Origin of the sequence: Pseudomonas sp. R2-7-07 (genome assembly GCF_003852355.1) — a bacterium.
Classification (GTDB): Bacteria; Pseudomonadota; Gammaproteobacteria; order Pseudomonadales; family Pseudomonadaceae; genus Aquipseudomonas.
Genome location: NZ_CP027759.1, coordinates 699,214 through 812,906, shown reverse-complemented (window position 1 = coordinate 812,906; position 113,693 = coordinate 699,214). Strand labels below are relative to the sequence as shown.

Annotated in this window: 106 protein-coding genes (2 of these 106 only partly in view); 72 read left to right on the top strand and 34 right to left on the bottom strand. The window is 62.4% G+C overall.

The annotated features are described in order from the left end of the window. The 6 genes from C4J86_RS03425 to C4J86_RS03400 all read left to right on the top strand — a co-directional run. Window positions 1-170: the final stretch of a LysR family transcriptional regulator gene (locus tag C4J86_RS03425; RefSeq protein ID WP_124369480.1), read on the top strand. The gene continues 748 nt to the left of window position 1, outside the view; only the last 170 of its 918 coding nucleotides appear in the window; its start codon lies beyond the left edge, outside the window; it ends in the stop codon at window positions 168-170. An 87-nt stretch (window positions 171-257) separates the two neighbouring features. Further along, window positions 258-1,652 carry a uracil-xanthine permease family protein gene (locus tag C4J86_RS03420; protein ID WP_124369479.1) on the top strand — a complete coding sequence of 465 codons (1,395 nt, stop codon included), beginning with the start codon at window positions 258-260 and terminating at the stop codon, window positions 1,650-1,652. An 87-nt stretch (window positions 1,653-1,739) separates the two neighbouring features. Then, entirely contained in the window at window positions 1,740-2,399 is a 660-nt protein-coding gene (locus C4J86_RS03415) for a TetR/AcrR family transcriptional regulator (protein WP_124361147.1), read from the top strand. Window positions 2,400-2,411: 12 nt separating this feature from the next. Continuing rightward, complete coding sequence (locus C4J86_RS03410) at window positions 2,412-2,993, top strand: YigZ family protein (RefSeq protein ID WP_124361146.1); 582 nt, start codon at window positions 2,412-2,414, stop codon at window positions 2,991-2,993. A gap of 57 nt (window positions 2,994-3,050) precedes the next feature. Then, complete coding sequence (locus C4J86_RS03405) at window positions 3,051-3,737, top strand: SDR family oxidoreductase (RefSeq protein WP_124361145.1); 687 nt, start codon at window positions 3,051-3,053, stop codon at window positions 3,735-3,737. A gap of 238 nt (window positions 3,738-3,975) precedes the next feature. Continuing rightward, entirely contained in the window at window positions 3,976-5,334 is a 1,359-nt protein-coding gene (locus C4J86_RS03400) for an 8-oxoguanine deaminase (RefSeq protein WP_124369478.1), read from the top strand. A 136-nt stretch (window positions 5,335-5,470) separates the two neighbouring features. Here the strand turns inward: C4J86_RS03400 and C4J86_RS03395 are convergent, their stop codons facing one another. Then, on the bottom strand, window positions 5,471-6,562 hold the full coding sequence (locus tag C4J86_RS03395; protein ID WP_124361142.1) for a calcium:proton antiporter: 1,092 nt from the start codon (window positions 6,560-6,562) through the stop codon (window positions 5,471-5,473). A 194-nt stretch (window positions 6,563-6,756) separates the two neighbouring features. Between C4J86_RS03395 and C4J86_RS03390 the strand changes: the two genes are divergently transcribed. Then, window positions 6,757-7,710: an adenosine deaminase gene (locus tag C4J86_RS03390; RefSeq protein ID WP_043051475.1), complete on the top strand. Its 954-nt coding sequence runs from the start codon at window positions 6,757-6,759 to the stop codon at window positions 7,708-7,710. A gap of 672 nt (window positions 7,711-8,382) precedes the next feature. On the opposite strand, the gene C4J86_RS03385 is transcribed toward C4J86_RS03390, so the two are convergent. From C4J86_RS03385 to C4J86_RS03375, 3 genes are all read right to left on the bottom strand, one after another. Beyond that, entirely contained in the window at window positions 8,383-9,753 is a 1,371-nt protein-coding gene (locus C4J86_RS03385; RefSeq protein ID WP_124369477.1) for an MFS transporter, read from the bottom strand. A 99-nt stretch (window positions 9,754-9,852) separates the two neighbouring features. Beyond that, on the bottom strand, window positions 9,853-10,539 hold the full coding sequence (locus tag C4J86_RS03380) for a helix-turn-helix transcriptional regulator (RefSeq protein ID WP_124369476.1): 687 nt from the start codon (window positions 10,537-10,539) through the stop codon (window positions 9,853-9,855). A gap of 136 nt (window positions 10,540-10,675) precedes the next feature. Further along, on the bottom strand, window positions 10,676-11,602 hold the full coding sequence (locus tag C4J86_RS03375) for a LysR family transcriptional regulator (protein ID WP_124369475.1): 927 nt from the start codon (window positions 11,600-11,602) through the stop codon (window positions 10,676-10,678). 118 nt (window positions 11,603-11,720) lie between these two features. Here C4J86_RS03375 and C4J86_RS03370 point away from each other — a divergent pair, with 118 nt between their 5' ends. From C4J86_RS03370 to C4J86_RS26790, 3 genes are all read left to right on the top strand, one after another. Next, window positions 11,721-12,014 carry a putative quinol monooxygenase gene (locus C4J86_RS03370; RefSeq protein WP_124369474.1) on the top strand — a complete coding sequence of 98 codons (294 nt, stop codon included), beginning with the start codon at window positions 11,721-11,723 and terminating at the stop codon, window positions 12,012-12,014. Between the two features lie 26 nt (window positions 12,015-12,040). After that, window positions 12,041-13,054 (top strand): zinc-binding alcohol dehydrogenase family protein, encoded by a 1,014-nt coding sequence (locus C4J86_RS03365; RefSeq protein ID WP_124369473.1) that lies wholly within the window; start codon window positions 12,041-12,043, stop codon window positions 13,052-13,054. 145 nt (window positions 13,055-13,199) lie between these two features. Further along, entirely contained in the window at window positions 13,200-13,373 is a 174-nt protein-coding gene (locus C4J86_RS26790) for a hypothetical protein (RefSeq protein WP_164484509.1), read from the top strand. Window positions 13,374-13,386: 13 nt separating this feature from the next. Here C4J86_RS26790 and C4J86_RS03360 read toward each other — a convergent pair whose 3' ends face one another. Together C4J86_RS03360 and C4J86_RS03355 are read right to left on the bottom strand one after the other, a co-directional pair. Next, window positions 13,387-14,580, bottom strand: coding sequence for a multidrug effflux MFS transporter (locus tag C4J86_RS03360; RefSeq protein WP_124369472.1), 1,194 nt, complete (start codon window positions 14,578-14,580; stop codon window positions 13,387-13,389). A gap of 85 nt (window positions 14,581-14,665) precedes the next feature. Further along, window positions 14,666-14,857 carry a heavy-metal-associated domain-containing protein gene (locus C4J86_RS03355; protein ID WP_124369471.1) on the bottom strand — a complete coding sequence of 64 codons (192 nt, stop codon included), beginning with the start codon at window positions 14,855-14,857 and terminating at the stop codon, window positions 14,666-14,668. A 147-nt stretch (window positions 14,858-15,004) separates the two neighbouring features. On the opposite strand from C4J86_RS03355, the gene C4J86_RS03350 reads away from it, so the two are divergent. From C4J86_RS03350 to cueR, 3 genes are all read left to right on the top strand, one after another. Next, a complete protein-coding gene (locus tag C4J86_RS03350; RefSeq protein WP_124369470.1) occupies window positions 15,005-15,376 on the top strand; it encodes a hypothetical protein in 372 nt (123 codons plus the stop codon). A 140-nt stretch (window positions 15,377-15,516) separates the two neighbouring features. Then, a complete protein-coding gene (locus C4J86_RS03345; protein ID WP_124369469.1) occupies window positions 15,517-17,709 on the top strand; it encodes a cation-translocating P-type ATPase in 2,193 nt (730 codons plus the stop codon). Then, a complete protein-coding gene (gene cueR / locus C4J86_RS03340) occupies window positions 17,706-18,107 on the top strand; it encodes a Cu(I)-responsive transcriptional regulator (RefSeq protein WP_124361131.1) in 402 nt (133 codons plus the stop codon). The genes C4J86_RS03345 and cueR overlap by 4 nt, the downstream gene beginning before the upstream one ends. Before the next feature lie 143 nt (window positions 18,108-18,250). Here cueR and C4J86_RS03335 read toward each other — a convergent pair whose 3' ends face one another. Together C4J86_RS03335 and C4J86_RS03330 are read right to left on the bottom strand one after the other, a co-directional pair. Further along, a complete protein-coding gene (locus C4J86_RS03335) occupies window positions 18,251-19,147 on the bottom strand; it encodes a PA4780 family RIO1-like protein kinase (protein WP_124361130.1) in 897 nt (298 codons plus the stop codon). Between the two features lie 135 nt (window positions 19,148-19,282). After that, the gene (locus C4J86_RS03330) at window positions 19,283-20,560 is read right to left on the bottom strand and encodes an acetyl-CoA C-acetyltransferase (RefSeq protein WP_124369468.1); all 1,278 of its coding nucleotides are present in this window, start codon (window positions 20,558-20,560) and stop codon (window positions 19,283-19,285) included. A gap of 105 nt (window positions 20,561-20,665) precedes the next feature. On the opposite strand from C4J86_RS03330, the gene C4J86_RS03325 reads away from it, so the two are divergent. From C4J86_RS03325 to C4J86_RS03310, 4 genes are all read left to right on the top strand, one after another. Then, a complete protein-coding gene (locus tag C4J86_RS03325; protein ID WP_124369467.1) occupies window positions 20,666-22,018 on the top strand; it encodes a 3-oxoacyl-ACP reductase in 1,353 nt (450 codons plus the stop codon). Window positions 22,019-22,020: 2 nt separating this feature from the next. After that, window positions 22,021-22,869, top strand: a complete 849-nt coding sequence (locus C4J86_RS03320; RefSeq protein WP_124369466.1) for a MaoC/PaaZ C-terminal domain-containing protein — start codon at window positions 22,021-22,023, stop codon at window positions 22,867-22,869. A gap of 299 nt (window positions 22,870-23,168) precedes the next feature. Continuing rightward, window positions 23,169-24,917: a collagen-like triple helix repeat-containing protein gene (locus tag C4J86_RS03315; RefSeq protein ID WP_124369465.1), complete on the top strand. Its 1,749-nt coding sequence runs from the start codon at window positions 23,169-23,171 to the stop codon at window positions 24,915-24,917. A gap of 187 nt (window positions 24,918-25,104) precedes the next feature. Then, entirely contained in the window at window positions 25,105-26,787 is a 1,683-nt protein-coding gene (locus C4J86_RS03310) for a ShlB/FhaC/HecB family hemolysin secretion/activation protein (protein WP_124369464.1), read from the top strand. Between the two features lie 106 nt (window positions 26,788-26,893). Here C4J86_RS03310 and C4J86_RS03305 read toward each other — a convergent pair whose 3' ends face one another. Further along, on the bottom strand, window positions 26,894-27,298 hold the full coding sequence (locus C4J86_RS03305) for a response regulator (protein WP_124369463.1): 405 nt from the start codon (window positions 27,296-27,298) through the stop codon (window positions 26,894-26,896). Between the two features lie 31 nt (window positions 27,299-27,329). After that, entirely contained in the window at window positions 27,330-27,521 is a 192-nt protein-coding gene (locus C4J86_RS03300) for a Flp family type IVb pilin (RefSeq protein ID WP_124361123.1), read from the bottom strand. Window positions 27,522-27,846: 325 nt separating this feature from the next. On the opposite strand from C4J86_RS03300, the gene cpaB reads away from it, so the two are divergent. Genes cpaB through C4J86_RS03260 form a run of 8 tightly spaced genes read left to right on the top strand, consistent with a single transcriptional unit; the run spans window position 27,847 to window position 35,256 of the window. Continuing rightward, complete coding sequence (gene cpaB / locus C4J86_RS03295; protein WP_124369462.1) at window positions 27,847-28,767, top strand: Flp pilus assembly protein CpaB; 921 nt, start codon at window positions 27,847-27,849, stop codon at window positions 28,765-28,767. 15 nt (window positions 28,768-28,782) lie between these two features. After that, window positions 28,783-30,003 (top strand): type II and III secretion system protein family protein, encoded by a 1,221-nt coding sequence (locus C4J86_RS03290; protein WP_124369461.1) that lies wholly within the window; start codon window positions 28,783-28,785, stop codon window positions 30,001-30,003. Continuing rightward, on the top strand, window positions 30,000-31,196 hold the full coding sequence (locus tag C4J86_RS03285) for a pilus assembly protein (protein ID WP_124369460.1): 1,197 nt from the start codon (window positions 30,000-30,002) through the stop codon (window positions 31,194-31,196). The genes C4J86_RS03290 and C4J86_RS03285 overlap by 4 nt, the downstream gene beginning before the upstream one ends. After that, window positions 31,193-32,455: a CpaF family protein gene (locus C4J86_RS03280; RefSeq protein ID WP_124369459.1), complete on the top strand. Its 1,263-nt coding sequence runs from the start codon at window positions 31,193-31,195 to the stop codon at window positions 32,453-32,455. The genes C4J86_RS03285 and C4J86_RS03280 overlap by 4 nt, the downstream gene beginning before the upstream one ends. Before the next feature lie 19 nt (window positions 32,456-32,474). Further along, entirely contained in the window at window positions 32,475-33,356 is an 882-nt protein-coding gene (locus tag C4J86_RS03275; RefSeq protein WP_124369458.1) for a type II secretion system F family protein, read from the top strand. Between the two features lies 1 nt (window position 33,357). Continuing rightward, window positions 33,358-34,251, top strand: a complete 894-nt coding sequence (locus C4J86_RS03270; RefSeq protein WP_124369457.1) for a type II secretion system F family protein — start codon at window positions 33,358-33,360, stop codon at window positions 34,249-34,251. A gap of 10 nt (window positions 34,252-34,261) precedes the next feature. Further along, on the top strand, window positions 34,262-34,984 hold the full coding sequence (locus tag C4J86_RS03265) for a tetratricopeptide repeat protein (protein ID WP_124369456.1): 723 nt from the start codon (window positions 34,262-34,264) through the stop codon (window positions 34,982-34,984). 2 nt (window positions 34,985-34,986) lie between these two features. Further along, entirely contained in the window at window positions 34,987-35,256 is a 270-nt protein-coding gene (locus tag C4J86_RS03260; RefSeq protein WP_124369455.1) for a DUF3613 domain-containing protein, read from the top strand. Between the two features lie 159 nt (window positions 35,257-35,415). On the opposite strand, the gene C4J86_RS03255 is transcribed toward C4J86_RS03260, so the two are convergent. Both C4J86_RS03255 and C4J86_RS03250 read right to left on the bottom strand, forming a co-directional pair. After that, window positions 35,416-36,189: a response regulator transcription factor gene (locus C4J86_RS03255; RefSeq protein ID WP_124369454.1), complete on the bottom strand. Its 774-nt coding sequence runs from the start codon at window positions 36,187-36,189 to the stop codon at window positions 35,416-35,418. Window positions 36,190-36,314: 125 nt separating this feature from the next. Next, window positions 36,315-36,788, bottom strand: coding sequence for a prepilin peptidase (locus C4J86_RS03250; RefSeq protein WP_124369453.1), 474 nt, complete (start codon window positions 36,786-36,788; stop codon window positions 36,315-36,317). 72 nt (window positions 36,789-36,860) lie between these two features. Between C4J86_RS03250 and C4J86_RS03245 the strand changes: the two genes are divergently transcribed. Together C4J86_RS03245 and C4J86_RS03240 are read left to right on the top strand one after the other, a co-directional pair. Further along, the gene (locus tag C4J86_RS03245) at window positions 36,861-37,301 is read left to right on the top strand and encodes a TadE/TadG family type IV pilus assembly protein (protein ID WP_124369452.1); all 441 of its coding nucleotides are present in this window, start codon (window positions 36,861-36,863) and stop codon (window positions 37,299-37,301) included. Beyond that, window positions 37,298-40,030, top strand: a complete 2,733-nt coding sequence (locus tag C4J86_RS03240; protein WP_124369451.1) for a PAS domain-containing sensor histidine kinase — start codon at window positions 37,298-37,300, stop codon at window positions 40,028-40,030. Before C4J86_RS03245 ends, C4J86_RS03240 begins: the two co-directional genes overlap by 4 nt. On the opposite strand, the gene C4J86_RS03235 is transcribed toward C4J86_RS03240, so the two are convergent. From C4J86_RS03235 to pbpC, 6 genes are all read right to left on the bottom strand, one after another. After that, window positions 40,027-42,009: a pilus assembly protein TadG-related protein gene (locus C4J86_RS03235; protein WP_124369450.1), complete on the bottom strand. Its 1,983-nt coding sequence runs from the start codon at window positions 42,007-42,009 to the stop codon at window positions 40,027-40,029. The two genes, C4J86_RS03240 and C4J86_RS03235, sit on opposite strands and share 4 nt — an antisense overlap. 98 nt (window positions 42,010-42,107) lie before the next feature. Further along, window positions 42,108-42,665: a DUF4136 domain-containing protein gene (locus C4J86_RS03230; RefSeq protein WP_124369449.1), complete on the bottom strand. Its 558-nt coding sequence runs from the start codon at window positions 42,663-42,665 to the stop codon at window positions 42,108-42,110. Window positions 42,666-42,710: 45 nt separating this feature from the next. Next, entirely contained in the window at window positions 42,711-43,313 is a 603-nt protein-coding gene (locus tag C4J86_RS03225; protein WP_124369448.1) for a DUF4136 domain-containing protein, read from the bottom strand. A gap of 24 nt (window positions 43,314-43,337) precedes the next feature. Continuing rightward, a complete protein-coding gene (locus tag C4J86_RS03220) occupies window positions 43,338-44,087 on the bottom strand; it encodes a methyltransferase (RefSeq protein WP_124361107.1) in 750 nt (249 codons plus the stop codon). Further along, window positions 44,080-44,388 (bottom strand): MazG-like family protein, encoded by a 309-nt coding sequence (locus tag C4J86_RS03215; protein ID WP_124369447.1) that lies wholly within the window; start codon window positions 44,386-44,388, stop codon window positions 44,080-44,082. The genes C4J86_RS03220 and C4J86_RS03215 overlap by 8 nt, the downstream gene beginning before the upstream one ends. A 157-nt stretch (window positions 44,389-44,545) precedes the next feature. Further along, a complete protein-coding gene (pbpC, locus tag C4J86_RS03210) occupies window positions 44,546-46,876 on the bottom strand; it encodes a peptidoglycan glycosyltransferase PbpC (protein ID WP_124369446.1) in 2,331 nt (776 codons plus the stop codon). Between the two features lie 90 nt (window positions 46,877-46,966). Between pbpC and C4J86_RS03205 the strand changes: the two genes are divergently transcribed. Further along, window positions 46,967-47,260 (top strand): hypothetical protein, encoded by a 294-nt coding sequence (locus C4J86_RS03205; protein WP_124365693.1) that lies wholly within the window; start codon window positions 46,967-46,969, stop codon window positions 47,258-47,260. Between the two features lie 137 nt (window positions 47,261-47,397). On the opposite strand, the gene C4J86_RS03200 is transcribed toward C4J86_RS03205, so the two are convergent. Beyond that, the gene (locus C4J86_RS03200; RefSeq protein ID WP_124369445.1) at window positions 47,398-52,296 is read right to left on the bottom strand and encodes an alpha-2-macroglobulin; all 4,899 of its coding nucleotides are present in this window, start codon (window positions 52,294-52,296) and stop codon (window positions 47,398-47,400) included. A 298-nt stretch (window positions 52,297-52,594) separates the two neighbouring features. Between C4J86_RS03200 and C4J86_RS03195 the strand changes: the two genes are divergently transcribed. Further along, on the top strand, window positions 52,595-53,938 hold the full coding sequence (locus C4J86_RS03195; RefSeq protein WP_124369444.1) for an MATE family efflux transporter: 1,344 nt from the start codon (window positions 52,595-52,597) through the stop codon (window positions 53,936-53,938). A 129-nt stretch (window positions 53,939-54,067) separates the two neighbouring features. Here C4J86_RS03195 and speA read toward each other — a convergent pair whose 3' ends face one another. The 4 genes from speA to C4J86_RS03175 all read right to left on the bottom strand — a co-directional run bounded on the left by speA (window position 54,068) and on the right by C4J86_RS03175 (window position 58,190). Then, window positions 54,068-55,981, bottom strand: a complete 1,914-nt coding sequence (gene speA / locus C4J86_RS03190) for an arginine decarboxylase (RefSeq protein WP_124361102.1) — start codon at window positions 55,979-55,981, stop codon at window positions 54,068-54,070. A 142-nt stretch (window positions 55,982-56,123) separates the two neighbouring features. After that, window positions 56,124-56,495, bottom strand: coding sequence for a translation initiation factor Sui1 (locus tag C4J86_RS03185; RefSeq protein WP_124365690.1), 372 nt, complete (start codon window positions 56,493-56,495; stop codon window positions 56,124-56,126). Between the two features lie 88 nt (window positions 56,496-56,583). Beyond that, complete coding sequence (locus C4J86_RS03180; protein WP_124369443.1) at window positions 56,584-57,120, bottom strand: NUDIX hydrolase; 537 nt, start codon at window positions 57,118-57,120, stop codon at window positions 56,584-56,586. Window positions 57,121-57,122: 2 nt separating this feature from the next. Continuing rightward, entirely contained in the window at window positions 57,123-58,190 is a 1,068-nt protein-coding gene (locus tag C4J86_RS03175) for a DUF2333 family protein (RefSeq protein WP_124369442.1), read from the bottom strand. Window positions 58,191-58,487: 297 nt separating this feature from the next. Between C4J86_RS03175 and C4J86_RS03170 the strand changes: the two genes are divergently transcribed. From C4J86_RS03170 to C4J86_RS03105, 13 genes are all read left to right on the top strand, one after another. Further along, on the top strand, window positions 58,488-60,158 hold the full coding sequence (locus tag C4J86_RS03170; protein WP_124369441.1) for a PleD family two-component system response regulator: 1,671 nt from the start codon (window positions 58,488-58,490) through the stop codon (window positions 60,156-60,158). A 53-nt stretch (window positions 60,159-60,211) separates the two neighbouring features. Then, window positions 60,212-62,173 carry a methyl-accepting chemotaxis protein gene (locus C4J86_RS03165; RefSeq protein WP_124369440.1) on the top strand — a complete coding sequence of 654 codons (1,962 nt, stop codon included), beginning with the start codon at window positions 60,212-60,214 and terminating at the stop codon, window positions 62,171-62,173. A gap of 294 nt (window positions 62,174-62,467) precedes the next feature. Further along, on the top strand, window positions 62,468-62,923 hold the full coding sequence (aroQ, locus tag C4J86_RS03160) for a type II 3-dehydroquinate dehydratase (RefSeq protein ID WP_124369439.1): 456 nt from the start codon (window positions 62,468-62,470) through the stop codon (window positions 62,921-62,923). Window positions 62,924-62,947: 24 nt separating this feature from the next. Further along, window positions 62,948-63,409 carry an acetyl-CoA carboxylase biotin carboxyl carrier protein gene (accB, locus tag C4J86_RS03155; RefSeq protein WP_012721998.1) on the top strand — a complete coding sequence of 154 codons (462 nt, stop codon included), beginning with the start codon at window positions 62,948-62,950 and terminating at the stop codon, window positions 63,407-63,409. 17 nt (window positions 63,410-63,426) lie between these two features. After that, window positions 63,427-64,788 carry an acetyl-CoA carboxylase biotin carboxylase subunit gene (accC, locus tag C4J86_RS03150; RefSeq protein WP_124365687.1) on the top strand — a complete coding sequence of 454 codons (1,362 nt, stop codon included), beginning with the start codon at window positions 63,427-63,429 and terminating at the stop codon, window positions 64,786-64,788. A gap of 781 nt (window positions 64,789-65,569) precedes the next feature. Continuing rightward, window positions 65,570-66,448: a 50S ribosomal protein L11 methyltransferase gene (prmA, locus tag C4J86_RS03145; RefSeq protein WP_124369438.1), complete on the top strand. Its 879-nt coding sequence runs from the start codon at window positions 65,570-65,572 to the stop codon at window positions 66,446-66,448. Between the two features lie 30 nt (window positions 66,449-66,478). Then, window positions 66,479-67,690 (top strand): DUF3426 domain-containing protein, encoded by a 1,212-nt coding sequence (locus tag C4J86_RS03140; RefSeq protein WP_124369437.1) that lies wholly within the window; start codon window positions 66,479-66,481, stop codon window positions 67,688-67,690. Between the two features lie 185 nt (window positions 67,691-67,875). Further along, on the top strand, window positions 67,876-68,889 hold the full coding sequence (gene dusB, locus C4J86_RS03130) for a tRNA dihydrouridine synthase DusB (RefSeq protein WP_124369436.1): 1,014 nt from the start codon (window positions 67,876-67,878) through the stop codon (window positions 68,887-68,889). Further along, a complete protein-coding gene (gene fis, locus C4J86_RS03125; RefSeq protein WP_003221275.1) occupies window positions 68,886-69,206 on the top strand; it encodes a DNA-binding transcriptional regulator Fis in 321 nt (106 codons plus the stop codon). The genes dusB and fis overlap by 4 nt, the downstream gene beginning before the upstream one ends. Before the next feature lie 81 nt (window positions 69,207-69,287). Further along, complete coding sequence (gene purH, locus C4J86_RS03120) at window positions 69,288-70,895, top strand: bifunctional phosphoribosylaminoimidazolecarboxamide formyltransferase/IMP cyclohydrolase (RefSeq protein ID WP_124369435.1); 1,608 nt, start codon at window positions 69,288-69,290, stop codon at window positions 70,893-70,895. Between the two features lie 131 nt (window positions 70,896-71,026). Continuing rightward, complete coding sequence (gene purD, locus C4J86_RS03115; protein WP_124369434.1) at window positions 71,027-72,319, top strand: phosphoribosylamine--glycine ligase; 1,293 nt, start codon at window positions 71,027-71,029, stop codon at window positions 72,317-72,319. Window positions 72,320-72,419: 100 nt separating this feature from the next. Beyond that, window positions 72,420-75,191, top strand: a complete 2,772-nt coding sequence (locus C4J86_RS03110; RefSeq protein ID WP_124369433.1) for a hybrid sensor histidine kinase/response regulator — start codon at window positions 72,420-72,422, stop codon at window positions 75,189-75,191. 163 nt (window positions 75,192-75,354) lie between these two features. Continuing rightward, entirely contained in the window at window positions 75,355-75,951 is a 597-nt protein-coding gene (locus tag C4J86_RS03105) for a MarC family protein (RefSeq protein ID WP_065883442.1), read from the top strand. On the opposite strand, the gene C4J86_RS03100 is transcribed toward C4J86_RS03105, so the two are convergent. The 5 genes from C4J86_RS03100 to cobG form a co-directional block, all read right to left on the bottom strand. Then, window positions 75,948-76,727, bottom strand: a complete 780-nt coding sequence (locus C4J86_RS03100; RefSeq protein ID WP_124369432.1) for a hypothetical protein — start codon at window positions 76,725-76,727, stop codon at window positions 75,948-75,950. The two genes, C4J86_RS03105 and C4J86_RS03100, sit on opposite strands and share 4 nt — an antisense overlap. 237 nt (window positions 76,728-76,964) lie before the next feature. Then, window positions 76,965-78,602 (bottom strand): precorrin-3B C(17)-methyltransferase, encoded by a 1,638-nt coding sequence (gene cobJ / locus C4J86_RS03095; protein ID WP_124369431.1) that lies wholly within the window; start codon window positions 78,600-78,602, stop codon window positions 76,965-76,967. Continuing rightward, window positions 78,602-79,333, bottom strand: coding sequence for a precorrin-2 C(20)-methyltransferase (locus C4J86_RS03090; protein WP_124365677.1), 732 nt, complete (start codon window positions 79,331-79,333; stop codon window positions 78,602-78,604). The genes cobJ and C4J86_RS03090 overlap by 1 nt, the downstream gene beginning before the upstream one ends. Continuing rightward, window positions 79,333-79,959, bottom strand: coding sequence for a precorrin-8X methylmutase (locus C4J86_RS03085; RefSeq protein ID WP_124361086.1), 627 nt, complete (start codon window positions 79,957-79,959; stop codon window positions 79,333-79,335). Before C4J86_RS03085 ends, C4J86_RS03090 begins: the two co-directional genes overlap by 1 nt. Continuing rightward, window positions 79,952-81,298, bottom strand: a complete 1,347-nt coding sequence (gene cobG, locus C4J86_RS03080; protein ID WP_124369430.1) for a precorrin-3B synthase — start codon at window positions 81,296-81,298, stop codon at window positions 79,952-79,954. Before cobG ends, C4J86_RS03085 begins: the two co-directional genes overlap by 8 nt. Window positions 81,299-81,336: 38 nt before the next feature. Here cobG and cbiE point away from each other — a divergent pair, with 38 nt between their 5' ends. The 4 genes from cbiE (at window position 81,337) to C4J86_RS03060 (ending at window position 84,153) form a co-directional block, all read left to right on the top strand. Continuing rightward, entirely contained in the window at window positions 81,337-82,542 is a 1,206-nt protein-coding gene (gene cbiE / locus C4J86_RS03075) for a precorrin-6y C5,15-methyltransferase (decarboxylating) subunit CbiE (RefSeq protein WP_124369429.1), read from the top strand. Beyond that, window positions 82,539-83,264, top strand: a complete 726-nt coding sequence (locus tag C4J86_RS03070; RefSeq protein ID WP_124369428.1) for a cobalt-precorrin-6A reductase — start codon at window positions 82,539-82,541, stop codon at window positions 83,262-83,264. The genes cbiE and C4J86_RS03070 overlap by 4 nt, the downstream gene beginning before the upstream one ends. Window positions 83,265-83,389: 125 nt before the next feature. Then, complete coding sequence (locus C4J86_RS03065; protein WP_124369427.1) at window positions 83,390-83,668, top strand: hypothetical protein; 279 nt, start codon at window positions 83,390-83,392, stop codon at window positions 83,666-83,668. Then, window positions 83,665-84,153, top strand: a complete 489-nt coding sequence (locus C4J86_RS03060; RefSeq protein ID WP_124369426.1) for a PIN domain-containing protein — start codon at window positions 83,665-83,667, stop codon at window positions 84,151-84,153. The genes C4J86_RS03065 and C4J86_RS03060 overlap by 4 nt, the downstream gene beginning before the upstream one ends. A gap of 58 nt (window positions 84,154-84,211) precedes the next feature. Here the strand turns inward: C4J86_RS03060 and C4J86_RS03055 are convergent, their stop codons facing one another. Further along, window positions 84,212-84,457: a DUF6124 family protein gene (locus tag C4J86_RS03055; protein WP_124369425.1), complete on the bottom strand. Its 246-nt coding sequence runs from the start codon at window positions 84,455-84,457 to the stop codon at window positions 84,212-84,214. A 443-nt stretch (window positions 84,458-84,900) separates the two neighbouring features. On the opposite strand from C4J86_RS03055, the gene C4J86_RS27315 reads away from it, so the two are divergent. The 17 genes from C4J86_RS27315 (at window position 84,901) to ureC (ending at window position 100,802) form a co-directional block, all read left to right on the top strand. Next, complete coding sequence (locus tag C4J86_RS27315; RefSeq protein ID WP_256681422.1) at window positions 84,901-85,257, top strand: DNA-binding protein; 357 nt, start codon at window positions 84,901-84,903, stop codon at window positions 85,255-85,257. Window positions 85,258-85,518: 261 nt separating this feature from the next. Then, entirely contained in the window at window positions 85,519-85,911 is a 393-nt protein-coding gene (locus C4J86_RS03045; RefSeq protein WP_124369424.1) for a DUF2946 domain-containing protein, read from the top strand. Between the two features lie 47 nt (window positions 85,912-85,958). Next, window positions 85,959-86,441 carry a copper chaperone PCu(A)C gene (locus C4J86_RS03040; protein ID WP_124369423.1) on the top strand — a complete coding sequence of 161 codons (483 nt, stop codon included), beginning with the start codon at window positions 85,959-85,961 and terminating at the stop codon, window positions 86,439-86,441. Window positions 86,442-86,451: 10 nt separating this feature from the next. After that, window positions 86,452-86,841: a DUF2946 domain-containing protein gene (locus C4J86_RS03035; protein ID WP_124369422.1), complete on the top strand. Its 390-nt coding sequence runs from the start codon at window positions 86,452-86,454 to the stop codon at window positions 86,839-86,841. 93 nt (window positions 86,842-86,934) lie between these two features. Continuing rightward, window positions 86,935-88,995, top strand: coding sequence for a TonB-dependent copper receptor (locus tag C4J86_RS03030; RefSeq protein WP_124369421.1), 2,061 nt, complete (start codon window positions 86,935-86,937; stop codon window positions 88,993-88,995). Between the two features lie 141 nt (window positions 88,996-89,136). Further along, window positions 89,137-90,498, top strand: coding sequence for a PepSY domain-containing protein (locus C4J86_RS03025; protein ID WP_124369420.1), 1,362 nt, complete (start codon window positions 89,137-89,139; stop codon window positions 90,496-90,498). Between the two features lie 219 nt (window positions 90,499-90,717). Continuing rightward, window positions 90,718-91,983, top strand: a complete 1,266-nt coding sequence (gene urtA, locus C4J86_RS03020) for an urea ABC transporter substrate-binding protein (protein WP_124365666.1) — start codon at window positions 90,718-90,720, stop codon at window positions 91,981-91,983. 136 nt (window positions 91,984-92,119) lie between these two features. Beyond that, window positions 92,120-93,622, top strand: coding sequence for an urea ABC transporter permease subunit UrtB (gene urtB / locus C4J86_RS03015; RefSeq protein ID WP_124369419.1), 1,503 nt, complete (start codon window positions 92,120-92,122; stop codon window positions 93,620-93,622). After that, window positions 93,622-94,689 (top strand): urea ABC transporter permease subunit UrtC, encoded by a 1,068-nt coding sequence (gene urtC / locus C4J86_RS03010; RefSeq protein ID WP_124369418.1) that lies wholly within the window; start codon window positions 93,622-93,624, stop codon window positions 94,687-94,689. Before urtB ends, urtC begins: the two co-directional genes overlap by 1 nt. Then, window positions 94,686-95,519 (top strand): urea ABC transporter ATP-binding protein UrtD, encoded by an 834-nt coding sequence (gene urtD / locus C4J86_RS03005; protein ID WP_164484508.1) that lies wholly within the window; start codon window positions 94,686-94,688, stop codon window positions 95,517-95,519. The genes urtC and urtD overlap by 4 nt, the downstream gene beginning before the upstream one ends. Window positions 95,520-95,596: 77 nt before the next feature. Next, window positions 95,597-96,295 carry an urea ABC transporter ATP-binding subunit UrtE gene (gene urtE, locus C4J86_RS03000; protein WP_124361070.1) on the top strand — a complete coding sequence of 233 codons (699 nt, stop codon included), beginning with the start codon at window positions 95,597-95,599 and terminating at the stop codon, window positions 96,293-96,295. Between the two features lie 31 nt (window positions 96,296-96,326). Further along, window positions 96,327-97,166, top strand: a complete 840-nt coding sequence (locus C4J86_RS02995; RefSeq protein ID WP_124369417.1) for an urease accessory protein UreD — start codon at window positions 96,327-96,329, stop codon at window positions 97,164-97,166. Window positions 97,167-97,311: 145 nt separating this feature from the next. Continuing rightward, window positions 97,312-97,614 (top strand): urease subunit gamma, encoded by a 303-nt coding sequence (gene ureA, locus C4J86_RS02990; protein ID WP_003171437.1) that lies wholly within the window; start codon window positions 97,312-97,314, stop codon window positions 97,612-97,614. 9 nt (window positions 97,615-97,623) lie between these two features. Next, the gene (locus tag C4J86_RS02985; RefSeq protein ID WP_124369416.1) at window positions 97,624-98,136 is read left to right on the top strand and encodes a GNAT family N-acetyltransferase; all 513 of its coding nucleotides are present in this window, start codon (window positions 97,624-97,626) and stop codon (window positions 98,134-98,136) included. Between the two features lie 5 nt (window positions 98,137-98,141). Further along, the gene (locus C4J86_RS02980; protein WP_124369415.1) at window positions 98,142-98,675 is read left to right on the top strand and encodes a GNAT family N-acetyltransferase; all 534 of its coding nucleotides are present in this window, start codon (window positions 98,142-98,144) and stop codon (window positions 98,673-98,675) included. Then, a complete protein-coding gene (locus C4J86_RS02975) occupies window positions 98,672-98,980 on the top strand; it encodes an urease subunit beta (protein WP_124361066.1) in 309 nt (102 codons plus the stop codon). The genes C4J86_RS02980 and C4J86_RS02975 overlap by 4 nt, the downstream gene beginning before the upstream one ends. A 121-nt stretch (window positions 98,981-99,101) precedes the next feature. Then, the gene (gene ureC / locus C4J86_RS02970) at window positions 99,102-100,802 is read left to right on the top strand and encodes an urease subunit alpha (RefSeq protein ID WP_124369414.1); all 1,701 of its coding nucleotides are present in this window, start codon (window positions 99,102-99,104) and stop codon (window positions 100,800-100,802) included. A gap of 113 nt (window positions 100,803-100,915) precedes the next feature. Here the strand turns inward: ureC and C4J86_RS02965 are convergent, their stop codons facing one another. Next, entirely contained in the window at window positions 100,916-101,854 is a 939-nt protein-coding gene (locus C4J86_RS02965) for a DnaJ C-terminal domain-containing protein (RefSeq protein ID WP_124369413.1), read from the bottom strand. A 236-nt stretch (window positions 101,855-102,090) separates the two neighbouring features. Between C4J86_RS02965 and C4J86_RS02960 the strand changes: the two genes are divergently transcribed. Then, the gene (locus tag C4J86_RS02960) at window positions 102,091-103,359 is read left to right on the top strand and encodes an Hsp70 family protein (RefSeq protein WP_124365657.1); all 1,269 of its coding nucleotides are present in this window, start codon (window positions 102,091-102,093) and stop codon (window positions 103,357-103,359) included. Between the two features lie 124 nt (window positions 103,360-103,483). Here C4J86_RS02960 and C4J86_RS02955 read toward each other — a convergent pair whose 3' ends face one another. Then, a complete protein-coding gene (locus C4J86_RS02955; protein ID WP_124361062.1) occupies window positions 103,484-104,497 on the bottom strand; it encodes an AI-2E family transporter in 1,014 nt (337 codons plus the stop codon). 191 nt (window positions 104,498-104,688) lie between these two features. Continuing rightward, entirely contained in the window at window positions 104,689-104,988 is a 300-nt protein-coding gene (locus C4J86_RS02950; RefSeq protein WP_124369412.1) for a PsiF family protein, read from the bottom strand. Between the two features lie 236 nt (window positions 104,989-105,224). Between C4J86_RS02950 and C4J86_RS02945 the strand changes: the two genes are divergently transcribed. Beyond that, a complete protein-coding gene (locus C4J86_RS02945) occupies window positions 105,225-105,755 on the top strand; it encodes a bacterioferritin (RefSeq protein ID WP_124365656.1) in 531 nt (176 codons plus the stop codon). A gap of 133 nt (window positions 105,756-105,888) precedes the next feature. On the opposite strand, the gene C4J86_RS02940 is transcribed toward C4J86_RS02945, so the two are convergent. Further along, window positions 105,889-107,955, bottom strand: coding sequence for an AsmA family protein (locus C4J86_RS02940; protein WP_124369411.1), 2,067 nt, complete (start codon window positions 107,953-107,955; stop codon window positions 105,889-105,891). Between the two features lie 357 nt (window positions 107,956-108,312). On the opposite strand from C4J86_RS02940, the gene C4J86_RS02935 reads away from it, so the two are divergent. Next, a complete protein-coding gene (locus C4J86_RS02935; RefSeq protein ID WP_124361058.1) occupies window positions 108,313-108,684 on the top strand; it encodes a hypothetical protein in 372 nt (123 codons plus the stop codon). Window positions 108,685-108,835: 151 nt separating this feature from the next. Continuing rightward, window positions 108,836-109,468 (top strand): TetR family transcriptional regulator, encoded by a 633-nt coding sequence (locus C4J86_RS02930; protein ID WP_057702615.1) that lies wholly within the window; start codon window positions 108,836-108,838, stop codon window positions 109,466-109,468. Window positions 109,469-109,472: 4 nt separating this feature from the next. Here C4J86_RS02930 and C4J86_RS02925 read toward each other — a convergent pair whose 3' ends face one another. Beyond that, entirely contained in the window at window positions 109,473-109,970 is a 498-nt protein-coding gene (locus C4J86_RS02925) for a C40 family peptidase (protein ID WP_124361056.1), read from the bottom strand. Window positions 109,971-110,309: 339 nt separating this feature from the next. Between C4J86_RS02925 and ureE the strand changes: the two genes are divergently transcribed. From ureE to C4J86_RS02900, 5 genes are all read left to right on the top strand, one after another. Next, window positions 110,310-110,810, top strand: coding sequence for an urease accessory protein UreE (ureE, locus tag C4J86_RS02920; protein ID WP_124369410.1), 501 nt, complete (start codon window positions 110,310-110,312; stop codon window positions 110,808-110,810). Continuing rightward, on the top strand, window positions 110,807-111,481 hold the full coding sequence (locus tag C4J86_RS02915; protein WP_124369409.1) for an urease accessory protein UreF: 675 nt from the start codon (window positions 110,807-110,809) through the stop codon (window positions 111,479-111,481). The genes ureE and C4J86_RS02915 overlap by 4 nt, the downstream gene beginning before the upstream one ends. 22 nt (window positions 111,482-111,503) lie before the next feature. Continuing rightward, window positions 111,504-112,118, top strand: a complete 615-nt coding sequence (ureG, locus tag C4J86_RS02910; RefSeq protein ID WP_017849719.1) for an urease accessory protein UreG — start codon at window positions 111,504-111,506, stop codon at window positions 112,116-112,118. Window positions 112,119-112,137: 19 nt separating this feature from the next. Next, on the top strand, window positions 112,138-112,710 hold the full coding sequence (locus C4J86_RS02905; RefSeq protein ID WP_124369408.1) for a HupE/UreJ family protein: 573 nt from the start codon (window positions 112,138-112,140) through the stop codon (window positions 112,708-112,710). A gap of 156 nt (window positions 112,711-112,866) precedes the next feature. After that, window positions 112,867-113,693: the 5' portion of an AGE family epimerase/isomerase gene (locus C4J86_RS02900; RefSeq protein ID WP_124369407.1), read on the top strand. The gene runs 274 nt beyond the window's last position; 827 of the gene's 1,101 nt are visible here — the first part of the coding sequence; its start codon is at window positions 112,867-112,869; the stop codon falls past the right edge of the window.

Here is a 113,693-nt window from a genome sequence, read left to right as displayed (position 1 = left end):
GCTACCTGCCCGATCACTACGCCAGCCTATGGGTACAACAAGGCCGACTCCGCGCGCTGAAATCGGCCACACGGTTTTACGATTTAAGCCTGGCATCGGTCACGCGCAAGGGCCGCCGCCCCCATTTGGTGCTGGAGAGTTTTCTGGAAAGCCTGGCAGCAACGCGCTAGTTCGGGCCTCGCACAAAAAGCTGAGCAGGTGGACAGTTTTTTGCAAGGCATAGGCACCTTGAACCGTCCGCCCCGAGTTGACCCGCCATGCCACCAGAATCCTCCAGCCCCAACGACCTGATCTACGGCCTCGATGACCGTCCGAAACCACTGCCCGCCCTGCTGGCTGCCCTGCAACATGTGCTGGCGGCGTTCGTCGGCATTATCACCCCGCCACTGATCATCGGTTCCACCCTGGGCCTCACCGCGCACCTGCCCTACTTGATCAGCATGGCGCTGATGGTCTCCGGCGTCGGCACGTTCATCCAGGCGCGCAGGCCGTTCGGTATCGGCGCAGGGATGATTTGCCTGCAAGGCACCAGCTTCGCCTTTCTGGGTGCGGTGTTGTCCGCCGGTTTTCTGGTCAAGCAACGCGGCGGCAGCCCTGAGGACATCCTGGCGATGATCTTCGGCGTGTGCTTTTTCGGCGCCTTGGTGCAGATCGTGCTGAGCCGCTGTATCGGCCAACTGCGCCGGGTCATCACGCCCCTGGTGACCGGGATCGTGATTACGCTGATCGGCATCAGCCTGATAAAAGTCGGCATCACCGATCTCGGCGGCGGCTTCAACGCTCCCGACTTCGGCGCCCCCATCAACCTGGCCCTGGGCCTGTTCGTGGTAGTGACGATCATCCTGCTCAACCGCTCCAACACGCCCTGGGTACGCCTCTCGGCCATCATCATCGGCCTGGCCCTCGGCAGCCTGGCCGCCTGGTTCAGCGGCAAGCTGGTGCCCCACGCCTTGCCCGACTTGCCTCTGATCAGCCTGCCTACGCCGTTTCGCTTTGGTTTCAACTTCGACTGGAGCGCCTTCCTGCCAATCGCGCTGATTTATCTGATCAGCAGCATCGAAACCGTCGGTGACCTTACCGCCAACTGCATGATCGCCCGCCAGCCCATCAGCGGTGCGTCTTATATAAGCCGACTCAAAGGCGGCGTGCTGGGTGATGGGGTCAGTTGCATGATCGCCGCGACGTTCAGCGCCTTCCCCAATACCACCTTCGCGCAAAACAACGGGGTGATCCAACTCACCGGCGTGGCCAGCCGTTACGTCGGCTTGTACATCGGCGCCGTGTTGGTTTGTCTCGGGTTGTTTCCCATGATCGGCGCGGTGTTGCAGCAAATCCCCAAGCCGGTGCTGGGCGGCGCGACCCTGGTGATGTTCGGCAGCGTCGCGGCGGCAGGTGTGCGAATTCTTGCGCAGGCGCCGCTGGATCGACGCAGCATGTTGATCATCGCCACCTCGTTCGGGGTCGGCCTGGGCATCGCCGCCCAACCCAACTTGCTGCACTTGATGCCGACCCTGGTGCAGAACCTGTTCGACTCCGCCATCACCAGCGGCGGCCTGACCGCCATTGTGTTGTGCCTGCTATTGCCCGAGGCCAAAACCACCGGCGCCGTTGCAAACCACACGCCCGAAAGTGACTCCCTGGAATCGCTTTGACGGTTTTATTGCATCAACACTTGTCTGAGGCTTGAGGGTGGGTTATCTGTGCACACGTCGCCTCTATCGATCAGCACGGAAACCTCCATGAGCCTCGAAGTTCCTGCCCACAGCAACCACGCCGGTAAACCCGCCAGCCGCATTCGGCAAAAGAACGAACAAGCGATTCTCCAGGCGGCTGAAGATGAGTTCGCGCGCCATGGCTACAAGGGCACCAGCATGAACACCATCGCGGCCAGCGCCGGGTTGCCCAAAGCCAACTTGCATTATTACTTCACCAACAAGCTTGGCCTGTACATTGCGGTGCTCAGCAATATCCTCGAATTGTGGGACAGCACCTTCAACGCGCTGACCGCCGAGGACGACCCGGCCGTGGCCCTTTCCCGTTACATCCGCACCAAGATGGAATTCTCACGACGCCAGCCACAGGCCTCGCGAATCTTCGCCATGGAGATCATCAGCGGCGGCGAATGCCTTACCGAATATTTCAGCCAGGACTACCGCGCCTGGTTCAGCGGCCGTGCGGCAGTGTTCCAGGCCTGGATCGATGCCGGCAAGATGGACCCCATCGACCCGGTGCACCTGATCTTCCTGCTGTGGGGCAGCACCCAGCACTACGCCGACTTCGCCACCCAGATCTGCCGCGTCACGGGGCGCACCAAGCTGACCAAGCAGGATATGGAAGACGCCGGCACCAATCTGATCCACATCATTCTCAAAGGCTGTGGCATCAAGCCGGCCCAATAAACGAAGCGACTTATGCCATTCACGCTGACAGGCCTTTGCGAATTTCGTGAAGAAATCCGCAAAAGCCGCTTTATCACCCTGGCGGCACCCATTACCAGCCCGCACGACGCCCAGGCGTTTTTCGAGCAGCACAGCGACCTAAACGCAACACACAACTGCTGGGCCTGGAAACTGGCCGACCAATACCGCAGCAACGACGACGGCGAACCCGGTGGCACCGCCGGGCGGCCAATCCTCGCGGCCATCGAAGCCCAGGGTTTCGATCAGGTCGCGGTGCTGGTGATTCGCTGGTACGGCGGCATTCAACTAGGCACCGGCGGGCTGGCCCGGGCCTATGGCGGTGGCGCCAACAAGTGCCTGCAGAATGCCGAGCGCATCGAGCTGATCAGCCGCATACCCTTGCGTTGCGCCTGTGCATTCGCCGAGCTGAATCTGGTAAAACTGCGCGTTGCCGACCTTGGCGGGTTGGTGGTGGAGGAAACCTTCACCGCCAACGGTGTCGAACTGCAACTGGCCTTAGGCGAAGAGCAGGTCGATACCCTGCAGGCCCAACTGGCCGACCTGAGCCGTGGACGTATCCTGCTGCAACGCTGAAAACTGTTACTGTTATTTGCTGAACTCCCTGAACCGCGACTCTAAAGGAAGCTTTTCATGCCTACGCCAAAAACCGCACTGATCATCGGCGCCTCACGCGGGCTGGGCCTTGGCCTGGTCAAGCAACTGCTCCAGGACGGCTGGGACGTGACCGCCACCGTGCGCGACCCGAACAAGGCTGACGCCCTGAAAGCCGTAGGCCCGGTGCAGATCGAGAAACTCGACATGGACGATCAGCAAGCCGTGATCGCCCTGGCCCAGCGCCTGAAAGACCGCACCTTCGACCTGCTGTTCGTCAACGCCGGCGTCAAGGGCCCGGCGAACCAGGAACCTGGCCACGCGACCCTGGCGGAAGTCGGCCAACTGTTTTTCACTAACGCCGTGGCCCCGATCAACCTGGCCCAGCGTTTTGTCGGGCAGATCCGCAAGGACACCGGCGTGCTGGCCTTCATGAGTTCGGTGCTGGGCAGCGTCACCATTCCTGATGGTTCGGACATGGCGTTGTACAAAGCCAGCAAGGCGGCGCTCAACTCCATGACCAACAGCTTTGTCACCCAACTGGGCGAACACAAGCCGACGGTGTTATCGCTGCACCCAGGCTGGGTGAAAACCGACATGGGCGGCGAAAATGCGCACATCGACGTCGAAACCAGCGTGCGCGGCCTGGTGGACCAGGTAAATGCCTACACCGGCAAAGGCGGTCACCATTTCGTGGACTACAAGGGCGACACCATCGCCTGGTAAGTACACTGATCACCCTGTGGGAGGGGGCTTGCCCCCGATTACGGTATGTCAGCCAAACATAAGTTGGCTGATCCACCGCTATCGGGAGCAAGCCCCCTCCCACACTGACCGCGTCCGCTTGCCTGCATGTGGACCAACACGTAATCTAGCCACCTCGCCCTCCCCGGCGACCCTGGATCAGCAGACAGGGCAACACTGAGCTGGCAAACCTGAACCCATCATTCAGAGGAGCCGGCCAATGCCTGCGACCCGTATCTGGTTAAAAAACCCCCTCGCTATTTTCACTGCCAATGGCCTCGATGCCCGTGGCGGCCTGGTGCTGCAAGACGGTGTCATCACCGAAGTGCTGGCCCGGGGGCAAGCACCTGCACAACCCTGTGCGCAGGTGTTCGATGCCCGCGAGCATGTGGTCCTGCCCGGGCTGATCAACACCCACCATCACTTCTACCAGACCCTGACCCGCGCCTGGGCGCCGGTGGTCAACCAGCCGCTGTTTCCCTGGCTGAAAACCCTGTATCCGGTCTGGGCACGACTGACTCCGGAAAAACTGGCCCTGGCGTCGAAGGTGGCACTCGCCGAATTGCTGCTCTCCGGCTGCACCACAGCGGCAGACCACCACTACCTGTTCCCCGACGGCCTGGAAAACGCCATTGATGTGCAGGTCGACAGCGTGCGTGAACTAGGCATGCGCGCCATGCTCACCCGCGGTTCCATGAGCCTGGGCGAAGCCGAGGGTGGCCTGCCACCGCAGCAGACCGTGCAACAAGGCCAAGTGATCCTCGACGACAGCCAGCGCCTGATCCGCGAATACCACGAGCGCGGCGACGGTGCGCAGATCCAGATTGCCCTCGCACCCTGCTCGCCGTTTTCCGTCACCCCGGAGATCATGCGCGCCAGTGCCGAACTGGCCACCTCGCTCGACGTGCGCCTGCACACGCACCTGGCGGAAACCCTCGACGAGGAAGACTTCTGCCTGCAGCGTTTCGGCCTGCGCACTGTGGATTATCTCGACAGCGTCGGCTGGCTCGGCCCGCGCACCTGGCTGGCCCACGGCATTCATTTCAATCCGGATGAAATCGCCCGCCTGGGCGCTGCCGGCACGGGCATCTGCCACTGCCCGAGCTCGAATATGCGCCTGGCTTCCGGTATCTGCCCGACCCTCGACCTGCTCGCCGCCGGTGCCCCCATCGGCCTGGGCGTGGACGGCTCCGCTTCGAACGACGCCTCGAACATGATCCTCGAAACCCGCCAGGCCCTTTACATTCAGCGTCTGCGTTACGGGGCAGAAAAAATCACGCCCGAAGGTGTATTGGGCTGGGCGACCAAAGGCTCGGCGCAGTTGTTGGGCCGTACGGATATTGGAGAATTGGCTGTGGGCAAACAGGCTGATCTGGCACTGTTCAAGCTGGATGAACTGCGCTTCTCCGGCAGCCACGATCCCATTTCCGCACTGTTGCTGTGCGGTGCCGATCGAGCGGACCGGGTGATGATTGCAGGTCAATGGCGGGTAATCGACGGCCAAGTGGAGGGCCTCGACCTGAAAGGCCTGATCGCCGATCACACTCAGGCAGCCCGGCAGTTGATCGCCGGAACCTGAGCCCAACACAGTTAAAAATGTGGGAGGGGGCTTGCCCCCGATGGCGGTGTGTCAGTCCTATATAAGCTGGCTGACCCACCACTATCGGGGGCAAGCCCCCTCCCACATTTGGCTTTATGGTGTGCTTGAAATCGGGTTACAACCCCAGCAACGACAACATGATAAACGTCGCAAACAGCACAAAATGCGTCATCCCTTCAATGGCATTGGTTTCACCATCATTGAGGTTGATCGCGCTGACGATCAGCGTAATAAACACCATCACCGTCTGTACCGGCGTCATTGCCATCTGGAACGGCTGGCCGCTGTAGAGTGCCATCGCTTCCATGACCGGCACCGTCAGAATCACCGTCGACAACGAGGCACCCAGTGCGATGTTCACCACCGACTGCATGCGGTTGGCCAAGGCGGCGCGCAATGCGGTGAGGATTTCCGGCGCGGCGGAAATAGCCGCCACTACAATCGCGGTGATCACTGGCGGCGCGCCCGTGCCTTCCAGGCCCAGGTCGAGGGTCTTGGACATGACCTCGGCCAACGCGCCAATCACAATCACGCCAAACACCAGGGTGCCGATCGAGAACGCGAGGTTCACGGGCGGCGCCTGCTCGTCTTCCGGCAATTTCTTGCGGCGTTTTTCCGGGTAGCTGTAGCTGAAGAAATAACTGTGTGGGCCGACCTGCATTCTCAGGAACAGGGTGTAGAGCACTACCATGGCGCCGATGGTGAAGGCCGAGTAAATTTTCCAGTCGGCCTCGGGGATAAATTCCGGCACCACCATCGACACGCCCATGGCGGTGAGAATCATCACGCTGTAGGTGCGCGCAGAATCATCGTTGTAGGACTGCTCGCCATGCTTGATGCCGCCCATCAGCGCGGCCAGGCCGAGGATGCCGTTGATATCGAGCATCACCGCCGAATAGATGGTGTCGCGCACCAGTGTGGGTGAAGGCTCGTTGCTCATCATGATCGCCAGGATCACCACCTCCACCAGCACGGCCGCCAAGGTCAGGATCATGGTGCCGTAGGGGTCGCCGACCTTTTCCGCCAGTTGTTCGGCATGATGGGCCACACGCATCGATGCCATCACGATAAACGCGATCAAACCGAGGCCCGCGAGCAATGCAACAATCTGCCCGCTGTGGAGCATCCAGTGTTCCAGCGGGTAGGCGGCAATGGCGGCAATCAGCGCCAGCAGCATGAATTTTTCTTGCTTGAGGGAAGTGAGCATGGGAGGCCTTTATGTGCAGCAAATCAGTCATCGTTGGGGTACAGACTGCGCCCAGCCGCTAACGTTTCGTTACACCTTAGTTCACGCCGCTCTTGCGCGAAAAAATCAAATACTCTCCTGCTGGTCAGGTTTTGCCGATTATTTCGGCCATGGCCTGTAGAATGCCGCCATTGCACCTGATGAGATTTTTAGACATGTACGATTGGCTCAACGCCCTGCCCAAGGCTGAACTGCACCTGCACCTGGAGGGCTCGCTGGAGCCCGAGCTGCTGTTCGCCCTGGCCGAACGCAACAAGATTGCCCTGCCGTGGAACGACGTCGAAACCCTGCGCAAGGCTTACGCGTTCAATAACCTGCAAGAGTTTCTCGACCTGTACTACAAAGGCGCCGATGTGCTGCGCACGTCCCAGGATTTCTACGACCTGACCTGGGCCTACCTGCTGCGCTGCAAAGCCCAGAACGTGATCCACACCGAACCCTTCTTCGACCCGCAAACCCACACCGACCGTGGCGTGCCGTTCGAAGTGGTGCTCAACGGCATCGCTGCCGCCCTCAAAGACGGCGAGCAGCAACTGGGTATCACCAGCGGCCTGATCTTAAGCTTCCTGCGCCACCTGAGCGAAGCCGAAGCCGAGAAAACCCTCGACCAGGCGCTGCCGTTCCGTGACGCGTTCGTCGCCGTGGGCCTGGACAGTTCAGAAATGGGTCACCCGCCGAGCAAGTTCCAGCGTGTGTTCGACCGCGCCCGTCACGAAGGCTTCCTCACCGTGGCCCACGCCGGCGAAGAAGGCCCGCCCGAGTACATCTGGGAAGCCATCGACCTGCTGAAAATCCAGCGTATCGACCATGGCGTGCGCGCCATCGAAGACGAGCGCCTGATGCAGCGCATCATCGACGAGCAGATCCCGCTGACCGTTTGCCCACTGTCCAACACCAAGCTGTGCGTATTCGACGACATGGCCCAGCACAACATCCTCGACATGCTCGAGCGTGGCGTGAAGGTCACCGTGAACTCGGACGATCCGGCCTACTTCGGCGGTTATGTCACCGAGAACTTCCACGCGCTGTACACCTCCCTGGGCATGACCCAGGACCAGGCCAAACGCCTGGCGCAGAACAGCCTGGATGCGCGGCTGGTAAAGCCTTGACCGTTATTCACTGAATAGCGAAGGCTAATGTGGAAGGGGGCTTACCCCCGATAGCCATAGGTATCTACACAACTTTGTAGCAGCCAACAGTAACCACGATGCGAAGCGAGCCGCTCTTGATCTTGCTCTTGATCTTAAGCGCCCCGTTAAACCACGCTGGCCGGAATTCGACAGTGATTTGGGGGGTAAACCGGCAGGGATGCCGGTTTAGCCGCCCCGCGCCATGGATGGCGCGTGGCGGCGGCCCCCCAAATCGCTGTCGGATTACGGGCACACCGAGCCTAAGCGAGGTGCCGAGTGGTGGGGCAAGAGCGTTTTGCTTACTTTTGCGCTTTTCAAAAGTGAGACGCCGTAAGGGCGGAACCCATAGCAGCCGTTACCGCAGCAACGGATATGTACTCGCCCTGATCCAGCATCCTGGTCGGCTGTCAGGCCGCCATCGGGAGCAAGTCGAATCGTCGCACCGCCCCTCCCACATTTGGATCGCGCGGCATCAGTCAGATAGCTATAGGCCGCCAGGTCGCCACGGGAGCAAGCTCCCTCGCCACAGGTTCAGGGCTACGCCAAAGTTGTGTAGATATCTATGCCCCGATAGCGGTGGATCAGTCGCCACAGTATTGGCTGACAATCAGCGATCGGGGCAAGCCCCCTCCCACACCGACCCCACCCGTCTCAAGCCTGAGTGAGTTCTTCCAACGTCTTGCCCTTGGTCTCCATCCCGAACACCCACACCACCAGCGCCGCCACCGCGAAACACAGCGCGCCCAAGGCGAATACCCCGCCCTGCCCGGTAATCGGAAACACCAGCCCGGTCACCAGTGGCCCCAGCAACGACCCCACCCGCCCAATCGCCGAAGCGAAGCCGGACCCGGTCGCACGCGCCGAGGTGGGATATAGCTCGGGCGTATAGGTGTACAACACCGCCCACATGCCAAATAGAAAGAACTGCATCAACAAGCCGGACGTAATCAGCAGCCCGACGTTGCCGCCAAACACCGCACTCTGCCCATACAAAAATGCCATCACCCCGCCACCGAGCAACGTCACCACGCACACCGGTTTACGCCCCCAACGCTCGACCAGCCACGCGGCCATAAGGAAACCCGGTATTCCGCCCAGGGAAATGATCACCGTGTAATACACCGATTGCGTCACCGCAAAGCCTGACTGCTGCAAGAGCGCACTCAACCACGAGGTGAGCCCGTAGAAGCCGAGCAGGGCAAAGAACCACACGCTCCAGATCATCAAAGTGCGTTGACGGTACTGCGCCGACCACAATTGCTGGAAGGCCGAGAAGAACGTGCCTGGTGTACTCGCCACTCGCGGCAAGGCCACCGGCTCCGGCAGGTCGGCGCGCCCGAGGGAGTCGCGCACCTTTTGCTCGATACCGAGCAGTACCTTGTCCGCCGCCTCATGGCGCCCGGCCTGTTCCAGCCAACGTGGCGATTCCGGAATGAAAAACCGGATGGCCAGCACAAATACCGCCGGCACCGCCAACACCAGAAAGATGTCGCGCCAGCCCACCACCGGCAGCAGGAAATATGACAGCACCCCGGCGGCGACAAACCCCAGCGGCCAGAAACCATCCATCAACGCGATATACCGCCCGCGTCGCTTCGCCGGAATCAGCTCCGACAACATCGACTGTGCAATGGGAAATTCCATGCCCATGCCAATGCCCAGCAAGATGCGAAACAGCGTCAGCGTCTCGACCGTCTGCGCCGTGGAGCACAGGTAGCTGGCGCCGCCCCACAACACGATGCTCCACTGAAACACCGGCTTGCGCCCGAAGCGGTCCGCGAGCATCCCCGAGAGCGACGCACCGATCACCATGCCGAAAAAGCTCGAACTGGCGAGTAACCCGGCTTGGGCCGTACTCAGGCCGAACTCGGCTTTGATCGAGCCCAATAGAAACGTCATCATTGCCAGGTCCATGGAGTCGAAGAAAAACGCCAGGGCAATAATGATGAAAATGATTCGGTGGTAACCACTGATGGGCAACCGTTCCAGCCGCTCCGCTGCGCTATAGCCTTGCATACCCATGCCGCCGCCCCCTGTCTGAAAAGTCCCCCAAAGAGTGTGCGGCATCGTCTGCCCTGGCGTTTGCTGGATGCGACCTGACCGAAACCAGGAGCGACGCGCCTACGCTGTGGCCAGCCGGTTGATCTCCGCAAGCCCGGCGTCGCTGACCGACAAGGCCCGGGATTCATCGATCGCACTGACCCAGTTCGACTGCAGGAACAGTTGCAACAACCCCGCGCCGAGCGCACCGCCCACATGCGGTTGCTGTTGGCTCCAGTCGAAACAGTCACACACCAACGGCGACGAGAATGCCTGGATAAAGATACCCAGGCTCGCCAAATGCTGGGTGCCCTTGACCGTGACTTCGGTACGTTGTTCGTAGCGCTGGATCCACCCAGCCTCCATCATCCGCTGGTACAGGCCGGCCGCCAGTTCACCGCCGAGGTGGTCCTGGCACACACGGGCGCGACGCAACAGCGACGGTACCCGTAACGCCGCTGGCTGAGTATCCGGCGTGCTGCGCCCGACACTGGCCATGGTGGTCGTCGCCAGGGCATCGATGGCGGCGCTGACGTCCGCAGCCGCCACACGAAAAAGCCGCTTGCCCCGTCGCGCTTCGACCCGCAGCAGGCCGCTGCCGGTCAACCGCGCCAAATGGGCATTGGCCGACGCCGCCGACAACCCGGCGCACGTCGCCAACTCCTCTGAAGATTTTGCCGAACCGTCCATCAATGCCCATAGCATTGCGGTGCGTTTGGGCTCGGCAAGCAAGCTGGCGATATGACTGATACATGGTGCCTGTTCCATCTCTCGACTCCCTGTTGAACCGTTTTCTGCTGCGGTTGGCGCCAAAGTATAGGGGCCAAAACAGCCGGTTCCATGGCGTCTTACAGCCTGGACAGGGACAGTACTTGAGCGAAATTTCCTGCTTTTCTGCCGGCCATTACTTAGCCGCGAATCGCTCCGACCGTTGCGCCGTCAATGTCGCACAACGGGACACGAGCATCTCCCGCAGCAGGTTGACGGGTTTGCTCAACTGCGCACGATGCGCGCACAGCAGGTTAAGCGGCGTGCGCTCACCGCGCAGCTCCGGCAGGATCAAGCGCAAACGCCCAGCCACGACGTCGGTACTCACATCCAGCCAGGATTTATAGGCAACGCCCACACCCGCCACCGCCCAGCGGCGCACCACGTCGGCGTCGTCGCTGACCCGATCCCCCGAGACGGTCAGGCTGACCTCGCGCTTGCCATCAAAAAAACGCCAGTGGTCATGCACGCGACCGGCGAGCATATAGAGCAAGCAATTATGCTGGGCCAGTTGTTCAAGGTGTCGCGGCTCGCCATAACGGGCCAGATAACTGGGTGCTGCGCACAGCACCCGCACATTTTCCGGGGCGATGGGCAGCGCCACCAGGCTTGAATCCTCGGGTTCGCCATAGCGCAAAGCGATGTCTACCGGTTGCCGGAACAGGTCGGCTATGCGATCACCCAGCAACAGGCGCACGCTCAGTTGCGGGTATTCACGCTGGAAATCATCCAGCCAGGGCAACAGCTGATTACGGCCGAAATCCGAAGGCGCCGACAGTTGCAGCAGGCCGCTCACATGGTCCTGCCCACTGGCCAACAAGCGCCGCCCTTCATCCAGTGAACTCAACGCGGCGCGGGCGTAGGTGAGAAAACCTTCGCCCTCGGCGGTCAAGCGCAGGCTGCGGGTGGAGCGTGCCAGCAAGCGCGTGCCCAGTTGCTGCTCTATACGCTTCAACGCGGCGCTGGCCACTGCTGGGGACAGGTCCATCACCCGCGCGGCTGCGGACAAACTGCCCAGGTCCGCCGCCCGCACAAACAACTGCAAATCATCAAAGCGAAGCATGCATTCCCGCCAATTATCAATTTTTTATTGAAACAGAACGCTGTTTTATCGGCTTTTATCTGCATTGGAAATAGCCAATCATCTGGCCACGCCGTTCCTTTTCGACCAGGAGTTGAGTATGTCCACTGCTTTTAACGTCATCGCCACGCTGGTCGCCAAGCCTGGCCAACAAGCCACTCTGGAAACCCTGCTGCGCGGCCTGCTCGAACCGACCCGCCTGGAACCCGGCTGTGAGCAGTACGACCTGCATCAGGACCTGCAACATCCCGAGACGTTCTACATGCTCGAGCGCTGGAGCGATGAGGCGGCCCTGGCTGACCACGATCAGAGTGCGCATATCCAGAGCTTCCGGGCCCAGGCCGCCGAGGTGATTGAACACTTCGACCTCAAGCGCCTGAAGTTTCTCGCCTGACCACCAACCCTTTACCCGGAGCAATCATGAAAGCCATCGCCTATTACAGCTGCCTGCCCATCACCGACACGAACGCCCTGCAAGACATCGAACTGCCCGAACCCGTGGCCGGGCCGCGCGACTTGTTGGTGGAAGTCAAAGCCATCTCGGTCAACCCGGTGGACACCAAGGTGCGCCAGAACGTCGCCCCGGAACACGGCGCCGCCAAGGTGCTCGGTTGGGACGTGGCCGGTGTGGTCAAGGCGGTCGGCAGCGAAGTCACGCTGTTCAAGGCCGGTGACAAGGTGTTCTACGCCGGCTCACTGGTGCGCCCTGGCGGTAACAGCCAATTGCACACTGTGGATGAACGCATCGTCGGTCATATGCCACAGACCCTGGGTTTCGCCGAAGCCGCCGCGCTGCCGTTGACCGCCATCACGGCCTGGGAGCTGCTGTTCGAACGCCTGCAGGTCCCCGAGGGCAAGGCGGACCTGGGCCAGAGCCTGCTGATCGTCGGCGCAGCGGGCGGCGTGGGTTCGATCCTGACCCAGTTGGCCAGACAGCTCACTGCACTGAAGGTCATCGGCACCGCCTCGCGCCCGGAGACTCAAGAATGGGCCAAGGCCCTCGGCGCCGACCTGGTGATCGACCATAGCCAGCCGCTGAGCGAAGCGCTGAAAAACGCCGGCCACCCGCACGTGACCCACGTCGCCAGCCTGACCCAGACCGACCATCACCTCGACCAACTGGTGGAAGCCCTGCAGCCCCAAGGCAAGCTGGCGCTGATCGATGACCCCAAGGCGCTGGACGTCAGCAAGCTCAAGCGCAAAAGCCTGTCGCTGCATTGGGAGTTCATGTACACCCGCTCGATGTTCGAGACACCGGACATGATTGAGCAGCATCACCTGCTCAACCGCGTGGCCACGCTGATCGACGCCGGCACCCTGAAAACCACGGTAGGCGAGCACTTCGGCGTGATCAATGCGGCGAACCTGCAGCGTGCCCACGCGCTGCTGGAAAGCGGCAAGGCCAAGGGCAAGATCGTTTTAGAAGGGTTCTAAAAAACGGCTGTCAGTGTCGTCTGTCACTGATGTAGGTAATGGGCGACACCATTAGTCCGAGAGTTGACGTTTGTCATATTTGTGCGCGCTTACGGGTTTATATTGGCCGCCTTTGCCACGATTCTTTTACGTGAGGAAGTCAGCAATGAAGATCCTGATAAAAGCGTTAGCAAAATCGCAGTGGGAGGTCCGCCTGGACCAGAAGTCGATTATTTTCCACACCGAAGCCGAGGCCCGTGCTTTCGCCGACACCTTGCAAGCCCGCATCCAGGCTCCCCACCGTTTCCCACTCAGCCAGCAACGCGCCGCCGCTGGCTGATCGGCTCTTCAGATCAGACCTGCGCCTGCGCGGCCCTGGCCCGTTGCAGGCGCTGGGTCGACATCGCTATCGTCACCGCCAGCACACCGCACAGGCTGATCACCATCGCCATCGGCATCGCCGTGCCGTCATGCAACGCGCCAACTAACGATGCCGCCCCCGCCGCCACGCCGAACTGAATGCAACCGAGCAATGCCGACGCGCTGCCAGCACGGGCGCCTTGCCCGTTCATGGCGCACGCCGAGGTGTTAGGCAAAATGCAGCCCAGGCTGGCGATGCAGATGAACAGCGGCACCAGCAACGGCCACAGGGCTTCGGTGCGCAGCGCTGCAATGCCCAGCAGGGCCAACGCCGCCGCTACATAAACCCACACCGTACGCGAGAGCAAAAACGCCGGGCCGCGCTTGGCCAGTAGCCGCGCATTCAACTGCGCCACCAGGATAAACCCGGCGGCGTTGGAGCCAAACAGCCAGCCGTAATGCTCGGCGGGTACGCCATACAGCTTGATGAACACAAACGGCGAACCGGCAATGTAGGCAAACATCCCGGCAATCGAGATGCCGCCGGTCAAGGCGTAGCCGAGGTAAACCCGGTCTGACAACAGCGCGCCGTAGCGGCGCAGCGAGCCGGACAACGGCTGGCGCGGCTGATGCGCCGGAAACGTTTCCGGCAAGCCCACCGCCACCGCAACCGCCGCCATCACGCTGAACAGCGACAGCGCCAGGAAAATCGACTGCCAGCCCCACACGCCTACCATTATCCCGCCCGCCAGCGGTGCGAGAATCGGCGCCAGGCCAGTCACCAACATCAGTTGCGAATACACCTTGGCCGAGCCCACGGCATCGCATTTGTCACTCACCACCGCCCGTGAGATCACCATGCCCGCGCAACCGCCCAGGGCCTGCACGAAGCGCGCGCCGATCAGCCATTCCAGGGAGGGCGCGTACGCACAGGCGAAGGACGCGAGGGTAAACAGCGTGACGCCGCTGAGCAGCGGCACGCGCCGGCCAAAGCGGTCGGCCAAGGGGCCGTAGATCAATTGGCCGATGGCCAGCCCACCGAAATACACCGCCAGGGTCAGCTGGATGTGTTTTTCATCGGTTGCAAAAGCGGCTGCCATCGCCGGGAAACCCGGCAGGTAAAAATCGATCGCCAACGGCGCGAAGGCGCTCAAGGCGCCCAGGATCAGAATTATGCGGAGGTTCATCAGACACCCAAGTGAGTCGGCAGCCCGACAGTCTAGCCGCGCTTGGGCGTCTTGAACATTAAGATAGCTCGCTAACTATCGAGAATCAGACGACTGTGTAGCCTTCTTCTCTGATCAGGCCCGCGATCGCTTCACGGTCCAGTTTGCTTTGGACACTGACCTGCTTGGCCGCAAGGTCCACCGTGACCTCGGCATCTGCATCCTGGCTGCGCACCGCCTGGGTCACCGCACGAACGCAATGGCCGCAGGTCATTCCTTGCACCTTGAATACTTGCATGACATGTCTCCTTTGATGAGGTTGAACGCAGTCTCGACCTTGCCACGATGGCAAGGTCAAGTTTCAGAAACGTCGGCCGGGCTGGTATTCGGTGGCGACGTCGGCCAAGCTTCACCTTCAATAGAAGTGAACCACGGAGCATTCGCCATGCGCTGGTCGATTTTTGCCCTTGCCGGCCTGATGAGTTTTTCTACCGTTGCGCCCGCCGCTGAAGACTATGCGGTGCTGATCATTTCCCGCGAGCGCCTGGAGGTGCCGACCAACTGTGAGATCGGCCTCTACATTCAGGACCAACTGGCCGGGCGCCTGTTCCAGGAACAAGCCACCTCCTTCAATTTGCCGCCGGGCGATGTGTCATTGCGCCTCAAGCTGCTGCCGAGCCAGACACCGGGCTGCTTGCCGGGCATGCTGGCACCGCCGGCACAGAACATCACACTCAAGGCCGGAGATGTACGCAAACTGCGTATCGCCCAAGGCCCGGACGGTATGTACCTCAAAGCCGCCACGCTGGAATACTGAAGCCGCCGATCGTCCCCATGCTCCGCGTGGGGACGCCTCATGGGGATGCATTCCCACGCAGAGCGTGGGAACGATCGCGCTTGACCTTCCCCACAGGTCAAGGTTGATCCTAGGAGCATCGTCTTCTGGAGGACTGCCCCATGAATGGACCCACCACGTTTGACCTGCCCATCAGCGGTATGACCTGCGCCAGTTGCGCCGGCCGTGTGGAGCGTGCGCTGGGCAAGGTGCCGGGGGTGCAACGGGTCAGCGTCAACCTGGCCAACGAACGCGCCCACATTGAAGTACTCGGCCAGATGGCCCCCGACGTACTGATCGCCGCGGTGGAAAAAGCCGGCTACGGCGCGACCCTGCCCCAGAGCGCAACCGCCACCCAGGCCAGTCAAGCCCAGCGCCTGCAACGCGAACGCTGGTCGCTGATGCTCGCGATCGTGCTGGCGTTGCCCCTGATACTGCCGATGCTGGTGGAACCCTTCGGCCTGCACTGGATGCTCCCCGCCTGGGTTCAGTTCGCGCTGGCGACGCCGGTGCAATTGATCCTCGGTGCGCGTTTCTACAGTGCGGCGTGGAAAGCCGTGCGCGCCGGTGCGGGCAATATGGACCTGTTGGTGGCGATCGGCACCAGCGCCGGTTACGGCTTGAGCGTCTATCAATGGCTCACCCAACCCGCTCCGCACTTGTACTTCGAAGCCTCGGCCGTGGTGATCGCCCTGGTGCTGCTGGGCAAATACCTGGAGAGCCGCGCCAAGCGCCAAACCGCCAGCGCCATACGCGCCCTCGAAGCCTTGCGCCCCGAGCGGGCGGTCCGCGTGCTGGAGGGGCGCGAGGAAGAGGTCGCCATCAACACGCTTACGCTCGGTGACCTGGTGCTGGTCAAGCCAGGCGAACGTTTTCCGGTGGATGGCGAAGTGGTCAACGGCCAAAGCCATGCCGACGAAGCACTGATCAGCGGCGAAAGCCTGCCGGTGCCGAAGCGGCCCGGCGATACGGTTACTGGCGGCGCGATCAACGGTGAAGGCCGCCTGTTGGTGCGTACCCGGGCCCTGGGAGCGGAAAGCGTGCTGGCACGGATCATCCGCCTGGTCGAAGACGCCCAGGCCGCCAAGGCTCCGATCCAGAAATTGGTGGATAAAGTCAGCCAGGTATTCGTCCCGACCGTGCTGGTACTGGCATTGCTCACCCTGGCGGGCTGGTGGCTGTACGGCGCCCCGCTGGAGAGCGCAATCATCAATGCGGTCGCGGTACTGGTGATCGCCTGCCCATGTGCCCTGGGCCTGGCGACGCCGACGGCGATCATGGCCGGCACCGGCGTCGCCGCGCGCCATGGCATTCTGATCAAGGATGCCGAAGTCCTGGAGCATGCCCGTGGGGTGAGCGCCGTAGTCTTCGATAAAACCGGCACCCTCACTTCGGGCACGCCGAAAATCACCCATTTGGCGGCGCTGGATGGCAACGAATCGTTACTGCTGCAACAGGCGGGGGCCTTGCAGCGCGGCAGCGAGCACCCGCTGGCCAAGGCCGTGCTGGACGCCTGTGACGAACGCGGGCTGAACGTGGCCGATGTCAGCGCCAGCCAGTCCCTGACTGGGCGCGGCATCGCCGGAACCCTTGATGGCCGGCCATTGGCCCTGGGCAATCGGCGTCTGTTGGAAGAGGCCGGCCTCAGCGCGGGCCAGTTGAGTCAGCGCGCGACGGCATGGGAAGCCGAGGGGCGTACCTTGTCCTGGCTGATCGAGCAAGGCGCAAGCCCTCGCGTGCTGGGGCTGTTCGCATTCGGCGACACGCTCAAGCCCGGCGCGCTGCAGGCCGTGCAGCAACTCAAGGCGCAGCACATCAGCAGCCACCTGCTTACCGGCGACAATCGCGGCAGCGCGCGGGTGGTTGCAGAGGCGCTGGGCATCGACGATGTACACGCCGAAGTGCTGCCCGCCGACAAAGCCGCCACCGTGACCGCACTGAAAAAAACCGGCGTGGTGGCCATGGTCGGCGACGGCATCAACGACGCACCGGCCCTGGCCGCCGCCGATATCGGCATCGCCATGGGCGGCGGCACCGACGTAGCCATGCACGCCGCCGGCATCACCCTGATGCGCGGCGACCCGCGCCTGGTGCCGGCGGCACTGGAGATCAGCCGCAAGACCTACGCGAAAATCCGCCAGAACCTGTTCTGGGCCTTTGTGTATAACGTGATCGGCATTCCCCTGGCGGCCTTCGGCCTGCTCAACCCGGTGCTGGCAGGTGCGGCGATGGCGTTGTCCAGCGTCAGTGTGGTGAGCAATGCGTTGCTGTTGAAAACCTGGAAACCCAAGGACTTGGAGGATCAACGCCCATGAATATCGGCCAAGCCGCTCGCCAGAGCGGGCTGAGCGCGAAGATGATTCGCTACTACGAATCCATCGGTCTGCTCAAGGCAGCCCACCGCACCGACAGCGGTTATCGCATCTATGGCGCCGACGACCTGCACACCCTAGCGTTCATCAAACGCTCGCGCGACCTGGGGTTTTCACTGGAAGAGGTCGGCAAACTGCTGACCTTGTGGCAGGACCGACAACGGGCCAGCGCCGACGTGAAAGCCTTGGCGCGCCAGCATATCGATGAGCTGAATCAGAAGATCCGCGAGCTGGCGCAACTGCGCGACACGCTGCAAGACCTGGTGGAGCACTGCCAAGGCGACCACCGACCGGATTGCCCGATCCTCAAGGAATTGGCCTCCGGCAGTTGCTGCACCTGATATTCCAACTGACTCACCAAAAAACTAAATGTGGGAGGGGGCTTGCCCCCGATGGCGGTGTATCAGCCACTGTATATGCTGACTGAACCACCGCTATCGGGAGCAAGCCCCCTCCCACACTTCGATCTCCATGTGCCGGGAGATCACTGCATCCAAGGCGGCGGCGGTTCTTCGGCGGTCTTGGTGGGTGGGGCATCATCTGCCGCGCGATTCGCTTGCTTGCGCTCTTCATCCAGCCGCGCCGCTTCGATCTCGCGGATCACACCGCCCACATCCGCCAGTTCTTCCGGCTCGTCGAACTCACCGGTCAAGATGCTGGCCGGGTGCAGGATACCGGCTTCGTACAGCGCCCACATTTCCTTGGCGTACTTGGTCTTCTTCAGCTCCGGGGCAAAGCGCCCGAAGTAGGAAGCCATGTTGCCCACATCCCGCTCCAGCATGCTGAACGCGTGGTTGTTGCCCGCCGCATCTACCGCCTGGGGCAGGTCGATGATCACCGGGCCCGTTGGCGTGAGCAGTACGTTGAACTCGGACAGGTCACCGTGCACCAGCCCGGTACACAGCATCAGCACGATCTGGGAAATCAGGAAGGCGTGATATTCACGCGCCTGGTCCGGCTCCAACGTCACGTCATTCAGGCGCGGCGCCGCATCGCCATACTCGTCGGCGACCAGTTCCATCAACAGCACGCCTTCAAGAAAGTCGTACGGCTTGGGCACGCGAACGCCCGCACCGGCCAGGCGGAACAACGCCGCTACTTCGGCGTTCTGCCAGGCATCTTCGGTTTCTTTCTTGCCGAACTTGGAGCCCTTGGCCATGGCCCGGGCCTGGCGGCTGTTACGGACCTTACGGCCTTCCTGGTATTCGGACGCCTGACGAAAGCTTCGTTTATTCGCCTCCTTGTAAACCTTGGCGCAACGCAATTCGTTGCCGCAGCGCACCACATAAACAGCTGCTTCTTTACCACTCATCAGTGGGCGCAGCACTTCGTCGACCAGACCGTCTTCGATCAGGGGTTCAATGCGTTTAGGAGTCTTCATCAGCTTTTATTGTGGGTCCTGTATTACCAAACACGCGTGTGGCACTCGTTATACGGCAATCGGCGCGCCGGTGGGAGAGGCTACCGACCTCTGGCCCACGAAGAATGCATTCAATATGCCAATTTTGCCCGGTAATCAACGTTCGATAATCGCCGTCACACCCTGCCCCCCCGCCGCACAGATCGAAATCAGCCCACGCCCTTTCCCGGCCGCATCCAGCAACTTGGCCAGGTTGGCGACGATGCGCCCACCAGTCGCGGCGAACGGGTGCCCGGCGGCCAGTGAGCTGCCTTTGACGTTCAGACGGCTGCGGTCGATGGCGCCCAGCGGTGCATCCAGGCCCAGGCGCGTGCGGCAATAGTCGGCATCTTCCCAGGCCTTGAGCGTGCACAACACCTGGGCGGCGAATGCTTCGTGGATCTCGTAGTAATCGAAGTCCTGCAGCGTCAGTCCGTTCCTGGCCAACAAACGCGGTACGGCATACACCGGCGCCATCAGCAGGCCTTCGGCACCGTGGACGAAATCCACCGCCGCCGCTTCGCCATCGCGCAGGTACGCAAGGATCGGCAAGCCGCGCTCCTTGGCCCAGGCTTCACTGCCCAGCAGCACCAGCGAGGCGCCGTCGGTCAGCGGCGTCGAGTTGCCGGCGGTGAGCGTGCCCTTTTCACTGCGCTCGAAAGCGGGCTTGAGTGCGGCAAGTTTTTCCAGGGTCAGGTCAGGGCGCAGGTTGTTGTCGCGGGTCAGCCCCAGAAACGGCGTCAGCAAATCGTTGTGCCAGCCTTCGGCGTAGGCGGCGGCCATTTTCTGGTGGCTCTCCAGGGCAAGTTGGTCCTGCTCGGCGCGGGGGATCTGCCAGGTCTGCGCCATCAGCTCGCAGTGCTGGCCCATGGACAAGCCGGTGCGTGGCTCACCGTTGCGCGGCAGTTCCGGCTTGAGGTGCTGCGGACGAAGTTGTAACAAGACTTTAAGTTTATCCACCATGGACTTGCTGCGGTTGGCCTGCAGCAAAATCTTGCGCAGGCCTTCATTGACGCCAATCGGCGCATCGGAGGTGGTGTCCACCCCGCCGGCGATACCGCATTCGATCTGGCCCAGGGCAATCTTATTGGCCACCAGCAATGCCGCCTCCAACCCGGTGCCGCAGGCCTGCTGCACGTCGTAGGCCGGGGTTTGCGGCGACAGGCGCGAGCCGAGTACGCATTCGCGGGTGAGGTTGAAATCGCGGGAATGCTTGAGCACCGCGCCGGCGGCCACCTCGCCGAGGCGCAGGCCGTGCAGGTTGAAACGTTCGATCAGGCCTTCCAGGGCAGCAGTGAGCATCGCCTGGTTACTTGCCGTGGCGTAGGGGCCATTGGAGCGGGCGAAAGGAATGCGATTACCGCCAATGATCGCCACACGGCGCAATTGAGTCATGGAAAGCTCCCTCTGTCTGTTATGGGCTTGATCAGTGAGCCTAGTCGAACGACTGCTACCCTGGGATGGTCCACCTTTTGAACCCCAGTCTTCGGAGAGCGTTCCATGTCAGACCGTTATATCGACTTCGCCAACTCCAGCCTCGGCCATCGCCTGGTCGCCGCCCTTGGCCTGCCGTCGCCGGTACGCCTGGAACGCTGGCAAGCCGGGCGCCTGCGCCCGGTGGAAGGTGCGCTGCTGCTGGGCGGTGGCGCGCTGGCGACTAACGTGTTGCCGTTTGCCAACAAACTCACCGATGCCGTCTACAGCTACGGTGCCGAAGCGCTGGGCGCACCGGCGTGGATTCCCGGCCACGGTCCCAAGCTCAAGGCGGTAGTCTTCGACGCCAGCACCTTACAGCACACCGATCAGCTCAAGCAGCTACGTGAATTTTTCCAGCCCTTGCTGAAAAACCTCGCCCACAGCGCACACCTGGTGATCCTCGGCCGCGCGCCGGAAAGCCTCAGCGACCCGTTCGCCGCCAGCGCCCAGCGCGCCCTGGAAGGGTTCAGCCGCTCCCTGGCCAAGGAACTGCGCAGCGGCGGCGTGCTGCAGTTGCTGCAGGTGGACGAGGGTGCCGAAGACCAGTTGGAAGGCGCACTACGGTTTTTCCTGTCGCCCAAAAGCGCCTATATCTCCGGGCAGGTGATTCGCCTGCAGGCCTGCGCCACGCCGGTCGAAGACTGGACACGCCCATTGGCCGGGCGCAAAGCCCTGGTCACCGGCGCTGCGCGTGGTATTGGCGCTTCAATCGCCGAGACCCTGGCCCGCGATGGCGCCGAGGTGATCCTGCTGGATGTGCCCCAAGCCAAGGCCGACCTCGACGCCCTGGCCGCCCGCTTGAATGCGCGTACCCTCACCCTGGACATCTGCGCCGAAGACGCCGCCGGCCAGTTGATCGAACACCTGCCTGATGGCCTCGATATCCTGGTGCACAACGCCGGTATCACCCGCGACAAGACCCTGGCCAACATGACCCCGGAATACTGGGACGCGGTGCTGGCGGTCAATCTCAATGCGCCGCAGGTGCTGACCAAGGCGCTGCTCGACAGCGGCACCCTGCGCGACAATGCCCGCGTGGTGCTGCTGGCTTCCATCAGCGGCATTGCCGGCAATCGCGGGCAAACCAACTATGCCGCGAGCAAGGCCGGGCTGATCGGTTTGGCCCAGGCATGGGCACCGCTGTTGCAAACGCGCGGGATCAGCATCAATGCCGTCGCCCCTGGTTTTATCGAAACCCAGATGACCGCGCATATTCCGTTTGCCCTGCGCGAGGCCGGAAGACGCATGAGTTCCCTGGGCCAGGGCGGTGTGCCGCAGGACGTGGCCGAAGCCGTCGCCTGGCTGAGCCAGCCGGGTTCGGGCGCCGTCAGCGGCCAGGCGCTGCGGGTGTGTGGGCAAAGTCTTCTGGGAGCGTGAATATGCAATGGCAGATACTGGACAGCACGCCGTTTCTACCGCCGCTGTACTGGCGTGCGGCGCTCAAGCGCAAGATCACCGGCAGCGCACTGCCCGAGCACGGCCTGCGCTGCCAGGTTCGCGTCGACCCCAGGGCTGTGGCGGCGTACCGCAAGGTTTGCGGTTTTGCTGACAGCCCGATGCTGCCGGCGACCTATCCGCATATCCTCGCGTTCGGCCTGCAGATGCAACTGCTGACCGACAAAGCGTTCCCGTTTCCGTTGCTGGGGTTGATCCACCTGAGCAACCGTATCCGCCTGCATCGGCCCTTGGGCAGTGTGAGTGAGCTGACGGTCGGGGTGTATGCGTGCGACCTCAAGCCCCATGCCAAAGGCGCGACCTTCGATGTGGTGACCGTGGTCGAGGATGCCCTCGGGCTGCTCTGGGAAGCTGAAAGCACGATGTTATGCCGGGGCGTAAAGCTTGAGGGCGAGGCCGAGGAACGCACGTTGGTGATTGACGCTGCCCTCACCGAGCTCACGCGCTGGAAAGCGCCTGCCGATATCGGTCGCCGTTATGCCCGCGTGTCCGGCGATTACAATCCGATTCATCTCAGCGCGCTGACGGCCAAGCTATTCGGCTTTCCCCAGGCGATTGCCCACGGGTTGTGGAACAAGGCCCGCACGTTGGCGGCCATGGGCGAGCAACTGCCGGTGACCAATGTCGAAATAGCCGTTGAATTCAAGAAACCCGTACGCCTGCCCAGCGAAGTGATCGTGATGACCAGCGAAGCCGGTTCAACTGGCGAGTTAGTGTTGAACGGCGCGGGAGATATCCAGCATATGCTCGGGACGTGGCGGCCGATTGCCTGAGAGACACTGATTAATTGTATATATACACCTTAAGTTATAGCGGACCCGACCGGGTCCGCTACTGCATTCAACCCTTTGATTTACAAGCAACAGGCAGCCAGCATTATCTGAATTTATAACGTTCGTATTAGTGCTTAAGACGACCAAGACCTAATGTATATAAATCGTTAATACCAAGTTGAGATTGCGAGAAAACCGGCCCGGGTCTGTGATAACCACACGGACAAACGTATCGCTAGCCAAAGAAATAGCGAACGTTTGAAACAACCAAGGTTGTACCAGGTGCAAGGAACTCAATCATGAAAACTCAAGTAGTGTTTTGGAAAGCAAGTACCGCGCTGGCGTTGATTCTGGCCATGAGCCTCGGCGGCTGCAGCAGCGGTGGTGGCGGGCATAAATCCAACGTGGCAGCGTCTTCGCCGGATGCTGGTGCAGGTGCTGGTGGCGGTACGGGTGGTGGCGCTGGCGGCGGCGACGGCACTGGCGGTGGAACCGGTGGCGGTACTGGCGGTGGTACTGGCGGTGGTACTGGTGACGGTACTGGCGGTGGCACTGGCGGCGGTACTGGCGGCGGTACTGGCGATGGCACCGGTGGCGGTACTGGCGGTGGCACTGGCGGCGGTACCGGTGGAGGTACTGGCGGGGGCACTGGTGGCGGAACCGGCGGGGGCACTGGTGGCGGCACTGGTGGCGGAACCGGCGGCGGTACCGGAGGTGGCACTGGCGGCGGCACCGGTTCGACAACCACCCCACTCGTCACTGGCCAGATCGCCGGCACCCTCGGCACCACCGTGGGCAATGTAGGCGCAGCGGTCGGTGACCTCGGTTCGACCTTGAACGGTGTTCCCATCGTCGGCACAACCGCTGGCGGCCTGGTCACTTCGGCCGGCACCGCCGTGACCAGCATCGGCACTGGCGTGACGGCGGGCCTGGGCTCCCTGGGCACCAGCAGCAACTCCCTGGGCATCACGGTCGCGGGCGTCGGCAATGGCGTCGCCGACCTGGGCGGCGGCCTGTCGACCACCGGCCAATCGCTGTCGACTACGCTCGGCGGGGTTCCCGTCGTCGGCGGCTTGACCGGCGGCGTGGGCGGTGCAGTCGGTGGCGTAGTGGATAAAGTGGGCACCACGGTGACCATGCTCGGCGATACCCTCAGCACGGCCAGCACCACCGGCCCATTGGGTTCCCTGACCGGCACCCTGGGCGGCAAAGTGCTGGTGCCGGTGGTGTCGCTGGTGGAAAACACCACCGGCAACCTCGGCAACGCAACCGGCCTGGGTGCGCCCGTCAGCGGCCTGGTGGATAAATTGGGCGCCACCGTCACCGGCCTTGGCACTCAAGTCGCCAGCACCGGCGGCGCAGGCAACCCTGTGACCACGATTGTCGGCAGCGTGCTGACAGGCGTAGGCGGCACACTCGACAAGTCCGGCGGCTATGTCGCGCCAACCGGCGGCGCCGCAGCACCCGGCATACCGGAACTGGTCGGCGGCCTGGTGAACAACGTCGGGACCGGCCTGAACGTCGGCAACACCAACGGCACGGTCAGTGCAGCCGGTGTGACCGGCGGCGCATTAGGCAACACCGTTGCCTCCGTGGGTACCGTGCTCGGTGGCACGGGTGTCGCCAACACGGCCGCCACTGCACCGGTCGCAACGGTTGCAGCCAACGTAGGCGCTGCGCTGAACCCAGTAACATCGGGCGTCACCGCACTGACGCAAAACATCGGCACCACCACCGGCGTCGGCACTCCAGTCAACGGCTTGGTGACCCAAGTCGGCGGCGCCGTCAGCAGCCTGGGCACTAACCTGAGCACCGCCAACGCCAACCCGGTCACCACGACCCTGGGCACCACGGTAACCGCCGTCGGCAATACTGTCAGCTCGGTCGGTGGGCTGGTCACAGGCGGCACCGGCGGTACCAGCGGTGGCCTGCTCGGCGGTCTGAATATTGGCGCCACAGCCCCCGCCACAGGCACCGCACCCACCACTGGCGGCACGGCAACAACGGGAGGTCTGGGCGGCTTGCTGAACGGCCTGAGCGGCAAATAGAAATGCACCTGGCCGATTAGACGGCCTCCCCTACAGCGCCTACGCTTGGTTGAGACGAGAGACCCTGACTAAGTCTCTCGTCTTTTTTAGGGGCCGCTGCTGGATGTAGACACTCAGCGCCCTCCCGAATCGCGTCCCAGAGCGCGGCGGGCCCGAAACGCTGCTGCAATTGACCATGGAGTGTCCTATGCGCGTGTTGACCCCGTTGTTATTGCTTACCCTCAGCACTTATGCCCAGGCCGAGGCCCTTCCCAGCTTCCTCAACAGCAACGACACCATCCGCACCCTGCCGGTGCCCAACCTGCCCGCCGATGCCTATCGACCGGCCACGCCGCAAACCCAGGTGCCAGAAACGCCACCCACTGCGGGCCAGCCGTTGTTGATGGACACCAAGGTCACCATTCGCAAGCTGCAGATCGAAGGCGGCACGGTCTACCCGCTCACCGAGACGGCCCAGGTCTATGCGCCGTTGATTGGCCATGAGACCAACCTCGCGCAACTGATCGAGGCCACCCGTGGCATCACCCGTCGCTACCAGCAGGACGGCTACCTGTTGTCCTACGCGTTCCTGCCGCAGCAGACCTTCGAAAACGGCTTGGTCCGCGTGGTGCTGGTAGAAGGCTACATCAAGGATTATCAACAAACCGGCGACATCGGTTCGGTGTCGGCCTACGTCGACAAACTCGCGCAAAAACTCCTGGCCGAACGCCCACTCACGCGCGAGACCTTCGAACGCTACACCACGCTGATGAGCCGCATCCCCGGCCTCACCGTACAGGCACAAGTGCCGCCGCCGGGCACCACCGATGGCGCCACGCACATGCAGATCCAGGCCAGCCGCAAACCCTTCACCACCAGCATGAACCTGGTGCAGAAAAGCCGCGGCGGCACCCAGGCCTTGCTCAGCGCAACCAGTAATGCTCAAACCTCAATGGGCGAACAGCTCAGCCTCAGCGGGTTGTTTCCGCCCGGCGAGGACAAAGAGCACTACTACCGCATGGACTACAACCAGTTCATCAATACCGAGGGCACCCAACTGGCCCTGGCCGCCGAGCGTTATCGCGCCGACCCCAGCAGCAGCGTGCAATTGGACGGCGGCTTCGAACTCAAGCCACACCAGTCGATCGATCGCTACTCCATCGGCCTGAGCCACCCCTTCATTGCCTCACCCACCGAGTCGCTCACCCTGGGCACGCGCCTGTATGCCGTAGACCAGACCACCCGCTATAAACTGGTGGGCTACCCGCTGCGCTTCGATATCGAATCCAACCTGCGCGCCCTGGCCTTCGAGGGTGACTGGCGCAAGGCCGACGCCAGGCAGTTACGCATTCTCAGCGGCGGCTTGTATCAAGGTATCGACGGTCTGGGCGCCAAGGCCCGCAGCGACCTGGACGTAGCAAAGCCCGATCTGGATTTCTTCCGCCTGCGCCTGTCCGGCGTGCAAAGCGACAAGTTCTTCGACAACTGGCAAGGCGTGCTCTCGAGTGCGCTCTACTGGAGCAACAACACCCTGCCCGACAGCGAGCGGGCCACGTTTGGCGGGCAGAACTTCGGCCGTGGCTACCCCGATGACCAAGGCTCGGGCGACAAGGGCTGGGGCGTGGCGTATGAGGTCAACTACAGCTTCAACCGGGCCGGCGATTGGGTGAAGGTGCTGCAACCTTACGTAGCGCTCGACCGCGCCAAGGCCTGGTTCAACGACCTGCCGGTCAAGGCCAGCGACATGTCCTCGGCAGCGGTGGGTCTGCGCTTTGGCGATAACAAGTACTACAACATCGCCCTGGAAGCGGCCAAGCCGATGTCGGACATCGCCCTGGACAGCTTCAACCGGCGGCCGCGGTATACGTTGAGTTTCAGTTATCAGCTGTAAACGCCCATCTCTGCAGGAGCGAGCTTGCTCGCGAAGAACGCCAAGGCGACACGGGGAACCAGGAGGCCCACGTCATCGTTAACGTTCTTCGCGAGCAAGCTCGCTCCTACAACTGGCGAATTGTTTTGGGGAACAGACTGTTCAACGTATCGAGCAGCCGCGCGAGGTAGATGGGCTTGCGAAACAGGTCCAGCACCTGCAGGCGCAGCATGTCGCTGACGTCATCCATTTCCGCATGCCCCGACATGACGATCACGGGCAGGTGCGAGCGGGAGGTGTGTTCGCGCAGACGCTTGATCAAGGAGATACCGCTTTCCTCAGGCATGCGCAGGTCGGTGATGACCAGGGCAATATCGGGATGCAGGGTGAGTTCCTGCAGCGCGAACATCACGGAGGTGGCGGTAAAGCAAACGAAGCCCTCGTTCTCCAGCGACTCCGCCAGTTCAACGAGGGCACCTTCTTCGTCGTCCACCAACAGGATTTGTTGGCGGGGAGAGACAGCAGCATTCATGAGCACGACCTGATCAATCAACAACGGCAACTCATGGGGAAATGGCAGTACCGATCCTGGTAAAGAAGGCCGTGATCTGAGGCCCCAGCGTCGTTCCGGCGGCGAGTACCACCAGCGCCACAATCGCCACCAGTATGAGGTACTCGATGGCTGTCGCGCCGTCTTTACGGTGAAATAACAATTGCAGTTGAACGTGAAGCTTCATCAGCAGAGCAAGGACCATAACACTTCTCCTCAGGCGACCAAGCGCCGTATCCCGATACCGCACAGTGATTGCGATGTGCCATCCAAAGCATTGACAACAAAGCCCAGCCTCACAACTGTAAGAACTGATTAGTCCTAAAGTAGTAGTTGCTCTTCTGACGCCGTAAATGTGTGTTTTAAAAGGGCACGTCCAGCTCCCTGAAGAAAACTTTCTGTCAGTAATGGCATTTTGTCCTAGCTCAACTACCGTCAAGTAGCGAAATAGTTAGTCACCGTTCGGCCGGGTTGCGAAAGTAGCCTGTTGGACAGACAGGCGGTGGTGCAACGGGAAAAGGGGAGCCGTCATGAACACGCGTCTAAGCATGGTACTGGCCGCTGTGTTGTTGGTCGGTGCGTTGTTTGCCGGTTACTGGGGGTTGGTCCTCAGCCGTGAGCCTGCTCCGGCGCCGCCACAGGCTGCTCCCGTCGAAAAAGCCGTCGCTGTGGTGGAAGACCAGACCCGTCAATCGGTGGTCGTGCTGGCCCACGATGTGCCGCCCTTCGTAGCCCTGACTGCCGCTGACCTGAGCCTCGAAAAACTGCGCACGGCCCCGGCCGGCAGCATGAGCCATATCGACCAGGCGGTTGGCCGTACCCCGTGGCGGGCGCTCGGCGCGGGCACCTGGCTCAACGAGGAAAGCTTCACCCCTGGCGGGCCGCTGGCACGGATGATCCGCGCCGATGAACGCGCCCTGGCCGTCGCCGTCGATGAAGTGATTGGCGCGGCCGGCCAGTTGAGCCCTGGCGACTATGTGGACGTACTGCTGTACCTGCGCCAGGACGCGGCCAACCTTGAACAATCGGCCCAAGTGGTCGTCCCCGCCATGCGCCTGCTCAGCGTCGGCGATCAGATGGGCCTGACCAACGACGGCAATCCCGCCTCCCCTCCCGCGCTCACCGCCGAAGAGAAAGCCCAACGCCATGCGCCCTCGCGCACGGTGGTGCTGGCCGTGCCCGAGCAGTTGCTGAGCAGGCTGATGCTCGCCACCCAGGCCGGCACCTTGCGCCTGGCCGTGCGCAGTGCCGACGAACGCCTGCTGAGCCGCTACTGGGCCGGCGCAGACGATGCGCCGGGCGATCTGCAGAACGCCAACCGCGACCTCTATCAGTTCACCCAACTGGCCTTCGCCCAGGCCCCCAGGAAAGTGGCCCAGAGCAGCGCCCCGCGCCGTGCTGGCGTCGAGGTGATACGCGGCAATCAAGCAACTCAACAAACCCCCGACTGAACAAGGATGCTGTGCATGAACCGACGTTTCATACCGGTGTTCACGCTGAGAATTACCTGTGCGTTGCTGCTGTCGCACCTGTCCATCGGGCTGGCCATGGCCGCTGCAAGCAATTGCGCCACCCTGGCTCAACTGCCCGCCGCGTTGTCGGTAGGCGAAGGCCTGCAACAGGAACTGCAATCGCCGGTGGCCATAACACGCCTGGCCATTGGCGATCCGAAAATCGCTGACGTTCATCTCAATGGCGACCGGGGTTTCCTGCTGACCGGCGTCGGCTCCGGCACCACCAGCCTGATGGTGTGGACCGCCTGCTCGACCACCCCGCGCCAGAGCATGGTGTTCGTCAAGGGCAAGGCCAATACCGCCTTGACCAGTCTTTCGCTGTCGCCCGCCGATGATCCTTTGCTGCCCAGCCAGGTACAGACCGATATCCGCTTCGTCGAAGTCAGCCGCACCAAACTCAAGGAGGCCAGCACCAAGATCCTGGGCATCGGCAACAACTTCTTCCTCGGCAGCCCCAACTTGCTGTCCCCCACGCCCGGCACGTTCAAGCTGCCGGTGAGCGCCGACAACTTCAACATCGGTTTTGGCGGCGGCCGCGTCTCGGCGATGATCAACGCCCTGGAAAGCAGCGGCTTTGCCTACACCCTCGCGCGGCCGAGCCTGGTGGCCATGAGCGGGCAAAGCGCGACGTTCCTCGCTGGCGGTGAAATACCGGTGCCGGTGCCGAGCAGCGGCAGCGATACCATCTCGATCGAATACAAGGAGTTCGGTATTCGCCTGACCCTCACCCCGACCGTGATCGACCGCAACCGCATTTCCCTCAAGGTGGCGCCGGAGGTCAGTGAGCTGGATTACACCAACGCCGTGGTCATCGAAAATATCCGCGTGCCGGCCCTGACCATTCGCCGCACCGATACCAGCGTGTCCCTGGCCGATGGCGAAAGCTTCGTGATCAGCGGCCTGATCAGCAGCAACACCACCACCAGCATCGCCAAGTTCCCAGGCCTGGGCGACATCCCGATCCTCGGGGCGTTCTTTCGCGATTCCTCGGTTCAGCGCGAGGACAAAGAGTTGCTGATGATCGTCACGCCGCACCTGGTGCAACCGCTGGCGGCCAATGCCCAATTGCCGTCGTTGCCCGGTGAGAAAATGCGCAACTACGACCCGAACTGGTATCGCCTGTTCTTCCTCGAAAACGGTAATTTCGACCGTCTGAACGGGTTGTCCCAATGAGCGACAATCTGAGCCAGACCTTCCTGGCAATCACCCGCAATACCACCGACCTGGAATGGCTGCAGGGCGCGCTGGCGCCCCTTGGCCAAGTGGTCGGTGCCGGCAGCGGCACCCTGGATGAATTGCTGGCCCTGGTCGATGTGACCTTCGCCAACCTGGTGTTCATCGGCCTCGACCGCGAGCATCTGGTGGCCCAGAGCGCGCTGATCGAAGGCGCGCTGGAAGCCAAGCCGATGCTGGCCATCGTCGCCCTCGGCGACGGCATGGACAACCAGTTGGTGCTCAACGCGATGCGCGCCGGGGCGCGGGACTTCGTCGCCTACGGCTCGCGCTCCAGCGAAGTCGCCGGGCTGGTACGCCGCCTGAGCAAGCGCCTGCCCGCGGTCACCACCCACACGCAGCTGGGAGGCCTTTCGGTGCTGTACGGCACCCAGGGCACTTCCGACGGTGCGCTGCTCACCAGCCACTTGGCGCTGGTGGTGCAAAAAAGCGGCCAGCAGACGCTGTTGCTCGACCTCGGCCTGCCACGCGGTGACAGCCTGGCGCTGCTGGGCCTGGAAAGCTCGTTCAATTTCGGCGATGCCCTGCGCCATTTGAGGCGGCTGGACGCAACCCTGATCAACAGCGCCTTTACCTCAGCCGAAGACGGCCTGCGCATTCTCGCCTACGCGCCCCACGATGAGCTGCTGGAACACACCAGCGCCGCCGAGCTGTACATGTTGCTCAGCGCCCTGCGCCAACATTTCCAGCACATCGTGGTGAACCTGGTCGGCCAGCCGGACAGCGAAGCCTTGCGCACCTTCGTCAGCCATTGCGACAAGCTGCTGTGGTGCACCGACCAGAACGTGCTGGACTGCCGACGCAACCTGGCCGTACTGAGCCATTGGCGCGAAAAAGGCATGAAGCTCGAACACGCCACGCTCTTGATCGATGGCTACCTCAAAGGCTGCGCGCCTGACGCCGAAGCGCTGAGCAAAAGCTTCGGCCTGGAAGTGATTGCGGTGTTGCCACTGAGCCCGGAGGTGCGGCTGAACGCCAAGAACCAGGGGCAAACCCTGTTTGCGCTGGCGCCGCGCGAAGCCCTGACGCAGGTACTGAAAACCCTGGGCGAGCGCTTGGCAAAACGTTCGCAAGACCCCACCCAAAAACCCCACAGCCGCTGGCTGGAGCGCTTGCTCGGAGCCGATAAATGACCACTGAAAAACTCTTCGGCGCACCCGCGCGCGGCGTGGCTGGCAACACCGATCACGACGGCCTGAAGCTGGTGCTGCATCGCTACATCATCGATGCCATCGAAGAGTCGGGGCTGAACCTGCTGGAAGGCTCGCGCCAGTCGCTGGCGCAATTTGTCATCGACAAAGTGGCCGAGTACATCAATCGCATGCACCTGGCGATCTCGCGCTATGAGATGGAGCGCCTGGCCGAAGAAATCGTCGACGAACTGACCGGCTTCGGCCCGCTGGAAGTGCTGCTGCGCGATCCGTCCGTCACCGAAATCCTGGTCAATGGCCCGCACCGGGTGTTTATCGAACGTGACGGTCTGCTGCATCAAAGCGATTTGCGCTTTATCGACGCCCACCATGTGGAGCGCGTCATGCAGCGCATCCTCGCGCCGCTGGGACGGCGCCTGGATGAGTCGTCGCCGATGGTCGATGCGCGCTTGCCCGATGGCAGCCGGGTCAATGCGATCATCCCGCCGATTGCCTTGGACGGGCCGTGCCTGTCGATCCGAAAGTTTCGCAAGGACATGCTCAAAAGCAGCGACCTGGTGGCCATGCAGACCATCGACCAGAACATCTTCGACTTCTTCCAGGAAGCAGTAGCCAAGCGTTGCAATATCCTCATCAGCGGCGGGACCGGCACCGGTAAAACCACACTGCTGAATATTCTCAGCCAGTTGATCAACCCCCATGAACGCCTGGTCACCATCGAAGACGTGGCCGAATTGCAATTGGGCCATCCCCATGTGGTGCGCCTGGAAACCCGCCCGCCGAATGCCGAGGGGCATGGCGAGGTCAAGGCCAGCGACCTGATCCGCAACGCCTTGCGGATGCGCCCCGACCGCATCATTCTCGGCGAGATTCGCGGGGTGGAAGTGCTTGATGTACTGACCGCCATGAACACCGGCCATGACGGCTCCATGAGTACCGTGCACGCCAACAATGCCGCCGATGCCCTATTGCGCCTGGAAACCCTGGTGGGCCTGACCGGCCGCATGATCGCAGAAAAGACCCTGCGGCAAATGATCTGCGCGGCGCTGGATGTGGTGGTCCAACTGACCCGCCTGCCGGACGGACGTCGTTGCGTCAGCGAAGTGGTCGAGGTGGTGGGCATCCGCGAAGACGTGTACGTGACCAACACCCTGTTTCGCCATGACCGGCGCACCGGTTTCGGCTTCGTGCGTGAAGCGCTCCACCCGGCCGGCGACAAACTGCGCCGCGAACCGGTATAGCCTTGAGGGGGAACCAAGCATGACCGGGGCCATCCTGCTACTCATCTGCCTGATCCTGATCGGCCTGTCGATCCGCTCGTTCCAGCATGGCTTGCGCCGTGCCCAGACCGAACGCGTGCTGGGCCGCCTCGCCGAAGGCCAGCCACAGCTCGCCGAAGAAAACGACTCGTGGAATCGCGTGGAACGCATGTTCCTGCGCGCAGGCCTGGGCAAACCCAGCGACAGCCTGGGGCTGTGGCTGACCCTGTGGGGCCTGGGCGCGGTACTCGGGTTGATCGTCGCCAGTTGGGTCGGCCTGCTGGTGATGCTGGTGCTGCCGCCCGTGCTGCTGCGTCTGTACATCGCCTGGCGTTATCAACGCCGCATCACGCGCATGATCGAACAGCTGCCGCAATTGCTCGACCACACCGTGCGCAGCCTAAAGGCCGGGCGCACCCTGGCCGATGCGGTGCTGGGCGGCATCGACGTGGCCGAAGACCCGCTGAAAAACGCCATGGGCCGAATCCAGCGCAACGTGCAACTGGGAGTCAGCCTGCCGGAGTCCGCCCACGACTTCGCCGAATTCTATGAGCGCGACGAGTTGCGCTTGTTCGCCCTGGGCTTGAAGGTCAACCACCGCTATGGCGGCAATGCCAGCGAGCTGTTGGAAAACCTGATCAAGATGATCCGCGAGCGCGAGCAAGCCGCGCGCCAGTTACGCGCCCTGACCGGCGAAACCCGGGTGACCGCCTACGTGCTCACCGCGCTGCCCATTTCCATGGTGGGCTATTTCCTGGCGGTCAACCCAGCCTACCTGATGACCATGTGGAACGACGGCACCGGCCGCATGCTGTTATTCGTGGCCCTGGGTATGCAGGTGCTCGGCTGCTTCGCCCTGTGGCGCATGTTGCGGAGCGTATGAGATGGCTATTTCGCTGCTGATCAGCGCCGTGTTATTGCTGGCCGCCCTGGCGCTGGTCCTGGCCAACCTGGTCAAACATCGGCGTGGTCAGCGCCTGGTTGCCCAACGCCTGCAGGGCCAGTTGGGCCGCGAACACCGTCTCGGGGCGATGATGCGCCAGCTGGGCAACAGCCCGCTCGCGCAACGTTCGGTCAGCCTCGACAACGAAACCCAGACGCTGCTCAACCGCATCGGTTGGCGCACCGCCAGCCAGCGCTCAATGTTCGCCGCCTTCCAGATCGGCACGCCGGTGCTGCTGTTGGTCGTGGCCCTGATCGCTCAGCCGTTGCTGTTTCCTAAAAGTGGCTCGCCATGGCTGCTGCCCCTGATCGCGCTGGGCGTCGGCTACCTGTTGCCCAAGCGCATCCTGGCCAGCGTGGCCAAGGCGCGTCAGCTGCGGATCTCCCAGGAAGTCTCGACCTTCATTCCGTTACTGCGGATCCTGTTCGAATCGGGCATGGCGGTCGAACAGGCATTGCGCGTATTGAGCATCGAAGCGCAACACCTGCTGCCGACCCTGACCCATGAACTGCGGCTGGTTCTGCACCGGGTCGACTCCGGGCTGGAGCTCAGTGAGGAACTGGGCACGACCGCCAGGCTGCTGGCCGTGGATGAGTTCACCGACACCTGCATCATCCTCCAGCAACTGATCCAGCAGGGCGGCGGTGCGATGAAGTCATTGCTGGCGCTCAAACAATTGCTCGACGACCGACGCCTGACACGCATCCAAGAATTCGTGTCGAAGTTGTCGGCGAAGATGTCGGTGGTGATGATGGTGTTTTTGTTTCCCGCCTTGCTGATCGTGCTCGGGGGGCCGGCCTTCATCGGTATCACCCGGGCGTTGAGTAACCTATGAGGAGCGCCCGATGAGAGCTTTGATAGCCGGTTTGAGCCTGTTGCTGCTGGGGGGCTGTGCCACCAACGGCCAAACCCCATGGGGCGCCCTGACGGCCCCCGGTAGTTGCCCCAAGCCCGGCGCGGAACAGGAGCTGTCGTTGAGCCTGGCCGATGAAATGGCCAACGACGGCAAACTGCACGCCAGCCTGGCCAACCTGCAGAGTTTGCCGGCCAGTCTGCCCCAGGTTCGTCTGCGCCAGGCCAAGGCTTATCGTTTGCTCGGGCGCAGCGAGGCAGAGCCGCTGTACCGCAGCCTGCTCGGCACCTGCATGGCCGCCGAAGGCGAACACGGCCTGGGGCAACTGGCTTCGGCCAAAGGCGACAACGCCCAGGCCATGGCCCACTTGCAGCGCGCGGCGCGGCTGGCGCCCACCGACGAGAAAATCCGCAATGACCTGGGCGTGGTGTACCTCAACCAACTGCGCCTGGACGACGCGCGGTTTGAATTCATGACCGCCATGGAACTCAAGCAAAGCGACCCACTGGCAGCGATCAACCTGGTGACGCTGCTGATCTATCAAGACAACTGGAAGCAGGCCGCACAGGTGGTCAGCCAAATGGGCCTGGGGCCCGAACAAGTCACCGAAGCCCAGGCCCGCGCCGAAAAACTCAAGGCTTCAAGCGCGACCGCCGCCAAGGCCAAGGACCAGATCGCCAGAGTCAGCGACGCCAACAGCAACCCGAGGAATTGATGATGAAACTGCCTTATCTCGCAAGCCTGGCCGTGCTGGCCTTGCCGCTCGGTGTCATGGCCATCGAGCCCGGCCCCTCCTCGCCGCAGCAGGCCGCCACGGAGAACTGGCTGGCGTTGCAGGTCAGCGGGAAAGCCGCGTCGGCTACGCCACAATCAGCCTCCGCCACCGAACGCGACGTGGCCGCCCAGCGTTGGGTGGACAGCTTCAAGCATGAGATTCCGGAGTTTTTCGAGCAGAAGATCGGCGGGAAAACCCAAGGGGACAACTGAGTGGTCAGCGTGCCCACGCTCCCGCGTGGGATGATCGTTCCCACGCTCCGCGTGGGAATGTAGCCCGTGACGCTCTGCGTCAGCTGTGCGCATTACCGCGGTGGGCGCGACGCGGAGCGTCGCAGGAGGCATTCCCACGCAGAGCGTGGGCACGATCACTCAGTGAGCCGTCACCCGCTGGCGCAGCGTCGAATTACTCGGCGATAACGCCAGCGCCAACTGCGTACGGTTGTGCATATGGGTCAGCCGCAGCACTTGCGACACATACAGCTTGACGGTGTTCTCAGTGATGCCCAGCTCGCAGGCAATCTGATAGTTGGTCTGCCCTTTGCCAACCAGCTTGGCTACATCCAGCTGACGCGGTGACAGCTGGTTGAAGATCGCCGGAATTTCCACCGGCCCGATTTCTTCCGTCGTGGCCTCTTCACCCTTAGGGTTGCGGCGCACTTTATCGAGGTCCTGGTACAGGTCGTTGATCGACTCGGATAGAAATTGCAGCTTCTGGTTCAGGTTCCCCAGTTGCAGGTCGTTCTTGCGCTCTTGCAACGCGGCTAGCTGGCGCTGCAAACCTTCGAGCAACTCGTCCAGATTGATCGGCTTCTGATAGTAGTCCGCGATCCCGGCGCGCAGGGCCTTGATCACGTCCTGTTTGTCGGCGCGCCCGGTCAGCATGATCGCCTCGAAGACCCGCTGCCGGCCGGCCACTTTTTGCAGGGCCTGGACCAGTTCGATGCCATCCATCTCCGGCATATGCAGGTCACACAGCACCAGGCCGATCTCGGTGTCTTCGCTGAAACGTGTCAAGGCTTGCTGGCTGGACTCACACGGCACACAACGCAACCCGCTGCTTTCAAGAAATTCGCAAAGCTCTTCCACGATCAACGGCTGATCGTCGACCACAAGCACTTTTACCGCAGAATTAAGCTTGTCCACACGCTACTCCATGCCTGGCAGCCAAAAGATTGACCCATCCTTAACCACGAATATTCCTATACAACGCTTGATTAAACGTAGACGTACTTTCCAACTATGTACATAGCGTTAATCCCTTCCGACGCTCAATGGATCCAAAACCAGACAAGCGCAAATCCCACCAGCAAAAACGGCGCAAACGGCAGTTTTTTTGACGGTGCGGGCGCAAGGTGCCCCAGGCAAGCCGCAAGCCGTTGACTCATAAGCGGCCAGAGCCTTGGCGCCAGCAACAGCCACAGCACGCTCGCCACGGCTGCGCCGATAAACGCGCCCAACAAATACTCGGCATCCGACACCAGGGCCAAGGCCGCGAGCAGCTTCACATCCCCAGCGCCAAGTCGGCCCAAGGCGTACCCCGGCAAGGTCAACAGCAGCGCCAGAATAAACGCCCACAGACCTTGGCCGACGGAGGCACCGAGCCAGGTGCTGCCGGTCCAGAACAGGTAGATCCCCGCCAACACCGCAACGCCCAGTGTCAGGCGATTGGCGAGCAAGCGCTGCCGCGTGTCCTGCACCGCGCATAGCCCCAACCACAACAGCACCACCGCACCCTGGATCACCTAAAAAACATCCCTTTTCGCCGATTGATTCTATGCTGATATCAAGTAGTAGCCGTCAGGGTAGACGCGGTGATGAAAACTAGCCTCCCCAACAAACAGAAAGGCACGGCCGCGATTGAGTTCGTCGCGGTGTTCGTGATGTTCTTCGCCGTGTTCTACGGCATGGTCAGCTACAGCCTGCCGCTGTTGTTATTGCAGTCGTTCAACCAGGCCACCGCCGAGGCCGTGCGCCTGAGCGTGGGGCTGGACCCGGCGATGCCGGGCTACAGCGCTGCGGTACAAAGCACCGCCAAGAGCGCGATCAGCGAACGCCTGCGCTGGATCCCCAACACCTATAACTTCAACGCGGCGACGCAGGTCAGCACCACCTTCGTGGGTGGTCTGCTGAAGGTGCAGATCAACTACCCCTCGGCCAATCTGCAGGCGGTGATGCCGTTCATTGTGCTGCCCGGCATTGGCAGCGTGCCGCAGTTGCCGGTGACGCTGCAGGCCCAGTCGAGCCTGCAGTTTTGACCTCCGGGGACAAACTGTTCGGGCGCCTGCTCGGCCGGGGCAGCGCGCTGGCGATCGCGCCTGCGGCGGCGCCCTCGGCCGGTTTGCAGGTGCTGTTGGATGCTCAAGGTCGAGTGCTCGATATCAGCGGCACACTGCGCTCACACCTGGCGCCCTTTGCCGCAGGGACGCCGTTGCACGCCTTGCTGTGGGCCCATAGCGCTCTGGCGGTGGAGGGCGTTCCCGCTGACTGGCAGCGGCATAGCCTTGACCTGGATTTCCAGGGCAGCGCCGGGCAGGTGCTGCACACCCGTGGCACCCTTGAGCCTGACGACCAGGGCTGGCGCCTGCATGCGGTGGATATCGGCGATTTGCTTGACGGGCGGCAACTGGCCGAGCAGCGCGAACAGAATCAGCAGTTGGCCAGCCAGGTCAGCGAGCAACTGCGCGTGTGCAGCCTCAGCCGCCTGCCCGATGTGTTCAACGAACAACTGTGCAGTGTGGCGCAGCGCTGGAAGATCCCCTGTATCGCCCTGGCGCTGCTCGATCAAGAGGACCAGGGCTGGATGATCTACAGCCAATACGCCCAGCATGACGCGCCGCTGTTCTGGCACCCCGGCCAGCGCCTCGGGACCTGCCTGGACAGCCTAAACGGCACCACCCCATTGAGCCTGCAGGCACTTTACGGGCGCGGTGAACACCCACGCTTGCACAGCGTGTTTGGCAATGCCGATGGGTTCCTCGTGCCCTACCGCGATAGCCAGGGCGTCGCCGCGTGGTTGCTGTGCGGGGCCTACAGCGGTGAACCCGACACCCGCGAGCGTGACTGGCTGAACCTCGCCGCCGCCCTCGCCGCCCCGCTGCTCAGCCGCCTGCGCGAACACCGTCATCATCTGCAACTGGAGCGCCAGGAAGCCCTGCAGGGCTTGCTGGGCACCGGCTGGTGGGAGTTGCTGCCCGCCAGCGACGAGATACAGCTGGCGCCGCAATTGCTGCGCAACCTGGGCCCCGAAGACGGCCCGACCCGGCAAGCCCTGGGCACCTGGCTCAACCTCATCCACCCCGCTGATCGCGAGGAATTGCACAGCCGTCTGCGCGACCTGCAAGCCCTTGGCAAACCCTTGCTCGCCAGCGTACGCCTCAACCGTGGCGACAGCGACCAACCACCCACCTGGTACCGCGTGCAGGGCCAGGTGCTGGGCGCGGGTGAGCAGCGTCGCTGGATCGGCTTCATGCTCGACGTCAGCGACATCAAAAACCAGCAACTGCAAGCCGACGCCGCCCATGCCCGTTTGGATAACCTGATCGCCAGTTCGCCGGCGGTGATCTACGTACAGCGCTACGTGAACGGTGCCTTGCAGCCGGTGTTTTTCAGCGACAGCCTGCTGCCGCTGCTGGGCCGCACCCTCGCCGAATGCAGCCACGACAGCCTGGTGCAATGGGTCCACCCGCAAGACCGTGACCTGTATTTCCAGCGCACGCGCCAACTGTTGCGCGAAGGCAGCGTGCGCAGTCGCTATCGGGTCCAGGATAAACAGGGCGACTACCACTGGCTGCTCGACGAGGCCAAGTTGCTGCGCGACGACCTCGGCCTGCCGGTGGAGGCGGTCGGCCTGTGGCTGGACGTCACCGAAGCCACGTTGGCCGCGCAACAGGTCACGGCCAGCGAAGAGCGCTACCGCATCCTGGTGGAAGACTCCCCGGCGATGATCTGCCGCTACCGCCCGGACCTGACCCTCACCTTTGGCAACACGCCCCTGGCCAACTACCTGGAATGCCGGCCCGGGCAATTGCCGGGGCTGAACCTGGGGCACTGGCTGTCGGAAGAACAACGCGCAGCCTTTGTGCTGCGCATCCAGCAACTGACCCCGGAATTTCCCGTGAGCACGGCGGAAATCAGCCTGAAACTGCCGGGGCGCGAGCATGCCTGGTGGGTGTGGTCGGACCGTGGCGTGTTCGACGAGCATGGCCATCTGGTCGAAGTGCAGGCCGTGGGCCGCGACAACACCGAAGTGCGGCGCTCCCAGCAGCAACTGACGCAAAGCGCGAAAATGGCCACCCTCGGCGAAATGGCTACCGGCCTGGCCCATGAGATCAACCAGCCGCTGAACGTGATGCGCATGGCCGTCGTCAACGTGCTCAAGCGCCTGAGCAATGGTGACGTGCAGGTCGACTACCTGACGGAAAAACTCCAGCGCATTGACGCACAGGTGCAACGCGCGGCGCGGGTGGTGGACCATATGCGCGTGTTCGGCCGCCGCTCGGAAGTCGAGCAGCAGCCCTTCGACCCGGCGCACGCGGTGGAAGGTACGCTGTCGCTGCTCAGCGAAGGCCTGCGCGGCAAAGGCGTGGAGGTCAAACTGACCCAGGCGGATAGTTCGGTGCAGGTCACAGGTTACGCCGACCAGCTGGAGCAAGTGCTGATCAACCTGATGGTCAATGCCCGCGATGCGCTGTTGAGCCTGAAGCAAAAGCAACCGGACCTGCGCCCCTGGATCGCCGTGCACACCGAACACGACAGCCGCCACGTACGCATCTGGGTCGAAGATAACGGCGGTGGCATTGACCCGCGTTTGCTGGAACGCATCTTCGAGCCGTTCTTCACCACCAAGCCGATTGGCGTGGGCACCGGGCTGGGCTTGTCGGTGAGCTACGGCATCGTCGAAAACATGGGCGGACGCCTCAGCGTCAGCAACGGCGAGCACGGCGCGCGGTTTTGCGTGGAACTGCCCAGGGCCAGCGACGTTTAAATCACCAGGTAAGCTTCGCCGGCCTGGCCGCAGCTCAGGTTGGCGCCCACGGTCACGCTTGCCAGGCTGATGCTCAGGCTGTTCAACAGGTTGTTGAGGATAGGGTTGAGCAATGGGCTCAGGGCGTTATTCAACACGGGCGTCACGAGGGTGGAGACGCCGCTGAGCAGCGATACCGTGCTTGCGACCACGCTTCCCAAAGGGTTGCTCCCCACGGGTCGATAAGCCGTGATCCCGACGCCATTGAGCGCGGCGGAAAGGCCACTCACCAAATTTGCAGCCGGCACAGCCGATTGATAACTGGGCGCAAGCCCCATATCAGGCGGTGTGGCGAACGGCGTGGTGCTGGAAAACACCAGGTTCTGCTCACTGTTGCTCCCCGCCACAGTGCTTTGCACGTTGATCGCGATGCCGCCGCCAGCAAACGCCACACGCGGATCACAACTGCCGATTCCAAGGATCTTGTGGCAGGTCTTGATGCCGATATCGACCAGCGGCAGCGGCGCCACGCTCATCGGCTGGGTGGACGAAAATGCGTTGCTGATGTTGCCAACGTTCAAAGACACGATCGAGCTGATGGTGTGGGCGGTCAGGCTCTTGGTGCCCGCGCTGCCCGTCGGGCAGGTGTAGCCGGTGACATAAGTGCTGGCGCCGCCGGCATCCAGCACGATCTTGAGCGGCACGTTACCCGGCACCGCAATGATGTCCAGTTGTTGGCAACCGGCACCCAGCAGGCAAAACGCCGAGTTGATCGTGGTCACCAGGTTCAGGCTCAGCAGGCCGTTGAGCACCGGCGTCAGCGGCCCCACCAGGTCATTCACCGCCGTGGTCAAGCCGGCCACGCTGTTGAGCACCGGCAAACTCACCGTTACCTGCGTGCGCAGTTGCGCAGTGCGCACAAAAATCCTGTTCGGGCCCAAGGGGTTGGCCGCCGCGAGCATCGGATTGCCGATGGCCGACAGCTGCGGCGGCTCGATCACCTTGATTTGCGTGGTGACATTGGCCAGCCCTAACACATTGATGGGCAAGGTCGCCGCCGCCCCGCTCTGGCTGCCGGCCAACTGCACCACGCCCTGGACCAGTTGGAACACCTGCAGGTTGGCGTTCAGCGCAGCGGCGGTGGTGCCGGTCTGCAGTTGCAGGATTGTGCCGACGGTCAGCGGCACCGGGTTGGTCGCCGCGACCTTGATAACGCCCAGCGCGGTCACGGCATTCACCGTCAACGGGTTGTTACCCAGCACGCTGATGGCGGCTTGGAGCAACTGGGAGGCGGTCACCGTGGTGTTGAGCAACTGGGTGTAGTCACCGGCGGTCACGTGCAGGTCGAGGGCCAACTGGTCGAGGTAGCTGAGCATATTGATGTCGCTGTTAAGCAAGCCATTCCAGCCCAGCACCGACACATTGACCGCGCCGCCGAGCAACCCGCTGAACACCGCGTTCAACGAGCTGGCGCTGGCGGTATCGACGCTGGTCAGGGTGCTTTTGATGCTCAACTGGGCCATCGGTGGCGTAGGCTTCGCCGCCACGGCCTTCGCGGTCAATTGGGTATTGAGACTGACCGGGTTACCGGAAAACAACGACCACACGCCGCCGGCGACACTGGTGGTGACGGTTTTGCTGACCACTACTTCGATCGCCGCCGACACTGCGGGGTTGGCCGCGAACACGCGCTGGCCGGACGCGCCGGTGATCACGGCGCCACAACGGGTGACCAAGGTATTGCCGTTACCCACCACGAATTGATTACGGGCCACGCTTTGCGCCGCATACGCCGCTGCGCTCAGGCCGGCCGCGCAAGTGCCGTCGCGGCTGACAGCTTCCAGCGCTGCCGTGTCCGCTACCCCTTGCAGCCTGCGCTTTTCCAGGTAAAGCCGTCCGCTGTCGACCGCCAGCAACGTGAACGCCAACACCACTGCCAATACACCGACCGCCATCAAGCCGATGGCGCCGCGTTGCTTGCCATGAAGTCGGGGAGACATCGAGCACTCCTGTGCCGGCGAGTTGCCGTGCGCTTACTCTCCTTAGGGTATCGATGAGTGTAGACGCGCTGTCGGCGCAGCGCTTCTAAAGGGCAGGATCAGCGCGGCGGGTAGTTAGCGAGGATTTTGCTCACGGTGTTGCGAATGGCCGCGCTGCGGTCCTGGGGGTTCGGCGAGCTGGCCATGATTTGTTCGTCACTGCCACGCCACACCAGCTTGCCGTCCTTGCCGTCGAGCAGGTCAATCTGCAGGGTCGCCACCTTGTAAGTGATGTTGCGCGTTTCGTTGTACATCGGCGCGCCCCAATAGCCGTTCCATGGCCCGCCCCAGGCACCGCCGTAGTTGGTGGAGACCTGCTGCTGGCGGTCTTCGACGATAAGGTAGGCCTGCACATTCAGGTCAGCCTTGGTGCCGGGCGCTGCTGGGCGCAGACCGCGCTGGTCAAGCTGCTCGCCCACGGCCTGGCGGATACGTTGCTCGGTGAGGTCGCTCTTGATGCGTGGGTCATCCGGGCGGTATTGCAGCGCCGGCTCCTTCCAGGCCCAGTGACGGTAGGCGGCAAAGTCGCGGCTGGCGTCAAAATCGTGGTTGACCTGGTTGCTCTGGCAACCGCCCAGCAGCAGCACAACGGCAAGCGTAGCGATACGACGAAACATGATGGCTCTCCAACGTTCGGTCCAGGCTTTAAATCAGAATAGCGGTTAACGCGGAGGATACGCCGTCAGTGCCTTCTGCACCGCCTGGCGCAGCGCATCCGCACGCTCGCTGAGGCTGCCCTGGCTGCCCGTTTCCGCACTGGCGCTCCACACCGGCTGGCCGCTGCGGGCGTCGAACAGGTTAACCCGCACCACCACGACCTGCACTTCATAGGTACGCACCATCGGCACCGAGTTGTACATGCCGTAACCATTGCCATAGCGGTTGTAGCCGCCATAGCCGTAGCCATAGTCATCCTGGACTTGCCGCAGGCGTTTCTCCAGGCGCACATCGGCGCTGACCAACAGGTCGGGCGCGCGATTGTCGTGCAACGGGCGCAGGCCGCGCTGGTCCAGTGCGCCGCTGACCGCTTCGGCCACCTGGGCCGAATCCGCCCACGCGGTGCCGGCCGGCAACTGGCCGTTACGCCAGGCCCAATTGCGGTAGGCACCATAGTCGCGCACCGGCGCCGGGTAGGCACTGGCATCGAAGGTCGTGGCCGCTTGCGCCGGGGCCGGTGGCATCGGCGCCGAAGCGGCCACATAAGGGTTAGGGCTGGAACAGGCGCCTAAGCCGAGAGACAACAGAAGCAAACCGAGACGACGCATTTCGACCTCCGCAGACTGGGCCGCTTAAACCGGACGGCACACCCAGTGCAAATAACGCCCAAGTCCGGCAAAGCTTGGGTGACGACGATGAGCGAGCTCCATCTCCAGCAAATCCTGCAGATCGGCGCGCGCCTGGAATTCCACCGGCATATAGTCGTGGAACACGCGCACGCCACTTTGGCTTTCGACCTGCCAGAGCCCTTCGAGTTGCGCCGCCAATTCCCGCGGGTCCAGCGGCTGCTGCGGTGTGAGGCTCTGCTTTTCGCCGGCCATATCGTTCTTGCGCATCTTGCGAAAGTGGCCCTTGAGCAGGTTGCGGTAGATCAGCGCGTCGCGGTTGTAAAACGCCAGGGACAGCCAGCCGCCAGGCAATGTCAATTGGTGCAGCACCGGCAGGATCGCATGGGGTTCGGCCAGCCATTCCAGTACCGCGTGGCACAGCACCAGGTCGTAGGGCTCGGTGAGTTGGCCGAGCAGGTCTTGCCAGGGCGCATGGATGAACGTGGCGTTCTGCCCGGCGTCGGCGAAACGCTGGCGTGCGCCTTCGAGCATGGGCTCGGCGGGCTCGGCCAGGGTCACCTGATGGCCGCGTTCGGCCAACCACAGCGACATATGCCCCAACCCGGCGCCGATATCCAGTACGCGCAACGGGCGGTCCGGCAAGGCTTCGGTAAGATCGGCCTGCAGCACCGCCAGGCGAATCGCACCCTTGGCGCCGCCATAAATCTTCTCGGCAAAACGCGTGGCCAACTGGTCGAAATGCCGATCACTCATGGGCGAACCGCCGTTCGCTGTCGGCGAGTTTGGCGCGCACTACTTCGTTCATGTCCAGGCCCAGCTCACTGCACAGCAACAGCAGGTACAGCACGATGTCGCCGATTTCCTGGCCGGCGTGGGCCAGTTTATCGGCGGGCAATTGGCGCGACTGGTCTTCGCTCAGCCATTGGAAGATCTCCACCAGTTCGGCCATTTCCACACTGGCGGCCATGGCCAGGTTTTTCGGGCTGTGGAACTGCTTCCAATCGTTGGTATCGCGGATGCGGTGCAGGCGTTCGGTGAGGTGTTCGAGGTTCATTGGGGGCTCCTGAATGGGTATAGCTTCAGGGGGATGGAGATTGAAGGCAAGTGAATAGCGGTGGTGGGCTTGAGGACGCTATCGGGGGCAAGCCCCCTCCCACACTGGAATGTGTTCACAAATCAAATGTGGGAGGGGGCTTGCCCCCGATGAGGCCCTAATCAACAACACTGAACTCCAGCCTGGCGGTCTGCCCCGCCTCATCCAGAACACTGAGCTGATAACGCCCCAACCGCTCGAAGCTGGCATTGATACTGTCCTGATTGGCGCTATCCCCCAAAGGCGCCCCATTAAGAAACCACCACCGCCGCCCGCTCCCGCCCAGGGCGGAGATTTTCAGGCGTAGCGCCTGTTGACTGGCAGCGGGCAGACGCAGTTGATCGCCCTCGCGCACGCCCACAATGGACAACGGCGAAGCGGCGGCCAGGGCCGGCGGCGGGCAATCCGGGTCGGCTGCCGGGATGCGCGCTTCGCGGCGCTCCGCCCTGGGCAACCAAGGCTCCAGCGGCGCCGGCCACAGGGCGATATTGGTCGCTTCTGCGCCGGGGCAATGGGCATCCACGCGTAACCCCTTGGCGTTGACCCAAATACTTTCCATCAACCCCACGCTCAAGGGTTGGTCCAGCGCCTGCAGGGTCGGCGGCGTGGTGTTGTCCAGGGTCCAGGCAAAGCGCTGGCGACGGCAATTGGGATCGCTGCGACTCATCGGCTGGCCCAGCGGCCAACAGATGGCCGCCACGCCGACATTGGCCGGCACCGGCTTGACGGCTGCGCTGATGCCGCGCTGGCTGTCGCGGTTGGCCAGCACGTCATGCACCTGCAACATCAATGGCGCCGCCGACGCCAGGCCAAACTGCCCTGGCACAGGCGTGCCGTCTGGTCGACCGATCCAGACGCCGATCAGGTAACGCGGGCCGACACCAATCGCCCAGGCGTCGCGAAAGCCATAGCTGGTGCCGGTTTTCCAGGCCAGCGTCGGGCGTTGCACGAGTTCGGCACGTGGGTCGCGGTCGGGGCGCGCCTGGCCGCTGAGAATACGCCGCACGATCCAGGCCGCTCCCGGCGACAGTAACGGCCGCTCCCTCAACGCGTCATCCGGCTGCAAGCGCAGGGTTGCGCTCTTGCCGTCGCGGGCGAACGCACTGTAGCCGCTGACCAGGTCTTCCAGGCGGCTGCCCGCGCCGCCGAGGATCAACGCCAGGTTCGGTTCGGCCAATGCCGGCAACGCCAACGGCATGCCGCCGATGCGCATCTGCGCGGCAAAGCGTTTCGGCCCGTAGGCTTCCAGCAATTGCACCGCCGGCAGGTTCAGCGAGCTGGACAGCGCCGTACTTGCCGGCACCGCCCCGGTAAAGCCCATGGAGAAATTGCCCGGCCGGTAATCGCCGTAGCGTCGCGGCACGTCCTGCAGCAGGGATTCGGAATGAATCAAGCCATCGTCCAGAGCCATGCCATAGAGGAACGGCTTCAAGGTGGAGCCGGGCGAGCGCAGCGCGCTGATCATGTCCACATGCCCGTAGCGCTTGGCGTCATTGATATCCACCGAGCCGAGGTAGGCCCGCACGGCCATGGTCTCCTCCTCGACCACCAGGATCGCGGCGGAGGTGTGTTCCGGCAAACGCGCGCGCCAGCCCAGCAGCAGGTCTTCCAGACGGCGCTGCAACGTGGCATCCACCGTGGTGCGGATCAACGGCGGGCTGTCGGGACGGTTCAAGCGCCGCGCGAGCAACGGCGCCAGGCTCGGTTCCAGGCGCGGCGCGAGCAGCAGCGGTTCTTCCAGCGCCTCATCCACCGCCGATTGCGGCCATACCTGGAACTCGGCGAGCCGGCGCAGCACTTTATCGCGGGCCTGCTGGGCGCGCTGCGGGTGACGGTCCGGGCGCAAGCGGCTCGGTGCCTGGGGCAATACCGCGAGCAGGGCCGCTTCGGCGTGGGTCAATTGCGCCGGGGATTTACCCAGGTAAGCCCAGCTGGCCGCCGCCACGCCCTGCAACGTGCCGCCGAACGGCGCGCGGTTCAAGTACAGGTTGAGGATCTGCTCCTTGGACAGGTGCCACTCCAACTGCGCGGTACGCCACAGCTGACGCAACTTGCCGAGGAAGGTGCGCGAATGCGGATCGAGCAAACGCGCCACTTGCATCGATAACGTACTGCCGCCCGACACCACCCGTGCGCCGGTCAGGTTTTGCCACGTCGCCCGCGCCAATGCCAACGGATTTACCCCGGGGTGCCGATAGAACCACCGATCTTCGTAGGTCAGCAACGCGTCCAGGTAATACGCTGAGACTTCGCTGGTTTGCACTGGATAGCGCCACACGCCATTGGCATCGGCAAAGCGCCACAACGGCGTGCCATCCTCGGCCAACACCACCCGCGCCAGGTCGTCCTGGGGCAACGGCAACGGCCAGATACGGTCGGCCAGCCATAGCAGGGCAATCGCCAACAACAGGCTCACCAGTGTCCAGCGGGCAACAAAACGCAAATTCAAGCGGGCAAACCTCTATGCTTGTAGGGAACTCGCCTGTCGCTACAACGACCAAAGGCACAGTTACGCCCACCTTCTTATCAGGACACGCACATGCAGGTAGAAAGCTTTTTCGAGTGGTTGGGCCAGGCGCTCGGCTCCGTCATCCGCTTTATCGTCGACGGTCTGAGCGGCTTGTTCGGAGCCCTGACCCACGCCGGCGGCAACTTTATCGATGGCTTGTCACGCACCCTGGGCATGGACACCTCGATCATCAGCATCCTTACCCTGATCGTCGGCCTGTTGCTGCTGTACTCAGCCGTGCGGGCGTTCATGCGTGCGTCGATCATCATGGGGATTATCTGGTTGATCCTGGGGTTGTGGCTGCTCAGTTGGGTTGTGCACTAGATCCAAGAATGTCCCCAATCCCATGTGGGAGGGGGCTTGCTCCCGATAGCGGTGAATCAGTCAAAACATCATTGGCTGACACTCAGCTATCGGGAGCAAGCCCCCTCCCACATTAGTTTCGATTCCAGGTTGAGCGATCAGCGGCCCTTGATCACCATATCTGCCGGTGTTTCCCCCACCGCCTGCCAGTTCGGCCGGTACATCGACTCCACCTGCGGCGGCGGCACGCGGTAGGTGCCCGGCGTTACAGCCCGCGCCAGATAGAGCAAGTGCGTCGTGCCACCGTAGCCATCCAGATTCATCGCCGCCACATAACGGTCATCACGAAACTCCTGATGCTTGAGCGAGGCATTCTGCATCGATTCGCGCCACTCCTTCACCTGGCTGCTGGCGTTCTCCAGGCTGGCAGCGCTCTGCGCCAGGTTCTGGTTTTCCAGTTCCAGGCCGGCGGGCAGCAGGTCGACCACCAGGGCGTCCGGCACCCGTTGTTTGGCGCTGACCGCCAAGTGCACCAACACCAAATCACCGCTGTTGAGGCTGTGCAGGTTCAGCGGCTGGCCGTTCATGCCCAGGTATTCGCGACGGATGCTCAGATTCTCGCCGCCCGCTGCCGGTGGCACTTGTGGATAACCGGAAAGGGTCAGTTGCTGGTACACCGGCGTTTCCCCTTGATTGCTCAGGGTCAGGTCGCTGGACAGCAGCTTGTCATCCAGTTGCAGCGTCGATTGCTGATTGTTCAGTTCGCGCACCGCGCCACTGCCGGTCAGCGACACCTGCCAGCTCGCCTCTGGCTGGGCGAGCCCAAGGCGCCCAGCGAGGAACAGTGAATTACGCTCCTGGGTCGACAGATACGGGCTGGCCGCCAACTGGTCCGCCAGGGTAAACAAACGTTCCTCGCGCTTGCCCTTGGCCAGGTCATTTTCTTCCAGCAAGGCCAGGATCATCGCCTGGTCGCGCAATGGGCTGCCGTAGTCGGCCAACCATTCCTTGGCGCTGCGCTGCGCCGCCAGGCCCGCGAGCAACGCCTGGTCCGCACGCGGCTGGTCGCCCATTTTCTGCAGGGCGATGGCCAGCTGCACCAGCGGCAAGCCGGAACGCGCATCGCTGCGGCGTTCGAAGATGCTGCGCAAGGCCCCCAGCGGCGCCTGCTGACTACGCGCCAGGACCATGCCGGCGTAGGCCTGCACGGCGAAACGGGTGTGGTCGGCGTTGTCGCTGTAGTCGACTTCGATCAGGTTGCGCTCCTGCACGTAGCGCAGCAGACGCTCACTGGCTTTCTTCAGCGCCTCGGGCGGTACGGCAAAACCCTGGTCGCGCGCGCGCAGCAGGAAGTCGGTGACGTAGGCGGTCAGCCAATATTCTTCCTCGCCGTCAGCGCCCCACAAACCGAAGCTGCCGTTGTAGCGCTGCATGCCCAGCAGGCGTTCGATGCCCAGCTCGATCTTGCGTTTACGCTCGGCATCCGGCTCGCCCTTGATACTCAGGCGTTTGAGCAGCGCGTCGTCGGCATAGAGCGAGGGGTACAGACCGCTGGCGGTTTGTTCCAGGCAGCCGTAGGGGTAAGCCTTGAGCGCACTGATCTGCGCGCCGAGGTTCAACGGCGGCCGGCTGGACAGGCTCAACAACGCCTCGCGTCCAGAGCTGTCGAACTGCTCCAGGGTGCCTGCCGGCAAGCTCCACGGCTGGTCCTTGAGCACGGCGCGGTAATGCTTGAGCAACGCCGGGTAGGCAGGGCGCACGCCCAGGGTCCATTCACGGCTGAACGGCGGCAGGTTTTCACCGGGCAGGTCCAGGCCATTGACCGTGACCTTCACTTTGCCCTGCCCCAGGCCGCCCCAGGCTTTTACCGGGATACGCAGGGTGGTGCGCTGGCCTTGTTTCAGCTCGACGGTTTGCGCGCCGTTACCGGCCAGTTCAAGTTGCCCTTCGGCGGTCAGTTGCACCTCGAGTTTCTGCGCCTTGCCTGACAAGTTGGACAGGTCCAGCGCCAAGGTGGTCTGGTCACCCCCGGCCAGGAAGCGCGGCGCCGACAGCTCGGCAATCAGCGGCGCGGCGATGACCGTCTTGGCTTCGGCCATGCCATAGCGATCATCGCTCCAGGCCTGGGCCATCAGGCGCAGTTCACCGTTGAAATCCGGAATATTGACGCTGACTTCACCCTCGCCCTTTTCGTTGAGGGTGACCGGCGCGCTTTGCAGGGCGACGATGGTCACGCTGGTGTCCGGGCGCTTGCCACCCTTGGCCAGTGCCGCATCGCCACCGAACGCCAGGCTGGCCAGGCGGCCCTGCCCGGCTTCGATCAACTGGCCGTAGATGTCGAACTGGTCCACGCCGTAGGCCTTGCGGCCGAACAGGCTGGCGTACGGATCGGGTGTGGGGTATTCGGTGATATTGAGAATGCCCACGTCCACCGCGGCCACCAGCACATGCACCTGCTTGGGCACACTGCCGTCGGCATTCCTGGCAGCGATCTTCACCGTCAGCGGCTGTTTGGGGCGCATTTTTTCCGGCGCGGTCAGCGTGAGGCCAAGCTTGCGCTGGGTACGATCCAACGGCAGGTGCAGCAGGCCCACCGCGCGCTTGGGGGTGATATTGGCTTTGCGCTCGCCAGGGCGGATTACCAGTGCGCTCACGTACAGATCATGCCGCGACCATTTCGGGTCGAGCTTCACGGCGAAGCTTTTACCTTCGGCCGGCACGTCGATTTCCTGCCACCACAGCGGCCCTTCGGCGGACTCCACCAGCAGGTAGCCTTTGCCGGCAGCCGGCGGGGTGACGGTGACATTGGCGGTGTCGCCATCGCCATAGGCGGGTTTATCCAGCGCCAGCTTGACCTGGTCGGGGCGCACGGCGCCGCCTTCGGTGTTGTCCTGGGCCTGGTAGCCGGCCCAGAAGCGCAGGCTGCTGATCAGGCCGGTCTGCGGATCTTCGACCTCCACGCGATAAGGGCCCCACTCCACCTGGAAGCTGACCTTGGCGGTATCTCCAGCCTTGATGTCGAGGGTCTGTTCGTCGAGGTTGAGGAATTTCTCGTTGTAGTGATAGCTCCAGCCATCATTGTCGGAGTAGTTCCAGTAGTAGTCGCGGCGCTCACGCACCAGACGCACCTTGAGGTTCTGCGCGGCGAGTTTCTGCCCGTCCTGGTTGGCCACCAGCACTTCAAATTCCGCCGGACCATCGCCGTTGGTTTCAGTGCCGTCAAACAGCCCGCGCAGGCCCGGCAGCTGCTCGGCCGGCCAGATCGGCTGTACCAGGCGCCGGGTGATCGGCCGCCCGCCCGACTCTTGCAGGCTGGCTTGCACGATCAGTTGCAGCGGCGACTTGGCCTCGGTCCATTTGCTTTCCAGGGTCAGTTCTTCCTGGCCCTTGGCGTCGAGCGTGCTTTCGTCCAGTTCGAAATCCTGGCTCAGCTCTTCTTCGGTGACCGAACCGAACTGGAAGCCCGGCAGGGCTTTGACCGCCTCACGCAGCGGGCGCACATAAACCTGCCCGCTGACCCGATTGCCCGAGGCCGGCGCGCCGTACAGATAACGGCCGTTGACCTGGATGACCGGGTCATCCGCCGGGCTCAGCGCGGTGTCACTGCCCTTGAGTTCCAGCGCCAGGCGCTCAGGCAGGAAGTCTTCGACGAGGAATTCATACAGCTGCGGCTTGCCATCGCCCAAGTCGAATACCAACTGCCACCGCCCGGTCGGTGCTTCGCCGGCCAGTTGCAGCGCGTATTGATAGAGGCCGGAAGCGTCGGCGTCCCACACGAACTTGCGGCTGACCTGCTCATCCGGTCGGCGCACTTCGACGCTCACCGGTTGCGGCTTGACGGCGTTGCCGTCCTTGTCGCGCAACAGCGCGTTGAGCAGCACGGTTTCGCCGGGGCGGTACAAGTCACGCGGGCCGAACACAAAAAACTGCAGCGGATGGGACGGCTGGCCAGCGATGTCGAACTCGGCCAGGTCCAGCGCGGCGCTGTCGAGGCGCAATAAGCTGGTCTGTTCGCCTTGCTTGGCTAGCAGCACCTGGGCTTTTTTCGGCAGCGGCAACTCGGCGTGGCCACCGTCTTCGGTCTTGCCCTGGCCGAGTACACGGCCTTCGGCATCGAGAATTTCCAGCTCGACGCCGTTCAGCGCCTTGCCACCTTCCAGCGCCTGGGTAAACACATCCAGGCGATTGGCGTAGCGGTGCACCGACAGGCCGATATCGCTCAAGGTGAACAACGTGGCCGGTTGCGAATAGTTGTAGGTGCCTGAGGCGCGCATCACCGCCAGGTACACACCGGGCTGCTGCAATTGCTTGAGGCCGGCGATCGGCAGCAACAGGGTTTCGCGGGTGTTGCGCGCCGGGTTCAAGTCGAAACGCCCGCCGTAGACCAGATCGGCCATCGGCAGCAATTCGCGCGACTCGTAACTTTGCAGGCTGGTATTGCGCCCCCACTGCGCGAGGAACGACGGCAGGGACTCGGGCTTGATGCGGAAGAATTCGACGTCGATCTTGTCGACGTTCAGCGCGATCACCGGCAAGCCCTCAGCCAGGCGTGTGGGCAACAATGTGCCGCGGCTGGCGAAGCCGACGGTGGCTTGCAGGTCACGGGTTTCCAGGCGGGCGCTGTACTCGGCGGGCAGCAGGGCGTTATTCACCGCCTTGACGCCAGGGTCAACCGTAAGCACCAGCTTGCGCTGCGGCTCCAGGTGGCGCAGGCGCAATTCCATCAAGTTGTCGGAGAGTTCCCAGGCGCCATCGACCCTGCCCGAGGTGCTGTCCACCAGATGGACTTTGTCGGCGAACTTCTGATCAGGGTCCAGGGGAATGGAGAAACTCACCGACAAGGTGCTGGCCCCATCCAACTGCACCTCGGACACGTCCACCACACTCAACTCGCGCCCGGCGTAGCGCTGCTTCAACGCCGCCACATCCACTGCCGCCTTGGCCGGCTTGGGCGCCACGCTCGCCGCCGGGGCGGAGGGCGCAGACGGTTTATCGGAAGAATCGCAGGCGCTCAGCAGGGCCAGCGCGCAGGCCAGGAACAATCCTTTGTTAAGCATGGGGCACTCGTCGTCAGAGGAAACCGGGGGTGAACTATATATCAGCGCCGGGCAAGCCGCTGTGGCGCCGGTCACATTGACCGACGGAGGGTGGGTTGGTTCTCGGCGTCATTCGGGCTAAACCAAATCCCACAAACAATGCAGATCAAAATGTGGGAGGGGGCTTGCTCCCGATAGCGGTACATCAGCAACAAATCAGTTGTCTGACACTCTGCCATCGGGAGCAAGCCCCCTCCCACATTTGGATCTGCTGTGTGACTGAGGGCCGGGTACAATGCCGCTCCACCAAGGAGCCTTCATGACCACCCTGCTCGCCGACTGGCGCCACCGCCCCACCCATCGCCGTGTCTGGGCCCTGGCCGCGCCGATGATCCTGTCGAATATCTCCGTGCCGCTGGTAGCCCTGGTCGACAGCATGGTCATCGGCCACCTGCCCCACGCTCACCAACTGGGCGCCGTGGCCGTCGGGGCCAGCCTGTATACCTTCCTCGCCTGGGCCATGGGTTTCCTGCGCATGGGCTCCACCGGCTTCGCCGCACAGGCCGCCGGGCGTAATGACGGCGCGGCCTTGCGGCAAATCCTGCTGCAGGGTTTGTTGCTGGCGCTGGGGTTGGCGATGTTGCTGGGAACCGTCGGCATTCCGCTGAGCCATCTGGCCCTGGAGTGGATGCAGCCCTCCGCCGAACTGAAACAGCTGACCCGCGAGTTCTTCCATACGCGCCTGTTTGGTTTGCCTGCCGCACTGGCCACTTATGCGCTGGTCGGCTGGTTCCTCGGCACCCAGAACGCCCGGGCGCCGCTGGCGATTCTGCTGACCACCAACCTGGTCAATATCGCGCTGAACCTGTGGTTCGTGCTCGGCCTGGACTGGGGCGTGGTCGGTTCGGCCCGCGCCTCGGTAATTGCCGAGTGGACCGGCGCCCTGCTCGGCCTGGCTCTCACGCAAAAAGCCCTGCGCGCCTACCCTGGGCATATCGCCTGGGGCGCATTGAAACTGTGGGAAAGCTGGCGCCCGCTGCTGGCGGTGAACCGCGACATCTTTATCCGCAGCCTGGCGTTGCAGTCGGTGTTCTTCATGATCACGGTACAAGGTGCGCGCCTGGGGGATGCGACCGTGGCGGCCAATGCGCTGCTGCTCAACGGCCTGCTGCTGACCGCTCACGCTTTGGACGGCCTGGCCCACGCGGTGGAAGCCCTGTGCGGCCACGCCATCGGTGCGCATGATCGCCAGGCGTTGAGACGTTCATTGGTGGTGGCCTGTGGCTGGTCATTGATCGCCAGCCTGGGCTTCGCATTGCTCTTTACCTTCGGCGGCCATGTGTTTATCGCCATGCAGACGGATATTCCCAGCGTGCGCGAAACCGCCGATATCTACCTGCCCTACCTTGCGGTATTGCCGTTGATTGCGGTGTGGAGTTATTTACTGGATGGGCTGTTTATCGGCGCAACGCGGGCGCGGGAAATGCGCAATGGGATGTTGCTGACGGTGCTGTTGGTGCTGCCGCTCGCCTGGGCACTGCAGGGGCTGGGCAACCACGGGTTGTGGATAACCTTCCTGGTGTTCATGGCGGTGCGCAGTCTAACCCTGTGGGCGATTGCGTGGCGGTTGAATCGGCAGGGCCTGTGGCTGGGCGCCAACTGAAGAAATGCAATCCAAATGTGGGAGGGGGCTTGCTCCCGATTGCGGTGTGTCAGCCACTAATGTTCTGACTGATCCACTGCTATCGGGAGCAAGCCCCCTCCCACATTTTTAGAGCTGTATCAGTTGCTATTACGAGGACAGGTACGACGACCGCGTCAGGCCCAGGCGCAGCGCATCCAGGAACTGGGTGCGCTCCGACGCGGAGATCTTCGCGCTCGCGCACTTGTCACGGTAATGCGTCATCAACTCTTCCGGCGACAAGTGCACATAGCGCAGCATGTCTTCGATGGTGTCGTGGGTCTCGATACCGGCGCTGTACACCGAACCGTCTTCACGCTGGTAGATGTTCACCGAGTCGGTGTCGCCGAACAGGTTGTGCATGTCACCGAGGATTTCCTGGTAAGCCCCCACCAGGAAAATACCCAGCAGGTAGTCTTCGCCCTCGTTCAGGGCATGTACCGGCAGGCTGGTCTCGATGCTCTGCTCGTCGACGTACTGCTTGATCTTGCCGTCGGAGTCGCAGGTCAGGTCTTGCAGCACGGCGCGGCGCAGCGGCTCTTCGTCGAGGCGATGCAGCGGCAGGATCGGCAGCACCTGGCCGATGGCCCAGGTGTCCGGCAGGCTCTGGAACACCGAGAAGTTGCAGATGTACTTGTCGGCCAACTTGTCGTTGAGTTCGTCCAGCACCTGGCGGTGCGAGCGCTGGCGGGCTTTCAACGAATTGTGCAGGCGGCGGCACACGGCGAAGTAGCACTGTTCGGCCAGGGCTTTCTCGGCCAGGGTCAGTTTGCCGTCGGCATACTGGGTAGCCACGTCGCTCATGTAGTGGGTGGCGCGCCAGTAGGTTTCGGTGACCATCTCGATATCGGTCGGGCCGAGCAGGTCCACCAGCCATTGCACGGTTTCGGGCAGGCTTTCCTTGTTTTCGATAGTCGGGATTTCGTCGTTGTGTTTCTCGACGTCGGTCACCTGCACCACCAGCATGGCGTGGTGGGCGGTCAGGGAACGGCCGCTTTCGGAGAAGATGTGCGGGTGCGGCAGGCTCTGCGCGTCGCAGAATTCCTTGAGCATGCCCACCACCACGCCGGCGTAGTCGTCCATGTCGTAGTTGATCGAGCTGGCGTTACGCGAGTGGGTACCGTCGTAGTCCACGCCCAGTCCGCCGCCGACGTCGATGTGGTCCACCGGCAGGCCGAGGTTGCGCAGCTCGCCGTAGTAACGAATGGCTTCCTTGAAGCCGTGCTGGTAGTCGGCCAGGTTGGCGATCTGCGAGCCCATGTGAAAGTGCAGCAGGCGGATGCCCTGGTCGAGGCCCGCCGCGCGGAAACGCTCGACCACCGACAGCAGTTGCGCCGCCGACAACCCGAACTTGGACTTTTCACCGCCGGTATCAGCCCACTTGCTCGAGGCCAGCGACGACAGGCGCACACGCAAGCCGACCTGGGGCTTGACCTTGAGGCTGGCAGCCTCTTCGATCACCAGCCCCACTTCGGATTCTTTCTCGATCACGATAAACACGTTGTGGCCGAGCTTCTGGCCCATCAGCGCGAGGCGGATGAACTCACGGTCCTTGTAACCGTTGCAGACGATGGTGCCGCCCTTCGGCGCCAGGGCCAATACGGCCAGCAGCTCAGGCTTGGAGCCGGCTTCCAGGCCGATGGAGACGTTCTGGGTGGCGATGATGTTCTCGATCACCGCTTCCTGCTGGTTCACCTTGATCGGGTACAGCGCGGTGTATTGGCTCTGGTATTCCAGGCGCTCGATGTTCGAATCGAAGGCACCGGTGAGCTGGCGGACACGGTCTTGCAGGATATCGGGGAAGCGCACCAGCAGCGGCAACGACAGGCCGCTTTTGCGCAACGCGTCGACTTGCTCGTACAGATCGACGGGCGTGCTGTTCGGACCGTTCGGACGGACTTCTACGCGACCGGCTTCATTGATCGCGAAATAACCGGCCCCCCAATGGCGAATCCCATAAACGCTACGGCTGTCCGCAACTGTCCATTGGCTGCCATCGTCTTTGCGTGTGCGTCGTACGGACATCGAAGTCCCCTATAAATGAAGGCGAAGGCGCCACCTCAAGCGGAGGCTGGCGCAGTCTAAAGAATGAAAATGACGATTTGCCTGTGAGGGAGGTAGACCTCGCTTGCAGGACAGAGTTTAGACACAGGTTGGGAAGAGGCTTTCAGCCGCCGGACTTCTTGGCCTTGTAACCGAGCTTGATCAACTCGGCCAACAGCAGTTCGACGTGATCGCCCTGGATTTCGATGACCCCGTCTTTCAACGCGCCACCGGTGCCGCAGCGCTTTTTCAGCGCGGTGGCAAGCTCCTTGAGCGCCTCTTCGGCCAGCGGCACGCCGGTGATGGTGGTCACCGTCTTGCCGCCACGGCCTTTGCTCTCGCGGCGTACGCGGGCAATGCCGTCGCCTTCGGGAATCAGGGTGTGTTTGCAGGTGCACGAGTCCACGGGCTGACGACAGTCCGGGCAGTGTCGACCTGCGTCGGTGGAAAATACCAGGCCACCCAGGGCGGCGAAGGATGCGGCTTTCTTGGCCACCGGCAATCCTCTAGGGGATGAAAAGTGGCGCAGTGTAACGGCAAAAAGCCAAGTTGCTAAGGGCCAAATGGCGCCATTTCATGCAACTTTAGCGACGCAACGCCAGATAGCGCCGCAGGCCCTCTTGAGCGTCCGGGCAGTAAGACTTGTGTTTCGCCTCGCTCAACACCGTTTCAATCGGCAGGAAGCGCGCTTCCATGACTTCTTCGGGCTGCAGGCACAGTGGCCCGTCCCATACCGCAGAGTAGGAGGTGCACCAAAGCCTGCTGTCGCCGTCTTCGAAATAGAAATGGTCATGTTCGGTCAACTCCACGCCGCTGACGCCGAGTTCTTCTGCAAGCTCACGGGCCGCCGAATCGGCATAGGTTTCCCCTGCCGCGACCATCCCGCCCGCAGCCGTGTCCCAGAACCCCGGGTACAGTGCTTTGCTCAGGGTGCGCCGATGCACGCACAACTCACCCTTGGCATTGAACAGGAATATGAAGGTGCAACGGCCGATCAAGCCACGCCGGCGTAGGTCGGACCTGACCAGGTGGCCGAGCAGGTTGTCCTGCTCGTCGACCCAGCAGATCAGTTCAGCATCGGAGGCTACCCGGTGGGCGGCCTCCCTTTGAGTAGCGTCCATCATCAACCCTGGTTGAGGAGCTGACGCAAGTCGATCACTGCAGCGTTGGCCCGGGAAATGTAGTTGGCCATTACCAGCGAATGGTTCGCCAGTACGCCGAAACCACTGCCATTGAGAATCATCGGACTCCACACCGGTTCCTGCGAGGCCTCAAGCTCACGAATGATCTGGCGCACGCTGACGGTGGCGTTTTTCTTGGCCAGCACGTCGGCAAAATCGACTTCGATGGCGCGCAGCAGGTGGGACAGTGCCCACGCCTGGCCACGGGCCTCGTAGAACACGTTGTCGATCTGCATCCAGGGGGTTTCCACCACTTCCTCATCGACCTGCGGCACTTCGCCCGGCGCCAGCGCTTCGGTTTTCAACGCGGTGTTCAGCTTGACCCGGCCCACGCTGGCCGACAGGCGTTGCGACAGCGAACCCAGGCGGGTGGCGACATCGCCCAGCCAGTTGTTCAGGTTGTCGGCGCGGGAATAGAACAGCGCGCCCTTCTGGTTCGGGTCGGACAGGCGTGCTTCGTAGCGGTTCAGGGAGTTGATGCCTTCCTGGTATTCCGACTCGCTGGACGGCAGCACCCAGCTCTTGTTGTCGAAGTTGAAACGCGGCTCGGCCTTGGCCAGGTCAGCGTCTTCAGCCGACTGCGACTGGGAACGGGCGAAGTCTTTGCGCAAGGCACGGGTCAGGTCACGCACCTGCACCAGCACGCCGTACTCCCAGCTGGGCATGTTGTCCATCCACAGGCCTGGCGGGAAACGGTCGTTGGAAATGTAGCCACCGGGCTTGTTCAGCAAGGTGCCGACCACGGTTTTCAGGGTTTCGACGGTGGTGTAGCCGATCACCATCTGCTTGCCTTCCTTCTCGGCGGCCAGCTGGGCGTTTTGCTGGACCGGGAACAACGCCGGTTCCTGACTCCAATACCAACCCAGGCCACCGGCGACCAGCAAGTACAAGCAGATCACGCTGAGCAAGGCGCGGCTCATCAGCAGGTTGCGAACGTAGCTGCGGTTGGCCGACTTGGGCTCAGGGGCGGGGCCTTTGGCACTGCCTTCGCGGTTTTTCCAGTCCAGCATGGCGATATCCTTTCAATCACTTGAGTTCATGCACATCAATTGTCCGGGTGCGGTCAAACATTCCGACCACAACCCTACCCCATCGTGCCCATCGGTGCGGGCTTTTAAACCAAATTGGCGCATACCGAAGGTTGGACTATAAAGGATGCACGCTTTTTACACAGCGCGACCACGAGGTCAAAAAATGAATACCGCAGACACCTACTTAATTGACGTATGACACTCATGCAGCAGAAAAGAGATGCTAGCATAGAGCCATCAGTCGACCTCAGCATGCACCCGCACAGTAGTCAGGATATGACCGAGTCAGAAGACCCCAGCCGCGAGCGTCTCAAGCAGCACTTTGCCCAGCGGGTAATTCATCAGGCACGTCAAATCCTTGAGATCTGGCAGCGCCTGCAGCGTAGCGAATGGTCCAACGCGGATTTCTCCGAGCTCAATGAAGCCAATCTGCGCCTGCAGCGCTTTGCCGAGCGTTTCGAACAGCCCGAACACCGCCAACTGGCCCAGCACATTGGCGAGTCCCTCAGGGCGGTGGATGAAAACCGCGGGCGCCTGAGCAGCCAATTGATCACCGAGCTCAATCGCTTGATGCAGCGCTTGTCGCGCACCGGGCTGCGCCAGGGCGATCAGCTGGAACAAACCCTGCTGCCGCCGATGCGCAAGCCGATCTACGTGATGCTGGCCGACCACAACCGCGCCGAGCGCCTGGCCAAGCAGTTGGAATTCTTCGGCATGAGCGCCCAGTCCCTGGACAGCGTCGCAGCCTTTCGCGCCGCCATGGCCGAGCGCCTGCCGTCGGCCATCGTGATGGACGTGGATTTCTGCGGCACCGGCCTGGGCCTTAAACTGGCTGCCGAAGCCCAGGAAGGCCTGGAGCAAAAGCTGCCGCTGCTGTTTTTCAGCCTGCATGAAACCGACACCCCGACCCGCCTGGCCGCCGTGCGCGCCGGCGGTGAAGAATTCCTGACCGGCACGCTGGAGGCCTCGAGCCTGCTGGAAAAGATCGAAGTGCTGACCTGCGTGGCTCAATATGAGCCGTATAAAGTGCTGATCATTGACGACTCCCGCGCCCAGGCATTGCATACCGAGCGCCTGCTCAACAGCGCCGGCATCGTCACCCGCACGTTGATCGAGCCGATCCGGGCCATGGCCGAACTGGCCGACTTCCAGCCCGACCTGATCATCCTCGACATGTACATGCCCGCCTGCACCGGCACCGAGCTGGCCAAGGTGATTCGTCACAACGACCGTTATGTCAGCGTACCGATCATCTACCTGTCGGCCGAAGACGACCTGGACAAACAGCTGGATGCGATGAGCGAAGGCGGTGACGATTTCCTGACCAAGCCGATCAAGCCGCGCCATCTGATCACCACCGTGCGCAACCGTGCGGCGCGTGCGCGCAATTTGAAAGCGCGGATGGTGCGCGACAGCCTGACCGGGCTGTACAACCACACGCATATCCTGCAACTGCTCGAAGACTGCAGCTTCCGCGCCCGCCGCGAGAACAAGCCGCTGAGCTTTGCCATGCTCGATATCGACCACTTCAAGCGGGTCAATGACAGCCACGGTCACCCCATGGGCGACCGCGTGATCAAAAGCCTGGCGTTGTTTCTCAAGCAGCGTTTGCGCAAAAGCGACTATATCGGCCGCTATGGCGGTGAGGAATTCGCCATTGTGATGCCCGACACCGACCTCGAATCGGCCTGCAAAGTGCTGGACGAGATTCGTGGGCGTTTTGCGGAAATCCATTACCCGGCCCAACCCCAGGATTTATGGTGCACCTTCAGCGCCGGACTGGTGGAGCTGTGCGACGGTTCCGACAGCCTGACGATGGCCGCCCAGGCCGATGAGGCGCTGTACCGCGCCAAGCATGCCGGACGTAACCGCGTGCAAGCCGCTCGCACATCAAAGCAAAGTGCCATCTTTTCACCGGAATCCACTGATTCGGTCATAACTTTGTAATGTAAACGCAATAACTTCAGGCACTTATCTTTTGCTGTCGGTTGAAACCACGCATGCGCCTGAAGCTGCTGACCAATCTCAATACCCTTTTGTTGGTGGCCGTGTGCCTGGCACTCGGAGCGACGCTGTGGTGGTCGCAACGGGCGCTGGAGCGCCCGTACCTGTTGATGGAGCGCTATCTGGGGCTGTCCCAGGCCTTTGAGAACCAGGCCGCACGCAATATCGACGACTACCTGGCCAGCGGCGATGCCCTGCGCTTGAGCAGCGCCGGCCAGAGCCTGGAAAGCCTGCTGCAGCAGCTCGATTCATTGCCGCCCGAGTTGGCGCAGAACCTGCGGCCCAGCCTCACGGAGCTAGACACCTTCAGCAAAACCGACCTGCTCGCCGCCGGCAAACTGGCCGGCGACCCGCAAGCGCTGTTATTGCAGGCCGAACGCGAGCTGGGGGCGAACCTGGAGCAACTGAGCCAGTACGCCAGCGCCGTGAATGCCCCGGACGCGGCGCGCTATCTGCCGCCACTGCTGGCCGCCTCGCAACACTTGGGCAAGCTGTCCCTGGCCCGGGACAAACTGGTGAGCAGCGGTCGCGCCGAATTGGCCGATGATGTCGAGCGTGAAATCGCCAACATTCGTACCCAGGCCGACCTGTTGGCCCAGCTGCCTTTGCTCGGGGTGAAGGCCAGCGCCGAATCCAGCAGCGACGATTTTTCCGCGTTGATGGGCCTGGAAAACGCTGAAAAAACCGAAGCCCAGGACACCGGCGTCGACCTCAAGCGTGAACTCAACAGCCTGTTGACTCGCTACCCCGCCGAACTCAAGCGCACCCGCGAACAGATCCAGCAACGCACCGACCTCGCCGCCGCTACACATATCAAGATCACCCGCGTGCGACAAGCCATCGCCGGCCTGGAGCCGGTGGTGCGCGCACAGCACGCCAACATCCAGGGCGAAGTGCGCCTGATGCAGGGGCTGATGATTGGCCTGATCCTGCTTATCGCACTGTTGATCGATACCCTGCAACGCCGCCTGGCGCGGGTGCTGACCCACCTCGCCCCGGCGCTGTCCACCTGGGCCGAAGGCAACTTCAGCCAGCCGATCGCCTTGGGCAGGACCAATCGCGAACTGCACGACATCGAAGCCTCGCTGAACCGCCTGCGCGCTTATCTGGTGGACCTCGTCGGCACGATCCGCGGCAATGCCGAAGAAGTCGCAGGCAGCAGCCGCACCCTGGCCGAACTGAGCAGCGGTTTGCACGACGGCGCCGAACGCCAGGCCGGGGACACCGCGCAGATTCGTGACTCCCTGGGCGAACTGGAGGCGACCATCCAGCAAGTGGCGGGTGATGCCAGCCAGGCTGCGGGTGCGAGTCGCAGTGCCGGCGTCGCAGTGGAACAAGGCCAGCGGGTGATCGGCCTGAGCCTGGCCGGGTTGCATGCCCTGGTGGGTGAAGTGCAGCAAAATGCGCAAATGATCGAGAAACTCGCCGCAGAGTCCGCGACCATCGGCGGCGTACTCACGGTGATCCGCTCGATCGCCGAGCAGACCAACCTGCTGGCGCTCAACGCAGCGATCGAAGCGGCCCGCGCCGGTGAGGCCGGGCGCGGTTTTGCCGTGGTTGCCGATGAAGTGCGCTCCCTGGCCCAACGTACCGCCGGCGCCACCGCCGAAATCCAGGGCCTGATCGCCGGCCTGCAAACCGCCGCCCACCAATCGGTGCAAGGCATGCGTGCCCAGGTCGAACACGCCGAAGCCACCGCCGAGCAAGCCCAGGCCGCCGATGGCGCGCTGGATGAAATCGTCGGGGCGATCCAGACCATCTCCGCGACCGCCGTGCGCATCGCTGACGTGACGGCGCAACAAAGCGGGGCCGTGAGTGAGATTCGCGACAACAGCGAAAGAATTCACCAACTGGGTGAAGACAACCTGCGGCGTATCGGCCAGGGACGCAGCCAGGGCGAGCATCTGCTGGTGCTGGGTGGGCAGCTCAATACGGCTGTAAAAGCCTTTCGGGTCTGACCCGATCCCGCGCCCTATGAAGATCAAATGTGGGAGGGGGCTTGCCCCCGATTGCGGTAGCTCAGTTACAGATGTAGAGACTGACACACTGCTATCGGGGGCAAGCCCCCTCCCACATTGATCTCCCACATGCTCTCGATTGCATTGCCAATGACCAGATCCTGAGCCACAGTCACAAATTTCGCGCAATCCTCGCTAATCGTGCTGGCTACTGCATAGAACTGGACAGTCACAAAGGCTTTGCGGCATAGTCGCCGGGTTCTGCCATACCCCACCAATAACAAGGAACAGCCGATGGCGACCTTACTGGTTCTTCACGGACCCAACCTGAACCTGCTCGGCACCCGTGAACCGGGCGTCTACGGGGCAGCGACCCTGGATCAGATCAACCTCGATCTGGAACAGCGGGCCCGTGTCGCCGGCCACCATTTGCTCTACCTGCAAAGCAATGCCGAGTATGAATTGATTGATCGCATCCATGCCGCGCGTGGCGAAGGCGTGGATTTCATTCTGATCAATCCCGCCGCTTTTACGCACACAAGCGTTGCATTACGTGACGCGCTGCTGGCGGTGAGCATCCCATTCATCGAAGTGCATTTATCGAACGTGCACAAACGCGAAGCTTTCCGCCATCACTCTTACTTCTCCGATGTAGCGGTAGGAGTGATCTGCGGCCTTGGCGCCAGCGGTTACCGACTGGCCCTGGAGGCCGCCCTGGAACACGTTGAAGAACAGGCTAAACGCCCCTGACCGACCCTTGGGAGTTGATGATTCATGGATATCCGTAAAGTTAAGAAACTGATCGAACTGCTGGAAGAATCCGGTATCGACGAGCTGGAAATCAAGGAAGGCGAAGAGTCCGTACGGATCAGCCGTCACAGCAAGACCCCGGCTCAACAGTTCTACGCGCCACAGATGCAAGCACCGGCTCCCGCCGCTGCCGCACCTGCAGCCGCTCCAGCCGCCGCCGCGCCTGCGGCGCCAGCAGCCCCTGCGCTGAACGGTTTCGTCGTCAAGTCGCCAATGGTCGGTACTTTCTACCGCACCCCGGCACCGACCTCGCCAGCCTTCGTTGAAGTGGGCAAGACCGTGAAAGTGGGCGACACCATCTGCATCGTTGAAGCGATGAAGATGATGAACCACATCACGGCTGAAAAAGCCGGCGTCATCGAATCCATCCTGGTAGAAAACGGTCAGCCGGTTGAGTACGACCAGCCGCTGTTCACCATCGTTTGAACCGCGGAGCGCCTTCGATGTTGAAACCTGCGAAGAAACTGCAAAAAGTCCTGATCGCCAACCGCGGCGAGATCGCGCTGCGTATCCTGCGCGCCTGTAAGGAAGAGGGCATCAAGACCGTCGCTGTTTACTCGACGGCCGATACCGAATTGATGCACGTTAAACTGGCGGACGAGAGCATCTGCATCGGCCCGCCCCTGGCGACCAACTCGTACCTGAAAGTCTCGAACATCATCGCTGCCGCCGAAGTGACCGGCGCCGATGGCATTCACCCAGGCTACGGCTTCCTCGCGGAAAACGCCGATTTCGCCGAACAGGTGGAAAAATCCGGGTTTGCCTTCATCGGCCCGAAAGCCGAAACCATTCGCCTGATGGGCGACAAGGTCTCGGCCAAGGACGCCATGATCGCGGCCGGCGTGCCTACCGTTCCCGGCTCCGACGGCCCGCTGCCGGAAGACGAGGAAACCGCTCTGCGCATCGGTCGTGAAGTCGGCTACCCGGTGATCATCAAGGCCGCCGGTGGCGGTGGTGGTCGCGGCATGCGCGTGGTGCACAAGGAAGAAGAACTGATCGAAGCCGCCAAGCAGACCCGCTCCGAAGCGGCTGCTTGGTTCGGCAACCCGATGGTCTACCTGGAGAAGTACCTGACCAACCCACGTCACGTGGAAGTGCAGGTACTGTCCGACGGCCAGGGCCACGCGATCCACCTGGGCGACCGCGATTGCTCGCTGCAACGTCGTCACCAGAAGGTGCTGGAAGAAGCACCGGCACCGGGCCTGGACGAGAAAGCCCGCCAGGAAGTCCTGGCGCGCTGCGTCAAGGCGTGCATCGACATCAACTACCGTGGCGCCGGTACTTTCGAGTTCCTCTACGAGAACGGCCGTTTCTACTTCATCGAGATGAACACTCGCGTGCAGGTAGAGCACCCGGTGTCGGAGATGGTCACCGGTATCGACATCGTCAAGGAGATGCTCAGCATCGCCGCCGGCAACGTGCTGTCCTTCACCCAGGACGACGTGAAGATCCATGGCCACTCGCTGGAATGCCGGATCAACGCCGAAGACCCGCAAACCTTTATGCCGAGCCCAGGCCTGGTCAAGCATTTCCACGCGCCCGGCGGCAACGGCGTACGCGTAGATTCGCACCTGTACAGCGGCTACAAGGTTCCGTCCAACTACGACTCGCTGATCGGCAAGCTGATCACCTGGGGCGCGACTCGCGACGAGGCCATGGCCCGCATGCGCAACGCCCTGGACGAAATCGTGGTCGACGGCATCAAGACCAACATCCCGCTGCATCGGGACCTGGTGCGTGATGAAGGCTTCTGCGAAGGTGGCGTGAACATTCACTACCTGGAACACAAGCTGGCCAACCAGTAAGTGCTCCACCCAACCTAGCCGCCTTCGGGCGGCTTTGTTGTTTCTGGAACTCCGATTTCCAGGATGTACACAGTTCAAATGTGGGAGGGGGCTTGCTCCCGATGGCGGTGGCTCAGTTACAGATGTTGAGACTGACACACCGCTATCGGGGCATAGGTATCTACACAACTTTGTAGCAGCATAGGTAACCACGATGCGAAGCGAGCCGCTCTTGATCTTGCTCTTGATCTAGGCGCCCCGTTAAACCACGCTGGCCGGAATTCGACAGTGATTTGGGGGGTAAACCGGCAGGGATGCCGGTTTAGCCGCCCCGCGCCATGGATGGCGCGTGGCGGCGGCCCCCCAAATCACTGTCGGATTACGGGCACACCGAGCCTAAGCGAGGTGCCGAGTGGTGGGGCAAGAGCGTTTTGCTTACTTTTGCGCTTTTCAAAAGTGAGACGCCGTAAGGGCGGAACCCATAGCAGCCGTTACCGCAGCAACGGATATGTACTCGCTCTGATCCAACATCCCGGTCGTCTGTCAGGCCGCCATCGGGGGCAAGCCCCCTCCCACATTTGGAGCGCGGGGCGGCAGTTAGAGAGGCTTCGGCTGCTGAGCCGTCACAGGTTCAGGGCCACGCCAAAGTTGTGTAGATACCTATGGCTATCGGGGGCAAGCCCCCTCCCACATTTGGTCGGCGTTCAGTCAGTAATGTCGTCTTCTGCACGCCGCTCGCGTAAACTTGCGCGCTTTCGCAGCCCCATCCCGCTGCACACTCATTTTTTCAAAGGTGCCCGCCATGCCTTGGCTGCAAGTCCGTCTCGCCATCAGCCCAGAACAAGCCGAAACCTACGAAGACGCTTTCCTCGAAGTCGGCGCTGTGTCGGTGACCTTCATGGACGCTGAAGACCAGCCGATCTTCGAACCGGAACTCAACACCACCCCGCTGTGGTCCCACACCCACTTGCTGGCCCTGTTCGAAGACGGCACCGAGGCCGCCAGCGTGCTGGCCCATCTGGAGTTGCTCACCGGCGCCCCGCTGCCGGAGCATCACAGCGAAGTGATCGAAGACCAGGATTGGGAACGCAGTTGGATGGACAATTTCCAGCCCATGCGTTTCGGCCAGCGCCTGTGGATCGTACCCAGCTGGCACGCCGCCCCCGAGCCGGATGCCGTCAACCTGCTGCTGGACCCGGGCCTGGCGTTCGGCACCGGCACTCACCCCACCACCGCGCTGTGCCTGGAATGGCTGGACGGCCAGGACCTGAGCGACTGCAACGTGCTCGACTTCGGCTGCGGCTCGGGAATCCTGGCCATTGCCGCGCTGCTGCTGGGCGCCGAGCAGGCCGTGGGCACCGATATCGACGTGCAGGCCCTGGAAGCTTCCCGCGATAACGCCGGGCGCAACCACATTCCTGAAGGCAAATTCCCACTCTATCTGCCTGAGGACCTGCCCCAGGTACAGGCCGATGTGCTGGTCGCCAACATCCTCGCCGGGCCGTTGGTGTCGCTGGCGCCGCAGTTGTCGAACCTGGTCAAGCCAGGCGGGCGCCTGGCACTGTCGGGCATTCTCGCCGAGCAAGGTGAAGAGGTCGCCGCCGCCTACGCCAGGGATTTCGAGCTGGACCCCATCGCCAACCGTGACGGCTGGGTACGCATCAGCGGTCGTCGGCGCTAGAATGAGCGCTTGTCTGAATCGGATGGCCGCATGAGCGACAGTTTCGTCACCCAGTGCCCGCATTGCCAAGCACGCTTTCGCGTCAACCACGCTCAATTGAGCGTGGCCCGTGGCGTGGTGCGCTGCGGCTCCTGCCTGCAGGTGTTCAACGCCGCGCGCCAGTTGCTGGAGCAGCGAGCCTCGGTGCCGGCAGCGCAACCTGAACAGTCCGGCGCTGATGAACCCACGCCTGAGGCGCCGCGCGCAATCAGCCAGAAACAGTGGACAGCCCAAGAGCTGGACCTGGACAACCTGGACCTGGACGAGGAACTGGCCAAGCTCGAGCGCCGCGAAATTCAGCACACCCAGCCCGTCGGCGCGGACCGCCGCCAGCCCGGTGCCGAGCGTCGGCACAAGGAAGATGCTCTCAGCGCCAGCCGCAATACAGTCAAGGCCGAGGAAGAAAAGTGGGCCGCCAGCCTGTTCAGCGAGCCGCCGCAAGAGCGCGTCCTGCCCGCCGAAGCCGAGCCGGAGCCGAGCGAGCGCACCGAGCCGTCCCTGTCGTTTCACCGCGACGATCTCGACGACGAACCGCCACTGCGCTCGACCCCGGACGACGATCCCGATCCACCCTTCACGCCCCTGACGCCAGCGGCGCAAGCCACCGACGACCGCCCCCACGCCCGGCGCAAGCGCGCACGTGCCGAGGCCAATGTCGACGAGGTGTTCCAGGACCTGGAGGACGACCCGCTGCACCTGTATGCGCAGAAGCGTCCGTCAGGCCTGGGCCGCCGCCTGACCTGGATCGTGCTGGTACTGCTCGCTGCCGCGGGCCTGGCGGGCCAGTACATCGCCTATCAATTCGACGAACTGGCCCGTCAGGACGCCTACCGTCCATGGTTCCAGCAACTGTGCCCGAAATTGGGCTGCACCGTGCCATCACGGGTCGACATCGCCCACATCAAGAGCAGCAACCTAGTGGTGCGCAGCCATCCGGAGTTCGCTGGGGCGCTGGTGGTGGATGCGATCATCTACAACCGCGCGACTTTCTCCCAGCCCTTTCCGCAGCTGGAGCTGCGCTTTGCCGACTTGAACGGCGGCCTGATCGCCAGTCGGCGCTTCAAGCCCGCCGAGTACCTCAGCGGCGAGTTGGCCGGGGTCAGTGAAATGCCGTCGCAGACACCGATCCACATCTCCCTGGACATCCTTGACCCCGGCAGCAAAGCGGTGAACTACAGCCTGAGCTTCCATTCGCCCGAGTGAAGCTGCGCCAGCACCGAGGTTTGACGGCGGTTTATTGACTGCGCCGACGTCAACCAAACCGCTGGCGATAAAAAAATAACTGTTCAGATTTTATCCAATTCAGCCTTTATCCAGTCATCGAGAGCGGGTATCATGCCAACCCTTTTTCGAACTCTAATGATCCGGCCCCACAACAGGGAAGTCCTATGTCGGCGGTACGCATCGGCCCATATACATTGCACAACGGCTTGATCCTCGCCCCAATGGCGGGCGTCACGGACCAGCCCTTTCGTCAGCTCTGCAAACGTTTGGGCGCGGGTCTAGTAGTCTCTGAAATGGTCACCAGCGACATGAGTTTGTGGAACACCCGCAAGTCGCGGATGCGCATGATCCACGAAGGTGATCCCGAGCCACGCTCGGTGCAGATCGCCGGGGGTGATGCGCAGATGCTGGCGGATGCGGCTCGGGCCAATGTGGAGCTGGGTGCGCAGATCATTGATATCAACATGGGCTGCCCGGCCAAGAAGGTCTGCAACAAGGCCGCAGGTTCCGCCCTGTTGAAAGATGAGCAGTTGGTTGCCGAGATCCTGCAGGCCGTTGTCGCCGCAGTCGATGTGCCGGTGACCCTGAAGATTCGCACCGGCTGGGACCGGGACAACAAGAATGGCCTGACGGTGGCGAAGATCGCCGAACAGGCAGGTATTGCAGCGCTGGCGGTGCATGGCCGCACCCGCGCCGACCTTTACACCGGGGAAGCCGAGTACGACACCATCGCCGCGATCAAGCAGGCGGTGTCGATGCCGGTGTTTGCCAATGGAGATATCGATTCAGCCGAGAAAGCCCGGCGCGTTCTGCACGCAACCGGTGCCGACGGCTTGTTGATCGGTCGGGCCGCCCAGGGGCGGCCATGGATTTTCCGTGAGATCGAGCATTTCCTGCGTACCGGCGATGTGTTGCCGGCACCGGGACTGACCGAGGTGGAACGTATTCTGCTAGAGCATCTGGCCGCCCTGCACACCTTCTATGGGGATGTGATGGGCGTACGCATTGCTCGCAAGCATGTCGGCTGGTACCTCGCCACCTTGCCGGGCGCCAGGGAATTTCGCGCTCAGTTCAACCGTTTGGATGAAACGCAGGCACAGGTCGCCACCGTTCGTGAGTTCTTCGCCGAACGTGACAAGAGCCTGGGAACAGGGGATGGAGAAGGGGTGGCCGCATGACGATGATGACCGAGACTTTAGTGAGTGGAACAGCACCCGTGAGCGACAACGTCAATTTGAAACAGCACCTCAACACGCCGAGCGAAGAAGGCCAGACCCTTCGCGGGAGTGTCGAGAAGGCGCTGCACAATTATTTCGCCCACCTCGAAGGCGCTTCCGTCACGGACGTGTACAACCTGGTGCTCTCCGAAGTCGAGGCGCCCCTGCTCGAAAGCGTGATGAACTACGTCAAGGGCAACCAGACCAAAGCCAGTGAGCTGCTGGGCCTCAACCGGGGCACGTTGCGCAAAAAGCTCAAGCAATACGATTTGCTGTAAGCATTCAATCAAACCAGAAAGGCGCCCGCGTAAAAACGGTCGCCTTTTTTGCTGACTCCTTTGCTTTTGATGGAAATTGAGATGACCGACCAGACTACCCGCCTGCCGATCCGCCGCGCCTTGATCAGTGTTTCCGACAAGACCGGGATCCTCGAATTTGCCCGGAGCTTGCAGCTCCTTGGCGTGGAAATCCTCTCCACGGGCGGGACCTTCAAACTGCTGCAGGACAACGGCGTGGCCGCAGTAGAAGTCGCGGACTACACCGGTTTCGCGGAAATGATGGACGGTCGGGTCAAGACTCTGCACCCGAAAATCCACGGCGGCATCTTGGGTCGTCGCGGTATCGACGACGCCATCATGAACGAGCACGGCATCAAGCCGATCGACCTGGTGGCGGTTAACCTCTACCCGTTCGAAGCCACCATCAACAAGCCAGGCTGCGACCTGCCGACCGCCATCGAAAACATCGATATCGGCGGCCCGACCATGGTTCGCTCGGCCGCCAAGAACCACAAAGACGTGGCCATCGTGGTCAACGCCAGCGACTACACCCAAGTGCTCGACAGCCTCAAAGCCGGTGGCCTGACCTACGCCCAGCGTTTCGACCTGATGCTCAAGGCGTTCGAACACACCGCCGCCTACGACGGCATGATCGCCAACTACATGGGCACCGTGAACCAGGCCGCCGACGTCCTGAGCACCGAAGGCCGCAGCCAGTTCCCACGCACCTTCAACAGCCAGTTCATCAAGGCCCAGGAAATGCGCTACGGCGAGAACCCGCACCAGAGCGCGGCGTTCTACGTGGAAGCCAAGCCGGCCGAAGTGGGCATCGCCACCGCGACCCAGTTGCAAGGCAAAGAACTGTCCTACAACAACGTGGCCGACACCGACGCTGCGCTGGAGTGCGTGAAGAGCTTCGTCAAGCCGGCCTGCGTGATCGTCAAGCACGCCAACCCGTGCGGCGTGGCCGTGAGCCCGGACGCTGAAGGCGGGATCCGACAAGCGTACGAACTGGCCTACGCCACCGACACCGAATCGGCGTTCGGCGGCATCATTGCCTTCAACCGTGAACTGGATGCCGACACCGCAAAAGCCATCGTCGAGCGTCAGTTCGTCGAAGTGATCATTGCCCCGTCCGTCAGTGAAGAAGCCCGCGCCATCGTCGCCGCCAAGGCCAACGTGCGCCTGCTGGCCTGCGGCGAATGGTCGGCTGAACGCGCCGCAGCCTGGGACTACAAGCGCGTCAACGGCGGTTTGCTGGTGCAGAGCCGCGACATCGGCATGATCGGCAGCCAAGACCTTAAAGTCGTGACCAAACGCGCGCCGACCGAGCAGGAGATCAACGACCTGATCTTCGCCTGGAAAGTCGCCAAGTACGTTAAGTCCAACGCCATCGTCTACGCCAAGAATCGCCAGACCATCGGTGTCGGCGCCGGCCAGATGAGCCGCGTGAACTCGGCACGTATCGCTGCGATCAAGGCCGAACACGCCGGCCTGCAGGTTGCCGGCTCGGTGATGGCTTCCGATGCGTTCTTCCCGTTCCGTGATGGTCTGGATAACGCCGCGAAAGCCGGCGTGACCGCCGTGATCCAACCGGGCGGTTCGATGCGCGATGCTGAAGTCATCGCTGCTGCCGACGAAGCTGGCATCGCCATGGTCTTCACTGGCATGCGCCACTTCCGCCACTGATCGATCGTTCCCACGCTCTGCGTGGGAATGCCTCTTGTGGCGCTCTGCGTCACGCTTTGGGACGCGGAGCGTCCCGTGTTGCATTCCCACGCAGAGCGTGGGAACGATCATGCTAAACGAGGTTTTTTGAAATGAATGTTTTGATCATTGGCAGCGGTGGCCGTGAACACGCCCTCGCCTGGAAAGTTGCCCAAGACCCACGCGTCCAGAAAGTTTTCGTTGCACCGGGTAACGCCGGTACCGCCATTGAAGCCAAGTGCGAGAACGTCGCTATCGACGTGCTGGCCCTTGAGCAACTGGCAGATTTCGCCGAGAAAAACGTCTCCCTGACCATCGTCGGCCCGGAAGTGCCGCTGGTGGCCGGCGTTGTCGACCTGTTTCGCAGCCGTGGCCTGGATTGCTTCGGGCCGACCGCCGGCGCCGCTCAATTGGAAGGTTCGAAAGCTTTCACCAAGGATTTCCTGGCGCGCCACAAGATCCCGACTGCCGACTACCAGAACTTCACCGAGATCGAGCCGGCCCTGGCTTACCTGCGTGAAAAAGGCGCGCCGATCGTGATCAAGGCCGACGGCCTCGCTGCGGGTAAAGGCGTGATCGTCGCCATGACCCTGCAGGAAGCCGAGGACGCCGTGCGCGACATGCTCGCCGGCAACGCCTTTGGTGACGCCGGTTCGCGCGTGGTAATCGAAGAATTCCTCGACGGCGAAGAGGCCAGCTTCATCGTGATGGTCGACGGCAAGAACGTACTGCCAATGGCCACCAGCCAGGACCACAAGCGCGTCGGCAACGGCGACAGCGGCCCGAACACCGGCGGCATGGGGGCTTACTCCCCGGCGCCGGTGGTCACCGCCGACGTGCACCAGCGCGTCATGGACCTGGTGATCTGGCCGACCGTGCGCGGCATGGCCGACGAAGGCAACGTCTACACCGGCTTCCTCTACGCCGGCCTGATGATCGACAAAGCCGGTAACCCGAAAGTCATCGAGTTCAACTGCCGCTTTGGCGACCCGGAAACCCAACCGGTGATGCTGCGCCTGCAGTCGAGCCTGGTGCTGCTGGTGGAAGCCGCGCTGGCCCAGGCCCTGGACAAGGTCGAAGCCCAGTGGGACCCACGCCCGAGCGTCGGTATCGTGCTGGCGGCCGGTGGCTACCCTGCCGATTACGCCAAGGGCGATGTGATCGAGGGCCTGGAGGCGGCGGCAGCGCTGGAAGGCAAGGTGTTCCATGCTGGCACTGCGCTGAAGGACGGCCAGGTCGTCACCGCCGGTGGCCGCGTGCTGTGCGCCACCGCCATGGGCGCCAGTGTCGACGCCGCGCAGCAACAGGCGTACAAACTGGCCGCGAAAATCGACTGGAAAGGCTGCTTCTATCGCACCGACATCGGTTACCGCGCCATTGCCCGTGAACGTGGCGAGAGCAACTGAGTAGCTATCCGTTCGGGTAGGTAAGGGCCTCTGGCCCTTGCCGTACTCATGCCCCCCGCGCATAGTTAACCCGTGCATTCACCTACGAAGGGACTTCGCCTTGCGCTGGCTCAGGATCGCCTTAGCTTTTACAGTCAGCCTGCTGACCTTGCTCTGCCTGGCCCCGGCTCAAGCCGCTGCGCAAGGCAGTGGTTGGGCAGTATTGCTTGATGAACAGGCCGACCTGCAACTGAGCGATATCCGCTCCGCCCGCTACACCAATCAATTCAGCCCCATCGAACTGGACCGGATTACCGCCGCGCAGCCAGACGGTGCGTTGTGGGTACGCTTCAAGCTGCAACCCGGCAAGCATGAACAAGTGCTGCGGGTGTTCGCGCCGGACCTGTCGCACCTGAGCCTGTATGTGCTGGATGGCGATACCCTGGTGGAACAGCAGACTACTGGCACGCGCCAGCCCCAGGCCGAGCGCCCGCTGCCGAGCAGTGACTTCATGCTCCCGATGCCGCAGAGCCAGCGCCCGCTCGAGGTGTACCTGCGCCTGGTGTCGGAGCACGAGCTACGCCCTTACATCACCCTGGAACCCGCCGTACTGGCCGCCGCCAATCAGAACCAGACGCTGCTCTATGGCCTGTTGTTCGGCGTGCTGCTGATGCTGATCCTGCATAACCTCACACGCTTCGCCTACCACCGCTCGCGCAGCAGCCTGTGGCTGGCAGCCTGCGAAGTGCTGTTGATGCTCAGCCTGGCGCTGTTGCTCAACGTGGTGGGGCCATGGCTGCCGAACTGGCATGCGATCCAGACCCCAGGCGCCTACCTCGCGCTGCTGCTGACCGCGCCCTGCGGGCTGATGTTTGCCTATCGTTTCTTCATGCCCCTGGGCCCACACCCGCTGAACAAACTGTTGATGGCCGACATCTTGTTGATCGTGCTGTGTGGCCTGCTGCTGTTGTTCGTCAACACCCTGCCGCTGAACATCATCACCTACGCCCTGGTCGCGCTGGCCGGCCTGAGCATGCTGTTTGTCTCGGCCTATCACTGGCAAAGAGGCTATCGCCCGGCGCGCCTGTTCGTGGCCGGCATGGTGGTGTTCAACATCGGCACGCTGATCATTCTGCCCGCCCTGCTCGGCCTCACGCTGGTGGCGCCGCAAGGCCTGATCGTGACCCTGCTCACGTTTATCTGCCTCAGCGGCCTGTTGATGAGCCTGGCCCTCGGCGAGCGCCAGCGCGCCATTGTCGAAACCCGCTTCAGCCTCAGCCGCGACCTGGCCGCCAGCAACGCCGAAATTGCCGCCAAGGCCGAATTCCTGGCGAAGATCAGCCACGAAATCCGCACCCCCATGAACGGCGTGCTGGGCATGACTGAGTTGCTGCTGGGCACGCCGTTGTCGGTGAAACAACGCGACTATGTGCAGACCATCCACAGCGCCGGCAACGAGTTGCTCACGCTGATCAACGAAATCCTCGACATCTCCAAGCTCGAGTCGGGACAGATCGAACTCGATGATGTGCAGTTCGACCTCAACGCGCTGATCGACGACTGCCTGAGCATCTTCCGCGCCAAGGCCGAGCAGCAGAATGTCGAGCTGATCAGTTTCATCCAGCCCCAGGTGCCGCGCGTGATCAGCGGTGATCCGACACGCCTGCGCCAGGCGTTGCTGAGCCTGCTGGAAAACGCCCTGCACAAAACCGACGAGGGCGAAGTGCTGATCGTCGTGGCCCTCGACGAACGCAGCACCCAGCCACGCCTGCGCATCGCGGTACAAGACAGCGGCGTGCCGATGGAAGCCGCCGAACGCGACGCCCTGCTGCACAGCGAACTGCACAGCAAGAACTTCCTCTCGGCGACACGCTTGAGCGGTCACCTGGGCCTGGTTATCGCCCGCCAGTTGATCCTGTTGATGAACGGCGAGTTCGGTATCAAGAGCGGCAGTCACCAAGGCAGCACGCTGTGGCTGACCCTGCCGCTGGACCCGGAACGCTTGGAGCATCCGACCTCCGATCTCGACGGCCCGCTCAAGGACGCACGCGTACTGGTGGTGGACGACAACGACACCTGCCGCAAGGTGCTGTTGCAGCAATGCTCGGCCTGGGGCCTGAACGTCAGCGCCGTGGCTTCCGGCAAGGAGGCCCTGGCCCTGCTGCGTACCAAGGCGCACCTGCGCGATTACTTCGACGTGGTACTCCTGGACCAGAACATGCCCGGCATGACCGGCATGCAACTGGCGGCGAAGATCAAGGAAGACCCGAGCCTGAACCACGATATCCTGCTGATCATGCTCACGGGCATCAGCAACGCGCCGAGCAAGATCATCGCGCGCAACTGCGGGATCAAACGCATCCTGGCCAAACCGGTGGCCGGCTATACGCTCAAGACCACCCTGGCCGACGAACTGGCCCAACGCAGCAAAGGCGTGACCCACCCTCGCCCCGCGCCAGCCGCCCCGGCAGTGATTACGGTGCCCAGCGACTTCCGCATCCTGGTGGCCGAAGACAACAGCATCTCCACCAAAGTGATCCGCGGCATGCTGGGCAAGCTCAACCTCAACCCGGACACTGCCAGCAACGGCGAAGAAGCGCTGGAGGCGATGAAAGCCCAGCGTTATGACCTGGTATTGATGGACTGTGAAATGCCGATCCTCGATGGTTTCTCCGCCACCCAGCAACTGCGCGCGTGGGAAGTCAGCCACCAACGCGTACGCACGCCAGTGGTGGCGCTGACCGCGCACATTCTTTCGGAACACAAGGAGCGTGCGCGCCAGGCCGGGATGGATGGGCATATGGCCAAGCCGGTGGAGCTGTCGCAGTTGCGTGAATTGGTGGAATTCTGGGTGGCGCAGCGCCAACAGCGACCAGAGCACGCGCCCTCCTGACTTGAAACGCAATCAAATGTGGGAGGGGGCTTGCTCCCGATGGCGGTGGGTCAGTTACAAATAAGCTGACTGTCACACCGCTATCGGGAGCAAGCCCCCTCCCACATTTGTTCCATGTCGCCTGTTAGACTCTGCACACTTCTACTGCCGCGAGCCGCCCCTCATGCTCCATGTGTTATTCAGCGTTTACCTGAAGATGCTGGTGCTCTATAGCCCATTCTTTGTGCTGTCCTGCTTTATCAGCCTGACCCGTGGTTATTCCAGCAAGGAGCGGCGGCGCCTGGCGTGGAAAGTCGCGCTGGCGACGCTGGTATCGAGCGTGCTGCTGTACCTGTTCGGCCGGGTGATTTTCAGTGTGTTCGGCATCACCGTGGATGCCTTTCGCATCGGCGCCGGCAGCGTGCTTTTTATCTCCGCCCTGGGCATGGCCCAAGGCAAGTCGGCAGTGCAAACCGATAACGTGCAGCAGGACGTGACCATCGTACCGCTGACCATCCCGCTGACGGTCGGCCCCGGCACCATCGGCGCGCTGCTGGTGATGGGGGTAAGCCAGCCCCACTGGGACGACAAGCTCACCGCCATCCTCAGCATCGCCCTGGCCAGCCTTACCGTGGGCGTGGTGCTGTACCTGTCCAATCGGATCGAACGAATTCTCGGCGACCAGGGCTTGCAGATTGTCAGCCGGTTGATGGGGTTGTTCGTGTGTGCCCTGGCCGCGCAAATTATCTTTACCGGGGTGCGCGGTTATCTGGTGACCTAGATCCGGTATTTGGCAATGGCCGACTGCACCTTGTCACCCGCGCTGTCACGCATCAGTTGAAGGGTCTTCTCGTTGACCACCGAGGTATTCAGCACCAGGCAGGTCTGCCCGCTGAAGGCCTCGAACGATGAGCTGTCCCATTCAAGGAACGGCAAACCCACCTGTTTACTCACACCATGGCTGCTGTAGGTCACCAGCACCATCATCACTTCGCCATTGGTTTGCGCGCAGGACGCCACGCCAAAGTCACCGCCCTGGTGCACGCTGCAGTTGCGCTTGAACAAATCGAATGACGCCGGCTGTTGCTTCAAGGCTTCCAGCGCATCCGCGGCCAGTTTCGGCAGCAGGCTGAGCAGCGGCCCCGACAACGACATCGACGCGAGCATCGCGCCGATGATATTCAATGCCGCCAGTTGCACCGTCAGCCCCTCGCCGACGCGTGAGACTCGCTCAAAACTGCTGCGCAACGGCAACCAGCCGAGGCTGACCATGACCTTGATAAATTCGTCGTACCAGGCCTCGGTGCCCCGATGAACCTTCAATACATCGCTCACATAACTGCTGGCCAACAGGTAGCTTTTGCGAATGTACTCGCGGTTAAGCCCGGACAACCCCTCGGCAAAGGAAATCACGCCGTTGTTGACCACCGCCGCATTGCAGTCATCTTCGGTGTCCAGCGGTAAAGCCGCGTGCGTGCCTGGCGCACCCGGCAATTTGTAGGCGGCAATCAACTTGCGCCTTTTGGTACTGTTGATCCTTCTGTGATGTCGCTCCATTTCCAATTCTCCACGTACACCCCGACTCGGGGCTTGTAACCACACTAGTCCACTGACCGACGGGCTTTCCAGGCGACAAACATCCCTTGGCGCGGCTCGGCCAAGCGCGCCGTCCAGCAATAGCGCGGCATGCACGAAGGGCTTCATGGTTTCGTCGTAAAAAAAAGAAAAAGCCCCGAACGACTACAGGAAAATCCTTGAGTCATTCGGAGCTTTCGGACCACCGCCGAGGTGTTTTCAGGAGGCGGGTTTACCGCCGTACCAGCGCGGTGTGTACACCCACTCCCCGCCGCCGGCACGCGCAAAGGTGCAGGTGGTGGACGAGCCGACCAGCACCATGGTCCGCATATCCACCTGGTCCGGGGTGAGCTGGCCCAGCGTGGTGACGCGCAGTGTCTGGCCGGGGCGACCGATATCACGGCCCAGTACCACCGGTGTTTCAGGCGTGCGGTGCTGCGCGACGATCTCCAGCGCACGCCCCAGTTGCCACGGGCGCGCACGGGAAATCGGGTTGTAGAACGCCAGCGCCAGGTCGGCCTGGGACGCGAGGTCCAGACGCTTTTCGATGATCGACCAGGGCTTGAGGTTATCCGACAGCGACATCACACAGAAATCATGCCCCAGCGGCGCGCCCGCCTGGGCAGCGGTGGCCAGGGAAGCCGAGACACCAGGCAGGATCTGCAGGTCGACCTGATGCCAGGCCGGGTCGCTGGACTCATGCAACGCCTCGATCACCGCAGCGGCCATGGCGAATACACCGGGGTCGCCGGACGACACCACCACCACCGAGCGCCCTTGGGCGGCCAGTTCGAAGGCGTGACGTGCGCGCTGCATTTCTTCGCGGTTGTCCGTGCAGTGCTGCACCTGGTCGTCACGGAACGGTCCGGCCATGCGCACGTAGGTTTCGTAGCCCAGCACATCGGTGCAGCGCGCCAACTCGGCCTTGACGGCCGGCACCATCAAGTCAGCGGCGCCAGGGCCAAGGCCGATCACGGCGAGACGGCCGCGCGGGCGGCCTACCTGTGACACATCCACCGGCTGCTTGGCCACGCTGAGGGTGATGTCCGCGAGCGGCTCAAGCTCGGCAAACCGCAGCGGTACGCCCAATTCCAACGCGGCCTCATGCAACGAGGCTTCGGCCATCTGCAGATCGCTCGCCAGCAGGCACGCCAGCGCTTGCACGGCAATGCCCGCCTCCTGCAAGGCCGTGCGCACACGTGCCGCCAGGTGCGCACCGGGCTTGCAGGTGACGCACACCGTCTTCGGGTAGATCAGCAATTCGTTGGCGGCAGGCGTACGCTCGGCACTGCCCACATGAATCGCCAGGCGTGCCTGCGGATCCTGCGGCAAATTGGCCTGCTCCAGCCAGGGCGCCGCGCCTTCGATGCGCACGCTTTCACCGGCCAGCAGGTCCGAGACAAAGCGCTTGCCCAGCTCCAGGTCCGCCAACGCATAGCCCGTGGGCGGGTTGAGCAGGCAGGTGCCGAACCGCAACTCGCCGCTGGTGGTGATCGCCGCTGCCACGCCCAACGCGGCGGCAATCTCGCGCGCCATCACATTCACGCCGCCCAGGCCGCCCAGCAGCGGCACCACGGCGCTGCCGTCTTCGGCGACGGCCAGCACGGCCGGCTCCTCACCCTTTTCGAGCAAGAGCGGCGCAAGGGTGCGGATCACGATGCCGGTGGCGCACAGCGCAATCAGCGGCGTGCCTTGCTGGTAGAGCTGGCGCAGGGTGGCGCCGAATTCGCTGTAGCGTTGGTCTGCACCCTCAACCCGACCGTCCAGGCCATGGATCAGCGCAGCCGGGTAAAGTTGCTGGATCCTGCGCGCGGTCGCCAGGCTGCCCTGGCCCAGAATGACAATCGCCGGGCTCATCAACCTTGCCACCGTTCACCGGGCACGATGATCAACGAGAAATACGGCGACGACATCGGCTCCACCTGATCCAGCGGCACGATTTTCTGATTGGCCATGGTGGCGCGCTCCACATACAGCGCGCGCCCGGCCAGACCGAGTTCTTCCAATACCTGGCGCACCTTGGGAAAGTTGCGCCCCAGCTTCATGATCACCGCCGCATCCGCGTCCGCCAGTCGGCGCTTGAGGTCATCGTGGGGCAACACGCCGGAGAGCACCGACAGGCTCTGATTGCGATACACCAGCGGCGCGCCCAATACCGAAGCACCGCCCAGCATCGAACACACGCCGGGGATGACCTGCGCCTCATAGCGCTCGGCGAGGCGGTCATGCAGGTACATGTAGGAGCCATAGAAGAACGGGTCGCCTTCGCAGATCACCGCCACATCGCGGCCGGCATCCAGGTGCGCGGCCACGGCGACGCTGGCCGTGTCGTAGAAATCGCTGATCACTTGCTCATAGGACAGCGGCGCCGGCAGCGCCTCGGTGGTCACCGGGTACACCAGCGGCATCAGGGTTTGCTGGGGCACCAGGTGGTCTTCGATGATGCCGAAGGCATTGCCCTTCTTGCCCTTGGCCACGAAGTACGCCACCACCGGCGATTCGCGCAGCAGGCGCAGGGCCTTGAGGGTGATCAGTTCCGGGTCGCCGGGCCCTACGCCCAGGCCGATCAGACGTCCGCGTGCAGGCATTATTCAACCTCCGTGGCGAGCGCATTGACGGCGGCGGCGGCCATGGCGCTACCACCCAGGCGGCCCTGCATGATCACGAACGGCACACCACGGCTGTCGGCGGCGAGCATCGCCTTGGATTCGGCGGCACCAACAAAACCCACCGGAAAACCGAGGATCAACGCCGGTTTCGGCGCGCCGGCGTCGAGCATTTCCAACAGGTAGAACAAGGCGGTCGGCGCGTTGCCGATCACCACCACGCTGCCGGCCAAATGCGGGCGCCAGAGTTCCAGGGCAGCGGCGGAGCGTGTGTTGCCAAGCTCGCGCGCCAGCTCCGGCACGCTGTCGTCGCGCAGAGTGCAGATCACCTTGTTGTTGGCCGGCAGGCGCGCACGGGTCACGCCTTCGGAGACCATCCGCGCATCGCATAAAATCGGTGCGCCCGCCGCCAGCGCGTCGCGTCCGGCCTTGCCTGCGCCGTCGGAAAATTGCAGGCCGTCGATGGCCTCGACCATGCCGCATGCATGAATCACCCGCACCGCGAGTTTCTCCAGATCCGCCGGGATACGCGCCAGGTTGGCCTCCGCGCGAATAATGGCGAAGGAGTTGCGATAGATCTCCTGACCGTCGCGGATGTAATCAATCATCGGTGTTGCTCCGTGGGCGAGCGCGCAGCAAGGCGCCCGCCGCGTCAATAGAAAGAGTGCGCGCGTGCAGCCGGCCAAAACCTGGATGAGCAGCATCGCGAAAATAGAGATCGTAGTGGCCGGGGCTCACCGCCAGCAAGGTGACCGGCGCGGTGTGTGCAGCGGCGCAGGAGCGCGGGCAGCCGGACAGATGAACGTCGTGACCCGGTTGCAGGCCGGCCAATTGCACGGCGTCGGCCTTGGTATCCGACAAGCCTTTGCCGCAGCCACTGGAACCGGTGCAGGCGATCAGGCGCGCCAGGGGTTGGTCGGCTGCGCAGAGAAAGCCCAGTTGCGCCAACTGCTCGGTCACCACGCCTGGCTGTGTGAGGTTAGGCAGCAGCACGCCCTGCCAAGGGGTGAACCGCAAGGTCGCGTCGCCATACTCGCAGGCCAGCTGTGCAGCGCCCTTGAGCATCGCCGAATCCAGGCGGCCCAATGGCGCGGCGGCGGTGACATAGAACCGGCCTTGCTGGCGCTGTGGATAACTGCCCGGATGGCCTGACGCGCTGCTGGCCGGGCGGTTGAAGCCATCCGCAGGCAGTAGCGGCAGGCGCAGGCGGCTCAGTAAGTTATCCACAACCAGCTGGCGCATGCGCGTTTGTTCCGGCGTGGCCAGGTCGAGAAAGGCTTCGAGCACGGCCACCACCAGCGCATGGCCTTGGTCCAAGCGCACAGCGGCCAACGGTGCGTTCAGGCCAGGACAGCCGGCCAGGCCGAACGCGAGCAGGGTTTCACCCGCCTGTTCGAAGGCCGACAGCCACAGATCGTGATGATGTTCGAGCATCGCCAAGGCCTCGAAGCCATCCAGCTGCACGGCGAATTTGGCCGACAGCTCATGAAAGCGTGGATGGTTTTCCAGGGTGGCGAGGATCTGCCCGGCCAGTGGGCGCGTGTCGAACAGCATCTGCGGGTCGATGCCGGCGCTGGGGCTGAGCATCAGGTTGCGCACGTCATCACCGCCCGCATTGCTCGGGCCGAGGCCTGCCGCCAGCAACATCGCGATCAAGGCCTCCTGCTCGGCGCCGATCCCGCGAATCTGCAGGTTGGAGCGGTTGGTCGCCTCAATCACCCCGCCCGCGTACGCCTGGGCAGCGTCCGCCACGGCGTTGGCTTGGGCCGCGGTGATCGAGCCACCGGCCAGTTTGATCCGACAAATACCGCCGTCCAGCGCCTGGACGATGCGCAACAACCCCGGACAAGCCGAGGGGCGCAAGGTATTCAGAGCGGGCGTTGGCTTCACGGGGCTTCCGGTTGACGGGTAAAGGCGCGGTATTATGCCTGCTTTGTCCGACGGCATGAAAAGCCTGCCCGTCGGATGTCGCTCAAGGAATTGATATGTCGCCCTGGCTGACGGTAGTAGGCATCGGTGAAGACGGCTTCAAGGGCCTGGGCAGAAACGCTCGGCACGCCTTGTTGCACGCCACACGGATTATAGGGGCGCAGCGCCAGTTGGACCTGTTGCCGGTGTGCATTCGCGGTGAGCGCGAGTTGTGGCCGAGCCCGTTCTCCCTGGAACCGGTACTGGCGCGGCGCGGTGAACCGGTGTGCGTATTGGCCAGCGGCGACCCGATGTTCTATGGCGTGGGCGCCAGTCTGGCGCGACAGATTGCGGCGCAAGAGTTGCTGATTGTGCCCGCGCCGTCGTCGGTATCCCTTGCAGCCGCGCGTTTGGGCTGGCCGTTACAGGACGTGGTGACGTTATCCGTGGTGGCGCGGCCCGTCGCGGCAATCAACGCGCATCTGGCCAGCGGTGTGCGCGTGTTAGTGCTGAGTAATGACGGCGGCAGCCCTGCGTTGATCGCTGCGGTGTTGACCGAGGCCGGGTTCGGGCCGAGCCGATTGAGCGTGTTTGAACACTTGGGCGGGGCGAATGAGCGACGTGTCGACGGCCTGGCCGAGGATTGGCAGCACCACTCGGCCGCCGATCTGAACCTGGTCGCCATCGAGTGCCTGGCCTCGCCCGACACGCCACGCCTGTCGCGCCTGGCAGGCCTGCCGGATAGCGCCTTTAAGCACGACGGCCAGCTGACCAAGCGCGATGTGCGCGCCATGACCCTCGCGCGCCTGGCCCCCATGCCGGGCGAGCTGCTGTGGGACGTGGGCGCAGGCAGCGGTTCCATCGGTATCGAATGGATGCGCACTCATCCCAGTTGCCGCGCACTGGCGATTGAAGCCGACGCAGGCCGCCAAGACTTGATCGAACACAATCGCGACGCCCTCGGCGTGCCCGGCCTGCACCTGGTACGCGGCACCGCCCCGGACGCCTTGCATGGCCTGCCGACACCCGACGCCATCTTCATCGGCGGCGGCGTCACCCGCGACGGCGTACTCGACAGCTGCTGGCAACAGCTGCGCCCCGGTGGTCGACTCGTCGCCAACGCCGTAACCCTGCAAAGCGAAATGACCCTGATGAACTGGCGCGCCGAGCACGGCGGCGAACTGACGTGCATCCATGTGGCGCAGGCGCAGCCGCTGGGAGAGTTCGATACCTGGCGCCAGGCGCTGCCGATTACCTTGCTGGAGGTGGTCAAGCCGCTATGAAACGAATTCTGCTGCTGGGTGGCGTGACCGAAGCGCTGGCCATCGCGCGGACGTTAGGGCCGGAACATATCTACAGCCTGGCGGGCGTGGGACGTGTGCCGACCGATCTCACCTGCCAAGTGCGGGTCGGCGGTTACGGTGGCGCTGAGGGCTTGGCGCAGTTTGTTCGGGATGCGGGGATCAGTCTGATCCTCGATGCGACCCATCCATACGCGGCGCAGATCAGCCAGAACGCGGCACAGGCGGCGCAGTTGTGCGGTGTCCCCTGCTGGGCGTTGCGCCGACCAGCGTGGCAGCCGCAGGCCGGTGACGATTGGCGTGAGGTCAGTGATTGGGCCGAGCTGATCGAAGCACTCAAACCGTTCAATCGTCCCCTCTTCACCTTGGGTCGCGAACCGTTGCAGCACCTCGACGAAATCCCCGCCAACCAATTCTGGACGCTGCGCGCGCTGGATGTGTATCCGGGCAATGATCGCTGTGAAGTGATTGGCGCACGCGGTCCGTTCCTGCTTGAAGACGAACGTGCGCTGTTTGAACGGCGCAGAATTGATGTGCTGATCAGCAAGAACAGTGGCAGCACAGCCACCGAGCCGAAGCTGGAAGTGGCGCGGGAACGCGGGGTGCCGGTGTTGGTGTTGAAGCGGCCGGTGTTGGCGGCGGTAGATCGGGAGCTTTTGTCGCCCGCAGAAACAATCGATTCGTTGGCAGATTTCATTCGATAGATCAGGATCATCCGCCACCTCTATCCGATCTATTGTTGCTACAAGGGACGGCGATGAACCCACAACACGAAGTGCTAAACTCCAGGAACAGTTCAAGCCAGACCCAAGGATATTCAGGAGCTGACATGATAGAAGTTAAAGAAGCCGTCCAAGTTGCCAAGGCAGCCGCAAACGACTTTCTCGGACAAGAGACAGCCCTGCAAGACCTGATGCTTGAGGAAGTAGAGTTGAATCCAGATAATAAAACCTGGGCCATTACACTGGGCTTCAATGTTCCCAACCCCAATCAATATGAACGACTAGGTGCATCTCTCGCGGGACACATGTATGCACGAAAATACAAAACATTCATCATTGACTCGGAGACTGGCGAGTTCCGCTCCATGAAGATTCGCGAAGTATGATAGAGGCCTACATCAAGCAATATCGAAGAAAAGGACTCATCGTTGACACTAATTTGCTACTCCTGGCCCTGATAGGAGGAACGTCCAGCATCGTAGCGTTCAAGAGAACACGCGGCTACAGCGATGACGACTATCAACTTCTACTCAAAGTGATTGATCAGTTCGAAAAGCTTGTTGCAACCCCTCACATACTCGCTGAAGTCAGCAACCTTACAAACGGACTTCATGGAAGTAAGCTGCGCGATTTTTATTCAACATTAAAAAATTCACTGTCAACAATAATCGAGATTCATAATCCAGCTTTGGCTATAAGTCGTGATTATGAGCTATCGCCCTACGGTCTTACCGACGTCGGCATTGTTGCCGCAGCAAAAGATAATTATCTGGTTTTGACTGATGATCTCAGGGTCGCAGGGTTTGCTCATCAGCACTGCGTAGATGTCGTTAATTTCAATCATATACGGGAAGCCAGCTGGGAGGTCTGATACCTGCCACACGATCATTCCCACGCCTAAGCGCAGGAACGATCGCTCATCGAACTTGTTAACGACTTGCAGCCTGCCCTACACCTTCGTGCACCCTGTCAGCAAGCAATTGCGCCAGCTCAATCAACTGCGCAACGCCCAGCAATTCCTCGCGTGGTGCGCCTTCCAGGTTAAAGGCAATGCCGCAACTCAGCGCATTGGCCGAGGCGAGTGTTTCGCTGAGGTTGACCAGCAGGTCTTCGGTGCTGACTCCATCGGCCACGGTGAACAGCCGGATGGGGGGATTTGGGGTGGGTTTGATCATTGTGAAGCTCCTTAGGAAAGTGGAGCTGCCATTGATCGCCGCGACGCGATGGGGGTGGCAGCTGTACGCAGGTTCGCGGACCGGTCCTAAGGAAACCCGGCATACCCGAAGGTATCCCGCGCACAGCCGCCATAGCGCTGCACAGTAGACGATAAAAAAGCGCCAACTGAAAGCAGACGATGACGCTCAGCGTCCATAGAAATCCGGGCCGCGACGCCCGACCGCTGAGTTTGCAGCGGTGTACGGAGACTAGAGATTGAGTTTCCTACCGGCAACCTCAAAGAGTTGTCGGAGAATTCTGTGCACGAATTCATATTCGGACTGCGTAACGGATCAAGGAGACTTTACCTACATGCGCAACGGAACTCGCTGACTACCTAGAACTGCATACCCTTGGCGATGATCCTCAACACTTCGTCCACCGGCGTAAACATGAGGTTCACATGACTAACAAACCCCGTACGCGGAACCTGACTCGGCCTGCTGAAAGTACGATTATCGAACACATAATCGCGAATCCCGAGTTCGCACACGCGCTAAGACTTGAGGCCGACGAACTAAACCGGGATGAACCCGAAGTCGCAGCACGCTTGACCCAATGGCTGAAAAAAGCCCAATACTTGCCTGACAGAAAGGCAAAATTCACAAATTTCGACACTGCGGACCATCTTCACACACAAGAAGATATGGATGCTTTCCTCGAAGCCTGCATCGAAGAAGACCCAGGCGATGGTTCATTGATCAAAATGGCGCAAGCCGACATTGCCCGCGCACTTCGCAGGCTTAACGCCATTCCATAACCAAACACAATCCAAATGTGGGAGGGGGCTTGCCCCCGATGGGTACGTGTCAGCCATACATGGGCTGGCTGACACTCAGCTATCGGGGGCAAGCCCCCTCCCACATTGGACCTGTGTTGCCTTGTTGATCGGCACTCCCTCGATTCCCCGTCTATCCTCAAACCCAGCACTGCGACACCAAACCACACCGCCCCTTTTTACTTATCCCCCCCGATCAGGCTAAATACCCGCCTGATCGTTTAACCCTACGGATTATCCGCCATGGCCCGTCAACGCTTTGCAATTGCCTGGATCGCCTGCCTTGCAGTGCTGTTCAATGCGTTTGCCATGCCGCTGGCCGGTGCGATGCAGCAGGCGGATGACCCGGTCAAGCGGTTGATGTGGGGCAGTTTCTGCTCTTCCAACGGCGCCAGCTTGAAGACGCTCGCCCTAAGCACGCTGGAAGTTCCCGCGGCGCCGGATGATCACTCTGCCATGCAGCATTGCTGGTGTTGCTCAGGTTCGGCATCGTGGGTAGCGTTGCCGGGGCATGTGCCGCAGCTGTATGTCACAGGGTTCGAAGCCCTGCGCGGCCTGCTGGCGCCTGCACTGCAAAATCCCACGCCACGCCAGCAATGGCCGAGCCTCAACCCCCGCGCCTCTCCAACGGTCTGATCTGCTTCGCAAGTGAACTGCGTTTAGAACTGTTCTGGAGAACTGCCATGCTCAAATCTTCCCTGCTTCTGGCGGCGTTGCTGCTGCCGGTGTTCAGTGCCGCCAATGCCGATGACTACAAGGTCGGCGACCTGTTGGTCAGCGATCCTTGGTCCCAGGAGTTGCCGCCGAATGCGCCCACCGTCGCAGCGTATTTCGTGATTCATAACAGCGGCGCTTCCCCGGATCGCCTGCTCGGTGTCGAAACCAGCGTCGCCGAAGAAGCCGAGTTGCACGAGCATGTGATGCAAGGCGACCTGATGAAGATGCGCCAAGTGCCCAGCGTCGCCGTGCCGGCCAAGGGCGAGCTGACCTTCGCGCCGATGGCTTACCACGTCATGCTGCTGGGCCTTAAAGACCGCAGCCTGTTGGCCGACGGCAAGCAGTTCCCGCTGACCCTGACCTTTGAAAAGGCCGGCAAGGTCGTCGTGAACGTATCGGTGCAGAAAACGCCGCCGGTGGCCACCCACGCGCATCAGCACGCCCAATAGGCTGACCTTGATGGGCGCCTCTCGCGCCAGGTTGTCTCCACGCCCGCGCCTGATGCGTGGCAGTTGGATCAGCCTGTTCGCCATGCTGATGATCTTTATCGGCCCGCTGATTTCCCAAGCGATGCCGATGGATCATCACGCCGGTATGTCGATGGACATGCCGAGCTGCCATGGCGAGTCCAAGCCCACCAAAACCCCCGACGAGCACCACGTACTCTGGGAAAAGTGCGGCTATTGCAGCCTGCTCTTCAGTTGCCCGGCCCTGCCCGGCGGCGTGTCCTTCATCGCCCTCGACGCCCCGCCGCCCGCCAACGCCCTTCCCCCCGCCCCGCGCCTGGGCCACGCCCGGCAAAGCATCTTCCCTGGCGCCCGCAGTCGCGCGCCGCCCATCGCCTCGTAAGCCCCACATCGCGTTACTTCACACCGGCCGACTTTAAACAGACAGCCGCAGGCTGCTGGCCGTGTCGTTTACGATTGATTGATGGAATTTTTCATGTCCAGGTTTTCTGCCGACACCCGTTTGGGGGTTGCCCCTGCTTTTGCCGTACTGTGCGGCGCACTGCTTGCTCCGCAGGCCCACGCGGAGGAACACGAATTGAGCCCCACGGTGATCACCGCGATCGCCCCCAGCTCGCCACTCACCGTGGTCACCAACCCGAAAGACCCACGCCAGCCAGTGCCCGCCAGCGATGGTGGCGACTACCTCAAGACCATCCCCGGCTTCGCCCTGGTACGCAACGGCGGCACCAATGGCGACCCGGTGCTGCGCGGCATGTTCGGCTCGCGCCTGAATATCCTCACCAACGGCGGCATGATGCTCGGTGCCTGCCCAGGCCGGATGGATGCGCCCACCTCGTACATCTCACCGGAAACCTACGACAAGCTCACCGTGATCAAGGGCCCGCAAACCGTGCTGTGGGGCCCCGGTGCATCAGCCGGCACCGTGCTGTTCGAGCGTGAGCCGGAACACTTCGGCGAGCTGGGCACGCGGCTCAACGCCAGCGTATTGGCCGGTTCCAACGGCCGTTTCGACAAGGTCATCGATGCCGCTGCCGGCGGGCCGCTGGGCTATGTGCGGGTGATCGGCAACCAGGCCCATGCCGACGATTACAAGGACGGCAACAACGACACGGTCGCGTCGCGCTATGACAAATGGAACGGCGACGTCGCTGTCGGCTTCACCCCCGACGCGGATACGCTGCTCGAGCTCACCGCCGGCCGTGGCGATGGCGAGGCACGTTACGCCGGGCGCGGTATGGACGGGTCGCAGTTCCTGCGCGAAAGCCTGGGGCTGCGCTTCGAGAAGTCCAACCTCGGCGAGGTGCTGGATAAGCTTGAGGCCCAGGTCTACTACAACTACGCCGACCACGTGATGGACAACTACAGCCTGCGCGTACCGTCCGGCACCGGCATGATGGCCGGGCCCATGGCCTCCAACGTCGACCGCCGCACCCTCGGTGCAAGGGTCAAGGCCACCTGGCGCTGGGCCGATGTGCAGTTGATCGGCGGCCTGGATGCGCAGACCAACGAACACCGCGCGCGCAGCAGCATGGGCGTCGACACCTACAAGGACCTGCCGCGCGACAAGGACGCCAACTTCCACAACTACGGCGTATTTGGCGAGCTGACCTGGTACGCCGCCGACCGCGACCGCCTGATCACCGGCGCACGCCTGGACCGCGCCTCGGCCAAGGACTTTCGCCAACGCACGGGCTCGGGAATGATGTCGCGCCCTAACCCGACCGCCGGCGACACCCGCGCCGATACCTTGCCGTCAGGCTTTGTGCGCTACGAGCACGACCTGGCGGACACCCCCACCACGCTGTATGCCGGCGTGGGCCACGCCGAACGCTTCCCGGATTACTGGGAGCTGTTTTCCCCCAATACCGGCGCGCTCGGCTCGGCCAATGCCTTTGACGGCGTAAAGCCCGAGAAGACCACCCAGCTGGATGTCGGCGCGCAATACAAAACCGCCGACCTGCAAGCGTGGGCCTCGGCTTACGTCGGCCAGGTACGCGACTTCATCCTGTTCGACTACCGGCCCGGCATGATGGGCACCACCTCCCAGGCGCGCAATGTCGACGCGCGCATCATGGGCGGTGAACTGGGTGCGGCCTACACACTGACGCAACACTGGAAAGCCGACGCCAGCCTCGCCTACGCCTGGGGCAAGAACAGCAGCGACGGCAAGGCACTACCACAGATGCCGCCGCTGGATGCGCGCCTGGGCCTGACCTACAGCGAAGCTGACTGGAGCGCCGGGGCCTTGTGGCGCGTGGTCGCGGCGCAAAACCGTATCGACCCGAACAAGGGCAATGTGGTCGGCAAGGACTTCGACAAGAGCGGCGGCTTTGGTGTGTTCTCACTGAACGCGGCGTACCGCATCAATAAAAACTTCAAGGTCAGTACCGGTGTCGACAATCTGTTCGGCAAGGCTTATGCCGAGCATTTGAACCTGGCGGGGAATGCCGGGTTCGGTTACCCGGCCAGCGACCCGCAAGCCATCAAGGAGCCGGGGCGCACTCTCTGGACCAAGGTGGACATGAGCTTCTAAAAGCATCGGGGGCAAGCCCCCTCCCACATTGGATAGGGTTCACAAATTGAACCTTGTGAACGCAGTGAAGTGTGGGAGGGGGCTTGCCCCCGATGGCGGTGTAACTGACACAAAAAAATCTAAGGCCTTGCGGAGCACCCGATGAGCACTAAAACAGTTTCCTTCTACAACCTGGCCTGGCGCTGGCACTTCTACGCCGGGCTCTTCGTCGCCCCCGTCATGGTGCTGCTGGCCCTGACCGGCATCATCTACCTGTTCAAACCCCAGCTCGATCCCCTGATGTACGGCGACCTGCTCAAAGTGCCCGCCGCCGCGCAGGCACTGAGCGCCGACGCGCAACTGCAACGGGCCAAGGCCGCTTACCCTCAGGCCGCGATCAGCAAATACCTGCCGCCCGCCGACGCCACCAGCAGCGCGCAGTTCGTGATGCAACACCAAGGCCGCGAAATCACTGTATTCGTTGACCCGTATCGCGGCACCGTGCTCGGTGAGCAGGACGCCAAGAACAACCTGCAAGCCATCGCCCGCGCCCTGCATGGCGAGCTGATGATCGGCACCACGGGTGACCGCCTGATTGAACTCGCTGCCGGTTGGGGCGTGATGCTGGTGGTGTCCGGCCTGTACCTGTGGTGGCCGCGCGGTCAGTCATCGGCGGGCGTGTTATGGCCACGCCTGGGCAGCCGAGGCCGGTTGTTCTGGCGCGACCTGCACGCCGTCGCCGGTTTCTGGGGCGCGGCATTTCTGCTGGTGATGCTGCTCAGCGGCATGACCTGGACAGGGTTCTGGGGCAAGCAATACGCCGACCTGTGGAACACCTTCCCGGCGGCGATGTGGAACAACGTGCCGCAATCAGACCAGCAGGCACGCACGCTCAATTCCGCCAGCCAGCAGACCGTGCCCTGGGCCATGGAAAACACGCCGATGCCGATGTCCGGCGATCACGCCGAACACATGAACCACGGGGCCATGCATGCAGGCCCCGCCGCGCCCAGCGTCAGCCTGCAACAGGTGGTCGACCTGGCCACGGCGCGCCAGGTCCAGCCCGGCTACAGCATCACCTTCCCCACCACGGCCACGGGCGTGTTCACGGTCGCGGTGTTCGCCGACGACCCACGCAACGACGCCACGCTGCATGTGGACCAGTACACCGGCAAGGTGCTCGCCGACGTGCGCTGGGCAGATTACAACGGCGTCGCACGCGCCACCGAAACCGGCGTGATGCTGCACGAAGGCAAGATGTTCGGCTGGGTCAACCAACTGATCGTGCTGGTGATCTGCCTGATGATCCTGCTCAGCGCGGTGAGTGGCGTGGTGATCTGGTGGAAGCGTCGGCCGCAGGGTGGGCTGGGTGTGCCGCCCCTGCGTCATGATTTGCCCAGATGGAAAACTGCCATGGCGATCATGCTCGGCCTGGCAATCATTTTCCCGTTGGTGGGCGCTTCGCTGATCGTCGTGTGGGTGCTGGACCGCCTGCTCTTGTCACGGATCAGCGTCACCGCGTAGTACCGGGTTGCGCACTGCCGGCACGGCCTGTTGCGCAACGCCCTGTTTTGAAGCTTGCCGTGCACTGCGCAACGGAATGTGGCGCCATGCTGGTGCGCCACTGTGCCGAGGCGCCTCCCGAACCCGCCTGTAATCCTGTGCCTCGCGTAGCAGGCACAGCCCTTGCAAAGTCGTGTGTATCTGCCCAACAAAAACTATCGGTTTTACGGAGATCGCACCATGAAGCGTCGCAGCTTGATCAAGGCTTTCACTTTGTCGGCATCCATTGCCGCCATGGGCATGACCTGGACCCTCCAGGCCGCCGAGACCATCAAGGTCGGCATCCTGCACTCGTTGTCCGGGACCATGGCGATCTCCGAAACCTCGCTCAAGGACATGGCGCTGATGACCATCGACGAGATCAACGCCAAGGGCGGTGTGAACGGCAAGATGCTTGAGCCGGTGGTGGTCGACCCCGCGTCCAACTGGCCGCTGTTCGCCGAGAAAGGCCGCCAGTTGCTGACCCAGGACAAGGTCGCCGTGGTGTTCGGTTGCTGGACCTCGGTGTCGCGCAAATCGGTCTTGCCGGTGTTCGAAGAGCTCAATGGCCTGTTGTTCTACCCGGTGCAATACGAAGGCGAAGAAATGTCGCCCAATGTGTTCTACACCGGCGCGGCGCCGAACCAGCAGGCGATCCCGGCGGTGGAGTACCTCATGAGCGAAGAAGGCGGCGGCGCCAAGCGGTTCTTCCTGCTGGGCACCGACTATGTGTACCCGCGCACCACCAACAAGATCCTGCGCTCGTTCCTGCATTCCAAAGGCGTGGCGGACAAAGACATCGAAGAGGTCTACACCCCGTTCGGCCACAGCGACTACCAGACCATCGTCGCCAACATCAAGAAGTTCTCCGCTGGCGGCAAGACCGCAGTGATTTCCACCGTGAACGGCGACTCCAACGTGCCGTTCTATAAGGAACTGGCCAACCAAGGCCTGAAGGCGACCGATGTACCGGTGGTGGCGTTCTCCGTGGGTGAAGAGGAGCTGCGCGGCATCGACACCAAGCCACTGGTGGGCAACCTCGCGGCCTGGAACTACTTCCAGTCGGTGGAGAACCCGGTGAACCAGAAGTTCGTGGCCGACTGGAAAGCCTACGCCAAGAAACACAACCTGCCAGGCGCAGACAAGGCCGTGACCAACGACCCGATGGAAGCCACCTACGTCGGCATCCACATGTGGGCGCAGGCGGCGGAAAAGGCCAAGTCCACCGACGTCGACAAAGTGCGTGAAGCCCTGGCCGGCCAGACCTTCGCCGCACCGTCCGGCTTCACCCTGACCATGGACAAGACCAACCACCACCTGCACAAGCCAGTGATGATCGGCGAAATCCAGGCCGACGGGCAGTTCTCGGTGGTGTGGCAGACCAATGAACCGATCCGCGCACAACCGTGGAGCCCTTACATTCCGGGCAATGACAAAAAGCCCGACTACGCCGTGAAGAGCAACTAAGCCCCACCACAGGCCAAATGTGGGAGGGGGCTTGCCCCCGATAGCGGAGTGTCAGGCCTATATTCATCAATTGACACCCTGCAATCGGGGGCAAGCCCCCTCCCACACTGTCCGCGCATGATCAGGACATTTTGTTATGCCTACTGCCCTGCACCGCTATTTATTCGCACTGCTGCTGTTGCTGCCTTTGGCCGCACACGCCAGCGACGCCGAAGACTTCATCAACGCCAACCCGGCGCAGCAAGCCAAGCTCCTTCAGGACTGGGCCGCCCAGCCAGACCCGGCGCGCATCGAACTGGTGGACGCCCTGCAACAAGGCCAACTCACCGTCAACGGTGAAACTAAGACCGTACGCCTGAACAACCGCCTGCGCGGCCTGATCGATAACGTACAGGCCAGCCAGCAATTGCTCGCGGCTGACCCCAAGGTGCGCCTCGCTGCCGCGCAAACCCTGCAAAAAGCTGCCGTGCCGGCCCAACTGAAATTCCTCGACCAACAGCTCGCCGCCGAGCCCGATGAGCAAGTGCACAGCGCCCTCAGCCTGGCCCTGGCCAACCTGCAATTGGTCGACAGCGACCCGGTGGTGCGTCTGGCCGCCGTGCGCTTGCTCGGCAGCACGGGCGATCCGCTGGCCCGCACTCGCCTCGAAGCCTTGCTCGCGCCCGGCGTCGAAACCGATGCCACCGTGCACACCGCCGCCGAAACCAGCCTGGCCCAGGTCAAACGCAAATTGATGGTCGGGGAGATCCTCGGCCAAGCCTTCAGCGGCATGTCGCTGGGCTCGATTCTGCTGCTCGCGGCCCTGGGCCTGGCGATCACCTTCGGCCTGCTCGGCGTGATCAATATGGCCCACGGCGAAATGCTGATGCTCGGCGCCTATTCCACCTATGTCGTGCAGTTGCTGATGCAGCGCTACGTGCCCCAGGCCATCGAGTTCTACCCGCTGATCGCGCTGCCGGTGGCGTTTTTTGTCACTGCCGCCATCGGCATGGCCCTGGAGCGTACGGTGATTCGTCACCTGTATGGCCGCCCGCTGGAAACCCTGCTCGCCACCTGGGGCATCAGCCTGATGCTGATCCAACTGGTGCGGTTGGTGTTCGGCGCACAGAACGTCGAAGTGTCCAACCCCGCCTGGCTCTCCGGGGGCGTTCAGGTACTGCCCAACCTGGTGCTGCCGTACAACCGCTTGGTGATCATTGCCTTTGCGCTGTTCGTGGTGGTGCTGACCTGGCTGTTGCTGAACAAGACGCGCCTGGGTCTCAACGTGCGCGCCGTCACCCAGAACCGCAACATGGCCGCCTGCTGCGGTGTGCCGACCGGGCGGGTAGACATGCTCGCCTTTGGCTTGGGGTCCGGCATCGCCGGGCTGGGCGGCGTCGCCCTGAGCCAGGTCGGCAACGTCGGCCCGGACCTGGGCCAGAGCTACATCATCGACTCGTTCCTGGTGGTGGTGCTTGGCGGTGTGGGCCAGCTTGCCGGCAGCGTCACGGCGGCCTTCGGCCTGGGCATCGCCAACAAGATTCTTGAACCGCAGATCGGCGCCGTGCTCGGCAAGATCCTGATCCTCGCGCTGATCATTCTGTTTATCCAGAAACGCCCGCAAGGACTCTTCGCACTGAAAGGACGGGTGATCGACTGATGAACCAGCCATTGATGCTTACGGCCGCACAGAAAGCCGGCCCCAGGGTGACGATTACCGTCGGCGCGATCCTGCTCGCGGTGCTGCTGACCCTGCCGTTGCTGTCGCTGTTGCCGGCGGAAAACGCCTTTCATATCTCCGCCTACACCTTGACGCTGGTGGGCAAGATCCTCTGCTATGCCATCGTCGCCCTGGCGCTCGACCTGGTGTGGGGCTACGCCGGGATGTTGTCCCTGGGCCACGGTTTGTTCTTCGCCCTGGGTGGTTATGCGATGGGCATGTACCTGATGCGCCAGGCGTCCGGCGATGCGTTGCCAGCGTTCATGACCTTCTTGTCGTGGACTGAATTGCCCTGGTACTGGGCGGGCACCCAACACTTCTGGTGGGCGCTGTGCCTGGTGGTGCTGGCGCCGGGGTTGCTGGCCCTGGTGTTCGGCTTCTTCGCCTTCCGCTCGCGGATCAAGGGCGTGTATTTCTCGATCATGACCCAGGCCCTGACCTTTGCCGGGATGCTGCTGTTCTTTCGCAACGAGACCGGGTTCGGCGGCAACAACGGCTTTACCAATTTCCGCAGCATCTTGGGCTTCGGCATCACCGAGCCGGGCACGCGGGCGGTGTTGTTCGTGGCCACGGTGCTGCTGCTGGTGACGAGCCTGTACCTCGGTTGGCGCCTGGCCCAGAGCAAGTTCGGCCGGGTGCTCACCGCCTTGCGTGATGCGGAAAACCGTCTGATGTTCTGCGGCTATGACCCGCGCGGCTTCAAGCTGTTCGTGTGGGTATTGAGCGCAGTGTTGTGCGGCTTGGCGGGGGCGTTGTATGTGCCGCAAGTGGGCATCATCAACCCCAGCGAAATGTCGCCGACCAACTCCATCGAAGCCGCCGTGTGGGTGGCGCTCGGCGGGCGTGGCACCTTGATCGGCCCGTTGCTCGGCGCCGGCGTGGTCAATGGCATGAAGAGCTGGTTCACCGTGGCCTTTCCGGAATACTGGCTGTTCTTCCTCGGGGCGTTGTTCATTCTCGTCACCCTGTACCTGCCCAAGGGCGTTATCGGCCTGCTGAAGAAATGAGGAACGTCATGCTTGAACCTATTTTCGACGCGGGCAGCGGCCGCGAGGCCATCGGTATCGGCCAGGCTGCGGGCAAGGGCCTGAACACCCGCCACGGCACCATCCTGACCCTGGAAGACATCAGCGTCAGCTTCGATGGCTTCAAGGCCTTGAACGACCTCAACCTCTACATCGGCGTCGGCGAGCTGCGCTGCATCATCGGCCCCAACGGCGCAGGCAAGACCACGCTGATGGATGTGATCACCGGCAAGACCCGGCCCAGCCACGGCAAGGCCTGGTTCGGCGAAACCCTGGACCTGACCGGCATGAGCGAAGTGCAGATCGCCCAGGCGGGTATCGGCCGCAAGTTCCAGAAACCCACGGTGTTCGAAGCCCTCACGGTGTTCGAAAACCTCGAGCTGGCGCAGAAGACCGACAAGTCCGTCTGGGCCAGCCTGCGCGCGCGCTTGAGCGGCGAGCAAAAAGACCGCATCGATGAGGTGCTCGACACCATCCGCCTCACGGCCTCGGCACAGCGCCCGGCCGGGTTGCTGTCCCACGGGCAGAAGCAGTTCCTGGAAATCGGCATGCTGCTGATGCAGGACCCGCAACTGTTGCTGCTGGACGAACCGGTGGCGGGCATGACCGATGCCGAAACCGAATTCACCGCCGAACTGTTCAAGGGCCTGGCGGGCAAGCATTCGTTGATGGTGGTGGAGCACGACATGGGCTTTGTCGGCTCGATTGCCGACCACGTCACCGTGTTGCACCAGGGCAGCGTGCTGGCGGAAGGGTCGCTGGAACAGGTGCAGGAAAATGAGCGGGTGATCGAGGTCTACCTCGGTCGCTAAGGTGGTTGATCGTTCCCACGCTCCGCGTGGGAATGCCGCCCTGGACGCTCCGCGTCGTTTCATTAGGAGGTTTGAGAATGCTGCAAGTCGACAAGCTGCACCAGTACTACGGCGGTAGCCATATCCTGCGCGGCCTGTCGTTTGACGTGCAGATCGGCGAAGTCACCTGCCTGCTCGGGCGTAATGGCGTGGGCAAGACCACCCTGCTCAAGTGCCTGATGGGCCTGCTGCCGGCCAAGGAAGGCGCGGTGACGTGGGAGGGCAAGCCGATCACCGGCTTCAAGCCGCATCAGCGCGTACACGCTGGCATTGCCTACGTGCCCCAGGGCCGAGAAATTTTCGGCCGGCTCACGGTGGAAGAAAACCTGCTGATGGGCCTTTCGCGCTTCCCCGGTGCCCAAGCCAAGGAAGTGCCGGCCTTTATCTACGAGCTGTTCCCGGTGTTGCTGCAGATGAAGCACCGGCGCGGAGGGGATTTGTCCGGCGGCCAGCAGCAACAGTTGGCCATCGGCCGCGCCTTGGCGAGTCGCCCGCGGTTGTTGATTCTCGATGAGCCCACCGAAGGCATTCAGCCCTCGGTGATCAAGGAAATCGGCGCGGTGATCAAGAAACTCGCGGCACGCGGTGACATGGCGATTCTCTTGGTGGAGCAGTTCTACGACTTTGCCGCTGAACTGGCCGACCAGTACCTGGTGATGTCCCGCGGCGAAATCGTGCAGCAGGGCCGGGGTGAAAATATGCAAAGCGAAGGTGTACGCGGGCTGGTAACCATCTAATCTGTAGCGTCCTGACGATAAGCACAAAACCATGAACCTGCCCGTTACCCCTGCCCTGTTCACCCCCAGCTGGCGCGCCGAGCTGGAACTCGGCTATGCGCGTTTCGGCGACACCACACGCCCGGTGCTGCGCCGCCACCTCGGCCCGCTGCGCGTGCAAAAACACCTGTACGCCGAAGGCCCCGAGGTGTGCCAGCACATCATCGTGCACCCGCCGGGCGGCATTGCCGGCGGTGATCGCCTTGATATCAGCGCGCAGGTTGCCCAAGGCGCCTGGGCGCAATTGACCAGCCCCGGCGCGGCCAAGTGGTACCGCGCCAGCGGCCCGGCGTTTCAGCAGTTGAATTTGCGCGTGGAGGCCGGCGCGACCCTGGAATGGCTGCCCCAGGAAACCATCGTATTCAGCGCCGCCCAGGCCGAACTGAGCACGCGCATCGAACTGCACGGCGATGCGCGCTTGTTCTACTGGGACGTGGTCGCCCTCGGGCGACCGGCCAGCGGCGAGCGGTTCGACCTCGGCCACTTTCAATCGCACCTTGATATCCGCCGCGACGGCCAGTTGCTCTGGCATGAGCGCCAGCGCATTGTGGGCGCCGACGGGCTGCTGGACTCGCCTATCGGGCTGGATGGGCAACCGGTGTTTGCCACGTTGCTGGTGACCGGTGAAATCGATGCTCAATTGCTCGAACACTGCCGCTCACTGCCCCACGCGGTGCGCGGCGATTTGACCCAACTGCCCGGTTTGCTGGTTGCGCGCTGCCTGGCCAGCGAAGCGCTGCTGGCGCGGGGATGGTTGATTGAATTATGGAAACTGTTGCGCCCCGCTGTACTCGGCCGCGAAGCAGTCGCACCAAGAATCTGGAGCACATGAAGATCAAAATGTGGGAGGGGGCTTGCTCCCGATAGCGGTGGGTCAGTAGCAGATGCATTGCCTGACACTCAGCTATCGGGAGCAAGCCCCCTCCCACACTTGATCTGCATTGTATTTATGAATGTATTTCACGACGGACTCAACCATGGATTTGACCCCACGGGAAAAAGACAAACTGTTGATCTTCACCGCCGGCCTGGTAGCCGAACGCCGCCTGGCGCGTGGGGTGAAGCTCAACTACCCGGAAACCATCGCCTATATTTCCGCCGCGCTGATGGAAGGCGCCCGCGATGGCCGCACTGTGGCCGACCTGATGCACTACGGCACGACCCTGCTCAGCCGTGAGCAAGTGATGGAAGGCATTCCGGAAATGATCCCGGACATCCAGGTGGAAGCCACCTTCCCGGACGGCACCAAGCTGGTCACTGTCCATCAACCCATTGCGTGAGGCGCGGCAATGATTCGTGATGCAACCGAGCAAGACCTGCCGGCAATCCGCGATATCTACAACGACGCGGTGTTGAACACCACGGCGATCTGGAACGAACGGCCGGTCGACCTGGCTAACCGCCAAGCGTGGTTCAGCGCCCGCCAGGCCCAGGGCTATCCGATCCTGGTGGCGATGGAAAACGCCGAAGTCACCGGCTACGCCTCGTTCGGCGACTGGCGGCCCTTCGAAGGCTTTCGCTACAGCGTCGAGCACTCGGTGTACGTGCGCAACGACCAGCGCGGCAAGGGCCTCGGCCCGCGCTTGCTGCAGGCCCTGATCGAACGCGCGCGCAGCGGCGGCAAACAGGTAATGGTGGCGGCCATCGAAAGCGGCAATCTGGCCTCGATCCACCTGCATGAACGCCTGGGTTTCATCACCACCGGGCAGATGCCGCAAGTGGGTATCAAGTTCGGCCGCTGGCTCGACCTGACCTTTATGCAACTGGCCTTGAACCCGGGCGCCGAACCGCCCAAGGAGTGAGATCGATGAGCGCTGCGCAACTGCGTCGAGTCAATGCTGAAAGCTTTGCCCATTACCGCCTCGGCTTGATCGAGCTGTTGCTGGACGCGGTCCGACATGGCGCCTCGGTGGGCTTCATGGCCGACTTCGATGAGACCCAGGCCCGCGCCTACCTGACCGGTGTGCAAGCCGGCATCGAAGACGCCAGCCTGTTGCTGTGGGTGGTGGTGCGCGATGAACAGGTGGTCGCCAGCGTGCAGTTGGCGCTGTGCCAGAAAGCCAACGGCCTGAACCGTGCCGAGGTGCAAAAGCTGCTGGTGCACAGCCGTGCGCGGCGCCACGGCCTGGGGCAGCAATTGATGAATGCCCTGGAACTCGCCGCACGCCAGCACAAGCGCGGCTTGCTCTACCTCGACACCGAAGCCGGCTCCGACGCCGAGGCCTTCTACCAGTCGTTGCGCTACACCAAGGTCGGCGAATTGCCCGACTACTGCCAAAGCCCGGACGGGCGCTACAGCCCGACCGCCATCTACTTCAAGACCCTGGGGCAACCTGCATGATTCCTGGCGAATTCCAGATCCAGCCTGGCGAGATCGAACTGAACGTGGGCCGGCGCACCATCAGCCTGAGCGTGGCCAACAGTGGCGACCGGCCGATTCAGGTGGGCTCGCATTATCATTTTTTCGAGACCAATGATGCGCTGACCTTCGACCGCGCCGCGAGCCGTGGCATGCGCCTGAATATTCCGGCGGGCACGGCGGTGCGGTTTGAGCCGGGGCAGAGTCGGGAGGTCGAGCTGGTGGACTTGAGCGGTGGGCGCCGGGTGTTTGGGTTTGCCGGTCGGATCATGGGCGACCTCGACTGATCGTTCCCACGCTCCGCGTGGAAACGCCGCCATGGACGCTCCGCGTCCGCTCTTAACATCGTGACGCAGAGCGTCACAGGATGCATTCCCACGCAGAGCGTGGGAACGATCGAGGACACAGATGAAGATTTCCAAACAAGCCTACGCCGACATGTACGGCCCCACCGTTGGCGACAAGGTCCGCCTGGCCGACACCGAGCTGTTCGTCGAAGTCGAGCAGGACTTCACCGTGTATGGCGAAGAAGTGAAATTCGGCGGTGGCAAGGTGATCCGTGACGGTCAGGGCCAAAGCCAGTTGCTCGCCCATGAAGTGGTCGACACCCTGATCACCAACGCGCTGATCATCGACCACTGGGGCATCGTCAAGGCCGACGTGGGTCTCAAGAACGGCCGCATCCACGCCATTGGCAAAGCCGGCAATCCCGACATCCAGCCCGGCGTGACCATGGCCATCGGCGCCAGCACCGAAGTGATCGCCGGCGAAGGCATGATCCTCACCGCCGGCGGTATCGACTCCCATGTGCATTTCATCTGCCCGCAGCAGATCGAAGAGGCGCTGACCAGTGGCGTCACCACCATGATCGGCGGCGGCACGGGACCTGCCACCGGCACCAACGCGACCACCTGCACCTCAGGGCCTTGGCACCTGGCGCGCATGCTGCAGGCCAGTGATTCGTTCCCGATGAACATCGGTTTTACCGGCAAGGGCAACGCAAGCCTGCCCGAGCCGTTGATCGAACAGGTCAAGGCCGGCGCCATTGGCTTGAAGCTGCACGAAGACTGGGGCACCACGCCCGCCAGCATCGATAACTGCCTGAGCGTCGCCGATGAATACGACGTGCAGGTGGCAATCCACAGCGACACCCTCAACGAATCCGGCTTCGTCGAAACCACCCTCGCCGCGCTCAAGGGCCGCACCATTCACACCTACCACACCGAAGGGGCCGGTGGCGGGCATGCACCGGACATCATCAAGGCCTGCGGCTTGCCGAACGTGCTGCCCAGCTCCACCAACCCGACGCGGCCGTTCACCCGCAACACCATCGACGAACACCTGGACATGTTGATGGTCTGCCATCACCTGGACCCGAGCATCGCCGAAGACGTGGCCTTCGCCGAAAGCCGCATCCGCCGCGAGACCATTGCCGCCGAAGATATCCTGCACGACCTCGGCGCGTTTTCGATGATCAGTTCCGACAGCCAGGCCATGGGCCGCGTCGGCGAAGTGATCACCCGCACCTGGCAGACCGCCGACAAGATGAAAAAACAGCGCGGCGCCCTGCCCGGTGACGGCCCGGGCAACGACAACTTTCGCGCCAAGCGCTATATCGCCAAGTACACCATCAACCCGGCGATCACCCATGGCATCAGCCATATCGTCGGCTCCATCGAAGTGGGCAAATGGGCCGATCTGGTGCTGTGGCGCCCGGCGTTCTTCGGGATCAAGCCCACGCTGATCCTCAAGGGCGGCGCGATTGCCTCCAGCCTGATGGGCGATGCCAACGCTTCGATTCCCACACCGCAGCCGGTGCACTACCGGCCGATGTTCGCCAGCTTCGGCAGCTCACTGCATGCCACCAGCCTGACCTTTATCAGCCAGGCGGCACAGGCGGCCGGCCTGCCCGAGGCCCTGGGTTTGAAAAAGCAGATTGCGGTGGTCAAGGGCTGTCGCGAGGTGCAGAAGAGCGACCTGATCCATAACGATTACCTGCCGGATATCGAGGTGGACCCGCAGACGTATCAGGTCAAGGCCGATGGTGTATTGCTGTGGTGTGAACCGGCTGAAGTACTGCCGATGGCGCAGCGGTATTTCCTGTTCTGACTCAGCCCTGTGGCGAGGGAGCTTGCTCCCGCTGGGTCGCGGAGCGGCCCCAAAATCCTGGGAGCGCTTCGCACTCCAGCGGGAGCACGCTCCCTCGCCACGGGTACAGTGCCTTAGAACTGCTCGCGCGGATTGAAGTTGGCTTTCTTGGCCAGCTCCTGCCACAACGCTCTCACCTCGTCATTGCCTGCCGGCGGCATCACCGCCTTGAGCTGCACGAACAGGAAACCACGCTGGCCAGCCTTGTTCAGCAACCCGTGGCCCTTGGCGCGCATGCGCTGGCCGTTCTGGCTGCCGGCGGGCACCTTGAGGTTGATCTTGCCGGTCAGCGTAGGCACCGGGACTTCCGTGCCCAGCGCCAATTCCCACGGCGCCAGCGGCAGGTTGATCACCAGGTTTTCGCCATCCACTTCAAACTTGGCATGCGGCGCGAACTTGATGATCAGGTACAGATCACCGTTGGCACCGCCGCCAATTCCGGGCGCGCCCTGGGCCTTGAGGCGGATGCGTTCACCGTCGGCCACACCGGCCGGGATCTTCACGTTCAGGCTCTTGACCGTATTGCTCACGTGCCGGCCCGAAGCATCGTACTGAGGCACCTGGAAGCTGATCTGCTTGGACTCGGTGGACAGCGTCTCCTCAAGGGACACCGACAGCTGCATCTCCACGTCCTGGCCCTTGCGCCCGGCAGGGCGGCGCTGGCCGCCGCCGAACCCGTCACTGCGCGAGCCGAAGATCGAGCTGAAGAAGTCCGAGAAATCCTCAGTGCCCGCGCCACCGCCAAAACCGCCACGGCTCTGCCAGCCAGGTGGCCCCTGGAACGGCTGACCGTGCTGGCCATATTTGCGCAGCTCGTCGTACTCGGCACGCTTGTCAGCGCTCTTGAGGGCTTCATAGGCTTCAGACGCGTCCTTGAACTTGGCTTCGGCGTCTTTTTCCTTGCTGACGTCCGGGTGATATTTGCGCGCGAGCTTGCGATAGGCGGCTTTGATTTCCTTGTCGTCGGCGCTCGGCTCGACACCCAGAATCTTGTAGTAGTCTTTGAAATCCATCGGTGGTTCACCATCCTTAAACGAGATCGCACAGCCCGGACACAAGGTGCGCTAGTTTGCACGTGTTGAGTCTTGCGGCCTGGGGTGCGTCGGAGTTTTACAGGCACTTGCCGTATGCACCAGATGTGGGGGCGAATCGCGCGCTTTCAAGCGCTATTTAACGGATGGTCGGCCTACGCATCCGGCGTCGACTGGCATACACTGCGCGGCCGTTTTGCAACCGGAACCCGATCGACATGAAAAACCCATCCCCAGCCCGTGCCTGCGGCATCGACTTCGGCACGTCCAACTCCACCGTCGGCTGGATCCGCCCCGGCGAGGAGACGCTTATCGCGCTGGAGGACGACAAGATCACCCTGCCGTCAGTGGTGTTCTTCAACTTCGAGGAACGCCGCCCGGTGTACGGTCGCCTGGCGCTGCATGAATACCTGGAGAACTACGAAGGACGCTTGATGCGCTCGCTCAAGAGCCTGCTGGGTTCCAAGCTGATCAAGCACGACACCAGCGTATTGGGCACGGCAATGCCGTTCACCGACCTGCTGGCGCTGTTCATCGGCCAGCTCAAGAGCCGCGCCGAAGCCACCGCCGGCCGCGAGTTCGAAGAAGTGGTGCTGGGGCGCCCGGTGTTTTTCGTCGATGACGACCCGATGGCCGACCAGGAAGCGGAAAACACCCTGGTCGACGTGGCCCGCAAGATCGGCTTCAAGGACATCTCGTTCCAGTACGAACCGATTGCCGCCGCGTTCGACTACGAGTCGACCATCGAAAAAGAAGAGCTGGTGCTGATCGTCGACATCGGCGGCGGTACCTCCGACTTCTCCCTGGTGCGCCTGTCACCGGACCGTCGTCACAACGACAACCGCCAGAGCGACATCCTCGCCACCGGTGGCGTGCACATCGGCGGTACCGACTTCGACAAGCAGCTCAGCCTGCAAGGCATGATGCCGCTGTTCGGCTACGGCAGCCGCATGAAAAGCGGCGCCTACATGCCGACCAGCCACCACATGAACCTGGCCACCTGGCACACCATCAACTCGGTGTACTCGCAGAAATCCCAGCTGGCCCTGAGCAGCATGCGCTACGACATCGAAGACACCGGCGGCATCGACCGCCTGTTCAAGCTGATCGAACAGCGTGCCGGGCACTGGCTGGCGATGGAAGTGGAAGAGACCAAGATCCAGCTGACCCATGAAGACAGCCGCCTGGTGTTGCTGGACAGGGTTGAGCCTGGCTTGAGCGTGGAACTGAGCCGCAACCTGTTTGAATCGGCCATCGATGGCCTGCTCGAGCGCGTGCGTAACAGCGTGACCCAACTGCTCAACGACGCCTCGGTGGATGTGGCCCAGGTGGACACGGTGTTCTTCACCGGTGGTTCCAGCGGGATCCCGGCACTGCGCCACAGCATCTCGGCGATGCTGCCGAATGCGCGGCATGTGGAAGGCAATATCTTTGGCAGTATTGGCAGTGGGTTGGCGATTGAGGCCAGCAAACGTTACGGCAACTGAGTTGTAACTTGAATCTGCGGCGCCCCCATCGGGAGCAAGCCCCCTCCCACCTTTGATTTGTGAACACGGTCAAAATGTGGGAGGGGGCTTGCCCCCGATGAGGCCCGCCCAGGCAACACAAAACCTAAACCATCCCACCGAGCTTCAGCTCACTCTTCAGATACGCATAATAAATCGGCCCCGCCACCACACCCGGCAAGCCGAACGCGGCCTCGAACACCAACATCGCCAGCAGCAACTCCCACGACTTGGCACTGATCTGCCCACCGACGATGCGTGCGTTGAGGAAGTACTCGACCTTGTGGATCACGATCAGATACCCCAGCGCCGCCACCGCGACCCAGATCGACAGCGACAACGCGACAATCGTGATCAGGGTGTTGGACATCAGGTTGCCGATCACCGGCAGCAGGCCGAGCAGGAAGGTCAGCACGATCAGGGTTTTGGTCAGCGGCAGGTGAATGCCGCACAGCGGCAGCACCACGGCGAGGAACACGGCGGTGAAGGCGGTGTTGAGCGCGGCGATCTTGATCTGGGCGAAGACGATGTTGCGAAACGCCTGGACCAACAGGTGCAGGCGGTCGAACAACGCGGCGGCCAGGGGTTTGCGCTTGGTCAGGTCGGGCACGCGCTGCAGGGCGATGATCGCGCCGAGCACCATGCCAATCAGCAAGGTGACGAACATGTGGGCCGCGTCTTTGCCGACCAGTTGCAGTTCGCTCAGGTGTTTGCTCAGCCAGTCGCCGATGGCCACGCGGAATTCGGCGGCGCTGGCGGGCAGATAGGCATCGATGGACGGCGGTAACTGGCCGCGTGCGCGGTCGACCACGTGCATGAATTTATCCAGCGAGGCGCCGGGGTTTTCCGCTTCGTGCAGCAGGAAGCTGATCGCGCCGGCGAAGATCAGCGTGAGCACGCTGACGATCAAGGTGCCAAGCAAGGCTACCGCCAGCCAGCGCGCACGCCGCCCTTCGATCAGCCGCTGCAGCTGGGGCGTAAGCATGTTGACCAGCTCATAGACCAACAGGCCAGCCAGCAGGCTGGGCAGCAGTTTCAGCGGCAGCACCAGCAGCAACCCGCCGAAAATGATGATGTAGCTGGACAGCAACAACACATGACGCTGAGAAAACGTTGGCATACAGCCTCAAAACGAACGGCGTTAAAGGATGGGCAGTCTGCCAGCCTTGCGGGAATCAAGCGAGGGGGTCGGTTGTGAATGCGATCAAGTGTGGGCGGCGGTGAATCAGCCTATGAATCGGTTGACTGACATTGCGCTATCGGGGGCAAGCCCCCTCCCACATTTGATCAGCAGCGCCTGCACAATTGTGATTAACCCTTGAGGCAAGTACTCATGAAGGTTTTACGCGCATCCCCGGCCAACGCCTTGGTTTTCGCCGACGCGTTGCAATCCTTCATCTTCTGCTGCTGTGGGGTCAGGGTCTTGGCGTCATTGGCCGCCGGGGCCGACAGGCAGGTCTTCATGAAGGCCTTGCGCTCGTCGCCCTTGAGGGTCTTGGTAGAGGCTTCGGCATTGCAGGTGGTCATTTTGTTTTGCTGGGCGGTGGCGGCAAAACCTTGGGAACATAGCAGCAGGCTCATCATGATCAACGGAATACGCAGCATCTTCATGGAGTTTTCTCCCGGTTACCGTGCCGAAGGGCGCGGCCTACAGCGCAGTGTAGTCAAAACTCGTTACAACTTCACCGGCCATGGATATTCCAGTCGCCGCGATGCCAGTACATGGAGTGCTCATGACACATCCGGTTAAATCCGATAAAACTTTTCGCCCTTTGCGCGACTCACAACCTGGAGCGATCACGCCGGCAGAGCGTGGCGTAAAACCGGATTAGCCCCAGGAGATTGAGATGACTGAAGCACACTTGACTGACGTTGCGACCCTGCGCAGCCGCGCCCGCCAGAACGTCGAAAACGGTGCCGTGACCGAAGGCTATAACGCCGACCGCGAAGAAATCATCCGCCTGCTCAACGAAGCGCTGGCCACAGAGCTGGTCTGCGTGTTGCGCTACAAGCGTCATTACTTCATGGCCAGCGGCCTGAAAGCCAGCGTCGCCGCCGACGAGTTCCTGGAGCACGCTACCCAGGAAGCCGAACACGCCGACAAACTCGCCGAACGCATCGTGCAACTGGGCGGCGAGCCGGAGTTCAACCCCGACCTGTTGTCGAAGAATTCCCACGCCCAATACGTGGCGGGCAATTCGCTGAAGGAAATGGTCTACGAAGACTTGGTGGCCGAGCGCATCGCGGTGGACAGCTATCGCGAGATCATTCAGTACATCGGCGATAAAGACCCGACTACCCGTCGCATCTTCGAAGAGATCCTGGCCCAGGAAGAAGAACACGCCGATGACATGGCGGATATTCTGCAGGGTCTGTAACCCGTAACACCGCAATACCACTGTGGGAGGGGGCTTGCCCCGATGGCAGGGTCTCAGTCAAAGATTGATTGGCTGATACACCGCAATCGGGAGCAAGCCCCCTCCCACATTTGGTTTCAGGTGCAGTCCGTTATTACTTCACGGTTTTCGGCGCCTTGCCTTCTCGCATCTGTTGCAACAACGGCGCGCATGCATTCGGCTCGCCGCCACTTGGGGCGACCAGTGCGAGCAACCCGGCAGCCGGGCCGGCGATCACACCCAGGGCGACCATGCCCGCGCCGCGCAGCGCCAGGGGGATGGCTTTCACCCCGGCATTGGGCTTGATGAACGGCCCGTTCACATACAACGGCGAGCGCAGGGAGAACAGACGAAAGCCCTTGGACTCCGGCGTGATGGTCAAGTCCAACTGCTCGGTCGCCATATTCGCTGTGCCATCGACATAGATGATCGCGTTCTCGGTATCGAACACAAACAACCGCGTTGTCGCCAAACCGGTCTTGATGCCGAAGTCCGCCGCCGCGCAGTTGATCTTCACTTCCTTGTCGCCAAACAGGCGCCCCACCACGTAGTTGCCCACGTTAAGGCCAGCGATTTCCATCAGGCCACGGCTGATGGCGCCGTCGTTGATCAGCATCTTCAAATCACCGTTGGCCGTGCCCAGCAGCGCCGCCACGGAGTTGCCGCGCCCGGCAATATCGGCGTCGCCGTTGAGTTCACCAAAGCTGGTTTTCATCGGTTCAAAGGTCGGGAACAGCTGTTTGAGCTTGAAGTTACGCGCCGTGAGTTTCGCGCGGCCTTCCATCGGCGTGGTGCGCCCGTTCAAGCGGATCTGCGCATCGAGCTTGCCGCCGGCCACGCCGAAGCGCAGGGGCTCGAGGCTCAGCTCACCATCGTTGAGCACCAGGTGCGTATAGAGGTCGGTGAAAGGCAGGTCCGCGCTGTGCACAATGCGTTTGCCGGTGAATTCCACGTCGGCATCCATCTCGCGCCAGCGCTCGGTGCGGAACTCTTCAACCGGTAGCACTTTGGTGGCCGGTTGTTTGCTTTCGCCGCCACGGGCTTTCTGCTTGGCGTTGGAGTCGGCGCCGATCAAGGGTGCCAGGTCATCCATCAGCAGTTGGTTGGACACCAGCGCGCCGCTGAGCTTGGGCCGTGGCTGGCTGGCAACGTAGGCGAGGTTGCCGTGGATGTCGCTGTTGCCGATCTTGCCGTTGAAGTTTTCATAACGAAATGAAGCGCCGCTGGCTTCGTGCAGCTTGGCGATCAAATGACCGTCGGTTGAGTACGCTGGCGAATCGGGCAATGTCACGCCAGTCAACGGGTAGAGGTTGCCGAGGCTGCTGCCCGACAGCTTCAGGCGCAGGTCCAGGGCGCCGAGGTTGAGCGGGTCGGTCAGGGTGCCGGCCAAGGCGATGCTGGTGTCGGCGATCCTGACCTGGGCCTGCAGCGGGAACGGCTTGGCCGCGTCCTGCAAGGCGAGCAACCCGCCGATCTTGCCGGTGCCGGCGAGCGCCTGGCCATGGTATTGGCCTTTGACCTTGAGGCCGAACGCATAGTCCTGCGGCGCCGAGCCTTTCTCCAAGACCTTTTTGGCATCGGCGTCACCGACGATTTCACCGAAGGGAATCGGTTTGCCCAGCGGGTCGATGATCACATCGAGGCGGGTCTTGAGGGTCTGGTCGTCGAGGGTGACGTGGCCCTTGTCGAAGCCGATGGCGCCGATGTCCACCACCCAGCTGGAAGGCTCGGCGTCGGGGTCCTTGGGGTCGAACTTGAAGGTCCAGTTGGCCCGGCCGTCCGCCAGGCGCTGCAGGTCGGCGCTCGGTTCGGTGAGGTCGATACGCGGGATCACCACACGTTGTGCCAGCAAGGCCAATGGCGAAATACGCAACTCGACTTTCTTCAGCGTGACCATCTGCGGCTGCTTGGACCAGTCGGGGTTGCCCAGGCTCAGGTCTTCGGCAATCACATGGGGCCACGGCACCCATGCGCGCCAGCCGCCTTCGTCGGGCTCACGCTGCCACACCACCGCCAAGTTGCCATTGATGGCGAACGGGCGGTGCAACTCTTCGGAGACCTTGGCATTGAGGGGGGGCTTGATGCGGTTCCAGTCGAAGAACACCAGGACCAATACCGCGATGGCAATCAACAGAACGAAGCTGGCGCAGCTCCAAGCGACAATTTTTCGAGTGCGCGTCATTGCACAGGGCTCCTGAATACGACTGGCTGGGCAACAGCCTTTGACACAGCTTATAGGACTACGACTGGCAAAGTGCCTGGGGGTTTAACGCAACGGCCGATTTAGCCGAAAAAACCGATTTTCCTGATCAATCCGACAAGGTTGATCATCAACGACGCACCATTGTTACCCAGGTTCGTGTCGAAAATACCCACCCCGGTGCAAAACCGCGTGCTTGAGAGGCGCGTTCTAGAGCCTCCCGTGGGAACAATCAATTCTGTTGATTATTACCATTGTCTTTATGAACTTTTATATCGACTTATCAAGAGTAGCATTAGCCCTGTACCCACTTTATCGCCCTCCCAAGGAGCAACCCTCATGAAACGCCAAGTACTCGCTACCGTCCTGTTATCCATCCTGGCTTCCAGTGCCTTTGCCCTGCCAGCCGCCGAACAGGCCACCCCACAGAACAAAGCCCAAGCCGTGCAGTCCAGCCAGACCCTGGCGCGCAGCGGTTCGCAAGAAGACGAAAATCGTGATTACGCTAAAGGCGCTGTCGCTGAAAACGGTTCGGAACAGGCCAACAAACGCGCCTACACCGAAGGCCTGACCGAAGGTGGCAACGACCGCCTGCAAGAAAAAGGTCTGGTAGAAGGCGGCGCTGAACAAGCCAATGATCGCGCCTACACCCAAGGTCTTGCCGAAGGCGGTGCCGACCGTCTGGAAGAACTGCATCAAGCACAGAGCTAAGCCCATGGTGGCCCAGAAAAAAGCCCGGTCTGTCGATCGGGCTTTCGCTTTTATATAGACCGCGTCACGTCTCGCCCCCGCCAAGTTCGACGCCGGCAAAGCGGTTTTGCTAGAGTGCGTCGCTGTACTCGCCGACAAAGCCCATCCGCTCATGCTGCCCCGCGCCGAACAGAAGCAACAGACCCGCCTCGCCTTGATGGACGCTGCCCGCCATCTGATGGAGTGTGGCCGTGGGTTTGGCAGCCTGAGCCTGCGCGAAGTGGCCAAGACAGCGGGTATCGTGCCTACCGGGTTCTATCGCCATTTCGCCGACATGGACGAGCTTGGGCTCGTATTGGTCAGTGAAGTCGGCCAGACCTTCCGCGCCACGATTCGCCTGGTGCGCCACAACGAATTCGTGATGGGCGGGATCATCGATGCGTCTGTGCGGATCTTTCTCGATGTGGTCTCGGCCAACCGTTCCCAGTTCCTGTTCCTGGCCCGCGAACAATATGGCGGTTGCCTGGCAGTGCGCCAGGCCATCGGCGCCCTGCGCGAAGACATCACCCGCGACCTGGCGGCCGACCTCACGCTGATGCCCAAGCTGCAACACCTGGATGCCGAAGGTTTGCACGTAATGGCCGACCTCATCGTCAAAAGCGTGTTCGCCACCCTGCCCGACATCATCGACCCACCCGCCCACGCGTTGCCTGCCCATCTCACGCCCCAGGCGAAGATCACCCAGCAATTGCGCTTCATCTTTATCGGCCTCAAGCATTGGCAAGGCCTGGGCAGTACCGAGTAATGCCTCAGCCGGCCGTATGAAAGCGCTTGGCCGTGGTGTAGTTCTTGCTCCAATAGGTATTGCTCAACGAATCGATACGCACATTTTTGCCGGTACGCGGTGAATGGATGAATTTGCCTTCGCCGATATACAGCCCGACGTGACTCACCCGCCCCTGCCCGTTGCCTTTGAAAAAGACCGCGTCGCCCGGCTTCAACGCAGTGCGCTTGATGGTCGCGGCGGTGGAACGGTGCATCGCAGCCGTGGTGCGCGGAAGCTGAATATTCGCTTCGGTCTTGAACAGATAGACCAGGAAACTGCTGCAATCGAACCCTTGCTCGGTAGACGTACCGCCCCACTTGTAGGGTGTGCCGAGCAATTGATGGGCCCGGTCGATCACATCGTCGACCGAGGACGATGCGGGCTTGGAAACAAAGGTGGGCGGCTGTTGAAGAGTGGCCGAGGCTGATGAGATAAGGCACGACAGGCTGACAATGACGGAACAGATAAGTGACTTGAACATGATGAACATCGCAGTGAATTAAACACGGCGCGAATCTTAAACAACCCCCGTGTAACTCCACGAAGGCCGATTCCCGTAGCCTTGTGGGAGAAATCCTTAAAAACGCCACGAAGAATTGGATGAAAGAAGTTTCATGCAACACACGGCCGTTCACCACGCAAAATGCCCTTTTCAGGTGCTAAAACCCGCTTAAGCGCACCAAATTGCAACACAGATGCACTCAGCGAGTGCCCTGCCTTGTGGCGCTCGCGCCCTGCTGACAGGAAATTCCTACGCGCCTGCCGGGTTGGCAAGCCCCTTGCTCTAGCTCCCTTATCGCTCATAGCCGGAAGCTTTCTGATGCTGGTGATCCACCGCCGAATCGCCCCGCAAGCCCTCTGGGCCGCCGAACTGCTGCTGAACTTCGAAGCCCGCAGCAAAAGCCGCCTGCGCTGTTTCAGTGCCGAGGGTGAAGACGTCGGCCTGTTTCTGGAGCGTGGGCAACCGCCGCTGCATGATGGCGAATTCCTACAAGCTGAAGACGGACGCGTCGTACGTGTCTGCGCGCGCCCTGAACAGCTGATGCATGTCACCTGTCGCAACGCGTTTGAACTGACCCGCGCCGCCTATCACCTTGGCAACCGCCATGTGGCCCTGCAGGTCGGCGATGGCTGGCTGCGCCTGCTCGATGACTATGTGCTCAAGGCCATGCTTGAGCAGTTGGGCGCCGACGTGCACACCATTGAGGCGCCCTTCCAGCCTGAACACGGGGCCTATGGCGGTGGCCATCATCATTCGCGGCATGGCGATGAAGCCTTCAACTACGCGCCCAAACTGCATCAGTTCGGCGTGCGTCTATGAACCCAGCCTGGGCGCTGTTGCGCCTGGCCAGTCCGCAGTTGCCGATTGGTGGCTACAGCTATTCCCAGGGCCTGGAAATGGCCGTGGACAACGGCCGCGTCAACGATGCCGCCAGCGCGCGGCGCTGGATCAGCGATCAATTGCTGCTCAACCTCGCGCGTTTCGAAGCGCCGTTGCTGCTCGCCCATTGCCGCGCGGCCACAGAACAGGCGTGGCCACGCCTGGCGCAGCTGTGTGAAGAACACCGTGCCAGCCGCGAAACCCGCGAGCTGTATCAGGAGAGCCGGCAGATGGGTTACTCCCTGCAACAACTGCTCAATGGTTTGCCGGAACTGGACGCCGCCGCCCGTGACTTTCTTGCCCACCACCCTGAACCCCATCTCGCCCTCGGCTGGGCGCTGGCCGCGCGGGCCTGGGCAATCAGCGCCGACGACGCGCTCGCCGCCTGGCTATGGAGCTGGCTGGAAAATCAACTGGCCGTGCTGATGAAAACCCTGCCCCTGGGCCAGCAAGCCGCGCAGCGCTTGACCAGCGAGCTGCTGCCGCTGCTGCAACAGGCCCAGCAGGAGGCCGACCGCATCGAACCCGATCATCTGGGCAGCGCCGCCTTTGGCCTGTCTTTGGCGTGCATGGCTCATGAACGCCAGTACAGCCGCCTGTTCCGTTCCTGAGACTGTTTTTGGAGAACCTGACATGAACACACAACCCCTGCGCGTCGGCATCGGCGGCCCGGTAGGCTCCGGCAAGACCGCCCTGACCCTGGCCCTGTGCCTGGCGCTGCGCGACCGCTACAACCTGGCGGTGGTCACCAACGACATCTACACCCGCGAAGACGCCGATTTCCTGGTGCGCAACCAGGCCCTGGCGCCGGAGCGCATCATCGGCGTGGAAACCGGCGGCTGCCCGCACACCGCCATCCGCGAAGATGCCTCGATCAACCTGGAGGCGGTGGACCAACTCAACCGGCGTTTTCCCGGCCTGGACCTGATTCTGGTGGAGTCCGGCGGCGACAACCTGTCGGCGACGTTCAGCCCCGAGCTGTCAGACCTGACCATCTATGTGATCGATGTGTCCGCCGGCGACAAACTCCCGCGCAAGGGCGGGCCCGGTATTTGCAAATCCGACCTGCTGGTGATCAACAAGATCGACCTCGCGCCGCTGGTGGGTGCCTCGCTGGAGTTGATGAACAGCGACACCCAACGCATGCGCAATGGCAAACCCTTTGTGTTCAGCAACCAGAAAACCGGCGTCGGCCTGGATGAAATCGTCGCCTTTATCGAACGCCAAGGCCTGCTGACCGCTGCCTGATCCCCTACGGAGCCTGTGTATGAACCTCAAGAAACTGTTCGCCGCCGCCACATTGCTGCTGGCCCCCGCCCTCGCGTTTGCTCACCCGGGTCACGGCGACAATGGCCTGGTTGCCGGCATCAGCCACCCCCTGGGTGGTCTCGATCACTTGCTGGCCATGGTTGCGGTCGGGCTGTGGGCGGCACAGCAAAAAGGCAACGCACGCTGGGCCCTGCCTTGCGCCTTCGTCGGCACCATGTTGATTGGCGGCATGCTGGGGTTTGAAGGCCTGCAATTGCCGGCGCTGGAAAGCGGGATTGCTGCGTCGGTGCTGGCGCTGGGCCTGGCGGTGGCGCTGGCGGTACGGCCGCCGTTGTTCGTTGCGGTGGGTGTGACGGCGTTGTTTGCCCTGTTTCACGGCGTGGCCCATGGTTTGGAACTGCCGGACATGTCCAGCCCCTGGGCGTATGCGGCGGGGTTTGTCGGCGCGACTGCGGCGTTGCACGCGGCGGGCTATGCGGTGGTACGTTTGCTGCCAGCGGCGGCGGCACCGTTGGTGCGGGTGGCCGGGGCTGCTTCCGCTGCAACTGGGGTCTGGTTGCTGGCGGGCTGATAGATCATTCCCACGCTCCGCGTGGGAATGCAGCCGGGGACGCTCCGCGTTCCTACGCATGACGCGGAGCGTCATGAAAAGCATTCCCACGCAGAGCGTGGGAACGATCAGCCTGATACCATGCGCGCCACACCCCTGCCGTGACGACGCCAGCCGATGCCCCAACCTCTTTTGAACTCCGTGCTCACGCACTTCCACAACCTGATCGTGCCGCTCTGGCAGGGCCCGGGCTGGAATGCCGACCTGGCGCTGCCGTACGAGGCACTGGACGCCGATCACCAGCCGTTACCCCCACAACGCTACCGCGCCATGGCCTGCGCCCGGCAGTTGTACCTGTTCGCCAGCCTGATCGGCGAACCCGGTGCAGCCTTTGCAGAGGAGCGCGCCGCCACCCTGTTCCGCTCCTTGCAAAGGCACTTCCACGACGCCGAACACGGCGGCTGGTTCTACAGCATCGACCCGGCCGGGCAGCCGCTGGATAAACGCAAAGACCTCTATACCCACGCCTTCATCATCTTTGCCTGCGCCCATTACTGGGCCAAGGTGCGTGAACCATTGGTGGAATCGGTGCTCAATGCCGCGCTTGCCGTGGTCGCCGAACGCTTCGCCAGCGGCGACGGCCTCTACGAAGCGGTGCTCGAGCGCAACTGGTCAAGCCTCAAGTCGGGCCCCTTGCAGAACCCGCTGATGCACCTGGCCGAAGGCTTTCTCGCCACACTGGCGGTGCGTGACGATTCCCTCACGCGTGACGCATTGCTGGACTTGGCCGGCGCCCTGCAAAAGCGCTTTATCGACCGCCAGCACGGCGTGATGATGGAAAAACCCCTGGGCGCTGTGGATAACTGGTTCGAGCCAGGGCATCAGTTCGAGTGGTTCTTTTTGCTCGAGTCGTCAGAGGTGCTGCGCGGTACAGCGCTGCATGCCTCACTGACACGAGCGTTTGCCTATGCTGAGCAAAAGGGTGTGAATAAGTTGAGCGGTGC

What these genes read in the sequence shown, in the direction of transcription:
- C4J86_RS03420 (WP_124369479.1), top strand. Translation starts at nt 258, where the DNA reads ATGCCACCAGAATCCTCCAGCCCCAACGACCTGATCTACGGCCTCGAT.
- C4J86_RS03415 (WP_124361147.1), top strand. Translation starts at nt 1,740, where the DNA reads ATGAGCCTCGAAGTTCCTGCCCACAGCAACCACGCCGGTAAACCCGCC.
- C4J86_RS03410 (WP_124361146.1), top strand. Translation starts at nt 2,412, where the DNA reads ATGCCATTCACGCTGACAGGCCTTTGCGAATTTCGTGAAGAAATCCGC.
- C4J86_RS03405 (WP_124361145.1), top strand. Translation starts at nt 3,051, where the DNA reads ATGCCTACGCCAAAAACCGCACTGATCATCGGCGCCTCACGCGGGCTG.
- C4J86_RS03400 (WP_124369478.1), top strand. Translation starts at nt 3,976, where the DNA reads ATGCCTGCGACCCGTATCTGGTTAAAAAACCCCCTCGCTATTTTCACT.
- C4J86_RS03395 (WP_124361142.1), bottom strand. Translation starts at nt 6,562, where the DNA reads ATGCTCACTTCCCTCAAGCAAGAAAAATTCATGCTGCTGGCGCTGATT.
- C4J86_RS03390 (WP_043051475.1), top strand. Translation starts at nt 6,757, where the DNA reads ATGTACGATTGGCTCAACGCCCTGCCCAAGGCTGAACTGCACCTGCAC.
- C4J86_RS03385 (WP_124369477.1), bottom strand. Translation starts at nt 9,753, where the DNA reads ATGGGTATGCAAGGCTATAGCGCAGCGGAGCGGCTGGAACGGTTGCCC.
- C4J86_RS03380 (WP_124369476.1), bottom strand. Translation starts at nt 10,539, where the DNA reads ATGGAACAGGCACCATGTATCAGTCATATCGCCAGCTTGCTTGCCGAG.
- C4J86_RS03375 (WP_124369475.1), bottom strand. Translation starts at nt 11,602, where the DNA reads ATGCTTCGCTTTGATGATTTGCAGTTGTTTGTGCGGGCGGCGGACCTG.
- C4J86_RS03370 (WP_124369474.1), top strand. Translation starts at nt 11,721, where the DNA reads ATGTCCACTGCTTTTAACGTCATCGCCACGCTGGTCGCCAAGCCTGGC.
- C4J86_RS03365 (WP_124369473.1), top strand. Translation starts at nt 12,041, where the DNA reads ATGAAAGCCATCGCCTATTACAGCTGCCTGCCCATCACCGACACGAAC.
- C4J86_RS26790 (WP_164484509.1), top strand. Translation starts at nt 13,200, where the DNA reads ATGAAGATCCTGATAAAAGCGTTAGCAAAATCGCAGTGGGAGGTCCGC.
- C4J86_RS03360 (WP_124369472.1), bottom strand. Translation starts at nt 14,580, where the DNA reads ATGAACCTCCGCATAATTCTGATCCTGGGCGCCTTGAGCGCCTTCGCG.
- C4J86_RS03355 (WP_124369471.1), bottom strand. Translation starts at nt 14,857, where the DNA reads ATGCAAGTATTCAAGGTGCAAGGAATGACCTGCGGCCATTGCGTTCGT.
- C4J86_RS03350 (WP_124369470.1), top strand. Translation starts at nt 15,005, where the DNA reads ATGCGCTGGTCGATTTTTGCCCTTGCCGGCCTGATGAGTTTTTCTACC.
- C4J86_RS03345 (WP_124369469.1), top strand. Translation starts at nt 15,517, where the DNA reads ATGAATGGACCCACCACGTTTGACCTGCCCATCAGCGGTATGACCTGC.
- cueR (WP_124361131.1), top strand. Translation starts at nt 17,706, where the DNA reads ATGAATATCGGCCAAGCCGCTCGCCAGAGCGGGCTGAGCGCGAAGATG.
- C4J86_RS03335 (WP_124361130.1), bottom strand. Translation starts at nt 19,147, where the DNA reads ATGAAGACTCCTAAACGCATTGAACCCCTGATCGAAGACGGTCTGGTC.
- C4J86_RS03330 (WP_124369468.1), bottom strand. Translation starts at nt 20,560, where the DNA reads ATGACTCAATTGCGCCGTGTGGCGATCATTGGCGGTAATCGCATTCCT.
- C4J86_RS03325 (WP_124369467.1), top strand. Translation starts at nt 20,666, where the DNA reads ATGTCAGACCGTTATATCGACTTCGCCAACTCCAGCCTCGGCCATCGC.
- C4J86_RS03320 (WP_124369466.1), top strand. Translation starts at nt 22,021, where the DNA reads ATGCAATGGCAGATACTGGACAGCACGCCGTTTCTACCGCCGCTGTAC.
- C4J86_RS03315 (WP_124369465.1), top strand. Translation starts at nt 23,169, where the DNA reads ATGAAAACTCAAGTAGTGTTTTGGAAAGCAAGTACCGCGCTGGCGTTG.
- C4J86_RS03310 (WP_124369464.1), top strand. Translation starts at nt 25,105, where the DNA reads ATGCGCGTGTTGACCCCGTTGTTATTGCTTACCCTCAGCACTTATGCC.
- C4J86_RS03305 (WP_124369463.1), bottom strand. Translation starts at nt 27,298, where the DNA reads ATGAATGCTGCTGTCTCTCCCCGCCAACAAATCCTGTTGGTGGACGAC.
- C4J86_RS03300 (WP_124361123.1), bottom strand. Translation starts at nt 27,521, where the DNA reads ATGGTCCTTGCTCTGCTGATGAAGCTTCACGTTCAACTGCAATTGTTA.
- cpaB (WP_124369462.1), top strand. Translation starts at nt 27,847, where the DNA reads ATGAACACGCGTCTAAGCATGGTACTGGCCGCTGTGTTGTTGGTCGGT.
- C4J86_RS03290 (WP_124369461.1), top strand. Translation starts at nt 28,783, where the DNA reads ATGAACCGACGTTTCATACCGGTGTTCACGCTGAGAATTACCTGTGCG.
- C4J86_RS03285 (WP_124369460.1), top strand. Translation starts at nt 30,000, where the DNA reads ATGAGCGACAATCTGAGCCAGACCTTCCTGGCAATCACCCGCAATACC.
- C4J86_RS03280 (WP_124369459.1), top strand. Translation starts at nt 31,193, where the DNA reads ATGACCACTGAAAAACTCTTCGGCGCACCCGCGCGCGGCGTGGCTGGC.
- C4J86_RS03275 (WP_124369458.1), top strand. Translation starts at nt 32,475, where the DNA reads ATGACCGGGGCCATCCTGCTACTCATCTGCCTGATCCTGATCGGCCTG.
- C4J86_RS03270 (WP_124369457.1), top strand. Translation starts at nt 33,358, where the DNA reads ATGGCTATTTCGCTGCTGATCAGCGCCGTGTTATTGCTGGCCGCCCTG.
- C4J86_RS03265 (WP_124369456.1), top strand. Translation starts at nt 34,262, where the DNA reads ATGAGAGCTTTGATAGCCGGTTTGAGCCTGTTGCTGCTGGGGGGCTGT.
- C4J86_RS03260 (WP_124369455.1), top strand. Translation starts at nt 34,987, where the DNA reads ATGAAACTGCCTTATCTCGCAAGCCTGGCCGTGCTGGCCTTGCCGCTC.
- C4J86_RS03245 (WP_124369452.1), top strand. Translation starts at nt 36,861, where the DNA reads ATGAAAACTAGCCTCCCCAACAAACAGAAAGGCACGGCCGCGATTGAG.
- C4J86_RS03235 (WP_124369450.1), bottom strand. Translation starts at nt 42,009, where the DNA reads ATGTCTCCCCGACTTCATGGCAAGCAACGCGGCGCCATCGGCTTGATG.
- C4J86_RS03230 (WP_124369449.1), bottom strand. Translation starts at nt 42,665, where the DNA reads ATGTTTCGTCGTATCGCTACGCTTGCCGTTGTGCTGCTGCTGGGCGGT.
- C4J86_RS03225 (WP_124369448.1), bottom strand. Translation starts at nt 43,313, where the DNA reads ATGCGTCGTCTCGGTTTGCTTCTGTTGTCTCTCGGCTTAGGCGCCTGT.
- C4J86_RS03220 (WP_124361107.1), bottom strand. Translation starts at nt 44,087, where the DNA reads ATGAGTGATCGGCATTTCGACCAGTTGGCCACGCGTTTTGCCGAGAAG.
- C4J86_RS03215 (WP_124369447.1), bottom strand. Translation starts at nt 44,388, where the DNA reads ATGAACCTCGAACACCTCACCGAACGCCTGCACCGCATCCGCGATACC.
- C4J86_RS03205 (WP_124365693.1), top strand. Translation starts at nt 46,967, where the DNA reads ATGCAGGTAGAAAGCTTTTTCGAGTGGTTGGGCCAGGCGCTCGGCTCC.
- C4J86_RS03200 (WP_124369445.1), bottom strand. Translation starts at nt 52,296, where the DNA reads ATGCTTAACAAAGGATTGTTCCTGGCCTGCGCGCTGGCCCTGCTGAGC.
- C4J86_RS03195 (WP_124369444.1), top strand. Translation starts at nt 52,595, where the DNA reads ATGACCACCCTGCTCGCCGACTGGCGCCACCGCCCCACCCATCGCCGT.
- speA (WP_124361102.1), bottom strand. Translation starts at nt 55,981, where the DNA reads ATGTCCGTACGACGCACACGCAAAGACGATGGCAGCCAATGGACAGTT.
- C4J86_RS03180 (WP_124369443.1), bottom strand. Translation starts at nt 57,120, where the DNA reads ATGGACGCTACTCAAAGGGAGGCCGCCCACCGGGTAGCCTCCGATGCT.
- C4J86_RS03175 (WP_124369442.1), bottom strand. Translation starts at nt 58,190, where the DNA reads ATGCTGGACTGGAAAAACCGCGAAGGCAGTGCCAAAGGCCCCGCCCCT.
- C4J86_RS03170 (WP_124369441.1), top strand. Translation starts at nt 58,488, where the DNA reads ATGACCGAGTCAGAAGACCCCAGCCGCGAGCGTCTCAAGCAGCACTTT.
- C4J86_RS03165 (WP_124369440.1), top strand. Translation starts at nt 60,212, where the DNA reads ATGCGCCTGAAGCTGCTGACCAATCTCAATACCCTTTTGTTGGTGGCC.
- aroQ (WP_124369439.1), top strand. Translation starts at nt 62,468, where the DNA reads ATGGCGACCTTACTGGTTCTTCACGGACCCAACCTGAACCTGCTCGGC.
- accB (WP_012721998.1), top strand. Translation starts at nt 62,948, where the DNA reads ATGGATATCCGTAAAGTTAAGAAACTGATCGAACTGCTGGAAGAATCC.
- accC (WP_124365687.1), top strand. Translation starts at nt 63,427, where the DNA reads ATGTTGAAACCTGCGAAGAAACTGCAAAAAGTCCTGATCGCCAACCGC.
- prmA (WP_124369438.1), top strand. Translation starts at nt 65,570, where the DNA reads ATGCCTTGGCTGCAAGTCCGTCTCGCCATCAGCCCAGAACAAGCCGAA.
- C4J86_RS03140 (WP_124369437.1), top strand. Translation starts at nt 66,479, where the DNA reads ATGAGCGACAGTTTCGTCACCCAGTGCCCGCATTGCCAAGCACGCTTT.
- dusB (WP_124369436.1), top strand. Translation starts at nt 67,876, where the DNA reads ATGTCGGCGGTACGCATCGGCCCATATACATTGCACAACGGCTTGATC.
- fis (WP_003221275.1), top strand. Translation starts at nt 68,886, where the DNA reads ATGACGATGATGACCGAGACTTTAGTGAGTGGAACAGCACCCGTGAGC.
- purH (WP_124369435.1), top strand. Translation starts at nt 69,288, where the DNA reads ATGACCGACCAGACTACCCGCCTGCCGATCCGCCGCGCCTTGATCAGT.
- purD (WP_124369434.1), top strand. Translation starts at nt 71,027, where the DNA reads ATGAATGTTTTGATCATTGGCAGCGGTGGCCGTGAACACGCCCTCGCC.
- C4J86_RS03105 (WP_065883442.1), top strand. Translation starts at nt 75,355, where the DNA reads ATGCTCCATGTGTTATTCAGCGTTTACCTGAAGATGCTGGTGCTCTAT.
- C4J86_RS03100 (WP_124369432.1), bottom strand. Translation starts at nt 76,727, where the DNA reads ATGGAGCGACATCACAGAAGGATCAACAGTACCAAAAGGCGCAAGTTG.
- cobJ (WP_124369431.1), bottom strand. Translation starts at nt 78,602, where the DNA reads ATGAGCCCGGCGATTGTCATTCTGGGCCAGGGCAGCCTGGCGACCGCG.
- C4J86_RS03090 (WP_124365677.1), bottom strand. Translation starts at nt 79,333, where the DNA reads ATGCCTGCACGCGGACGTCTGATCGGCCTGGGCGTAGGGCCCGGCGAC.
- C4J86_RS03085 (WP_124361086.1), bottom strand. Translation starts at nt 79,959, where the DNA reads ATGATTGATTACATCCGCGACGGTCAGGAGATCTATCGCAACTCCTTC.
- cobG (WP_124369430.1), bottom strand. Translation starts at nt 81,298, where the DNA reads ATGCCGTCGGACAAAGCAGGCATAATACCGCGCCTTTACCCGTCAACC.
- cbiE (WP_124369429.1), top strand. Translation starts at nt 81,337, where the DNA reads ATGTCGCCCTGGCTGACGGTAGTAGGCATCGGTGAAGACGGCTTCAAG.
- C4J86_RS03070 (WP_124369428.1), top strand. Translation starts at nt 82,539, where the DNA reads ATGAAACGAATTCTGCTGCTGGGTGGCGTGACCGAAGCGCTGGCCATC.
- C4J86_RS03065 (WP_124369427.1), top strand. Translation starts at nt 83,390, where the DNA reads ATGATAGAAGTTAAAGAAGCCGTCCAAGTTGCCAAGGCAGCCGCAAAC.
- C4J86_RS03060 (WP_124369426.1), top strand. Translation starts at nt 83,665, where the DNA reads ATGATAGAGGCCTACATCAAGCAATATCGAAGAAAAGGACTCATCGTT.
- C4J86_RS03055 (WP_124369425.1), bottom strand. Translation starts at nt 84,457, where the DNA reads ATGATCAAACCCACCCCAAATCCCCCCATCCGGCTGTTCACCGTGGCC.
- C4J86_RS27315 (WP_256681422.1), top strand. Translation starts at nt 84,901, where the DNA reads ATGACTAACAAACCCCGTACGCGGAACCTGACTCGGCCTGCTGAAAGT.
- C4J86_RS03045 (WP_124369424.1), top strand. Translation starts at nt 85,519, where the DNA reads ATGGCCCGTCAACGCTTTGCAATTGCCTGGATCGCCTGCCTTGCAGTG.
- C4J86_RS03040 (WP_124369423.1), top strand. Translation starts at nt 85,959, where the DNA reads ATGCTCAAATCTTCCCTGCTTCTGGCGGCGTTGCTGCTGCCGGTGTTC.
- C4J86_RS03035 (WP_124369422.1), top strand. Translation starts at nt 86,452, where the DNA reads ATGGGCGCCTCTCGCGCCAGGTTGTCTCCACGCCCGCGCCTGATGCGT.
- C4J86_RS03030 (WP_124369421.1), top strand. Translation starts at nt 86,935, where the DNA reads ATGTCCAGGTTTTCTGCCGACACCCGTTTGGGGGTTGCCCCTGCTTTT.
- C4J86_RS03025 (WP_124369420.1), top strand. Translation starts at nt 89,137, where the DNA reads ATGAGCACTAAAACAGTTTCCTTCTACAACCTGGCCTGGCGCTGGCAC.
- urtA (WP_124365666.1), top strand. Translation starts at nt 90,718, where the DNA reads ATGAAGCGTCGCAGCTTGATCAAGGCTTTCACTTTGTCGGCATCCATT.
- urtB (WP_124369419.1), top strand. Translation starts at nt 92,120, where the DNA reads ATGCCTACTGCCCTGCACCGCTATTTATTCGCACTGCTGCTGTTGCTG.
- urtC (WP_124369418.1), top strand. Translation starts at nt 93,622, where the DNA reads ATGAACCAGCCATTGATGCTTACGGCCGCACAGAAAGCCGGCCCCAGG.
- urtD (WP_164484508.1), top strand. Translation starts at nt 94,686, where the DNA reads ATGAGGAACGTCATGCTTGAACCTATTTTCGACGCGGGCAGCGGCCGC.
- urtE (WP_124361070.1), top strand. Translation starts at nt 95,597, where the DNA reads ATGCTGCAAGTCGACAAGCTGCACCAGTACTACGGCGGTAGCCATATC.
- C4J86_RS02995 (WP_124369417.1), top strand. Translation starts at nt 96,327, where the DNA reads ATGAACCTGCCCGTTACCCCTGCCCTGTTCACCCCCAGCTGGCGCGCC.
- ureA (WP_003171437.1), top strand. Translation starts at nt 97,312, where the DNA reads ATGGATTTGACCCCACGGGAAAAAGACAAACTGTTGATCTTCACCGCC.
- C4J86_RS02985 (WP_124369416.1), top strand. Translation starts at nt 97,624, where the DNA reads ATGATTCGTGATGCAACCGAGCAAGACCTGCCGGCAATCCGCGATATC.
- C4J86_RS02980 (WP_124369415.1), top strand. Translation starts at nt 98,142, where the DNA reads ATGAGCGCTGCGCAACTGCGTCGAGTCAATGCTGAAAGCTTTGCCCAT.
- C4J86_RS02975 (WP_124361066.1), top strand. Translation starts at nt 98,672, where the DNA reads ATGATTCCTGGCGAATTCCAGATCCAGCCTGGCGAGATCGAACTGAAC.
- ureC (WP_124369414.1), top strand. Translation starts at nt 99,102, where the DNA reads ATGAAGATTTCCAAACAAGCCTACGCCGACATGTACGGCCCCACCGTT.
- C4J86_RS02965 (WP_124369413.1), bottom strand. Translation starts at nt 101,854, where the DNA reads ATGGATTTCAAAGACTACTACAAGATTCTGGGTGTCGAGCCGAGCGCC.
- C4J86_RS02960 (WP_124365657.1), top strand. Translation starts at nt 102,091, where the DNA reads ATGAAAAACCCATCCCCAGCCCGTGCCTGCGGCATCGACTTCGGCACG.
- C4J86_RS02955 (WP_124361062.1), bottom strand. Translation starts at nt 104,497, where the DNA reads ATGCCAACGTTTTCTCAGCGTCATGTGTTGTTGCTGTCCAGCTACATC.
- C4J86_RS02950 (WP_124369412.1), bottom strand. Translation starts at nt 104,988, where the DNA reads ATGAAGATGCTGCGTATTCCGTTGATCATGATGAGCCTGCTGCTATGT.
- C4J86_RS02945 (WP_124365656.1), top strand. Translation starts at nt 105,225, where the DNA reads ATGACTGAAGCACACTTGACTGACGTTGCGACCCTGCGCAGCCGCGCC.
- C4J86_RS02940 (WP_124369411.1), bottom strand. Translation starts at nt 107,955, where the DNA reads ATGACGCGCACTCGAAAAATTGTCGCTTGGAGCTGCGCCAGCTTCGTT.
- C4J86_RS02935 (WP_124361058.1), top strand. Translation starts at nt 108,313, where the DNA reads ATGAAACGCCAAGTACTCGCTACCGTCCTGTTATCCATCCTGGCTTCC.
- C4J86_RS02930 (WP_057702615.1), top strand. Translation starts at nt 108,836, where the DNA reads ATGCTGCCCCGCGCCGAACAGAAGCAACAGACCCGCCTCGCCTTGATG.
- C4J86_RS02925 (WP_124361056.1), bottom strand. Translation starts at nt 109,970, where the DNA reads ATGTTCAAGTCACTTATCTGTTCCGTCATTGTCAGCCTGTCGTGCCTT.
- ureE (WP_124369410.1), top strand. Translation starts at nt 110,310, where the DNA reads ATGCTGGTGATCCACCGCCGAATCGCCCCGCAAGCCCTCTGGGCCGCC.
- C4J86_RS02915 (WP_124369409.1), top strand. Translation starts at nt 110,807, where the DNA reads ATGAACCCAGCCTGGGCGCTGTTGCGCCTGGCCAGTCCGCAGTTGCCG.
- ureG (WP_017849719.1), top strand. Translation starts at nt 111,504, where the DNA reads ATGAACACACAACCCCTGCGCGTCGGCATCGGCGGCCCGGTAGGCTCC.
- C4J86_RS02905 (WP_124369408.1), top strand. Translation starts at nt 112,138, where the DNA reads ATGAACCTCAAGAAACTGTTCGCCGCCGCCACATTGCTGCTGGCCCCC.